The organism is Paractinoplanes ovalisporus, from assembly GCF_016834655.1.
GTDB lineage: Bacteria > Actinomycetota > Actinomycetes > Mycobacteriales > Micromonosporaceae > Actinoplanes > Actinoplanes ovalisporus.
Genome location: NZ_JAENHP010000012.1, coordinates 1 through 115,343, shown reverse-complemented (window position 1 = coordinate 115,343; position 115,343 = coordinate 1). Strand labels below are relative to the sequence as shown.

The following is a 115,343-nucleotide window of genomic DNA, read 5'->3' as shown; positions in this document are numbered from 1 at the left end:
GGGGTCCACCGCCACTGCCGATTTTACCGGTCGGGGCAGATCTTCATGGGCGGCGAACGGCCGACCTGTGGACAAGGCCGCCACTGTGGACAACCCAGATGCTCCGGCGGGCGATCACCAGTGCAGCAGCGGGCCGGTGATCCAATTGACGAAAATGCCGGTGACGATGCCGATTCCCGCGGCCACGACCACCTGAATCCGGTTGGCGTGCACCTGGCGTCCGGCTTGCTTGTCATTGACGCGTTCGATCAGCAGGTCGATTGCCGGATCGGTCTGATGTTCGATCAGTCTTCTCAGCTCGTCCTCCCGGGCCGCGACATCACGGATGTTCTCCAGCCGCTCGAGCTGGGCGTTGATGTCCGCGGCCAGGCGGGTGCTCAACGGCTCGACCTGTCGTCGCCACTTGGCGAGTTGTTCGGCGCGATGGGCGGCCGAACGAGTCCCGGGGGCCATCATGGCAGCAGCAAAGCTGACCACCAGAGTGGCCACGAGGAAAATGGAGATCAGCGCGCGGGCCAACGGCGGAAGGTCGATCGACCGGGTTTCAGCGCCGGGATCCGGCTGCGCCGTGAGCATGCCCACCAACACGGCGACACCGAGCAGGTTCCACATAACAACGGCGATATGCCGGGTGGCACGGTAACCGGGTCGTTCGGGCGGCAACAGGGCGCCGTACTGCGCCTCGGCCGCCCGCTGAGCTCGCTTCGCCGAGCGGAAGGCCCATATCGTCGCGGGGACGGCCAGCACGGCCACGATCACATAGGTGAACCGGATGCGCTCTATTGCCGGATCGTCCGTAGCGTTGAGGCCGGCGCCGCCGCACAGGAAGAAGGTGCCGATGCCGAGATAGCCGGCCTTCCGCAGTCCATTGGCTTCTCCCAGCGGCTCCCGGGCGGCTGGCTTGTCAGGGTCGGGGCGTGCTCGCTTGCCTCTGATACCCATCCACCACTCTCCGGTTGCCGGAAACTCGGATTCCCCTCGATAGTCGCCGATCCGGCCAAGCGACGGACCGGAGGGCGATGGTGAGCCGGCGTCCGCTGCCGGGTGTCTCTATGGCACGAACGGATTCAGGCGCCACCTACGTGGCACGACGGCGACCGGGGCCGGAATGGTCGATCAGCAGCATGAGCCACGGCCTCAGCGGAGGCTGGAACGGGTGGGGGCCGCGTCCAGGACGTGGACGCGGCCCCCAGGGGTGAGAGCGGGCCTCAGCCCTTGACGCTGCCCGCGAGCAGACCGCGTACGAAGTAACGCTGGAGCAGCAGGAACACCGTCACCGGGACGATGATGGAGACGAAGGCGCCTGCCGACAGCAGGTGCCAGGCCGTGCCCCGGGTGCCGCTCAGGTTGGCCAGCTGCAGGGTGATCGGGGCGACCTCGTCACCGCCGCCGGCGAAGACCAGGGCGACCAGCAGGTCGTTCCAGACCCACAGGAACTGGAAGATGCCGAACGCCGCCAACGCGGGGGTCAGCAGCGGCAGCATCACCTTGAAGAAGATCGAGACGTGGCCCGCGCCGTCGACGCGGGCGGCCTCGATCAGGCCGGCCGGGATCTCGCGCATGAAGTTGTGCAGCAGGTAGATCGCCAGCGGCAGGGCGAACGTCGCGTGCGACAGCCACAACGTCCAGAACGTGCCGGTGATGTCGATGCTCACGAAGATCTTGAGGAGCGGGATCAGCGTGACCTGCAGCGGGACGATCTGCAGCGCGAAGATCATCAGGAACAGGACGTTGCGGCCGGGGAACTTGATCCAGGCGAACGCGTACGCTGACAGGGCCGCCAGCGCCATCGGGATCAGCACCGAGGGGATGCAGATGATCAGCGAGTTGACGAAGAACGCGGCCAGGTTGACGCCGCCCTCCTCGCCGAAGACCTTGTTGTAGTTCTCGAACGTGGTCGTCGGGTCGCTGAAGAACGTCCACCAGCCGGTCGTCTTGATCGCCCGCTCGGGCCGGAACGAGGACACCAGCAGGCCGAAGGTCGGCAGTGTCCACAGCACGGCGATCACGATGGCCGCGATCGACGCCCACGGTGAGCTGAGGCGCTTCTTGGCCACACCGGCCGCGGTGACCTTCTCGGCCTTGAGGGGTGGCGTCGTTACCGGAGTCGCGGTGCTCATGATGCCTCCGAACGACGCAGCGAGCGGATGTTGTAGATGACGATCGGGATGACCAGGACGAACAGCAGCACCGCGAGCGCGGCGCCCAGGCCCTGGTTGTCGGCGTTGAACGTCTGCCGGTAGAACTCGTTGGCGACCACGCTGGTGTCGAAGTTGCCGCCGGTCATGGTGCGGACGATGTCGAAGACCTTGAGCGTGCCGATGCCGATGGTGGTCAGCACGACCACGACGGTGGGCTGCACGCTCGGCAGCGTGATCTTGCGGAACATGCTCCACGCGTTGACGCCGTCGAGCCGGGCGGCCTCGATGATGTCGTCCGGGATGGCCTTGATGGCCGCGGACAGGATCGTCATCGCGAAGCCGGCCTGGATCCAGATCATCACGATGATGAGCAGGAACGAGTTGAGCGGCGACTCGATGAGCAACTGGATCGGTTTGCCGCCGAGCCACACGATGACCTGGTTGACCAGGCCGATCTGCTTCACGTTGCCCTGGTCGGGGCGGTACTCGTAGACGAACTTCCAGATCACGCCGGCCGCGACGAACGAGATCGACATCGGCAGGAAGATCAGCGCCTTGGCGAACGACTCGAACCGCGACTTGTCGACCAGGATCGCGTAGACCAGGCCGATCGCGGTGGCCACGAACGGCGTCACGACCACCCAGAAGACCGTGTTCCGCAGCACGGTCAGCTGGTCCTTGTCGGTGAAGATCGTGTGGTAGTTGTCGAAGCCGATGAAGGCGTTGCCCGCGGCGTCGAAGAAGGACTGGTAGATCGTGCGGAGGCCCGGATAGACGAGACCGACCGCGAGCATGAGCACGGCCGGCAGGAGGTAGAGGTACGCGACGACCTTGTCGCCGCGCTTTCCGCCGAAACGTCCGGCGATGAAAAGAATGACGCCCATGACCGCGGCGAACAACAGCAGGGCCGCGAGCATCTGCAGGATTTTTTCGGGGGTGGTGGAGGCGGTGTTGAACACGCGACCCGGACCTCCTCGTGCGCTGGAGTGAAGAGAGGTTTGGGGCCGGTCGGAAAATCCGACCGGCCCCGGGAAGTGCTATTTGATTACTTGGGCCATGCCTTTTCGATGTTGTCCACCGTGGTCTTGGTGTCCTGACCGGTGATCCACGCGGTCGACTGCTTCCAGAACGCGTCCGAGCCCACCGCGGCCGGCATCATGTCGGAGCCGTCGAAGCGGAACGTGGCGTTCGGGTCGAGCAGGATGCCACCGGCCAGCTTGTCGATCGGGTTCGTCAGGTTGGCCTGGTCGAGACCCTTGTTGGCGGTGACCCAGCCCGACGAGAGCTTGGCCTTGGTGTTGGCCCAGACGTCCGAGGAGAGGTACGTCTGGAAGGCCTTGACCTCGGGGCGGTCGGCGAAGGCGACCACGAACTCACCGGCGCCGAGGACCGGCTTGGTGTTGGCGTCCTTGCCGGGCAGGTAGAACGCGAAGACGTCGCCGTCCTCGGCCACCTTGGTGCCCTTCTCGAAGTTGGCCGCGTAGAAGCTGGCCTGGCGGTGCAGCGAGCACTGGCCCTCGAGGATCTTCAGGCCGGCGTCCTGGAACGTCGTGGTCGCGATGCTCTTGACGTCGCCCAGACCGCCGTTGACGTACGCGTCGTTCTTCAGGTAGCCACCGACGGCGTCGAACGCGGCCTGGATCTCGGGCGCGTTGAACGGGATCTCGTGGTTGACCCACTTGTCGTAGACCTCGGGCGAGGCCGTACGCAGGACGAAGTCTTCCACCCAGTCGGTGACCGGCCAGCCGGTGGCGTCACCGGAGGCGATGCCGGCGCACCACGGCTTGCCGCCGTCCGCGACGATCTTGTCGCTGAGCGCCTTGAGCTCGTCGAGCGTCGTCGGCACGGTGTAGCCCTTGTCCTTGAACTCCGAGGGCGAGTACCACACCAGGGACTTCACGCTCGCGCCGAGCGGGGCGCCGTAGAACTTGCCGTCGATCGTGGTGTAGGCCTTCCAGGCCTTGTCCCAGAACTTGTCGACGTTGTCCGAGACCTCCTGCGGGGCGGCCACGGCCTTGCCGGTCGAGACCAGCTGCTTGACCAGACCCGGCTGGGGCACGATCGCGAGGTCCGGCGGGTTGCCGGCGCGGGCCCGCACGAGGACCTGCGTCTCGAAGGACTTGTCACCCTCGTACTTGATGGTGGCGCCGGTGCACTGCTCGAAAGGCTTGTACGACTCGATGTGCGGAGTGTCCTCCGGGGTCACGATGCCCGTGTAGATCGTGACCGTCTTGCCCTTGATGTCGCCGAACTTGGTGTATGGCGCACAGTCGATGGCGGCCGCCGAGGCGTCGGTGCCGCTGCCGCTGTCAGAATCGTCGCCGCCGCACGCCGCGAGGCCGAGAACCAGCCCCGCGCTGAGCGTGCCGGCGAGCGCGGCCCGGAAACGCGGGCTCGTAGGTTGACCGAACATACCGCTCCCTATGTCAAATCGCGCTTCCGACGTCCGGAGACGTCGCCGTCCGAAGCGCTACTTGGATCACAGTCAAGAGGTAACCGGCACATTGCGCAATGATTTCCGCTTGATCGACTCGGTAACGATACGGCGTCGCTGCTCCGGACGCCTTAACCGGTTAAGGTAGAGCCCCTGGTCAGGCCGCGAAAAGCGCCTCACAAGGACCCTAGCCAAAGACAGACCACCCCGCCCGGGATATCGGCGAATATCCGAGGGCGGGGTGGTCTGTTCGGTCGATACCGACCATGAAGCCGGTGCGGGTAGGGGTGCCGGCCGTCAAGCCGGCCCACCATCGAGCCAGGGGGTCAGCCGGCCATCGAGAGGTACTTGAAGCCGAGGCGGGCCATCCTCTCGGGGTCGAGCACGTTGCGGCCGTCGAGCACGATCGGGGTCCGCATGAGGCCGACGAACTTGCCCCAGTCGAGTTCGAGGTATTGCGCCCACTTGGTCACCAGCACCACGGCGTCGCAGTCGTCGAACACGCCGTCGAGGGTCTCGCTCAGGTGCGGGGCCATGTCGGGGTATTCGCGGCGGAACCGCTCGCCGGCGATCGGGTCGTGCAGCTTGACCCGGGCGCCCCGGGCCAGCAGCAGGCCCGCGATGTCGAGCGCCGGCGAGTCGCGCAGGTCGTCGGTGTTGGGCTTGAACGCGACACCGAGGAGGCCGATCTTGCGGCCCTTGAGGATGCGCAGCTCGCTCTGCAGGCGCTCGACCGCGATCTCGCGCTGACGCTGGTTGACGTCGCGGGCGGCCTGGACGATCGGCATCTCGTACTTGTATTCCGAGGCGGTGGCGATCAGCGCCTTGGTGTCCTTGCCGAAGCAGGAGCCGCCCCAGCCCACGCCGGGCTCGAGGAAGCGCGAGCCGATGCGCTGGTCGAGGCCGATGCCCCGGGCCACCTCAGTGATGTCGGCGCCGACCTTGCCGGCCAGCTGGCCGATCTCGTTCACATAGCTGATCTTCAGGGCCAGGAACGCGTTGGCCGCGTATTTGATCAGCTCGGCCGAGGCCAGGTCGGTCGAGACCAGCGGGACGGCCGTGGTGTCGTCGGGCCGGGGCTGGAAGCTCGGCGGGGTGAAGGTCTGGTTGATCAGCGGCCGGTAGAGGTGGTTGAGCACCTCGAGCGCGCGCGGATTGTCGGAGCCGATGACGATGCGGTCGGGGAACAGCGTGTCGTGGATCGCGTTGCCCTCACGCAGGAACTCCGGATTCGACGCGACCGAGAATTCGCACTTCTCCGGCCGGTCGGCGCGCTGCGCGAACGAATCGCGCAGAATCGCGTCGACCCAGTTGCCGCTGCCGATCGGAACGGTCGACTTGTTGACCACAACGGTGAACTCGTGGTCGAGATTCTGGGCCACGCTCTCGGCCGCCGAGCGCAGGTAGCGCAGGTCGGGGCTGCCGTCGGCCGCGGACGGGGTCTGCACCGCCACGAAGACCACGTCGGCGCCCGGGACGCCCTCGGCGTAACTGGTGGTGAACGTCAGGTTGGGCGCGGCCTCGGCCAGCAACTCCTCCATGCCGGGCTCATAGATGGGGCACTTGCCCCCGCGCAGCATGTCGACTTTTTCCTGGTCGAGGTCGATGCAGGTGACCTCGTGGCCCAGGAAGGCCAGGCTCACACCGGTGGTCAGCCCGACGTAACCGGTGCCGACGACACAAACCCTCATCAAACGCTCCTCCACCGCGGGCGACCTGGCGTCACTGGCGCCCCTCCCGTATTCCAGGCCAGATGATACACAGCGCAGAAAAACGTCGTGCAAATCCCTGACGTACGGTTATGGGTTCATTCCTTAGAGTTGCCGAGTTGTTCGCCGGCGATTACCGCAATTTAAATCGTTCAATACCGTACGTGGTTTTCCCAGTCCGGTGAAAATTAACCACGATCCGGTGGTGCGGGGCTGTTCCGGGGTCGCCGGGGACGCGGCTGTGCTGCCGCGGGGCCGTGGCCGGACCGCGATCACGCGCGCCCGCCCGCGCCCAGCAGATTCCCCAAGATATGCACGATTGTCAACTCCTGGTTTCCAGGGCTTGACAGCGGTGTGACGCGCACACGACCCTTCTGGGAGCGCTCCCATGTAGAAGCTCATCAATGGAAGGTCGAGGATGCGAAGGTCCACCGTCGCCGCGGTCGTCACCGCTGCCCTGATCAGCGCAACCGTCATGGTCATGGCCAGGCCGCTGGTGGCCACCGCGGCCGCCGCCGACCCGTACGTCTGGAAGAACGTCCGGATCGACGGCGGCGGCTTCGTGCCCGGCATCGTCTTCAACCCGGGCGAGCGGAACCTCATCTACGCCCGTACGGACATCGGCGGCGCCTACCGCTGGAACGAGAGCGGCCAGAGCTGGACCCCGCTGCTCGACTGGGTCGGCCAGGACAACTGGGGCTACAACGGCGTGCTGAGCATCGCGCCCGACCCGGTCGACACCAAACGGGTCTACGCCGCGGTCGGCATGTACACCAACAGCTGGGACCCGAACAACGGCGCCATTCTGCGGTCGACCGACAAGGGCGACACCTGGCAGGTCACGAAACTGCCGTTCAAGAACGGCGGCAACATGCCGGGCCGGGGCATGGGGGAGCGGCTCGCCGTCGACCCGAACAACAACCGGAACGTCTATTTCGCCGCCGAGGGCGGAAACGGGCTCTGGCGCAGCACCGACTACGGCGTGACCTGGGCCAAGGTCACCAATTTCCCGAACGCCGGCAACTACGTGCAGGACCCGAACGACCCCAACGGCTATCTGAACCAGAACCAGGGCCTGACCTGGGTCACCTTCGGCGCGGCGAACCAGATCTACGTGGGCGTCGCCGACAAGCAGAACCCGGTCTACCGGTCCCTCGACGGCGGCGCGACCTGGGAGCGCATCGCGGGGCAGCCCACCGGATACATCGCGCACAAGGGTGTCGTACAGGGAAATTATCTGTTCATCGCGACCAGCGACACCGGCGGCCCGTACGACGGCGGGGCCGGCCAGGTGCAGCGGTTCGACATGACGACCGGGGCGTGGACGAACATCTCGCCGACGCCGGCGGCCGACGCCTACTACGGCTACTCGGGACTGACCGTCGACCGGCAGAAACCCGGCACGCTGATGGTCGCCACGCAGATCTCCTGGTGGCCCGACGCGATCTTCTTCCGCAGCACCGACAACGGCGCCACCTGGACGCGTATTTGGGACTTCACCAGCTATCCGTCGGTGTCGAAGCGCTACACCATGGACATCTCGGCCAATCCGTGGCTCGACTTCAACACCAACCCGCAGCCGCCCGAGTCGACCCCGAAGCTCGGCTGGATGAACGAGTCGCTCGAGATCGACCCGTTCAACTCGGCCCGGATGATGTACGGCACCGGCGCCACCATCTACGGCACCACCCAGCTGACCAACTGGGACAGCAACACCACGTTCACGATCCGGCCGATGGCCAAGGGCCTGGAGGAGACGGCCGTCCTCGACCTGGCCAGCCCGCCCTCGGGGGCGCCGCTGGTCAGCGCGCTGGGTGACATCGGCGGCTTCCACCACGCCTCGCTCGACGCGGTGCAGCCCAACTTCCACGACACCCCCTCGCTGGGCAGCAACACGTCGCTGGACTTCGCCGAGCTCAACCCGCTCGTCTTCGCGCGGGTCGGCAACGCCGACGCGGCCCCGCACATCGGCATCTCCAGCGACGGCGGCAAGAACTGGTACCAGGGGCAGGAGCCGGGCGGGGTGACCGGCGGCGGCACGATCGCGGTCGGCGCCGACGCGGGCTCCATGGTCTGGTCGCCGGTCGGTGCGGGCGTGCACTACTCGACCACGCGGGGCAGCTCCTGGACCGCGTCGAGCGGCATCCCGGCCGGCGCCGTCGTCGAGTCGGACCGCGTCGACCCCAGGACCTTCTACGCGTATGCGGGAGGGAAGTTCTACACGAGCAAGGACGGCGGCGCCTCCTTCACGGCGTCGGCGGCCACCATGCCGACGACCGGCCGGCTGCACCTGAAGGCCGTTCCCGGCGCGGCGGGCAACGTCTGGTTCGCGGGGGAGAGCGGGTTGCTGCGCTCGACCGACTCCGGCGCGACCTTCACCAAGGTGGCGTCGGTGACCTCGGGCATCAACGTCGCGTTCGGCAAGGCGGCGCCGGGGGCCACCCACCCGGCGGTCTTCCTGGTCGGCACGGTCGACGGCGTCACCGGGGTGTTCCGCTCCGACAACACCGGCGGCTCGTGGGTCCGGATCAACGACGACCAGCACCAGTACGGCAATGCCGGTGACGCCCTGGCCGGCGATCCCCGCATCTACGGCCGTGTCTATCTGGGCACCAACGGGCGCGGAATCCTCTACGCCGACCGGACCGGCGGCACCCCCACCACGCCGCCGACCACCCCGCCGACCACTCCACCCACGACCCCGCCGACGACGCCTCCTACGACACCGCCCACCACCCCGCCGACCACGCCGCCCACGACACCGCCGAACCCCACCGGGGGCTGCACGGCGTCGTACAAGGTCACCGGCTCGTGGGGTGGCGGCTTCCAGGGTGAGGTGACGGTGACCAACACCGGCACGACCCTGACCACCGCCTGGACCGTCGGCTGGACCTTCACCGCCGGCCAGACCATCACCCAGCTGTGGGGCGGCGCCCCCACGCAGACCGGCACCGCGGTCAGCGTGCGCAACGCCTCCTGGAACGGCGCCCTGGCCGCGGGCGCGAGCGCCACCTTCGGCTTCCTCGGAAGCACCAGCGGCAGCACCAACCCCGTCCCCTCCCCGGTCACCTGCGCTCCGGCGTAGCGCGCCTCCCCGCAGAAAGGACATCCCCGTGCAAGTCAGAACCAGGGCCAGACGCGTGCTGGCCGTCTCCGGCGCCGCCGTCCTCGGCGCCGGAGCGGCCCTCGTGGCCGGCGTCCCGGCACATGCCGCCGCCAGTTGCACCGTGGTCTACAAGGTGCAGAGTCAGTGGACCGGCGGGTTCACCGGCGACATCGCCATCACCAACACCGGCGACCCGGTGAGCTCCTGGCGGCTCGAGTACGCCTTCCCCGACGCGTCACAGCGGGTGACCCAGGGCTGGAGCGGCGTCTACACGCAGAGCGGCCAGAACGTCACCGTCGCCAACGCGGCGTGGAACGGCAATCTGGGCACGAACGCGACCGTGAGCACCGGCTTCAACGGCACGTTCGGCTCGGCCAACCCGGTGCCGACGGCGTTCTCGCTCAACGGGACCCGCTGCAACGGCGCCGCCCAGGCGCCGACGGTCGAGATCACCAGCCCGGCCGCCAACACCCGCTTCACCGCGCCGGCCTCGATCCCGATCACGGCCGTGCCGACCGTTCCCAGCGGCGGCTCGGTCTCGAAGGTCGAGTTCTACCACGACGGGCTGCTGCTCAACACCGACACAGCAGCGCCCTGGACGTACACCTGGACCGGGGTGCCGGCCCAGAGCGCGGCCTACCAGCTGCAGGCGATCGCGTACGACGCGGCGGGCAACAAGAGCAACACCGCCGCTGTACCGGTATTCGTCGACGCCGCCACCACCCCGGCCGTGGTCACCGACTCGACCTTCGTGTCGGTGCCGGTCGGCGGCAACGGCACCTTCAAGGTGTCGCTGTCCAAGGCGCCCACGGCCAACGTGACCGTCGCCGTGGCCCGCAGCGCCGGCTCGACAGCGGTCTCGGCCACGCCGGCCTCCCTCACCTTCACCCCGTCGAACTGGAGCACCGGTCAGACGGTGACGGTGGCGGCGACCAGCGCGGCCGCGGTCGGCGCGACGGCCACCTTCGGCGTGACCGCTTCCGGGCACACCGCGGCGTCGGTCAACGCCCAGGTCGTACGGGTGGGAGCACCGGACAGCCGGTTCACCCAGATGTACAACGACATCAAGAACCCGGCCAACGGCTACTTCAGCCCCGACGGCGTGCCCTACCACTCGATCGAGACGCTGATCGACGAGGCGCCCGACCACGGCCACGAGACCACCTCCGAGGCGTTCAGCTACTGGCTGTGGCTCGAGGCCGAGTACGGGCACACGGCGGGTGACTGGGCGCCGTTCAACAGCGCCTGGGCGACGATGGAGAAGTACATCATCCCGTCGCACGCCGACCAGCCGACCAACGCCAACTACAACGCGTCGAAGCCGGCGACCTACGCGGCGGAATACCCGCTGCCGTCGCAGTATCCGTCGCAGCTCGACCAGAGCGTCTCGGTGGGCAGCGACCCGCTGGCCTCGGAGCTCAAGAGCGCGTACGGCACCGACGACATCTACGGCATGCACTGGCTGCTGGACGTCGACAACGTCTACGGCTTCGGCCACTGCGGCGACGGCACCTCGAAGAACGTGTACATCAACACCTTCCAGCGCGGCCCGCAGGAGTCGACGTTCGAAACCGTGCCCCAGCCGAGCTGCGACACGTTCAAGCACGGCGGCCCTAACGGTTACCTCGATCTGTTCACCAAGGACTCCAGCTACGCCCGGCAGTGGAAGTACACCAACGCTCCGGACGCGGACTCGCGCGCGGTGCAGGCGGCGTACTGGGCGTACACCTGGGCCACCGAGCAGGGCAAGCAGTCGCAGCTGACCTCGGCCGTGACCAACGCGGCCAAGATGGGCGACTACCTGCGCTACTCGTTCTACGACAAGTACTTCAAGCAGCCGGGCTGCGCCTCGACCTCGTGCGCGGCGGGCACCGGCAAGAACGCCTCCAACAACCTGATGTCCTGGTACTACGCCTGGGGTGGCGCGACCGACACCAGCGCCGGCTGGGCGTGGCGGATCGGCTCGAGCACCAGCCACTTCGGCTACCAGAACCCGATGGCGGCCTACGTGCTGTCCAACGTGAGCGCCTTCGCGCCGAAGTCGCCCACGGCCAAGGCCGACTGGCAGGCCAGCCTCAACCGGCAGCTCGAGTTCTACCAGTGGCTGCAGTCGTCCGAGGGCGCGATCGCCGGCGGCGCGACGAACAGCTGGAACGGCAGCTACCAGGCCCGCCCGGCCGGCGTGCCGACGTTCTACGGTCTTGCGTACGTGGAAGCCCCGGTCTATGAGGACCCGCCGTCGAACCGCTGGTTCGGCATGCAGACGTGGTCGCTCGAGCGGCTGGCCGAGTACTACTACCTGACCAACGACGCCAAGGCCAAGTCGGTGCTCGACAAGTGGGTTCCGTGGGCGCTGGCGAACAGCGACATCACGGCGACCGACTTCTCGATCCCGTCCGACATGGCGTGGTCGGGCGCCCCCGCCACCTGGAATCCGTCGTCGCCCGCGGCCAACACCAACCTGCACGTCACGGTGACCAGCAAGGGTCAGGACCTCGGCGTGGCGGGCTCGTTCGCCAAGCTGCTGACCTACTACGCGGCCAAGTCGGGCAGCACCACGGCCAAGAACGCGGCCAAGAACCTGCTCGACGCGATCTGGACCAAGAAGGACTCGAAGGGTGTCTCGGTCACCGAGACCCGCGCCGACTACAACCGGATGGACGACACCTACAACGCGTCGACCGGCCAGGGCATCTACATCCCGCCGGGCTGGAGCGGCAAGATGCCGAACGGCGACGCCATCAAGCCGGGGGTGTCCTTCCTGGACATCCGCTCCTTCTACAAGAACGACCCGGACTACCCGAAGGTTGAGGCGTATCTCAACGGTGGACCGGCGCCGACGTTCAACTACCACCGTTTCTGGGCCCAGGTCGACGTGGCCACCGGCTACGCGGACTTCGCCCGGCTGTTCCCCAACGGTTAGGAGGTTCCCTTCCATGCGCAGGAAATTCCTGATGTACGCGATGGCGGCACTGCTCGCCGCGGGTGTGGGCGCCGTTGTCTCACCCGTCGCCGCCCAGGCGCACGGCGCGATGATGGTGCCGGGCAGCCGCACCTGGCTCTGCTACAAGGACGGCCGCAACCCGAACACGGGCGCGATCGAACCGAAGAACGCGGCCTGTGCCGCCGCGGTCGCCCAGAGCGGGACGAACTCGCTCTACAACTGGTTCGCCGTGCTCCGCTCGGACGGCGCGGGCCGGATGGACGGGTTCATCCCCAACGGTGAGCTCTGCTCCGGCGGCACCGGTGGCCCGTACAACTTCACGGGCTTCAACCTGCCCCGCAACGACTGGCCGGTGACCCACCTGACCGCGGGCCGGCAGATCGAGATCCAGTACAACAACTGGGCCAAACACCCCGGCACGTTCCGCCTCTACATCACCAAGGACAGCTGGAGCCCGACCCGGGCCCTGGCCTGGAGCGACCTCGAGTCGACGCCGTTCGACAGCGAGACCAACCCGCCCGACCAGGGCGGTCCGGGATCGGACGACGGCCACTACTACTGGAACGCGACGCTGCCGTCGAACAAGAGCGGGCGCCACCTCATCTACTCGGTGTGGCAGCGCTCGGACAGCAACGAGACCTTCTACGGCTGTTCCGACGTCACGTTCGACGGCGGCAACGGCGAGGTGACCGGCGTCGGCGGCGGGGGCACCACCACACCGCCCACCACGCCTCCGACCACACCGCCCACAACTCCGCCGACGACCCCGCCCACGACTCCGCCCACCACCCCGCCGGCGGGCGGGACCGCGTGCTACGCGATGTTCAACATCGCCAGCGCCTGGAACGGCGGCTTCCAGGCCGAGGTGATGGTGCACGCCGACACCGCGGCCATCAGCAACTGGACCGTCTCGTGGACCTGGCCGGGATCGCAGACCCTGACCCAGGCCTGGAACGGAACCGCGAGCAGCAGTGGTTCCCTCGTGACGGTCAAGAACGTCAGTTACAACGGCACGGTCGGGGCCGGGAAATACGTCACGTTCGGCTTACTGGGTAACGGCACCGCGCCGCCCTCGGTGAACAACCTGGCCTGTTCCACCGCCTGATCCACCCCGGCGGCGGCGTCCCCGGACGCCGTCGCCGGCCTTTTGGCATAGATAACGATCATTTGATTCGACCAGAATCGCTACCATGAGCGACCAAGGCGCGACAGTACGGGAATACGACCTGTTCGCCCCCGAAGCGATGGCGGACCCCGACGCTTTTCTGCACCGGATCCGCGCGGAGAGCCCGATCGCGTGGTTACCGGGGCTCGATGCCTACCTGCTGACCCGCTACGCCGACATCAACGCGGCCCTGCGCAACAAGCGGATGGACACCGCCAACATGCTGCGGGCCCTGCAGAGCCTGCCTCCCGCCGAGCAGGAGGAGCTGGAGCCCGTACGCCGGTCGGTCGAGATGTGGATGGGACACACCGTCCCGGCCGACCACGTCCGCTTCCAGCAACTGCTCAAGCGCTACTTCACGCCGGCCATGGTCGACCGGCTGCGCCCCCGGGTCCGCGAGTTCACCCACGAGCTCCTCGACGCGGTGGCCGGCAAGGGCCGGATGGACGTGGTCAGCGACCTGGCCTACCCGCTGCCCGCCAACGTGATCGCCGAACTGCTCGGCATGCCGGTCAGCGACCGTGAACAACTGCAGGCGTGGTCGCGCGAGATCCTGCCGGTCTTCGGGCTGGGCGACCTCCCGCGGCTGCGGCAGGCCCAGCAGAGCATGCTCGAGATGCACGACTACCTCCGGGTCATCGCGGCCGACCGGCGTCGCGAGCCCCGCGAAGACGTCCTGAGCACGTTCATGGCGGCCGAGGCCGAGGGCATCCTCACCGAGGACGAGGCGGTGGCCAACTGCGTGCTGCTGCTGTTCGCCGGCCACGAGACCACCGCCAACCTCATCGCCAACGGCCTGGTCCTGCTCTTCGACCACCCCGACCAACTGGCCCGCCTCCGCGCCGACCCCACCCTGATGCCCCGCGCCGTCGAGGAGATCCTGCGCTGCGACGGCCCGGCCGGCGTGATCGGCCGGGTCGCCACCGAGCCGGTCGAGCTGGCCGGGCACACCGTCGAGGCCGGGAAACACGTCTATCTGGCGCTGATGGCGGCCAACCGCGACCCGGCCGTCTTCGACGACCCCGACACGTTCGACATCACCCGCGAGGGCAACCGGCACCTGAGCTTCGGCATGGGCACCTACTACTGCTTGGGCGCGGCCCTGGCCCGCATGGAGACCGACGAGTGCCTGCGGATCCTGCTCGACCGCTGCCCCGACCTGCGCCCGGCCTACGAGACGCCGCCCTGGCTGCCGTCCCTGCCGATCGGCCACCGCCTGGCCTCCCTGCCGGTCACGTTCTGACATGCCTGCCCTTGACGTGCTCGCCCCGGACTTCAGCTTCACCGCGCCCGAGGTCTTCGCCGCGCAGGAGGCGGGCTGGCACGCGGACAGCCCACTCGGCCCGCTGGTGCTGCGCTACGCCGAGACGCAGGAACTGTTGCGCGACCGTCGCCTCGACCACGGCGGCGACGGTTACCTGCGCCAGAACGGCATCACGTCGGGACCCATCCACGACTGGTGGGCCCCGATGATCGTCAACCACGACGGCGCCGACCACCGCCGGCTGCGCGGTCTGGTCAGCCGGGCCTTCACGCCACGCACGGTCGACCGGGCGCGGCCGTTCATCCGGGCCACCGCCGAACGGCTGGCCGACGAGATGGAGGAGGCGGGTGAGGTCGACTTCGTCCGCGCCTTCGCCGGCCGGTTGCCGCTGGCCGTCATGGGCGAGCTGCTCGGTGTGCCGGCCGCCGACCACGACGTCTTCAGCGTCTGGTCCAGCGACATCGGCCTCATCTTCGCCCTGGCCACCGGCGGCGACACGGCGGCCCGGGTGGAGCGGGCGGTGGCCGGGCTGGACGGCTACGTCGACACCCTGATCGACGAGAAGGCCGGGCACCCGGCCGACGACCTGGTCTCCACCATGGTGGCCGCCTGGCGCGACGACCGCACGGTGAGCCGGGCCGAACTGCGCAACCTGCTGGTCACCCTCGTCTTCGGCGCGCACGACAACACCCTGCACCAGCTCTCCAACACCATGGTCAGCTTCGCCGAGCACCCCGACCAGTGGACCCGGCTCCGCGACCGTCCCGACCTGACCGACCGCGCCGTCACCGAGTCGATGCGCTGGCGCCCGTCGGCCGCGAGCGTGTTCCGCCGCGCCTTGGAGGATTTCGACTACCACGGCCTGCCCGTCAAAGCCGGAACCTTCGTGACGATGGCCGTGCAGACCGCCCAGCGCGACCCGAGGGCCTACCCCGGCGGAGAGGTCTTCGACATCACCGCCACCCGAGAGGCTCCGTTGCTGCAGTTCGGCGCCGGCCCGCACTACTGCCTGGGCGCCGCCCTGGCCCACGCCCAGCTGAGCGAGGCCCTCCCGGTCCTGACCCGTCGTTTCGCCCCGCCCGTCATCACCGGCAAGGTCACGTGGCGCCCGGCCATCGGCACCCACGGCCCGAACGAGCTGCCGCTGCGCTTCACCCCGGCGTAGGGCTTCGGCGGCGCAGCAGGGACGCCACCTCAAGCTCGAACGGGAACGGCTCGCCGGCGCTGAGTGTCTGGCCCGGGGTCGCCACCACAGAGGATGCAGTTGTGCTCAAACGCGGCGCTGCTACCGGGTGGCCCGGAGGCCGCGGAGGACGAAGTCGAGACGGCGGTGGTAGTCGTCGCGGGTCTGCTGGTCGCAGGCGCGGGCTATGACGCCGCGTTCGAGGATCAGGTATTTCAGGTCCTCGGGGGTGATGTCGGCGCGCACCACGCCGGCGGCCTGGGCGTCGTGCAGCAGCTGGGCTCCGAAGTGGCAGGAGCGCTCGAACAGCGTCGTCAACGGTTCCGAGTCGGGGAGGGTGCGCATCAGGACGTCGTTCGCCGCGGGCTCGTCGTACTGCAGCAGCCACGTGCGCAGCAGGTACTGCTCGAAGCGCAGCAGGGGGCCCTCGAGGGCGTCGACCTCGTCGATGATGGCGTTGATGCGGGCCGCCACCAGGTCGTTGACCACCGCGTCGATCAGGCCGCGGCGGCTGCCGAAACGGTGGTAGATCGTGCCCTTGCTGACGCCGGCGGCCCGGGCCACCTCGTCGAGCGGGGTGGTCAGGCCGCCGGTGCGGAACACGTCGAGGGCAGCTCGGCGGATGCCCTCGACGTTGCGCCGGGCGTCGGCTCTCATGCGGGGGAGGCTGCCCTGTCCTGCCACGTCACGTCCAGTGCCTTGCGGAACATTTCGATCGGCTGGGCGCCGGAGACGCCGCGCTTGTTGTCGAAGACGAAGAACGGCACGCCGCTGATGCCGAGCTGACGGGCCTGCGCGAGGTCGGCCCGGATGTCCTGCTCGTACGCCTTGGTCTCGAGGGCCTTCTCGGCCTCGGCCCGGTCCAGCCCGAGCTCGACGGCGAGGTCGGCCAGCACCGCGTGGTCGGAGAGGTTGAGGCCCTCGGTGAACTCGGCCCGGAACAGGCGGTCGACCATCGGCAGCTCCTGGCCGTGCGCCTTGGCCAGGTGGATCATCCGGTGCGCGTCCAGCGTGTTGATCATGACGGTCTTGGAGAACTGGTAGTCGAGCCCGGCCTCGGCGCCGCGGGCGGCGAGCTGCGCGTGGGACGCCTCGAGCTGGGCCTTCGGCATCTTGAAGTTCTGCGCGAGGTATTCGTCGGCCAGCACGGCCTCGCCGACCGGGAACGACGGGTTCAGCTGGAAGCTGTGATAGCGGACCTGCACCGAGGAGCCGTGCGGGAACTGCTCGACGGCCTGCTTGAACACCGCGTTGCCCAGGTAGCACCACGGGCAGACGACGTCGCTCCAGATGTCGACCACGATCGGCTCGGCGGCCGGGCCGAAGGCACTCGCGCTCATCAGTTGCACCACCCGTCGGCGTCGCACATGCCGGACTCGCCCTCGACGGGCTCCAGCAGGATCAGGGGGGCCGGAACCGGCTCGGCGGGCTCCGGGTCGACCAGGACGAGGTCCTCGGTCTCGGTGTTACTTGACTGCATGGTCAAAAAGCTACCCCAACTTGACCCCACCGCCAAGATAGCTCGGCACTTTCCGGCGGCGCGGCCGAAAGTTTCGGCCGATGAAAAGAGTCAAAAGTGCCGCCGGAAACGCAAGATCCAGCAGCACGGATATTGACGACATAGATGACCGCCTTTACCTTACGAGTGTTCGTCCGAGGAGTTGCCGAAACTTCCGATCCACCGCGGAGGTCTCATGCCCACCCGTCGCGAGCTGCTCGCCATCACGTCCGGCGCCGCCGCCGGCCTCGCCATTCCCACCGCCGCCTACGCCGACGCCGGTCACCAGGCCGACGACGGCGAATGGACCGTCCCCGGGTGGATCGCCACCTGGGCCGCCGCCCCCACGACCATCCCGCCCAACCCGCCGGCCGCCCCCACCGTGCTGGCCAACCAGACCGTCCGCCACGTGGTGCACTGCAGCGCCGGCGGCGACGAGATTCGCATCCGCGTCACCAACGAGTTCGGCAACGGCCCGCTGCGACTCGGCGCCGTACGGGTCGCGCTGCGCTCGGGCACGGGCGCGAGCACCGCCACCGTGCCCGGCAGCGACCGGCGCGTGACCTTCGGCAACCGGGCCGAGGTGACCCTCCCGGCCGGGGCGCCGCTGGTCAGCGATCCCGTACGCCTGCGCGTGCCGGACGGCGGCGACCTCGCGATCAGCCTCTATCTGCCGGCCCGGACCCCGGTGACGACCCTGGCCGCGTTCGCGTTCCAGGACAACGTGATCGCCGACGGCGACGTCACCGCCGCCCGGCAGGTGACACCGGTCGCCACCATCGGGCAGTACCTGTTCCTGTCCGGCGTCTCGGTGCGGGACCGGGGGTTGTCGATCGTCACGCTCGGCGACTCGATCACCAACGGCGCCAACACGCCGAACAACCTCAACCACCGCTGGCCCGACCTGTTCGCGGCCCGCCTGCGGGCGGCCGGTCTGCGCCGGGGTGTTGCCAACGTCGGCATCTCGGGCAACCGGCTGCTGCACGACCCCAACCCGGCCCCCGGCAGCGACGCCGAGTCGTTCGCGGCCTATTTCGGGCACAGCGGGCTGCGCCGGTTCGACCGGGACGTGGTGGCCCAGCCCGGCGCGCGCTACGTGGTCGTGCTGCTCGGCGTGAACGACCTCGGCCATCCGGGAACGGTCGCGCCGCTGTCCGAGGTGGTCAGCGCGGACGACCTGATCGGCGGCCACCGCCAGCTGATCGCCCGTGCGCACGCGGCCGGCATGGTCGCCGTCGGCGGCACGATCCTGCCTTTCAAGGGCGACACGCTCGGCTTCTACACCGAGGCCAACGAGCGCAAACGGGAGGTGCTCAACCGCTGGATCCGGTCCGGCGGCGAGTACGACGGCGTGGTCGACTTCGACCGCGCGATGGGTGACCCGGCCGACCCGCTGCGGCTCAACCCGGCCTACGACAGCGGCGACCACCTGCACCCGAACGACGCCGGCATGGCCGCGATGGCCGCCGCCGTGCCGCTGAGGCTGTTCACGTGAGGGCCGCGCTCGCCGCCGTCACCGCGGCCGCCCTCGTGATCGTCGCCCCCGCGCATGCCGAACAAAAGGGACAAAGAGCAGAGACCTATGTCGCCACGCAGCCCGGGGAGGGACGATTCCCCTTGGTCGCAGCAGGTAAGGCAGCCCCGATCGTGGTCAGCACGGACGACTACGCGGGCGTGATCCGGGTCGTCGACGACCTGCAGAGCGACATCAAGAAGGTCACCGGCGTCGAACCCGCGATCGGCCACGACACGATCCCGGCCGGGCGCGATCCGGTCATCGTCGGCACGATCGGCAGGAGCCCGCTGATCGACGGCATCATCGCCCGCGGCAAGCTCGACGTCACCGCCGTACGCGGGAAATGGGAAACCACGGTCGAGCAGGTGGTGACCGATCCTCTGCCCGGGGTGCGGCGCGCCTTCGTGATCGCCGGAAGCGACCAGCGGGGCAGCATCTACGGCGCCTACGACCTGTCGAGGACCATCGGCGTCTCGCCCTGGCACTTCTGGGACGACGTGCCGGCCGCCCACCACGACGAGCTGTACGTGCGGCCCGGCCGCCACACGCAGGGCACGCCGAAGGTGAAGTACCGCGGCTTCTTCATCAACGACGAGAACCCGGCCACCGGCACCTGGGCCCCCGGCTACTTCGGACCGGGCAAGGCCCCCGGCTATCCGGGCGGGCTCAACGCGGCGTACTTCGCGAAGGTCTTCGAGACCATGCTGCGGCTCAAGGCCAACTATCTGTGGCCGGCCGTGTGGGGGCGCGCGTTCGCCGAGGACGACCCGCTCAACCACGCCACCGCCACCTACTACGGCGTCGTGATGGGCACCTCGCACGAGGCGCCGATGATGCGCGGCATCGAGGAGTGGAACCGGCATCCCACCGGCACGGGGGAGTGGAGCTTCCGCCGCAACCCCGATGCGATCAAGGCGTACTGGCGGGACGGCGCCGAACGGATGCGCGACCAGAACATCGAGGGCGTCATCACGCTCGGCATGCGCGGCAACGGTGACGTGTCGCTGCCCGACGGGGACGGGATCGACCTGATGTCGTCCATCATCGACAGTCAGCGCGAGATCCTGCGTGACACCGGGCTGATCGACCGGCCCCAGGTGCAGACCCTCTACAAGGAGGTGCAGCGCTACTGGGACAACGGCTACCGCCCGCCGGACGACGTCACGGTCGTGTTCTGCGACGACAACTGGGGCAACATGCGCAAGCTGCCGGACGCGTCGCTGCCTGCGCGCAGTGGTGGCTACGGCATGTACTACCACTTCGACTACGTCGGGGACGGCCGCAACTACAAGTGGGCCGACACGATCAACCTCACCAACACCTGGGAACAGCTCAATCTCGCGTACGGGAGAGGGGTTGATCGTCTCTGGGTGGTGAACGTGGGCGATCTGAAGAACGAGGAGCTGCCCACCCAGTTCTTCCTCGACTATGCCTGGAACCCGGACGCGTGGCCGGTGACGCGGCTGGGGGAGTGGACCACGCAGTTCGCCGCGCAGAACTTCTCCGACAGGCTCGCGCCGGCCGTCGCGGAACTGCTCGACACGTACGGCTTCCTGCAGTCCCGCCGCAAGCCGGAGCTGCTCAACCGGCGGATCACGCTGAACGCGGCCGGCGAGGTGGTCTACGACGACCAGGCCACGCCGTTCAGCCTCACCGACTACGGCGAGATGGACCGCGTCACCGAGGAGTGGATCGACCTGGCCCGCCGCGCCACGGCTCTGCGGGCGAGGGTGCCGCAGGCCTGGCAGGACGCGTTCTACCAGCTGGTCTACTACCAGATCAAGGACACGGCGATCATCTACGAGTTGCGGCGCGCGCAGTTCACCAACATCGCGTACGCGGCTCAGGGTCGCGCCGCCACCAACCGGCTCGCCGATCAGGCCGAGCGGCTGTTCGCCGAGGACCAGGCGATGAGCGACTACTACAACACCACCCTGGCCGGTGGGAAGTGGAAGAACTGGCAGCTGCAGCCCAAGATCGGGTACGGGAACGTCGAGCGTTACGGCCCGAACGCGCCCTGGCAGCAGCCGGAGTTGAACAACGTCGCGCTGCCCGACGAGATCTACCCGCACCTCAAGCGGATCACCGTGCCGTCCGCGGCCGCGATGGGCGTCGGCTCGCTGCGGCTGCCCGAGTCGAACCCGTGGTCTCCGCTGGGGCGGCCGGCGCTCGACATCTACAACAAGGGCACGACCCCGTACGGGTACCGGATCACCACGGGCGCATCGTGGGTGCACGTGGCGCCGGCTTCCGGGGTGGTCACCGATCAGGTGCGGCCGGTCGTGACGGTCGACTGGAAACGGGCGCCGCGCGGCGTGACGACCGTGCCGATCACCGTCGAGGGCGCCGGGACGTCGGTTGTCGTGCAGGCACCGGTCAACAACCCGACCCTGCCCGCGAAGGGTTTCCTCGAGGCCGACGGATATGTGGCGATGGAGGCCGACCACTACACGGGCCGGACCGGGAACTGGCGTCTGCTGCCCGGGATCGGCAAGACCGGCAACGGGCTCACGCCGCTCAGCCCGGGGGCGCGTCTCGACTACACGATGACGCTCACCAGCAGCGGGCCGGTCAAGGTGACCGCCTACCTGTCGCCGCGCAACAACACGCTGCCCGGTGACGGCCTGAAGTACGCGGTGTCGATCGACGGGCAGACGCCGCAGGTCGTCAACATCACCACGGCGACCGGGGCCAACGACACGACCATGAACCGGGCGTGGGCGCGCAACACGTCCGACAACATCAACCGGACCACGACCACTCACCTCGTTTCCTCGCCGGGGACGCACACGCTGACGTTCCATGCGGTTGACCCGACGGTCATCGTGCAGCGGCTGGTCGTCGACACCGGTGGGGTCAAGGACAGCTACTTCGGCCCGCCTTCGAGCCGGAGGGTCCTCCGATGAGGCGGCGGACGCTCCTGGGGGCCGGCGCGGCCGTGGTTCCGGCCTCCTTGCCGCTGCGGCCCTCGGATTTGTCGCTGCGGCCCTCGGAGAAGCGGTGGATCCACACCTGGACGGCGATGCCGCAGCTGACCGAACCCTCGAACATGCCGCCGGCGCCCTTCACCGGGCCGTCGTCGGTGCTGGTCGACACCACGCTGCGGCAGACCGTGCACGTGACGGTCGGGGGTTCCCGCGTACGGGTGCGCCTCTCGAACGCCTTCGGTGGGGCGGCCCTGCCGATCACCGCCGCCGCGGTCGCCCTGCCTCTCGACGGGCGGGCGGGGGTGTCGTCGGTGCGGCCCGGCTCGAGTCGCCCGCTCACGTTCGGCGGGCGGCCGGGCACGACGGTCCCGGTCGGAGCGCAGGCCGTGTCCGACCCGGTGGCGTTGCCGGTGGGCCGCGGCGCGAACCTGACCATCACCCTCTATCTGGCCGGCGGTCAGGCCTCGCTCGATCTCACCTCGCACCCCGGGTCGCGCACCACGTCGTACCTCATCGGGGGTGACCACCACACCGCACTGGATCTGCCGGGCGCGGTGGGCGTGGCGCACTGGTATCTGATCAGCGGCGTCGAGGTGGAGGCGGACGTGCCGGCGATGGCGATCGTCGGGGACTCGCTGACCGACGGCCGCGGGTCGACGACCGACGGCAACGACCGGTGGCCCGACCAGGTGACCGGGGCCCGCGTCGCGGTGCTCAACCAGGCGGCCGGCGGCAACCGGGTGCTCAACGACGGTCTCGGGCCCAACGTGCTGGCCCGGCTCGACCGCGACGTCCTCGCCACCAGCGGCGTCGACCGGATGCTGATCTTCGAGGGGGTCAACGACATCGGCACGGCCCCGGCGACCGTGGCCGGCCAGAAGGCCGTACGGGAGGAGTTGATCTACGCGTACGAGCAGATCGTGACGCGGGCGCACGCGGTGGACATCCGGGTCTACGGCGCCACGATCACACCGTTCGGGGGCAATACCGGATACGACGATCCGGACGGTTACCGCGAGGACACACGTACGGCGGTGAACAGTGCGATCCGTCACAATGGGCTCTTCGACGACGTGGTGGACTTCGATGCCGCCGTACGGGATCCGGGGTCTCCCCGCATGTTGTCGCAGGCCTTCGACACCGGGGACCACCTGCACCTCAACCCCGCGGGATATCGAGCGATGGCCGGGGTCGTGCCGCGACGGTGGCTGCGCTGATCCGGTCGAGGTCTCCCAGTTAACACTCGACATGATCGGGTACCTTCCTCGGCGTCCTGTCGGCGTCGAGGAAGGTGGTCCCGGGACCCGTGTCGAGCAAGAACCGATCCTTCGTCACGAAAACCGGGCTGCTGCTCATGTGCGGCTTGCTGACCGCCGTGATCGTCTCCGCCGCCGCCTTCCCCGCCGTCGCCCTGGGCGGGCTGGTGGCCAAGGCCGGCGCCGAGGAGTTCGCGTCGCTGCCCACCACCCTCACCCACCAGGCCGCCCCGCAGGTGACCCGGGTCTTCGCCTCCGACGGCAAGACCCAGATCGCCGTGCTCTACGACGAGTTCCGCAGCGAAGTGCCGAACAGCCAGATCTCGGTCAACATGCAGAACGCGATCGTGGCCGCCGAGGACCACAAGTTCTACGAGCACAACGGCGTCGACGTGAAGGGCATCGCCCGCGCGTTCGTCAACAACAGCCAGGGCGGGTCGCAGCAGGGCGCCTCGACGCTGACCATGCAGTACGTGCGGATGGCCCAGGCCTACGGCGCGAAGACGGCGCAGGAGGCCATCGACGCGACCAAGGACAGCCCCGAACGCAAGATCGCCGAGATGAAGTACGCGCTGCAGGTCGAGAAGGATCTCAACAAGAAGGAGATCCTGACCCGTTACCTCAACCTGGCGCCGTTCGGCAACGGCGCCTACGGCATCTACGCCGGCGCCCAGGTCTACTTCAAGAAGTCGCCCAAGAACCTGACGATCGCCGAGTCGGCCCTGCTGGCCGGCATGGTGAAGGCGCCGACCGCGTTCGACCCGACCACCAAGACCGGTTACCCGCAGGCGCTCGACCGTCGCAACTACATCATCGACAACATGGTCGGGCTGGGCCAGATCACCAAGGCCGAGGGCGACGCGGCCAAGAAGACCAAGCTTGCCCGGGAGACGAACCGGCCCGGAAACGGCTGCACGCAGGTCGCCACCAACAACTGGGGCTTCTTCTGCGACTACTTCTACCGCTGGTGGCTGGGGCAGAAGGAGTTCGGCGCCAACGCTTACGACCGGGAACGGCAGCTCAAGAGCGGCGGCTACACGGTCGTCACCTCGCTCGACCTGAAGGCCCAGGCGGCGGCCCGCCACCAGATCACCCGCAAGATCAAGGACGACAACAAGAACGCGGTCGTGATCGCCGGTATCGAACCCGGCACCGGGCACGTCAAGACGCTGGCCACCAACCGCAAGTTCAAGCTCGACGACGGTTCGAACCCGCTCAGCTCGAACCCGTCCGCGCGCAAGGCCGGGGCCCGCGCGTCCTACCCGAACACCACCAACCCGATCATCACCGGTGGCGGCGACATCGACGGCTACCAGGCCGGCTCGGTGTTCAAGATGTTCACGATGGTGGCGGCGCTGGAGAACGGTTACGAGCTGGACCACCCGATCACGTCCGACTCCACGTACAAGTCGAGCTACCCGGTCGCGTTCAACTCGCCGGCCGCCTGTCCCGGCACGTCGTTCTACTGCCCGTCGAACTCCTCGCCCAACACCAAGGGCACGTTCAACATGTGGACCGGCTTCGGCAAGTCGGTCAACACGTACTTCGTGCCGCTGCAGGAACAGGTCGGCGCCGAGAAGGTCATCGACGTGTCCAAGCGGTTCGGCATGGTCTACCGCTCGTCCAGCGACCGTGACCTGATGGCCACCGAGGAGGCGGCCCACCAGTTCGGCGCGTTCACGCTCGGCGTGACCACGTCGACGCCGCTGGACATCGCCAACGCGTACGCGACGCTGGCCGGCGACGGCATGTACTGCGTGCCGACCCCGATCAAGCAGATCACCGGGGCCGACGGCAAGAAGCTCCAGGTGGGTCAGCCGTCGTGTAAGCGGGCGACCGACGCCGACGTGGCCCGCAAGGCGATCGACGCGGCGCGCTGCCCGGTCGGGGACCGGGCTCAGCTCGGCAACTGCAACGGCAGCACCGAGGCGAACGCGCACCGGACGATCAAGCACCCGATCTTCGGCAAGACCGGAACGACGGACAGCGACCGTACGGCGTCGCTGGTTGTGGGGTCGGCGTCGCTGGTGGTGGCCGGATACATGGTGAACCCGGACTGGGCCAACCACACCGACCGGATGCGGCACGACATCGTCAACCCGGTCACGTACCGCACCCTGGCCGACTATCTCGACGGAACCGAGCCGGTGGAGTTCAAGAAACCCGGCGAGTGAGCAGCGTGATCGTCCCCAGGAGGAGCGCGGCGGCGGTCCAGGCGGCGGTGGTGGCCAGGTGCCCGGGCGACGGGGATGCCCGATAGAGGAAGGTGGCCCAGTCGGGGTCGGGCATCCACCGCACCATGGTCGGCAGCACGAAGAGCACGGTTAGGACGACGCCGGCGGCCGTGACGGCATTGCGGATCAGGGCCGCCGTGCCCAGGCCGAGCAGGGCGATCAGGCCGAGATAGACGGCGTCCCGGGGCCGATTGCCGATCGCTGTCACCGCCGCGCCGGGGATCAGGAGCACGGCCTTGGCCAGCAGGGCCGGCCAGCGGGTGGGGAAGGCCAGCATGGTCGGGTGGATCAGGCCGGTGCTGTATTCACCGGCCAGGATCTGGACGCCCGCTACGGCTATGACGGCCTGGCCCAGTTGGAGGCCGGCGCTGGGCTGCCCGGTCAGGACGTTGACGCTGGTCGTGCCCACGAGGGCCAGGAGTATCGCCAGGGGTAGATCGGGGACTGTGCGAGCTTTGGTCCATTCGGCGCGCAAGGCCGCTGCGGCGTCGGTCACACGTCGGCCCTCCGGAAACGCAGCACGGCCAGCACCAACAGCCCCAAAGCCCAGGCCGCGGCAATGGCGAGACCAGCCAGCGGAGCCAGCGGGAAATACCCCTGAGCCGGCGTATAGGGGAGCAGTACATGCCCGTACGCGGGAAACGTCTGCTGAACCGCGAACCCCGCAGCCGGCGTCACCCGCAACAACCACTCACCCGCCCCCGGCGGCAGCAACGACGTGGTGGCCAGCAGATAGGGGACGACCGTCAGCAGCACCGCCAAGAGGATCGCGGGCAGACCGCGGCGCAGCAGAACCCCCAGCCCGTACGCGAGGACGGCCGTCACCGCCAGCAGCGCCGCCGTCCCGACGGCGAGGCGCAGGTCGGTCAGCGCACCGGTCGGCAGCACGATGTTGCCGTTGGCCCGGAAGACAGTCGTGGACCATGCCCGGGCCGCGACGACCGCTACGAGCACGACCGTGAACGTCACCCCGCCGATCACGGCCGCCTTGGCCGCGAGCACGTGGCCGCGGGCGGGGGAGGCGAGCAGCGTGGTACGGATCAGGCCGCGGCGGAACTCGCTGGTGATGAAGAGGACCGCGACGATCAGTACCGCGAGCAGGGCGGGGACGGTGCCGGCGAGGTAGGGGACCGCCGCCATGCCGGATACGGGGGCCAGGTCGCCGCTGCCGGTCAGTGTCAGGCGTCCGGCGGAGGCCTCCAGGCCGGCCGGGCGATGGTATTTCTCCCAGTCGGCGCCGGGGCCACCCCCGCCGACCTCGTCGTAACGCCACTCGCCGCCGGCCGTCGATGTGATCTGGTCGAAGACCGCGCTGGCCTGGGTGAAACGGGACTGCACGGAGGTGCCACCGAGGCCGTTCTCCGTGACGGTGATGTCGCCGGGGGAGGCGATGAGGAAGCCGATCTCGGCCGGGCCGCTCATCTCCACCGTGCCGACGGTCGTCCACGTCTTTCCGTCCAGGGACGCGTACGCCGTCACGGAAGCGCCGGTGCGGGTCAGGCGCAGCCAGCGGGCGCCGGTCGGGCCGCCGGCGCGGTCGTGCACGTAGTCGTGCTGCATCCGCACGCCGTGGGAGCCGGTCAGCATCACCGCCGCGTACGGGGAACCGGGTCTTGTCCCGTCCTTGATGACGAGCCCGGCCTTGGCCCAGGGCACCAGGCCCTCGACGATCTGGTCGTGCCGGGGCGGGGGATAGGTGATGATGCCGCTGAAGTCCCGCACGTGGGCGGTGAGGCTGCCGTCGCCGGCGAGGGTGCGGTGGGCGAACCCGAAGTGGTCCTCGACCGCCTGCCCGTCCGGCCCGACGGGTGGCGCCGGGCAGGCCTGGTCGCCGCAGGACATGTGACTGCCGGCCGCCACCAGCAGCGCGGACCCGACGAACAGCACGACCGCCGCGGTCAGGCCGAAGAGCCAGCCCCGGACCGTACGGAGTTTGGTCAGCTCGGCGCGGATCATCGGACCAGCTCCAGGTACGCCGATTCGAGCGAGCCGTAGCGGTCCCGCATGTCCCGGGTCGGGGCGTCGGCCACCACCCGCCCGCCGGCCACGACGACCACGTGGCCCGCGAGGTCCTGCAGTTCGCCCATGAGGTGGCTGGCGACCAGCACGGCGCGGCCCTGTTCGGCCCGGCGGCGCAGCAGGTCACGCATCCAGACGAAACCGGCCGGGTCGAGTCCGTTGAACGGCTCGTCCAGGATCAGGATCGGCGGGTCGCCGAGCAGGGCGGCCGCGACGCCGAGCCGTTGGCGCATGCCGAGCGAGTAGCCGCCGCCGCGCCGCCGGGCCGCGCCCGCCAGGCCGACCTCCTCCAGCAGTTCGTCGACGCGACCGGCCGGGATGCGCTGCGACTGCGCGAGCCAGAGAAGGTGGTTGCGGCCGGTGCGGGCCGGGTGGATCGCGGCCGCGTCGAGCAGCGTGCCGACCGTGGTCATCGGCCGGACCAGTTCGTGATAGGACCGATCGCCGACTTTCGCGGTGCCGGCGTCGGCGCGGTCCAGCCCGACCAGGATCCGCATCGTGGTCGACTTCCCGGCCCCGTTGGGCCCGACGAACCCGGTGACCTGCCCCGGCGTGACCCGGAAGGTCATCCGATCCAGCGCGACCGTGGACCCGTACCGTTTGCTCAGTCCGGAGACTTCGATGGTGGCTTCCATGCCCCGGAGTTCTACGGATCCACGCCTAACCCGGCCCGCACGACCGCTGTCACCCTGCTGTTACCTCGCACCGGGCATGCTGGGCCGATGGGCGTCCGTACGCGTTACACGTTGCTCTACGGGACGATGTTCCTGCTCTCCGGCCTCGGCCTGCTCACCATCGTGGCCGCGCTGAGCCTGCGCGACACCCGTCAGTCGGCGCCGGTCGGCGGGATGCCCGTGTCCGAGCAGGTCGCCGCGCTGCAACGGGAGCTGGCCGACTCGGGCGCCGCCGCCACCCGTCAGCTGCTGGTCGCCTCGTTCGTCGCGCTGCTCGTCATGCTGGTGTTCTCGCTGGTCATGGGGCATGCGGCGGCGGGCCGGGTGCTGCGCCCGCTGCGCGCGATCACGGCCGCCACCCGCCGCATCACCGCCGACAACCTCCATTCGCGCCTCGCCGTCCACGGTCCGTCCGACGAGGTGAAGGACCTGGCCGACACGATCGACGACCTTCTCGTACGGCTGGAGGAGTCGTTCGCCGCCCAGCGCCGCTTCGTCGCCGACGCCTCCCACGAGCTGCGCACGCCCCTGGCCACCATGCGGGCCTCGCTCGACGTGGCGCTGGCCAAGCCCGATCCGGTGCCGGCCCCGCTGGCCACCCGGCTGCGCTCCTCTTTGGACGAGATGGACGCCATGCTCGACGGCCTGCTGCTGCTGGCGCGGGCCCAGCACGGCGCGCTCGACAACCGTGAGCCAGTCGATCTGGCCGCCCTGGCCGAGGAGGCGCTGGCGGCCCGCGCCGAGCAAATCAAGATCAAGCCCGTTTCCCCGTACGTCCTTCAGCCCGCCACCCTGCCCACCCTCGGCAACCCGGTGCTGCTCGCCCGCCTGGTCGGCAACATCATCGACAACGCGGTGACCCACAACGTCCCCGGCGGCGGCCTCTGGATCTCCGGAGCGATCTCGAACGCGGTCGTGGTGCTGACCGTGGAGTCGGACGGCCCGATGCTCGACGAGTCCGAGCTGGCCCGCCTGGGCCGCCCCTTCCACCGGATCGCGCCCGTCCGCACCGGCCCCGGAACCGGCCTCGGCCTGGCCATAGTCGCCGCCGTGACCGCCGCCCACGGCGGCGCCCTCGACCTGACCCCGCGCCCCACCGGCGGCCTACGCCTGTCCGTATCCCTGCCGGCGGCCCCGTCATGACCGCCCGCGCCGCTGACACCCTCACACAGCCCGTGCTGTTCAGGCCGCTCACACCGCCCGCGCTGCCCGTGCCGCTCACACCGCCCGCGCTGCCCGTGCCGCTCACACCGCCTGCGCTGCCCGTGCCGCTCACACCGCCTGCGCTGCCCACACCGCCCGCGCTGCCCACACCGCCTGCGCTGCCCGTGCCGCTCACACCGCCCGCGCTGCCCGTGCCGCTCACACCGCCCGCGCTGCCCACACCGCCTGCGCTGCCCGTGCCGCTCACACCGCCTGCGCTGCCCACACCGCTCACACCGCCCGCGCTGCCCACACCGCCTGCGCTGCCCGTGCCGCTCACACCGCCCGCGCTGCCCACACCGCCCGCGCGCCCGCCCGCGCTGCGCCCCCCTGTTCCTCCCGCGTCGCCCTCGCCGTTCGTTCCATCCACGCGGCTCCTGTCGCTCGCTTCACCGGCCGGGTTGGTGCGGCGCGGGGTCGTGTTGGGGGCTCTGCTGTGAGGATTTTTGTTGTCGAGGACGCGCCGGCCCTGCCGTTCGCTCGGTTCGCGTTGGCTCTGCGGTCCGTTTCGTCCGCGCTGCTTTTGCGGTCTGGTTCACCGGTGGCGGTGGCGGTGGCGGTCTCGTCGGGGCGGGGCGGAGTTGTGGTGGGGGTTCGGCCGTGAGGATTCTTGTTGTCGAGGACGCGCCGGCTCTGGCCGAAGTGGTCGCCGAAGGGCTGCGTGATCAGGGCATGGCCGTGGACGTCGCGCTCGATGGGCTCGACGCGGCGGCGAAGCTCGACCACACGGCGTACGAGGTCGTGGTTCTCGATCGTGACCTGCCGGGACTGCACGGCGACACCCTCTGCCAGATGATCACCGCCCGGGCCGAGGGCCGCGCGATGGTTCTCATGCTGACCGCCTCGGGGACGGCCGACGACCGGGTGAGTGGCCTGACCCTGGGGGCCGACGACTATCTGGCCAAGCCGTTCCACTTTCCCGAACTGGTGCTGCGGATCCGGGCCCTGGCCCGGCGGCGTCCCACGGCCCGGCCGCGCGTGCTGACCGCCGGAGCGCTGACGCTCGACCCGACCACGCGGGTCGTGACCCGGGCCGGTGTTCCGCTGAACCTGTCGGTCAAGGAGTTCGCCGTCCTCGAGGCGCTGCTGCGCGCGGCCCCGGGCTACCTGAGCGCCGAGGCCCTTCTCGAACAGGTCTGGGACGAGAACGCCGACCCGTTCACCAACACGGTGACGGTGACCGTGGGCCGCCTGCGCCGCAAGCTCGGTGACCCGCAGGTCATCGTCACCACGCCCGGGGTCGGTTACCGCGTGACGTGACGCCGGGGGTGGCGCATCGGCTCCGGGAAGGTTACTTTCCATTTACATCGATCGATGGACAGTCCCCGGTTCTCTCCTCTTTCCCCAGGAGGTTGATCGAAAATGACAACGATGTCACCACGCCGCCGATGGCTGGCGGCAGCAGCGACCGCCGTGGCCGTGACGGCCCTCGGCGCCGCCCCCGCGTCGGCCGCCCCAGCCGGCAGCGAGGCCACCGCCAGCGACGCCACAGCCGCGCGGGCTGGCAGCGAGGCCACCCAGGCCGGAGGCGCGGCCACCCCGGGCGGCGCTGCTCGGCTGGTTGACGCCGCCACTCTGCTCGCACCCGCCGAACGGCAACGCATGGAGCGGCAACGTCCGCTGGTCGCGGCCGCCTCCGCCGTACGGTGGGAGATCGAGCGGCACCCGTATGCGGGCTATGCCGGCATCAGCCTCGGACAGTCCGACGTCACCGTGTGGTGGAAGGGCGCCCTGCCGGCCACCATGCGACGCGTCGTCGACCAAGCCGCACGGTCCGCGCCCGTGGTGGTGCGCGCCGCCGACTACTCGATGGCCGAGCTGCGGACGGCCGCCGCCAAGGTGCGGGCGGGGTGGCCGGGCGGTGCTGACGCCGTCCAGGCCGTCAAGCTCGCGCCCGACGGCAGCGGACTGATCGTCTCGGTCCCGGCCGGCGGCGCGAGCCTGCGAACGGCCGTGCCGCAGGTGGGTGTCCCGGTCTCCGTGGCGGCGGAGGCCGGGCTCGAACCGGTCAGCCGCGACGACGACTGGGCGCCGTGGAAGGGTGGCGCCACGATCGTGAACTCCGACCAGGGCACCGCCTGCACCTCCGGGTTCGGGGTGCGCAACGGCTCGGCCAGCTACATCCTGACCGCGGCCCACTGCGGCCAGGTCGGGCAGCGGTTCACCGACGCCCGGGGCGAGTACATCGGCACGATCGGCCCCCGCCACCAGGACCACGACGTCGAGCTGGTGCCGACCTCGAGCGTCGACGGCTACGTCTATGTGGGCACGCCCACCGACAGCGTCGCCGCGCCGGTCGAGGGCTGGGGCTGGACGTTCGTCGGCGAGTATCTGTGCCAGTCCGGCGTCACCAGCTCACGCCAGCTCGGGCGGCCGGTGTGCAACCTGAAGGTGCTGTTCTACTACGCCGACCGCGAGGATCTGGTCGAGGCCGAACAGACCGAGGGCCAGGCGGCGGCACGACCGGGTGACAGCGGTGGCCCGATCTATTCGATCGCGGCGAGCGGCAAGGTGGTCGCGAAGGGCACCACGACCCGTACGGCCGGAGCCCGTCTCGGTTTCCAGGACTACGGCACCGCGTGGCGCGACTTCGGCGGGATCGTCCCCGCCACCCGATAGGTTTGCCTGCCTGGCGGGGATGGCCCAGGATCGGGACGTGACGTTCCGTGGCTGGCCCAGTGAGGCCCTCGAGTTCTACGAGGGGCTCGTCGCCGACAACTCCAAGACGTACTGGACCGCGCACCTGCCCTTCTACGAGGAGCAGGTGCGCGGGCCCATGCACGAGCTGCTGGCCGAGCTCGAACCCGAGTTCGGTCCGGGCAAGATCTTCCGGCCCTACCGGGACGTGCGCTTCAGCAAGGACAAGTCGCCGTACAAGACGCACCTCGGGGCCTGGCTCGACGCCGGTGGTTACATCCAGCTCTCCTCGGACGGGCTCGCCGCGGGTTCGGGGATGTACCACATGGACGGCGGCCAGTTGGAGCGCTACCGCCGGGCGGTGGCCGACGACAAGACCGGCGAGGAGCTGACCGCGATCATCGCTTCGGTCGGGAACGGGCCGATCGCCGTACGGGGAAACGGGTCTCTGAAAACGGCGCCGCGGGGCTATGCCAAGGACCACCCGCGCGTGGACCTGCTGCGTCACAAGGGACTGATCGCGTGGCGGGAGTGGGAACCGGCCGCGTGGCTCGGAACCGCCCGAGCCCGCACACGGATCGTCGAGTTCCTGCGCGCGAGCCGTCCCCTCAAGGACTGGCTCGACGTCCACGTGGGACGATCCTGATCATGGCGCTGCAACCGGACGAGTTCTATCAGCATGCCCTGACGGCCACCGACGACGAGCAGCGGCTGCCCCTGGCCCGGATGACCATGTGGGAGATCAGCCCCTTCGAGTCGGAGACGCTGGTGGTGTCGCGGTTGCGCCCGCCCGTGCTGCCCGAACCGCCGCGCCACGGTGAGGATCCGGCCGACTGCGGTTCCTGCACCCGGCGCGACGAGGGGATCTGGCTCGACGACCACTGGCGGCTGAGCCGCATGGAGAAGGCGGGCGTGCCGCTGCTCCTCATGCTGCATCCCCGCGAGCACCACGACCTGGCCGACCTGCCCGACGAGCGGGCGGCCGAACTCGGCGTCCTGACCCGGCATCTGGCCCGGCACATCGAGGCCCTTCCCGGCATCACCCGGGCCCACGTCTCCCGGTTCGGCGACGGCGGCGCCCATCTGCACATCTGGTTCTTCGCCCGGCCGCAGGGCCAGAGCCAGCTGTACGGGTCGTGGCTGCCGGTCTGGGACGACCTGCTCCCGGAATACCCGGAGGACGTGGCCGCCGCCGACGCCGGGATCGTGGCCGGCGAGCTGGTCCGGTCATACGGGGGCCGGCGCGGGTAGGTGCACCTCGGGGCGGCCCTCGATGTGCAGTTCCGGCAGGAGGCGGCGCAGACCGCGCGGCATCCACCAGTTGAAGCGGCCCAGGATGTGCATGGCGGCCGGCACCAGCACGAGGCGGATCACGGTGGAGTCGAGCAGGATGGCCGCGGCCATGCCGATCCCGATGACCTTGAGGATGATCTCGGGGCTGGCCACGAACGCGGCGAACACCGCGATCATGATGGCGGCCGCGGCACTGATCACCCGGGCTGTGCCGGCCAGCCCGTCGGTGACCGCGCGGTGGTTGTCGCCGGTCCGCGTCCACACCTCGCGCATGCGGCTGACCAGGAACACCTCGTAGTCCATGGACAGCCCGAACAGCACGGCGAACATCAGCACCGGGATGAACGGTGGCAGCGGGGTCGCGGTGTCGATGCCGATCAGCTGCCCGGCCCAGCCGCCTTGGAGGACCAGACCCACGACCCCGTACGCGGCGGCGACCGACAACAGGTTGAGCAACGCCGCCTTGACCGCGACCGCGATGCTGCGGAAGCCGATCAGGAGCAGCAGCATCGACAGCGTCACCACTCCCGCGATCAGGTACGGGATACGACCGGCCAGATCGTCGGTGCTGTCCAGCGACGTGGCCGTGACCCCGCCGACGTGCGCGGTCAGACCACCCGCGGCCGGGATCACGTCGTCACGCAACGCGGTCACCAGGTCGGCCGTCTTCTCGTCCTGCGGACCGCCCACCGGCACCACGGTCAGCACCGCCGTGTCGCCGGCCGCGTTGAGCTGGGGCGGCGAGACCGAGGCGACACCATCCGTTGCGGCGACGGCGGCCCGGAGCCGATCGAGCGCCTCGGCGTCGCCGGCCGCGGGGAGTTCCGCCGCCAGCAGCAGGGGCCCGTTCGCGCCGGGCCCGAACCCGTCGGCGGCCAGGTCGTAGGCCTGCCGGGAGACCGTACCGGCCGGGTTGTTGCCGGGGTCCGGAAAGCCGAACCGGACGTCCAGAAACGGCGCGGCCACGGCCATCAGCACGGCGACCCCGCCGCCGAGGGCGAGGAAGCGGTGCCGTTCGACGAACCGGCTCCACCGCAGCCAGAACGATCCGGTACCGGGTTCGCGGCGCCGGCCGAGCGGCAGCCGGAGCCGGTCGACGTGCCGGCCCAGATAGCCGAGCAGCGCCGGGAACAGGGTGACGCTCGCCATCAGCGTGACCAGCACGGCGGTGATCGTGACGAGGGCGGCCCCGCGCATGTAGGGCACCCCCATCGCGAACAGGCCGAGCATGCTGACCACGACGGTGCTCCCGGCGACGACCACCGAGCGCCCGGCGGTGTCCAGGGTGGCCACGGTCGCCGCCTCGGGTTCCAGGCCGGCCGTCCGCCACTCGCGGAACCGGGTGACCATCAGCAGCACGTAGTCCAGCCCGATGCCGATGGCCATCATCGTGGCCAGCGACGTCGACCACTCGGGAGCGTCCGCGAGCAGGATGACCAGCCCGGTCAGGGCGGTGCTGACGGCGAGCCCGGCCACCGCGACCAGGATCGGCAGCCCGGCCGCGACCACCGAGCCGAACGTGAGCAGCAGGATCACCGCGGCCGCGGCGAGGCCGAGCCCCTCCGAGCCGATCGCGCCCTGCTCGGCGGCGGCGATCGACTGGCCGCCCAGCGCGACCTGAAGGCCACCGGTGGAGTGTTCCTCGGCCAGGTCGATCATCTGGCGGCTGTCGGTCACCGGCATCTCGGCCGGGTTGGCGACATCCAGGCGGGCGTACGCGATGAGGGTGCGCCCGTCCGGGGAGATCGCTCCGGGCCGTCCGTACGGGTCGTCGACGCCCGCCACGTGCGGAACCGCGCGTAGTTCGCCCAGCAGGGCTCCGACATCGGACCGGACGCTGTCGACACCCGAGCCGGCGTGCACCACGACCGTCACCGACGCGGTCGACTGGTCGGGGAAACGCTTCTCGAGCAGGCTCTGCGCGGCCTGGGAGTCGGAACCGGCGACCGAGTAGTCGGCGGTGAAGTCGCCGGCGAAGGCCAGCGCGAAACCGGACGTGGTGAGCAGGGCGGCCAGCCACAGCAGCACGACCGTGCCGCGGCGGCGGAAGGCGAGCCGGCCCAGCCGGCCCAAAGGTCCTACGGAAGGCATGGTTGTTCTCCTCGGAAAAGGCGTGCGGAATCGCCCGGCCGTTTCCCGGAGGAGGTCAGGTGCGCTTGCCGGCTCGCAGGATCAGCGGCAGCGACTCCACCGGCGGCGGGGGCGCGGGCAGGTCCGGCCTGCCGGTGGCGCGCAGACCGTCGAGCATCAAAGTCAGGTAGCGGCGCCACAGGTCGGGCGCGATCGTGCGGCTCATCTCGAAGGCGGGGCCGAGCATCGCGAAGATGGCCGGGATGTCCTGCGCGGCGGCGTCGGGGCGGAGCACCCCGGCCGCGTGCGCCCGGTCGAACAGCTCGCTGACCGCGGTGATGATGCCGGGCCAGATGCGAGCCTGCGCCTCGTCGTCGCCCAGGCCGGTCAGGGCCTCGTAGAGACCCCGGTCGCGGGCCTGGCGTTCCGCGTTGCGCTGGAAGAAGTCGACCAGCCCGAGCCACGGGTCGTCGATCTCGAGAGCGGCGCGGGCGTCGATGGCGATCTGCTCGGTCGCCCCGGTCAGAACCTCGGCCGCGAGGGCCTGCTTGTTGGGAAAATGCCGGTACGCCGTGCCGGTGCCCAGCCCCGCGTGGCGCGCGACGTCGTCGAGCGTCGCCTCGAAGCCGCGGGCGGCGAACACCTCGCGGGCCGCTTCGACCAGGCGGGCGCGGTTGCGGACCGAATCCCTGCGTATCCCTGTCATCCCGCGGTCATGATAAGGCTCCTCGCGCAGTCGACGACGGTAGCGGTGGCCGGGCGTGGCTTCCCGCCAGCACGCGGGCGGCCTTCTCGACGCGGTGCCGGCTGCGGCGCCCCAGCGAGACGGTGATCGCCTGCAGGGAGGTGTCGATCGACCACCATTCTGGCTCCTCAAAGATGCGGAGATTGCTTCTCCGTTTCGTCGAGCCTAGCACTAAACGGAGATCGTGTCTCCGTCTTGTCGGCTCATCCCGCGGCCACGGGGCGGCGGCAGTGGTAGACCAGGGCCGGCGGCAGGTTGGCCCACACCGTGCGGCCGATCACGACCTCGTCGAAGAGCGAGCGCAACGACCCCAGCAGGCGGCGGGCCGGAGGCGCCCAGCGGGCATGCACGTACGCGAAGGTCGTGAAGGCCCCGCCCGGCGCCAGCGAGCCGGCCACGGCCGAAAGCACGTCGCCCTGGCGGCTGGGGGAGAACGCGGCCCAGGGGAGACCGCTGACCACCACGTCGGCCGGCTCCCCGAGCAGGCTCGGCAGATCGGCGGCGTCGCCCTGCACGACCTCGACGCCGGGGTGCGCGAGCTGCAGACGGGCCGCGAACCGCGGATTGATCTCGACCGCGAGGTGCCGCCCACGCCCGGCGAGCCGCCGCTGGACGGCCACGGTGAACGAGCCCGTGCCCGGCCCGAGCTCGGCGACCACGGGCGCGCCGGTGCGGGGGATGGGCGCCGTCATCACCTCGGAGAGCGAACGGCCGCTGGGCGCCACCGCGCCGACGACCAGGGGACTACGGGCGAACTCCACGAGAAACGACATGATCGCGACGGTAGGGCCGCGACCGGCTGGATGATCTCGTGCGGGCAGGCGCTCCGGCGGCCAGAAGGAGGAGGCGGGGTGGCCGGTGGCAGGGGCGGGCGGATGCTCCGCCGGACGTATCGTGACCTTCGTGAGAGTCCGCTTCGAGGTCGGCATCGTCGTGGTCGCGGCCCTGGTGGGCGCGGTCACGATCATCCTCGGCGTGCCCGGCGAGCGATCGGTCGAGCAGTGGGTGCTGGTCGAGGCGTCCGCGGTCGCGCTGATGCTGATCGGGCGGGCGCCGCTGCTGCTGCTCGCCGTCGAGCTCGTGCTCACCGTCGTGTCCGACTTCGTCATCCCGTACGGGAGTCATGTCGCCCCGCTCGCGGCCGGCCTCGCCCTCGGCGCTGTCGCCTACCGCTACTCCGGCCCGGTGATCACCGGCGCGTTCGTCGCCACCTTCGCGGCCGTGCTGTTCACCGTCATCCGCAACGACCACGAGCTGCTGGCGGGAGCCAACGGCGTGGTCCGGCTGCTGTCGCTGGCGGCGGCGGTGGGTGCGCCGGTCGCGTTCGGCTGCTACCTGGCCGGGCTGCGCCGGTCGAAGGCCGAGGCCGAGGAGCGCGCCCGGGCCGAGCGCGAGTCGAGCCGCCTGGCCGAACGCGCCCGCATCAGCAACGACGTGCACGACCTGGTCGCCCACCACGTGTCCGCGATCGCGATGCGGGCCGGATCCGCCCGCTACGCGGCCCGGCTGGGTGCCGCGCCCGAGGGCGAGCGGCTGGAGGAGGCGGCGGTCGCCCTCGACGCCATCCACACCAGTGCCGGTCAGGCGCTCGTCGACCTGCGGGGCATGCTGCACGTGCTGCGCGACCCGGCCGGCGCCGACCTGCTGCTCGACCCGGAACAGATGATCGCCGACGCCGTGGAGCGCAGCCGGGCGGCCGGTCTCGAAGTGCGGTCACAGGTCGACGCGGGGACGGCCACGGCGCCGCTGGCGGTGCGGGTGACGGCGGCCCGGGTCGTGCAGGAGGCGCTGACCAACGCGCTGAAGCACGCCGGCCCCGGGTCGGACGTCACCGTGCGTCTCGAACGAGGGGAGACCGCTTTGGGGGTCATCATCAGTAACACCCTGTCCGATATTTCGGACATTGGGCTACCCGCTTCCGGGCATGGCCTGGCCGGCATGCGGGAGCGGGTCGAGATCCTCGGTGGCACGCTGACGGCCGGCCCCGATCGAGGTGGCTGGACCGTCGACGCCACCCTCCCGCTGGCCGCATCTGGCGCCGGTCTTCCGCCGGCCGCGTCATGATCCGGGTGGCAGTTCTCGCCGGCCGTGTCGTGAACCCGATGGCAGTTGTCGGCGGCCGTAGCGTGACCCGGGTGGCTGACGCCGGTTGTGCGGCGGTGGCGTCGTGATCCGGGTGCTGGTCGTCGACGATCAGGAGCTTGTCCGGGCCGGGGTCACGCTGCTGCTGCGGACGGCGGGGGAGGACGTGGTGGGCGAGGCGGCCGACGGGCACGAGGCCGTCCGCCTGGCCGAGCGCCTGCGGCCCGACGTGATCCTGATGGACCTGCGCATGCCCCGCGTCGACGGCATCGAGGCGACCCGCCGCATCCTGGCCACCCTGCCCGGCACCCACGTCGTCATGCTCACCACGTTCGGTGAGGACGCCGAGGTGTACGGCGCGTTGCGGGCCGGAGCCGTGGGCTACCTGCTCAAGGACGGTGCGCCGGAAGCCATGATCGACGCCGTACGCCGGGCCGCGCGCGGTGAACCCCTGCTGGCCCCGGCCGTGCTCTCCCGGGTGGTCGCGCGCGCCCTCGACGCCCACCGCGAGGACGCCCAGCCCGGCGAACTGGCCGCCCTCACTCCCCGTGAGCGCGAGGTGCTGGCCCTGGTCGGCGCCGGCCAGTCCAACGCCGAGATCGGCGAGACGCTGCACCTGGGCGTGACCACGGTCAAGTCGCACGTCGCCGCGGTCACCGAGAAGCTGGGGCTGCGCAACCGCGTCCAGGCCGCGGTCATGGCCCATCGGCTCGGCCTCATCGATGACGACTTCCGGCCCGTACGCGCACCGGGCGCCGACAGCTAGGCCACAGCCACCGGACAGCGGGGCTACTTAGCGTCACCGTGCTGTCGAAAAAGGAGGGCTTCGTGGCCGAGCCGCGCGCCCGGGACCGGTACTTCGATCTGCTCCGTGTCGTGGCGATCATCCGGGTCTCGGTGTTCCACATGTTCCCGTACGCGCTGCTCGAGCTCGCGTTCCCGTCCATGGGCGTGATGTTCGCGCTCGCCGGTTCGCTGATGGCCGGTTCGCTCGCCCGGTCGGCCACACCCCGGGTCCTGTACGGGCGTGTCCGTCGCCTGCTGCCGGCGTACTGGGTTCTGGCCGCGATCGTCGTGCCCGTCATGCTTCTTGAAGGGTGGGACGACCGGCCCGCACTGTGGCGCATGCTGGCGTGGATCGTCCCGTTCACCGACCCGCCGTACAACGCCCTGGGCGAACAGGCGGGCGAGGTGTTGTGGTACCTGGTGACGTACTTCTGGCTGGTTCTGCTCTCGCCCCTGATGCTGTGGCTCTATCGCCGGGCCCGACCCGCCGCGATCCTGCTGCCCTTGGCGCTGCTGGTGTTCCACCATTCCGACCTGCTGATGTACGCGCCGTGCTGGATCCTCGGCTTCGCCCACCGCGACGGTTCGCTGCGCCGCGTGCCGGCCTGGCTGGTCACGCTGCTCGCGGTGGGCTGCGTCGGCGGCGGTCTCGCCTACGCCCACGTCACCTCCACCACGTTGCCGGACACCTTCATCCCGTACGCGGTCTATCAGCTCGGTTTTGTCCTGGTGTTGCTGCGCGGGCGCCCGAGTGTGCCCGCCTCCCGCTGGGTCAGCCTGGTCAACGCCCGGGCCGTCACGATCTACTTGTGGAACAACGTGGCGATCGCGCTGTGCTTCCCGGTCGGCGACGTGTTCGAGGCCTGGCGTCTGGGTCAGGCCGGCTATGCCCTGATCGCGCTGGCCCTGCTCGCCAACGCGGTGCTGCTCTTCGGCTGGGTCGAGGACGTCGCCGCGAGACGCCGCCCCCGTTTCCTGCCGTGGCCGTCATTCCAGTCCGATCGCCTGGCCCACGCCCTGCGGTGACGGACGGTGCCCGTCTATCTGGCCCACGCCCTGCGGTGACAGGCGGTGCCCGTCGCGCCAGTCCGGTCGCCTGCAGTGACGGACCGTGGCCGTCACTCCAGCCCGATCGTCTCGCCCACGCCCGGCGGTGTCGGATAGGGCCGTTCCACCGGAAGCAGTGCCCGCGCCGCCTCTTCGTCCCCCGCCAGCAGATGCCGGTGCGCGTCCGTGGCCAGCCCGGTCACCTCGGTGATGCCGACGATCCACTCGTCCACGTACTTGTCGGCCGCCGCCCCCGAGAGCCCGAGCTGCAACGACCGGTAGGGCAGCGGCTGCAGCCGTACCGACCGCTCCGGATCCCACTGCACCCGCACCGGCGTGGCCTTGGCCGCAGCCGCCCACGTCCGGCGGTCGCCGTGCAGGTCGGGCACATAGTGGCTGAGGCAGGCCCGAGCCAGCGCCCACTCGAATCCGTCCCGCCGGATCGACACGGCGAGGACCCGTTCCTGGCCCGGCTTGGTGGCCCAGCCGCAGCGGTACATCATCCACAGAAACGACGGTTTGACCCAGGTCATGCGGCCGCGCTTGAACGGCGGCACAAACCGCCCGGCCGCCACTGCAGGCCCCGCGATAGCCGGCGAGTAGGCCTGATAGACCGTGACGGTCTCCCGGTCGTACACGGCCCGGATCTGCCGGTAGGGAACGTCTGACATCGCACCATGATCGCGCGGCTCCGGACGCCCGTTCCAGCGCTTTTTCCGGCTGCGAGGGCCCGATCGGGAAAACCTGCGAATTGACCGAATCCGCAGGCGCCCAGGCGTATCGTCGGCGCTTGCGGAAACCGGGGCGAATTTGTCCCTTTTGGACCCTCCGGCTACACCGTGATCAATTTCGCAGGCGAACAACGGAGGATAGTGGTGGCAGACAATGAGACGCGTCCTATCAGCAGGATGACGCTCTCACCGGCTGACGGAGCGGCTGTTCGCACGCTCTCTCATCGAGTGGTGGCCCGAGTTCTCCGACGGTCGGCCGGAGGCCAGGCTCCGTCAGATCGCCTTGTTGTCGCAGGAGTTGCCGGTCGCGCTCCGGCGCACGCTGGTCGACTTCCGCCTGTCCGGTGACGGTGGTCTATTGCTGGCTGGGCTGCCGATCGTTGATGCCGATCTCGGTGCCAGCCCACCGGTCATGTCAGCGCCGCCCCGGAATGGCGAGCTCGCTCGGGCGGATGCGATGTTGCTGCTCATCGCCTCATTTCTTGGATACCCGGTCTCGCAGGCCGGCGTAGACGATGGGCATCTGGTCCGTCACGTGAGTCCGTTGCCAGGCCACGAAAACACCCAGCTCGGATCCAGCTCGGCGGGTGAACTGATGTGGCACAACGAGGACGCGTATCACCCGCTCCGTCCCGACTGGATTTGTCTTCTCTGCCTTCGTAACCCGGACGGGACGGCGACCAGCTTCGCGCGCATCGACGACATCCCGATCGACGATTCCACGCGTTCCCTGCTGGCGCGGCCGTTGTTCCGGATCGAACCCGATTCGTCCAACACGGCCAGCTCGACCGCCGCGGAACCCCCGGCCGTCGCCGTCCTGACCGGAGACCCATCCCGCCCGTTCGTCCGGCTGGATCCCGCGTTCATGTTTCGGGCATCCGGAGGCGGCGACGAGGCCGCCGCTGCGCTGGAAGAGGTGATCAAAGCGGTCGACCAGCGGTTGCAGGATGTGTCGGTGGCCCCGGGCGAAATCCTGATCATCGACAATCTGCGGGCCGTCCACGGTCGGCGCCCGTTCAGCGCGCGCTATGACGGCCACGATCGGTGGCTGCGCATCGTGAATGTGGCGGCCGACCTACGACGGTCCGAGGGGTTCCGAACCGGCGATCACGGCCGGGCCGTCGTCGCCGAGATCGAGCTGGACACTCGGTAGTGGATTCGCCCACAGCTCCTCGAATCGTTCGATGCGGTGCCGGGTGAACTCCTGGTTGAGCACCAGCCGTGTGGTGAGTCGTGCCGGAGCGCCGGGCGCTTCCTGTCGTGTGACCGGCGTAGTGACGTAGCAGATCTGCTCGTCGAAGATGACGAAGTCGGAGAACCCGCCGTCCTGTGCCGCTTCGCTGTCGCTGCTCACCCGCACGGATATACCGGCATTGCGCTGCATCGCCAGGATGCGGCGTAGCTCCGGATTGGTCATGAGCGTCGGCGACTCGATGATGAAGATGCGCCGGATGGTCACGCCCCGGCGCGCGGCGGCCCGCTGGAGGTCGAGGTACCGGGCGCCGAGGTCACTGAACCAGAATCCCGCCTCGAAGCTGACCTTGTCGGCGTTGACTGTTGCCCAGCTGACGGCGAGCAGGGAACCGGTCGTTCCGCGGGTGAGGGCGAGCAGATATTCCCGGTCCTCGCCGTCGTAGAAGAGCTCATGCCCGTCCGAGAGCGCCTGCAAAGTCTCGGCCAGGCGCCTCATCTCGCTCTCGGCCAGGAACTGCACGAGCGGGGGCGCCGCCGGCGTGATGTGCCCCGAGCGGCGGATCACCTGTTTGAGCAGCTCGCGCCGCCCGGCCGACTGGTCGATCTCGGTCATCAGCTCGGTCGCCTCGTCGACGCTCTCGAAACCGTGCTGGATGAAGCCGCGCAGGTTCCGGATCTCCTCGCCCCGCAGCCGGTCGGTCTCGTGGGAGCGGCGTTCCAGGTCGGCCAGATATTGCACCAGCAGCGTGACGCCGCCGATCAGGATCGTCACGATCAGCTGTTCGGCCACGCTGACGTCCAGGGCCTTCTCGAACAGCCCGGTCACGCTGAAACTCAGCAACCCGGCCAGCAGGGTCCAGCCGATCTTGCCCAGGAGATTTGTGCCGCGGCTCATCCGGTCCCACCCCCGACCCGATGGTAGCCAATCCGGCACTCAGGGTCATCGATCGATCACCCGGGGTGAGGTCAGTGCACGTCGTGGCCGTACCGGCGGGCCAGCGACTCCAGGTCGGGCTCTCCGTAGCGGGCCACCAGCTCGGCGAACCGCTCCGCCTTCCGCGGCCCGAAACGGCCGACCGAGCGCGTGTACGACTCGATGGTCACGAAGCGGGGCGGCGTCGACTTGCTGTGGAACTTGTCCGCGTACATGACCAGGGTCTCCGACGGCGTCTCGTCGAGGTAGTCCTCGGGCGGCAGCGGCAGGGACTGCGCCAGCACGTCGTCGCGGGTCAAGCCCACGCCCGTGTGGTGGGAGCAGAAACGGGCCAGAACCTCGGGCAGATCCACCGAGCGCAGCAGCTCGTGACCCAGCACGCCGTGGCGGATGTAGGCCTCGCCCGGCTGCAGGCGATAGACGCCGATGTCGTGCAGCAGGGCCCCCGCCCGTACGAGATCGGGGTCGGCCTCGGGCGCCGGGAACTGGGCCGTCAGGTCGCGCACGATCGTGCAGTGGGTCCACACCAGATCGAACGCCTCGGGGCTGGGCGCGAACCGCTCGTGCAGGGCACGGATCTCGTCGTCGGTCGGCAGATCCATGACGTCAGCGGGCGGCCGGGTGGAAACCGAACGGCAGCTCCAGGCGGTGCGCGCGCAGCAGCGGCTCGTCGCCCAGCAGGTCGGGTGTCGGGCCGTCGGCGACGATCCGGCCCGCATCCATGATGACCGAGCGTGGGCACAGCTGGAGGGCGTACGGGAGATCGTGGGTCACCATGAGCACGGTGACCGGCAGCGGCTCGAGGATCTCGGCCAGCTCGCGGCGGCTGGCCGGGTCGAGGTTGGAGGACGGCTCGTCGAGCACGAGGATCTCGGGCCGCATCGCGAGCACGGTGGCCACCGCGACGCGCCGGCGCTGGCCGAACGACAGGTGGTGCGGCACCTGGTCGCGGTGCTCGCTCATGCCGACCGCGGCCAGGGCCTCGTCGACGCGGGTGGTGAGCTCGTCACCCCGTACGCCCAGATTCTGGGGTCCGAACGCCACGTCCTCGGCCACCGTCGGCATGAAGAGCTGGTCGTCCGGGTCCTGGAAGACGATGCCGACGCGACGGCGGATCTCGGCCAGGGCGGCCCGGTCGGACGGGTTCACGCGGGCGCCCGCCACCTCGATCGTGCCCGGCCCGCCGTGCAGGATGCCGTTGAGGTGCAGCACCAGCGTCGTCTTGCCGGCGCCGTTGGGTCCGAGCAGCGCGACCCTCTCGCCCGCGGCCAGGGTGAGGTTGATGCCGTGCAGCACCGGCGTGCCGTCCGGATAGGCGAAGTGCAGCCCCTCGACGCGTAGGCCGTCGCTCATGTCGTCCTCATCCCCATAGTGCGGCCAGCGCGATGCCGGCCGTGGCGACCGGAAGCGCCGACGCCGCCAGCCACTGCCCGGCCGGCGCCCGGCCCGACTCCGGCTGGGGGAGCCGTCCCGCATACCCCCGCGACACCATAGCCAGATAGACGCGCTCGCCCCGCTCGTACGCCCGCAGGAACAACGCCCCCACGCTCACCGCGAACGCTTTGACCTGCCACAGGAACCGCGGGTCGTACCCCCGGGACAGCCGCGCGATCCGCATCCGGCGGGCGTCGTCGGCCAGCACGTCCAGGTAGCGCAGCATGAACGTCGCGATCTGGGTGAACACGGTCGGGCAGCGCAGCCGGTCCAGCCCCAGGATCAGGTCACGCATCGTGGTCGAAGCCGCCAGGAGCAGCGACGCCAGCACACCCAGGGTGCCCTTGGCGAAGATGTTCCACGCGCCGTGCAGGCCGTCCACCGACAGCGACAGCCCGAACCAGTCGATGCGCTCACCCCGCCCGGCGAACGGCAACGCGATCGCCAGCAGCACGAACGGCAGCTCGATGGTGGCGCGCTTGGCCAGCCACAGAGCCGGGACGCGGGCCACCACGGCCACCACGGCCAGCAACAGGGCGTAACCGCCGAACGCCCAGAACTTCTCGCGGGGAGTCACCACCACGATGATCGTGAACAGCAGAACGGCGGCGATCTTCACCTCCGGGGCCAGCCGGTGCACCGGGCTCGCTGTCGCCAGATGCAGCGGGTGGGCGTGCCCGGCGCCCATCAGGCTTCCGATTTGTCGCGCCGCCGGGCCATCCAGAACAGCCCCGCCCCGACGCCGAACGTGATCAGGACACCCGCTGTGCCGGCCAGGAAGGTGGAGAGGAAGCTGTTCCCGACCCCGCGGATCCCGTAGTCGGCGAGGGGCGAATCACTCATCTGGTGCTCGCCCTCCTCCTGCGCGATGCAGTGCCCGCCGGTGATCTCACCCTCGGCGTTGAACGTGCATCCCTCGCGGGCCGTGGCGTCCAGCCCGTCCGGGCTCGACGACGCGAAGTTGCTCACCACACCCGCCAGCAGCAGGGCCACGAGCAGCCCGCCGGCCAGGAACCAGCCCAGTTTGCGGCTCATGCCGTGACCTCCTGCTCAACTACGGCCGGCTTACGGAAGTGCCGGAGGGCGTACACCAGATCGGGCCGGACCCGCGCCACCGTGGCGACCGTGGTCGCCGCGATCAGCCCCTCACCGATGCCGATCAGCACGTGCACACCGGCCATCGTGCCCGACACCCACGGCAGCGACAGATCGGTGGTGCCACCCAGCGCGTACTCGAGCACAAACCCCTGCGACGCCACGACCACGCTGACGACCGAGGCGATGAAGGCCGTCACGGCCAGCCCCTTGGCGTTGCGCGGCAGAACCCGCAGCAGACCCGCCACCAGCAGATATCCCGCCGCCGTCCCCAGCAGCGCCATGTTCGTGATGTTGAGACCGATCGCCGTGAGGCCACCGTCCGCGAACAGCAGGCACTGCACGATCAGCACGGTCGACACGCAGATCGCGCCCACCCACGGCCCGACCAGGATCACCGCGAGCGTGCCGCCCAGCAGGTGCCCCGACACGCCCGGCAGCACCTGGAAGTTCAGCATCTGGACCGCGAAGATGAAGGCCGCCACCAGCCCCGCCATCGGCGCCAGCCGTTCGTCCAGGTCGTTGCGGGCCTTGCGCACACAGACGGCCAGAGCCGCCACCGCGAGCACCGCGAACACCGCCGACACAGGCCCATCCACGATCCCGTTGGCGATGTGCATCGCCGTCGTCTCCATGACGCCTCCCGGCCGAACCTCTGAGGGTGATCCCACTGTTGCAAAGTCTTGGCAATTGATGCCCACTTTGCAACTGGTAGTTCGACGCATCACTCCCTACGGATGGCCGAAACCCAGAAAGTTCACATCCCACCCCAGAGCGCGCGCACCTCAGCGCGGGCCGGGTAGTCGTCGTCGATGTCGTGGCGGGGTGAGTTCCGTGCGGACGGGCGAATCAAAAAGTTCAACTTCGATGTCGTAGCGGGGTGGTGGGTGCAGACCGTCGCTCACGCCGAGGGCCCGGGCGGGCTTCGCTGGCCGCTGCGCGTCCAGAACGCGAAACCCACCCGGGCGACCTGAGTAAATAGTTGCGCCCAACCCCGAACCCGACGCGCAGCCGCCCACCCGGCCATCGACTCACGCGGGGTCCGCTCGTCGGCGCATGCGCGTTTGCGCCCTGCTCGTTCGCTCATTGCGCTGTGCTCGTTTGCACTCTGTTCGTTCGCTCATTGGGCTGTGCTCGTTTGCGCCGTGTTCGTTCGCTCATTGGGCTGTGCTCGTTTGCGCCCTGTTCGTTCGCTCAATGCGCGGTGCTTGTTTGCGCAGTGAGCGTTCGTGGCGTTCGTTTGCTCGCTGCGCGGTTTGGTTCGTGCGGTGTTCGTTTGTGCGGTGGTGGCTCGCTCGGGTGGATCCGATGGGCGAGCATGTCATGGTGGCGGGTGCCAGACTGCTCGGCGTTGGTCTGTTCGGGTTGCCGGGGTCTGTCTCTACGCCGGCTGGATCAGGGCGGCCAGGATCATCTGCTGTGCGGTGCTGACCGTGGCAGTGAAGGCGGCCGGGTCGCGGCCGATGCGTTCGGCGCCCGCGCGCATGACTCCGGAGAGCAGTTCGACCGTTAGCTGCACGTCGCCGGTGTCTGTGAACTCGCCGCGGGCGATGCCGTCGTGGACCACGTTCTCGACCTCGGTCACGATCGTGTTGAACGGGTTGTCCGGGCCTTTGGGGACCTCGGCCACGAGCGGCGCGGAACCCGGGCGGAACATCGGCTGCAGGGCCTGGTCCGTCGAAGCCTCCAGGAACGCCGCGATGATCTCTCGCATGCGATCCGCGGCGGGTTCCTCCGTGCGGGCCGCGATCTCGGCAACACGCGCGAGCGCGGGGCGGCTGGCCCGTTCGGTCAGCGCCCGGACCAGAGCGCTTTTGTCGCGGGCGTAGTTGTAGAGCGTGTTCCGGGCCATCCCGGCCCGCGCCGCGATGTGGCCCATGTTGATCGAGTCATAGTCACGCTCGAGCAGTAGTTCCCGCATCGCCCCGGCCAGGTCGTCCCACACCATCTCGTGGTGTTCCTCGATGCTGGCTCCCCGAATCCGCGGCACCCGCCAATCCTCCCTCACAACGTCGTCCCCCCGAGCCCCGCCGGGCCGCGCGCCCGTTCGTTGCGTGACGCGAGGCCGCGTCGCCGCTCGTCGCGCCACTATCTGATAGGCGTGCGCGACGAGGCCGCGTCGCTGCTCGTCGCGCCACTATTTGACAGGCATGCGCGACGGTTGGTCGAGTCAGGCGCTTGGTGACGCATTCGATGCGCCGGACGTGGTTTGTGCGGTGGTTCGTTGCGTCCGGACCGTTCCGAACGGTGATTCGTCGCGTCAGCGACCGTGCTGTCAGCTTCCGGCCGTGGCGACGGCTGCGAGGTGCGGGTTCTCCTGGTGGGTCGCGGTCAGTTTGACCTCGGTGAGGCGCCAGCCGTCGGCCGTGCGGACGGCCACGTTGTCGTAGAAGCCGGCCACCAGCCAGCGGTCGGGGCCGTCGCCGGCCACGTCGGCCGGGAGCCAGTGCTCCGCCCGTACGTGGGCGTGGATCTCTGCCGTGTCGCCCTTGATCGTGATGACGTGGCCCGTGATGGCGTGGTGCGTGGCCAGGAACGGATCGAACGACGACCGCAGGATCTCGATGTAGGCGTCGAGCGGCACGGTCATCGGGGGAATGGCGGCGACCGACTCGAAGTCGAGCGTCAGCGGGTCGGTGAAGACCCGGGCGGGCAGCGAGGTGAACTCCTTCAGGTCGGCGATGTTCGCGTACCGGCTGAGCAGTTCGATGAGCTCGGCACGATCAACCAGCTCTTGCATGGCAGGCCTCTTCCCATTTAAGCGACTATGTGTCGCAAAGATTACGACGAACTGTCGCGTAAAACAAGCGCGCCTGGTGTGGGCGACCCCGCCGCGGGCCGGTGCGCCCGCCCGATCAACGCGTTCCGCCCGCCGTTGTACGTTGCGAGGGCGCGGGCCTACGCGCTGTTCCATGGTTGGGGCGGCCGCCGCAGAGACGCATGATGAGCTGCTCCACCGGGAGCGCGGCGGCAGTGGAGACGGGCCTGTTGTCCCGGGACGGCCGGGTCGTGGGCGGTGGGGCCGGCGTCGAAATCGGTACGTGCTCACGCCGGTGGGGGTCGGAAGGCAGCACGTGCTCACGCCGGTCGGGGTCGGAAGGCGGTACGTGCTCACGCCGGTCGGGGTCGGAAGGCGGCACGTGCCCACGCCGGTCGGGGTCGGAAGGCAGCACGCACCCACGCCGGTGGGGGGCGAAGGCAGCATGCACCCGCGATGGCCGGGGTGAGGCGGCACACGCCGCGATGGCTGGGGCCGTAGGCGGCGCGCGGCCGGGGCGGGCGGAGCGGAACGGCTGACCCGTTCAGAAAAGGGAGAGCTGCCCCGGCGTCGGCTCGCGGCGGGCGGTCAGGCTGCCCCGGAACACCCACGGCCGGAACTCGGGTGTCGGGTCGGCGTCGGGAGCCGTCGGGGGATCGCCGCCGGTCAGGGCCCACAAGGACGGGCCCAGGTTGATGCCTCGGGCCCGCAACGCCTGCCGCATCACGAAACGGCTCAACGGCAGGCGGGCCGTGGCCAGGTCGGGGATCGGCAGGTCGTGGCGCATGCTCATCAGGCGGCGGTTGCGGTCGACGATCTCACGGGCGTCGGGGGCGGTGAAGCAGGTGGCGGCGTGGGCGCCGACGGTCTCGCGCACCAGCGCGACGCCGGCCTCCCAGGCGGCCTCGACCGTGCCGAACGCGGCGAGCAGCTTGGCCGCGGTGGTCGCGCCGAAACGGCGTACGCCATGAAGGTTGTCGGACGGGTCGCCCCGGAGCGCGGCGAAATCGCGGTATTGCCAGGGGTGGACGCCGTAGAGCGAGGGCAGGGCGGCCTGGTCGATCAGCACGGCCTCGTCGAAGCCGCCGTTGCGCACCCGCAGCACCGAGGTCGCCTCGTCGATCAGGGCGAACGCGTCACGGTCGCTGGTCATCAGCACGGACTGCCAGCCATTGGCCCGGGCGGTGGCGGCGGCGCTGGCGAGAACGTCGTCGGCCTCGTATGCCCGCGGCACCACCGTGCAGACCCCGGCGTCGCGCAGCAGGCCCGGGGCGGCCAGCAGTTGGGCGGTCAGGTCTTCGGCCTTGTCGGGGCGGTGTGCCTTGTAGGCCGGATAGTCCGTGCGGCGCGCCGACTCTTCCGGACAGTCGAAGCCGACCACCACCGCGTCGGGCCGCAGGTGAGCGGCCGCCCTCGCCATATACCCGAAAAAGCCGCGCAACGCCCAGATCGGATTGCCGTCGTCGTCGACCCAGCCGTCACCCGCGCCGGCGTGGTAGGCGCGGTGCAACAGGCTGTTGCCGTCGAGAACGAGCAGGAGTGGCACGCGAGAGAGACTACGCCGGAGGGGCGACGCTTTCCCGCACCACGAGGGCGGGCGCGATCGTCCGGCGTACGGAATCGGTCGTCCCCGATTCGATCTGAGCGAGCAGAAGTTCCAGCGCGGCGGTGGCGACCGCGTCGAAATCGGGCCGGATCGTCGTGAGCGGAGGGTTGTAGAAACCCGCTTCCGGTACGTCGTCGAAGCCCACGATGCTGACGTCCCCCGGAACCCGGCGGCCGTGCTCGTTGAGCGCCCGCAGCAGCCCCAGCGCGATGTGGTCGTTGGCCGCGAACACCGCCGTGGCCTCGGGCAACCGCGCCAGCAGTTGCCCGTTGCGATAGCCCGAGGCGGCGCTCCAGTCCCCGGTGAGCAGCGGCGGGATCTCGCGGCCGGCCTCGCGCAGGGCGGCCTCCCAGCCCTCGACCCGGCCGGCGGCGTCGAACCAGTCGGCCGGCCCCGAGATGTGCCAGACCGACTCGTGCCCCTGCTCGAGCAGGTGCTGGGTGGCGGCCCGGGCCCCCGCGACCTGGTCGACCGTCACCAGCGTGGACGACCGTTCCGGGTCGCCGTCGATGGTGACCAGCGGTACGTCGTCGGGCAGCTTGGCCAGGGCGGGCCCGGCACTGGCGACGGGCGCGATCACGACGAGCCCGGCGACGCGCTGGTCGAGGTGACGTTCCACGGCGTCGGCGATCGACCGCTCGTCCAGGCTGCGCACGCTGCCCACGTTGACCGCGAAACCGGTGGCCTGCGCCGCCTCCTCGAACGCGGTGAGCATCGACGCCGGCCCGTAGAGGGAAGAGTTCTGCGCGACCACGCCGATCACCTTGGACGTGCCGGTGACCAGCGCCCGGGCCGCCCGGTCGGGCCGGTAACCGAGCTCAGCGATCGCGGCCTGCACCTTGAGGCGGGTCTGCTCGCTGACGTTCGGATGCTCGTTGAGCACACGCGACACCGTCTGATGCGAGACCCCCGCCAGCCGGGCCACATCCATCATGCCCGGCGGCCGACCACGTTTGACGCTCATCCGCGGCAGGATAACGCCTCGATGCAGCCCGCACGCCCCCGAGACGGACCGGCCGGCGGGGTCCGCCCGCCGGCCGGCCTTTCCGGAGAGTCCGCTACGAGAGCGGGCAGGTGTTGCGGTAGTCCGAGATGGAGACGCTGGACGGGCCCGGGCAGATGAACTGGTCGTAGCGGGTGTCGTTGTCCACGAAGCGCTTCAGCCAGGCCACCGCCATGCGCCCGGTGTAGGTGTCGACGGACTGCGGGAAGAAGTGCGACGCGTTGTTCAGCTCCAGGTACGCCTTCTCCGACGCGGCCGGGATGCTGGTGTAGAACGGGATCGAGTGCGACGCCACCGGCGCGATGGTGTCGCTCTCGCCGCCGAGGATCATGGTGGGCACCCGCAGCGTCGACCAGCTCTTGGTCGTGTTCCACGGCGCCAGCGGCACGGCGGCCTGCAGCGACGGACGGGTCCGGGCCGCCTCCAGGCTGCCGCCGCCGCCCATCGAGTGACCCGCGACGGCGAGCCGGGTCGCGTCGATGCGCGTACGCACCGAGCTCTGCCGGGTCAGATAGTCCAGCGCCGCCAGCAGTTGGTCGCCGCGCGAGCCGGGCTGGTCGTACAGGGTGTTGGTCTCGATGCCGATCACCACGAAGCCGTGCGACGCGATGCGCGGGCCCAGCCACGACAGGCTCGACCAGCGGGCGGTGAAGCCGGGCGAGATCGCGACCGCCCCGAACGTGCCCGCGCTGGTCGTGGTCGGGTAGTAGATGGTGCCGCCGCCGAAGCCGCTGACCAGCGACGACACGTTCTCGGTGGCGACGCTGAAGGGTCCGCGGCTCGCGTCCAGCGCGGAGGTGGTCGGGGCCGGACCCCGTTCGTACGGGTTGTCGGCGGCCCGGGCCGGCGCGGCGCCGAGCCCGACGGCGAGTGCGGCGGCCGCGGCCATCGCGAGGACGAACCGGCGTGGTTTGCGAAGTTGCTGCACCTGACACGCTCCCGAGGATGGGGGATTGATGGCGGTCAGTGTTCGGTCGGTTCCTCGGTGTGCGCATCGGCGAAACCACCGGCCTGTTAACACACGCGAAATTTCATCAGCCGAAAAGTCCGCATCCGTGCCTTCCCGGCCGTGGCCTGCGGCGACAGACTCGGCCCATGGTTAGTGCACTTCGGGTGCAAAATTCTTTCCCGTACGGGCGGCAACCCGAGCTGGCGGCGATCCGTTCGCTGCTCGACACCGCCGAGACCGGCTTCGGTAGCGCCCTGGTGTTCGCCGGCGCCCCGGGCGAGGGCCGCACAACCCTGCTGCACGCCGCCGCCCGCCTCGCCGTCGGCCGCCCAGCCGTTGATCGCCCCCACGCCGACCGAGCCACCGGCGAGGCGGTCGGGCGTCTCCAAGCCCATCGAGTCACCGGTGAGGCGGTCGGGCGTCATTTCGCCGACGCTGTCGTCGATGAGGCGGCTCGTCGCTCCGCCGCCGCTCCGGGATGGACGGTTCTCGAAACGGCCGGCCACGCCGACGAGACCGAGCTGCGGCTGGCCGGTCTGCAACGCCTGATCGAGCCGCTGACCCCGTACGCCGCCGATCTCCCCGCCCACCAGCGCGAGCCCCTGACCATGGTCGTCGCCGGCGCCGAACCTGGCTGCGGCCCGCTGACCCTCGGCGTGGCCGTGCTGGCCCTGCTCCGGAGCGCCGCCCGCCGCGGACCGGTGCTCGGCCTGATCGACGACGCCGACCGGCTCGACCCCGCGTCGTGGCAGCAGATCAAGCTGGTCGCCCACCGTCTCGCCGGCTTGCCGGTCGTGCTGCTGGTCACCGCCCGCCGAGCCGTCCCCGACCTGCCGTCGCGGTTGCTCGCACCCCTGGACGACTCCGCGGGTCACGAGCTTCTGGCCGACCGCGCGCCCGGCCTCGCCGCCGAGGTCGCAGCCACCCTGGTCGACCTGGCCGAGGGTCACCCCGGGGCCCTCACCGACCTCGCCGCCGCCCTCACCCCCGAACAGCGCCGCGGTTTCGCCCCGCCCCCGGCGGCCCTGCCCCCGTCCAGCGCGCTACGCCTGCACGCCCGCGCCCTCCTTGAGGAATTCCCCGAGCCCACCCGGCAGCTGTTGCTGCTCGCGGCCGCCGAGCCGAGCGTCACCCCGGCCGAACTGCTCGCGGCCACGAGTTGCGGCCCTCTCCGCACTCTCGCCGATCTGGAACCGGCTGAGCGGGCCGGGATAGTCGAGGTGTCCGGGACCGGCGTGCGGTTCACGCCGGCGGTGCTGCGGTCGGTGATCTATGGCGAGGCCCCGATCGGGCACCGGCACGCCGCTCACCGGGCCCTGGCGGCGACTCTGACCCGGCGTCTTCCGGCGCTGCTGCACCGGGCGGCCCGGGAATCCGGTCCCGACGACGAGCTGGCCCACGAACTGCTCGAAGCCGCGACCTGCGCGCCCGCGGCCGAGGCGTACGTGGCGCGGCGGCGGGCGGCCGAGCTGAGTTCCGACCCGTCCGGCGAGGCGGCGGCGCTGCTGGAGGCGGCCCGTTCGGCCCTGGCGGCGGGCCGTCCCCGGGACGCGACGCCCCTGCTGCGACGGGCCGGTGGTGCGACGGGCAACGCGGTGGTGCGGTCCCGGGCGCGGGCCCTGATCGCGGGGTTGCACGCACGCGGCGCGCCCGCGGAATCACGGGACACCCTGCTCGACGTGGCCGGCGCGCTGATGACCTCGGATCCGGCCGGCGCCCTCGACGCGTTGGTGGTGGCGGGTGAGGCTTGCGGCCGTACGGGAAATGCGGGTCGATTCCCCGCACTGGCGAGACAGGCCGCCGCCCGGTCCCGCGACGACAGCCCGGCCGACGCGATGGCAAAGCACCAGGTGCTCGGGCTGGCCGACCTGATGACCGGCGCCGACGAGAGCGGATTCGGGCATCTGCGCGAGGTGTTGCGACTGGCCGGGCGGACCTCCGAGGCCCAACCGCTGATCCGGGCCGCGAACGCCGCCATCCTGCTCGGCGACGACCACCGCGCCGCCCGGCTCGCCACCCGGGCCGTGACGAGCGCGCGGGAGTCCGGGAACGCTCCGCTGGTGCCCGAGGCGTTGGAGGTCGCCGCGTACGCGGAACTGGCCGCCGGTCGCCACGACGCGGCGCTGGAGAATGCGCTCGACGGGGTTGCGGTCGCCCGGAGCGCCGGCCGCCCCGACCTGGCCGACGCTCACGAGGCGTTGCTCGGGTTGCTGGCGGCGTTCCGGGGCGACGCGCCGACCAGCCGTTCGTTGACGGCTTCCCGGGGCGATGTGGGGACCGGCCGTTCGTTGGCGGCTTTTCGTGACGACGCGGGGACAGGACTTCAGGGCGACGCGGGGAGCAGCCGTTCGCTAGCGTCTTTTTGGGGCGACGCCGGGAGCAGCCGTTCGCTGGCGTCTTATTGGGGCGGCGCCGGGACGAGCTGTTCGTTGGGGGCCTTGCGGGGCGACGCCGGGAGCGGCTGGAAGTCGTCGCCCGCCGGCGAACTGGGGGAGTGGTCGGAGGCGCTGCTCGACCTGGTGGCCGGCGAACCCGCGAAGGCCGCCGACCGCCTGATCCGCATAGCCCGTACGGGCTCGATGACGCTGCGGGTAGCGATCACCCCGCACCTGGTCGAGGCGACCGGCGCGGGCGGGGACGTGTTCGACCGCTGGGCCGCCCGCACCGCCCAGCCCGGCTGGCTGGCCCTACGCAGCCGCTGCCGGGCGCTGACCACCCCCGAGGGCGCCGACGACTACTTCCGCGAGGCCCTGGCGTGGCACGACCGTGACGCCCAGAACGATTTCGCCCGCGCCCACACCGAACTGCTGTACGGCCGCCACCTACGCCGCCGTCGCCGCCCGGCCGAGGCCCGCGATCACCTGCGCCGAGCCGTGGAGACGTTCCACCGCTTCGACGCCGCCCCTTGGGCCGACCAGGCCGCCCGCGAGCTGCGGGCGGCCGGCGAGCGGATCGTCCCGTCCGGCCGGGCGTCGTCCACCGCCCCGCTCACCGCCCCACTCACCGCTCAGCAGGAACGGATCGCCGGCCTGGTCGCCGAGGGCGCCACCAACCGCGAGGTGGCCCGCCAGCTGCACCTGAGCCCCCGAACGATCGACCACCACCTGCGCAACGTCTTCGCCCGCCTAGGCGTCCGCTCCCGAACCGAGCTGGCCCGCCTGCTGGCCGCGGGTTAGGCCTTGATCACCTTCACCGGCGTGATCAGAACGCGTTCGCGGTCGTCGACGACTCGCAGGTCGCCGGTCAGGCGCACCCGGCCTGTGCAGGGCAGATCCGCCGCCGACGTCCCCACCAGCACGTCGATCTCGCCCGGCTCCACGATCCGCGAGAAGTCCCGCCCCGTGAACGCCGTCCGGTCCGCGTGCACCGTGAACGTCACGTCCTTGGCCTCGCCCGCCTCCAGCCCCACCCGCACGAACCCGGTCAGCTGCTTCACCGGCCGGGTCACCTGCGCCACCAGGTCCTTCAGGTAGAGCTGCACCACCTCGTCCCCCGCCCGCGACCCGGTGTTGCGCACCCGCGCCGTCACCGTGAACTCCCCGTCCGTCGGCACCTCGCTCGCCGAGATCCGCAGGTCGTCCACCTCGAAGGTCGTGTACGAGCGGCCGTGACCGAAAGCGAACAGCGGCGTCGGGTCCAGGTTGCTGACCCCGGTGTTCTCCGCGCCCAGCGACGGCAGCAGGTAGGTGCTCGGCTGGCCGCCGGGGTGCCGCGGGATCTGCACCGGCAGTTTCCCGCCGGGGTTGACGCGTCCGGTCAGCACCCCGGCGATCGCGGCGCCGCCCTCTTCGCCCGGCATGAACGCCTGCACCAGGCCGGCGGCGCGGGAGGCGAAACTTCCCAGCGCGTACGGGCGTCCGGACACCACCACCACGACGACCGGCTTGCCCGTCGCGAGCAGCGCCTCGATCAGGTCGGCCTGCACACCGGGCAGCGTCAGGTCTTCGGCGTCGCAGCCCTCGCCTGAGGTGCCGTGCCCGAACAGGCCGGCCAGGTCGCCGACCATCGCCACGGTCACGTCGGCCGACGCGGCGGCGGCCACGGCGGCCTCGAAGCCCGACTTGTCGTCGCCGATCACCGCGCAGCCCTGTTCGTACACCACGTCGGTGTCGGAAAGGGCAGACTTCAGCGCGTCGACCGTGGTCGGCACGTCGATGCCCAGACCAGCCTTGGGATAACGCGGCAGGACGTGGTTGGGGAAGGCGTAACAGCCCATGAACGTACGGGGGTCGGCCGCGGCCGGGCCGACCACCGCGACCTTGGTCAGCGCGCCGGCGAGCGGCAGGGCCGGGCCGGCGTCGAGCAGCACGATCGACCGCTCGGCCATCTCGCGGGCCAGGGCACGGTTCTCGGCGGAGTCGAGGTTCGTGCCGGCGGCCGCCTCGACCGACTTCTCCGGTGTCCAGTCCGCGTCGAGCAGGCCCAGTGCGACCTTCTGGGTGAGCAGGCGGCGCGCGGCCCGGTCGATCAGCTCCTCGGGCACCTGGCCGATCAGGTCGGTGCCGAAGCCCAGCGTGTCGGGCAGTTCGACGTCGATGCCGGCGGTCAGCGACTGGCGCCCGGCGTCGACCATGTCCTCGGCGACGTGGTGGGTGGTGGCCAGGAACGGCACGGCCCAGTAGTCGGAGACGACCGTGCCGGTGAAGCCCCAGCGGTCGCGCAGCAGTTCGGTGAACAGCCACGGGTCGGCCACCGCGGGCAGGCCGTCGATGTCGGAGTACGAGTTCATGACCGAACCGGCGTCGGCCTCACGGATCGCGGTCTCGAACGTCGGCAGGATGATGTCGAGCAGTTCGCGCCGGCCCATCGGCACCGGGCCGTGGTTGCGGGCGCCGCGGGAGGCCGAGTATCCGGCGAAGTGCTTGAGGGTGGCGATCACGCCGGCGCTCTGCAGGCCGCGCACGTATCCGGCGCCGAGCAGGCCCACCAGGTACGGGTCCTCGCCGATGGTCTCCTCGACCCGGCCCCAACGGTAGTCGCGCACCACGTCGAGCACGGGGGAGAGGCCCTGGTGCACGCCGACCGCGGCCATGTCCCGGCCGATCGCGGCGGCCATCCGCTCGACGAGTTCCGGGTCGAAGGTGGCGCCCCAGGCGATGGCGGCCGGATAGACGGTGGCGCCGAAGGTGGTGAACCCGGTCAGGCACTCCTCGTGGACGATCGCCGGAATGCTCAGGCGCGAGTTGGCGAGGACGATGTGCTGCTGACGTACGACCTCAGCGGCGCCTTCGAGGGCAGTAAGGGGGTAACTGCCGTAAACCCGGGTCAGGTGGCCGAGTCCATGCCGACTGGCCTCTTCCAGGGGTATCGTGCCGGAAGCTGCGAAAACATCCTGCATGGGAGCGACATTGAGCGTCTCCTCAGGTTCGGTCTGCTCCTCGTCCTGCATGTCGTTGCCGACCCAGCGACTGCCGAGCTGGCCGATCTTCTCCTCGAGGGTCATCACGGCGAGCAGCGCCTCGACGCGCTCAGCGACTCCTAGCGCCGGGTCCTGCCATGGCTTGGTTGCCGGTTCGTTGGTCACGGCGCAACTCCTCAGTGGTTCCTCAGGTGGTTCCGAAACTTTCAGTGTTTGCACAGGGCAAGTTTTCGGTGCGAGATGATCTTATGCAGGCCTTCCCGCGCCGGTCCGAATCGCGTCCACTCTCGCCATGGGAGCGCGACCACAGCAAGACCCTTGACATGATCAAGCTGAAACCCTACGTTAACGAAACCTCGTGTTAATTTGCGGTTGTCGAGCGAAAGTTGCAGCCTCTGTGACGCGGACGACCTCTCACCACGGCGAAATCTCTCGCCGCCAGGGCGGCGGCATTCGAGTTCGGAGATCAGCGTGACCAATAACCCGATTTCCCGGCGGAACTTCCTCGGCCTGGCCGCGGGGGCCGCGGGTGCCGCGGCCCTGGCGGCCTGTGGCAGCTCCGGTCCCAGCAACAGCGGCGGCGGCAGCACCGGTGGCGGGGGCGGCGCGGCCAGCTACTGGTCGCTGAGCGGTCCGCCCGGCGAGCCGTACCGTCAGGCCGCGATCGACCGGTTCAACAAGGCCAACCCGGACAGCAAGATCACGCCGACGTTCTTCCAGAACGACGCGTACAAGCAGAAGATCAAGACCGCGCTCGGCGCGAACCAGGGCCCGACGATGATCTGGGGCTGGGGCGGTGGCGGCCTCAAGGAGTACGTGAACTCGAACCAGGTCGAGGACCTGACCGACTGGCTCGCGCAGAACGCCGCGGTCAAGGACAAGATCCTCTCGTCCTCGTTCGGCGCCGGCACGGTCAACAACAAGGTCTACGCGCTGCCGGTCGAGACCGTGCAGCCGATCGTGCTCTTCTACAACAAGGAAGCCTTCTCCAAGATCGGCGCCGAGCCCCCGAAGTCGTGGGGCGAGATCATGTCGCTGGTGCCGAAGTTCAACGCCCAGAAGATCGCCCCGTTCTCGCTGGCCGGCCAGTCCCGCTGGACGAACATGATGTGGCTCGAGTTCCTGCTCGACCGCACCGCGGGCTCCGAGGTCTTCGACCGCGTGTTCGCCGGCGAGAAGGACGCGTGGAGCGACCCGGCCGTGCTCGACATGCTGCAGAAGGTGCAGGACCTGGTGAAGGCCAACGGCTTCATCAAGGGCTTCTCCTCGATCGCCGCCGACTCCAACGCCGACCAGGCCCTGCTCTACACGGGCAAGGCCGCGATGATGGTGCACGGCTCCTGGTCCTACGGCATCCAGAAGGAGCAGGGCGGCAACTTCGTCAAGGACGGCAAGCTCGGCTGGATGAACTTCCCGCCGGTCGAGGGCGGCAAGGGCGACCCGACCAACACGGTCGGCAACCCGGGTCAGTACCTCTCGATCTCCTCCAAGGCCACGGCCGAGGCCAAGGAGACCGCCAAGAAGTTCTTCTCGACCACGCTGGTCGACGACGAGGAGAAGGCGGGCTGGGTCAAGTCCGGCGGCGTGCCGGTGCTCAAGGGCGCCGAAAGCCTCTTCACCGGTGACGACGCGCAGTTCCTCAAGGACATGGCCGGCATCGCGAACGGCGCCAAGACCTTCGCGCAGTCGTGGGACCAGGCGCTGAGCCCGACCGCGGCCGAGACCCTGCTCGACAACATCGCCAAGTTGTTCCAGCTGCAGGTCAGCCCGCAGCAGTGGGTCGACGCCATGAACGGAGTCATCGGCAAGTGACAACGATCGCTCCGCCCGTCGTACGGACGAAGGAGCCCTCCAGGTCCAGCGGCGGGCGGAGCGGTTCCGTCCTCTGGATGGCCCTGCCGGCGTTCGTCTGGTTCGTGATCTTCGGCATCGTCCCGCTGCTGGGCGTGCTCGCGCTCAGCTTCACCACCTGGAACGGCATCGGCGAGATCCAGCCGTCTGGTCTGGACAGCTGGAAGGCCACCCTGACCGACCCGGGGCTGCCGCACGCGCTCTGGGTCACCTTCCTGATCATGGCGTTGTCGTGGGCCGTGCAGACCCCGATGTCGATCCTGATCGGCGTCTTTCTGGCCACCAGCAAGCGCTACCGCGAATTCCTCGCCGTGCTCTTCTTCATCCCCCTGCTGCTCAGTTCGGCCGCCATCGCCATCACCTACAAGGCGTTGCTCGACCCGAACTTCGGTCTCGGCACCGGCCTCGGGATCGAACTGCTCAACCAGGACTGGCTGGGCAACTCGACGCTCGCCATGGCCACCCTGATCTTCATCGTGTCCTGGCAGTTCATCCCGTTCCACTCGCTGATCTACCAGGGCGCGGTCCGGCAGATCCCGACCAGCATGTACGAGGCCTCGCAGATCGACGGCGCGGGCCGCGTACGGCAGTTCTTCTCGATCACCCTGCCGCAGCTCAAATACACGATCATCACGTCGTCCACGCTGATGGTCGTCGGGTCGCTGACCTTCTTCGACCTGATCTATGTGCTCACCGCCGGCGGTCCCGGCGACGCCACCCGCGCGCTCGCACTGCTCATGTACCAGCAGGGTTTCCAGGCCAACCTCATGGGTCCGGCCAGCGCCATCGCCGTGATCCTGGTCCTGGTCGGCCTCGGGCTGTCCCTGCTGCTGCGGCGGCTCGGCGGCCGGGGCGACGAGAGCCAGCTGGAAGGAGCCTGAGTTGGCGACCGTCACCAGTCACCGCCCGTCGCCGACCGTGTCCGGCACCCCCGGTGGCACCCGCAAGCGCAACAAGGCCATGTCCTACAACTGGCTCGGCGGCGGCCTGAGCTGGGTCTGGCTGTTCGTCGTGATGCTGCCGATCTACTGGATCGTCATCACCAGCTTCAAGACGCAGGCGAACTACTTCATCACCAACCCCCTGGCGCCGCCGAGCGAGCTGACCTTCGAGAACTACAAGACGGTCATCGAGTCCGACATCGTCCGCTACTTCATCAACAGCGTCATCGTCACCGTCGGCGCGGTGATCCCCGCCGTGGCGGTCAGCTTCATGGCGGCGTACGCGATCGTCCGGGGTTCCAACAGCCGCATCCTGCGCGGCATGAACTGGGTGTTCCTGATGGGCCTGGCGATCCCGCTGCAAGCGGTGATCATCCCGGTCTACCTGATCATCATCCGGCTCCAGATGTACGACACCCTGGCCGCGATCATCCTGCCCTCGATCGCGTTCGCCATCCCGCTGAGCGTGCTCGTGCTGTCGAACTTCATCCGTGACGTCCCGAAGGAACTCTTCGAGTCGATGCGCATGGACGGCGCCAGCGAGTGGGGCACGATGTGGCGGCTGGCGTTCCCGCTCACCCGGCCCGCCCTGGTGACCGTGACGATCTACAACGGCCTCGGCATCTGGAACGGCTTCCTGCTGCCCCTGGTGCTCACCCAGAGCCCCGACCAGCGCACGGTCCCGCTCGCCCTGGCCACGTTCTCCGGTCAGTTCGGCGTGAACGTGCCGGCCATCGCCGCGTCGGTCACCCTGACCACGCTGCCGATCGTCCTGCTCTACGCGATCGGGCGTCGCCAGCTACTCAGTGGTCTTACCGCCGGTTTCAGCAAATAGCCGGGTGCTCTCGCGGACGACCAGCTCGGTCGCCAGCTCGACCCGGGGAGTCTCGATGGGCTCGCCGCGTGACAGTCGAAGGACGGTCCGCGCGGCGAGCCCGCCCATGTCGGCCAGCGGCTGCCGCACGGTGGTCAGCGGCGGCGACGACCAGCGGGCCTCGGGCAGGTCGTCGAAGCCGACCACGCTCAGGTCGTCGGGCACCCGGAAGCCGCGCAGCCGGGCCGCCTCGTACACGCCGAGGGCCATCTGGTCGCTCGACGCGAAGATCGCGGTCGGCGGGTCGTCGCGGTCGAGCAGCCGCTGAGCGGCCGCGAAACCGCCCTCGTGCCGGAAGTCGCCGGGCTCGATCAGCTTGCGGTCGACCCGCAGGCCGGCCGACTCGAGCGCCGCGCGGTAGCCGTCGAGGCGGGCCCGGCTGCAGAGCAGGTTGCGTGGACCCTCGATCAACCCGATGCGGGTGTGACCGAGAGAGATCAGGTGTTCGGTGGCGCTGCGGCCGCCCGACCAGTTCGTCGCGCCGATCGTCGGCACGTCGGCCGCGGCACCACCGGCCGGGTCGATGATCACCATCGGGACGTTGAGGCGGTGCAGCTCGGTGTAGACCGGGCCGGCCCCGTCCGAGATCACCAGGACCACGCCGTCGGACTGGCGGGACCGCAGGTTCTGCAGCCACTGCCGGGTCGAGGCGGTGCGCCGGTGCACGGCCGAGATGACGGTGCCGACGCCGGCCGCGTGGGTGACCTCCTCGACGCCGCGGATCAGCTCGACCGCCCACGGGCTGTCGAGGTCGTGGAAAACGAGGTCGATGAGACCGGCGCGCAGCGGCTGGCGAGAGTTACGAGGACGGTAGTCGTGCTCCCGTAAAAGGTGCTCGATGCGGTCGCGCGTTTCCGGTGACACATCCGTACGCCCATTGAGCACTCGCGACACCGTGGGCACGGAAACCCCGGCCGCCTCGGCAATGGTCGCGATCGTGACTCGCCTAGCGCTCGCGGCCATTCGACTCTCCTCGCTCGCCCAACCACATCCCGAAACTTTCGTTCGGGAGTTCCGGAAGTATTGCACATTCCGCGGCGGATAAGGGCACGTGCACACGTCTGATCTCGGCGCGGTCCGGGTAAGGCCCCTCTCATGCCACTCATCGCCGGTCGTTACCGCCTCGGCGAGACCCTCGGCACGGGCGGGATGGGCAAGGTCTGGCTGGCCCGCGACGAGGTGCTCGATCGCGACGTCGCCATCAAAGAGGTGCTGCTGCCGGACGGCGTCGGGCACCCTGAACGCCGTACGCTCCGGGAGGCGCGCGCCGCGGCCCGGCTCGGTCACCCCAACGTCGTGCAGGTCTTCGACGTCTTCGAGGTCGACGGCCGCGCGTGGATCGTCATGGAGTACGTGCCGTCCCGCTCGCTGCAGGACGAGCTGCGCACCGAGGGCCCGATCGACCCGCGCCGCGCCGCCCGCATCGGCCTTGACCTGATCGCCGCGCTGCGCGCCGCCCACGCCGCCGGGGTCGACCACCGCGACGTGAAGCCCGCGAACGTCCTGCTGGCCGACGACGGCCGGGTGCTGCTGACCGATTTCGGCATAGCCACCATCGAGGGCGACGCCCAGATCAGCACGTCCGACATGCTGCTCGGCTCGCCCGAATACATGTCACCCGAACGAGCCAAGTACGGCACCGCAGGCCTGGCCTCCGACCTGTGGTCCCTGGGCGCGACCCTCTACGCGGCGGTCGAGGGGCAGTCGCCGTTCCACCGGGCGAGCGCCCTGGGCACGCTGACCGCCCTGGCCGCCGACGAGCCCGACCCGCCGCGCCAGGCCGGCCCCTTGGAGCCGGTGCTGGCCGGCCTGCTCCGCAAGGATCCGGAGGCCCGCCTGGACGCGGCCGAGACGGAACACCTGCTCCGCACGGCTTCGGCCGGCGCCTACGGCCACGCCCTGGTGCCCGCTCCGGCCGGCGCCACCACGACCGACGACCTCAGCCTGCCTGAGACCACGAGCGAAAAGCCTTCCCCCGTACGGGAACCGGCCGTGATCCCGGCGCAACGCGCCGCGCCCGTGTCGCCGCCCCCGCCGCCGAGCCCCGTGGCGCCCGACTCGCCGGCCCCCGGTGTCGCACCCGCGTCCGCGCACGGTCCGGATCGGCGCTGGATCGTCGCGCTGTCCATCGTCGTGGTCGTCCTGGTGGTGGCGGCCGTCGTCTGGGCCGTGACCCGCCCGGACGGCGAACCCACCAGCTCGAGCGCGCCGCCGGCCACCTCCGCCGTGGTCACACCGTCATCCGCGCCCGCCACCACGGCCTCGTCCCCGTCGTCCCCTTCGGCCTCCCCGTCGTCGCCACCGTCATCGCCGCCGACCTCGGCCGCGACCGGTTCCGATCTCCCGACGCTGCCGGACGGCTGGCGTGACTACCGTGACGCCACCGGTTTCGCCCTCTACGTGCCGGAGGGCTGGACCCGCTCGAAGGAGGGCCGGATGGTCTACTTCCGCAGGGGCTCCCAGGTGCTGGGTATCGACCAGACCAAGAAGCCCGCCCCCGACCCGGTCGCCGACTGGCGGGGCAAGGCCGACTACCGCGTGGACCGCGGCGACTTCCCCTCGTACGACGAGATCCGCATCGACGCCGTCGACTACTTCGAGAAGGCCGCCGACTGGGAGTTCACCTTCACCCGGGGCGGGACCCGCCAGCACGTCAACAACCGCGGCGTGGTCACGTCGGAGAACCAGGCGTACGGCATCTACTGGCAGACCCGCGACGCCGACTGGTCCAGCCACGAGGACGACCTGCAGCTCATCTTCGACAGCTTCCGCCCCGCCGATTGACGTTTCCGCTGGAACGTGGACGACGGGTCCTGGCTGGCCGACGCCATGACCGCCGCCCTGACCTCCCCGCTGACGATCCCAGCCACGAGCCGCGGCATCAGGACGGTGGCCAGAAACCGGTGCGGGACGGTCAGAACTCGACTAGTTCGGTGGTGCGGATGGTGATGGGGAAGGGCTCATGGGCGAGCAGTTCCTCGCCGGGCTTCGCGACGGCCTCCTCCACGTATCTGCTGTTCCGGCGGCGAAGGAGACGCAGGGTCACGCCCTGGTAGTCCGGCATCTCAGGTTCGACCAGCAGATACCAATCGATCTTCGCGGCGGCGTAGAGGTCGCTCTTGGCGAAGCGGTCCATCCGTCCCGTGCTCGGCGAGACGATCTCAGCGACGAGGGTGACATCCGCCGGCTCGACGACCGTGCCGAGCCGGACGCTCCAGTCGACCACGACGAGGTCGGGAACGAGGATGCGATTGGTCTGCAGGCGGAGGTTGACGGCCTCGAAGGTCTTCAGGTTGGCGGATCGCGCCGCGGGACGTAGCGCTGTGTGCAAGAGGTAAGAGATGCCCTGATGAGGCACGTTCGGTCCCGGGCTCACCCAGAGTCCCCCGTCGATCAGCTCGATGCGGTTCGCATGCCGGTCGAGCGCGAGGAACTCCGCTTCGGTCCACGGTTCCGGGCGGTCCAGGTTCACCTCGGTCATGGGCAGAGTGTCGCATGCGCTCATGCCGCGAATCGTCGCATGCCTAGTTGTCACACGTCAATGTTCATCCGACAAGACGAGGGGCGCGGGCGGCGTCGGGCAGGTGGGAGCGCGTCAACGGGGGATGGAGAGGGCGGGCGCGCGGGCGGCGTCGGCCAGGTGGGCCGCCACCGCCTCGTGGTCGGCGGTGATCAGGCCGGCCGTGACGCGCAGGTGGGGTGGGCCGGGAGTGACCTGGAACGACGTGCCGGCGGCGGCCGCGATGCCGTGGCTGGCCAGGGAGATCAGCGCCGCCTGCTCGTCCGCGACCGGGAGCCACAGGTTGATGCCGTCGCCGGGTGGCAGGGCCACGCCGTGGGTGGCCAGGGCGGCGACGGTCAGGTGGCGGCGCCGGGCGTACTCCTCCCGGGCCGTGGCCACCGCCGCCTTCGAGGTGGGGTCGGTCAACAGGGTCAGGAGCAGGTGCTGCAGCAGGCGGCTGGTCCAGCCCTGGCCCAGCAACCGCCGTTCGAGCACCGGGTCGAGCACCGCGGCCGGGGCCGACACCGCGGCCAGGCGCAGGTCGGGACCGTGCGACTTGGAGAAGCTGCGGACGTGGACGGTCTGGCTCGGCAGGTGCCGGCCCAGCGACAACGGCGTCACCGAGGACACGTCTCCGGCCGAGTCGTCCTCCACGGCGTACAGGGAAGGGGTCTGGGAGATCACCTCGGCGAGCTCGGCCGCCCGCGTCGACGACCACGAAGCGCCGGTGGGGTTGAGGGCCCGGGGCTGGAGGAAGACCACGGCGGGGCGCTGGGTGAGGGCGGCGGCGAGGGCGGACGGCAGCATGCCGCGGGCGTCGGTGCCGGCGCCGATCACCTGGACGCCCAGGGATTCGAGGAGGTCGAGCAACGGCGGGAAGCACGGGTTCTCGACCACGGCCCGGTCGCCGAGGCGCAGCAGGGACGAGGCCACGTGGTCGATCGCGTCCATGGCGCCGTCGAAGATCGCCAGGCGTTCGGGGGAGTACGGCCACCGGCCGCGCAGCAGGGAACCCAGCGCGGGCAGCACGGGCTCGTCGAGATAGCTGGTCGGCGCGGGGGAGAGGCCGGCCAGGGCGGGCAGAGAAGGCAGAAGACGCGGGTCCGGTACGCCGGTGGACAGATCGAGCGCGAAGCCGGTGCGCCCGCGCAGGGCCGCCCGGTAGCGGCCCGGACCGTCGGCCCGCGAGGTGGCGACGACCGTGCCGCGACGGCCGTCGGTCTGGATGGTGCCCGCGCGGCGCAGCAGCTGCCAGGCGGCGTTGACCGTGGTCGGCGACATCCGCAGTTCGGCGGCGACGACGCGTACGGGAGGAAGCTTGCGGCCCGGAAGCAGGACGCCGTCGCCCACCGCGCGCCCGACGGCCTCGGCCAGCCCGCGCGCCGAGGGCTCACGCAGTCGATCACGCACCTCGGAGAACAAGTATCTATTCCGATCTATGGCGGCGGACGGGGCGGCGGGCGAGGTGGCGGGCGGGGCGGCAGGACGGATTTTGTGACAGTACGTTTCATGCATTGTTCGGTCCAGAGGTGTTACGTAATCTCCGAGCATGAATCGCATTGCGCACTGGATCGGAGGCGCCGAGCGCCCCGGCACGTCGGGCCGGGTCGGCCCCGTCTTCAACCCCGCCACCGGCGAGCAGACCGCCGAGGTCGATCTCGCCTCCGTCGCCGAGGTCGCCGAGGCCGTCGCCGTCGCCAAGCAGGCCGCGCAGGAGTGGCGTTCGGCCTCGCTGGCGAAGCGTTCCGCGGTGCTGTTCAAGTTCCGCGAGCTGCTCGCCGCGAGCACCCAGGAACTGGCCGCGATCATCACCAGCGAGCACGGCAAGGTGCTCTCCGACGCGGCCGGCGAGGTCGCCCGCGGCCTGGAGAACGCCGAGTTCGCGACCGGCATCCCGCACCTGATGAAGGGCTCGTTCTCGGAGCAGGCGGCGACCGGTGTCGACGTCTATTCGATCAAGCAGCCGCTCGGTGTGGTCGCCGGCATCACCCCGTTCAACTTCCCGGCCATGGTGCCGCTGTGGATGTGCACCACGGCGATCGCGGCCGGCAACGCGTTCGTGCTCAAGCCCAGCGAGAAGGACCCCTCCTCGGCGCTGTTCCTGGCCCGGCTGTGGAAGCAGGCCGGGCTGCCCGAGGGCGTCTTCACCGTGGTCAACGGGGACGTCGAGGCGGTCAACGCGATCCTCACCCACCCGGACATCGCCGCGGTCAGCTTCGTCGGCTCGACCCCGGTGGCCAAGCACATCTATGAGACCGGCACCGCGCACGGCAAGCGGGTTCAGGCCCTCGGTGGCGCCAAGAACCACATGGTGGTGCTGCCCGACGCCGAGCTCGACGCCGCCGCCGACGCCGCGGTCAACGCCGCGTACGGATCGGCCGGCGAGCGCTGCATGGCCGTCTCGGTCGTGGTGGCCGTCGGTGACATCGCCGACCCACTGGTCGACGCGATCGCGGCCCGCCTGCCCAAGCTGAAGGTCGGCGACGGCACCGACCCCGAGTCGCAGATGGGCCCGCTGATCACCGCCCAGCACCGCGAGAAGGTGGCCGGCTACATCGCGAAGGGCGCCGAGGCGGGCGCGACCGTGGTGGCCGACGGCCGCGAGGCGGAGGTTCCGGGCAACGGCTACTTCCTCGGTGTCACGCTGCTCGACAACGTCAAGCCGGAGATGGACGTCTACACCGACGAGATCTTCGGGCCGGTGCTGGCCGTGGTGCGCGCCGAGACGTACGCGGAAGCCGTTGCTCTGATCAATGACAACGAGTACGGCAACGGGACCGCCATCTTCACCCGGGACGGCGGCGCCGCCCGGCAGTTCCAGTTCGACGTGAACGCGGGCATGGTCGGCGTCAACGTGCCGATCCCGGTGCCGGTCGCCTACTACTCGTTCGGCGGCTGGAAGGCCTCGCTGTTCGGCGACACCCACATGTACGGGCCGGACGGCATCCACTTCTTCACCCGCTCGAAGGTCGTCACGTCGCGCTGGCCGGATCCCGGCACCTCCGCGATCGACCTCGGCTTCCCCACGAACCGATAGGGCCTTCCATGACTGACGAAATGGTGCGGGCGGACGACCGCGCCCACGTCTTCCACTCCTGGTCGGCCCAGGGCCTGATCAACCCGATGCCGGTCAAAGGCGCACTGGGTTCCTACTTCTGGGACTACGACGACAAGCGGTATCTGGACTTCTCGTCGCAGCTGGTCAACGTCAACATCGGCCACCAGCACCCTCGGCTCGTCCAAGCGATCCAGGAGCAGGCAGCCAAGCTGTGCACGATCCAGCCCGCGTTCGCCAACGACAAGCGCGGCGAGGCGGCCCGCCTGATCAGCGAGCTCGCCCCCGGGCCGCTCAACAAGGTGTTCTTCACCAACGGCGGCGCCGAGGCCAACGAGAACGCGATCCGGCTCGCCCGCGGCCACACCGGCCGGCAGAAGATCCTGTCGACCTACCGCAGCTACCACGGCGGCACGACCACCGCGATCGCCGCGACCGGTGACCCGCGACGGTGGGCCAACGAGAACACCGCCGTCGGCCTGGTGCATTTCTGGGGCCCGTACGCGTACCGCTCGCCCTTCTATTCCGAGACGCCCGAGCAGGAGACCGAGCGGGCCCTGAAGCATCTGCGCGACACGGTCGTCTTCGAGGGCGCCGGCACGATCGCGGCCGTTCTGCTGGAGACGGTCGTCGGCACCAACGGCATCCTCGTGCCTCCGCCCGGCTATCTGCAGGGCGTCCGCCAGATCTGCGACGAGTTCGGGATCGTGTTCATCGCCGACGAGGTGATGGCCGGATTCGGGCGCTGCGGTGAATGGTTCGCCGTCGACCGCTGGGGCGTCACTCCGGATCTGATCACCTTCGCCAAGGGGGTCAACTCCGGTTATCTGCCGCTCGGCGGCGTCATCATCTCGGACGAGATCGCCGCGACGTTCCGGGAGCGCCCGTTCCCCGGTGGTCTGACGTATTCCGGCCATCCGCTGGCTTGCGCGTCGGCCGTCGCCTCCATTGAGATCTTCAAGGAGGAGGGAATCGTGGAGCACGCCCGGGCGATCGGGGATGACGTGATCGCGCCGGGGCTGGCCGAGCTGGCCGAGAAGCACCCGAGCGTGGGCGAGGTCCGTGGCCTGGGCGTCTTCTGGGCGATCGAACTCGTGCGGGACCGCGCCACCCGCGAGCCGCTCGTGCCGTTCAACGCCTCCGGCAGCGCCGCCGGGCCGATGAACGAACTGGCCGCGGCCTGCAAGGAGCGGGGGCTGTGGCCGTTCACCCACTTCAACCGGGTGCACGTCGCGCCGCCCTGCACGGTCACCGAGGACGAGGTTCGGGAGGGTCTGTCGATCCTCGACGATGCCCTGGCGGTGGCTGACAGGTATTACGCGGGATAACACAGGATTGCGTGGCGTCGGCGGTCGATGAGCGCCGATTCCGTTTCAGGTTTGGAAAATAGTTTCGGATTCCCTTGTCTTCAGTCCTTCGCGTGTGTCAGTGTCTCGCAGTCGTTTGTGTGGGAGCTGTCACAAGCCCTCTCCTGGAGGTCCTATTCCGTGAGCGCCGCGCTGCCCGTTCTGCGTAACTTTGTCGGTGGCGAATACACCCAAACCGCAGATGGCGTCACCTCCGAGGTGATCGATCCGAGCACCGGGGAGGCGTACGCGCTCGCGCCGGTCTCCTCCGAGGCGGACGTGGAGGCGGCGATGGCCGCGGCGGGGGCCGGCTTCGAGGCGTGGCGCGACGCCACCCCGTCGGAGCGGCAGCGCGCGATGTTGCGGATCGCCGACGCGGTCGAGGCCCGGGCCGACGAGATCATCGCGGCCGAGTGCCGGAACACCGGCAAGCCGGTCGAGGCGACCCGGGCCGAGGAGATGGGACCGCTGCTGGACGAGCTCCGCTTCTTCGCGGGCGCGGCGCGGATCCTGGAAGGCAAGTCGGCGGGGGAGTATCTGCGCGACCACACGTCGTACGTCCGGCGTGAGCCGATCGGCGTGTGCGCGCAGATCACCCCGTGGAACTATCCGATGGTCATGGCGGTGTGGAAGTTCGCCCCGGCCATCGCGGCCGGCAACTCGGTGGTGCTCAAGCCCTCGGACACCACCCCGGTCACCACCCTGCTGCTGGCCGAGATCGCCGCCGAGTTCCTGCCGCCGGGCGTGCTCAACGTGGTCTGCGGCGACCGCGACACCGGCCGGGCCGTGGTCGCGCACCCGGCGCCGCAGCTGGTCTCGATCACCGGCTCGACCCGGGCCGGGATGGAGGTCGCGGTCTCGGCCGCCGCCGACCTCAAGCGGGCCCACCTCGAACTGGGCGGCAAGGCGCCGGTCATCGTGTTCGACGACGCCGACATCGCCGCCACCGCTTCTTCCATTGCCCAGGCGGGTTACTTCAACGCCGGTCAGGACTGCACCGCCGCGACCCGGGTGCTCGTGCACGGCCGCGTCGCCGCCGACTTCACCGACGCCTTGGCCGAGGCCGCGCGCAGCACCAAGGTCGGGGCGCCCAGCGACACCGACGCGTTCTTCGGCCCGGTCAACAACGCCGGCCAGCTCGCCCGGGTGCAGGGCTTCCTCGACCGCGCACCCGACCACGCGAGCATCGTGGCCGGCGGCAAGCGGATCGGCGAGCGTGGCTACTTCCTCGAGCCGACCGTCGTGGCCGGCCTGCGGCAGCGCGACGAGATGGTCCAGGACGAGGTCTTCGGCCCGGTCATCACGGTGCAGGAGTTCGACGACGAGGACGCCGCGGTCCGCTGGGCCAACGACGTCCGGTTCGGGCTCAGCGCGAGCGTCTGGACCCAGAACCACGGGCGCGCGATGCGGGTGTCGCGCCGGCTGGACTTCGGCGCCGTCTGGATCAACACGCACCTCCCGTTCGTCTCGGAGATGCCGCACGGGGGCTTCGGCCACTCCGGCTACGGCAAAGACCTTTCGATGTACGGGTTCGAGGAGTACACCCGGATCAAGCACGTGATGAGCTACCTCGGCTGACCCCGTCCCCTGACAGAGCCCACCGCGAAGAGGAACGCCATGAGCACCCCCCAGCACAGCGCCGTACGCTCCCGGTCGGCGTCCGGTGACACCCCGGCCATCGAGTTCGTCGGCGTGAACAAGAACTACCTGTCGCACGGCGAGACGGTGCCCGCCGTCAAGCGCACCGACCTGGCGATCGGCCAGGGTGAGTTCTTCTCGCTGCTGGGCCCGTCGGGGTGCGGCAAGACCACCACGATGCGCATGATCGCGGGCTTCGAGGAGCCCACCGCCGGTCAGGTGCTGCTCGACGGCAAGGACGTCACCGGCGTGGCCGCGAACAAGCGCGACGTCAACATGGTGTTCCAGTCGTACGCACTCTTCCCGCACCTCAACACGTACCAGAACGTCGCCTTCGGCCTGGAGCGCAAGAAGGTCGCCAAGAACGAGATCGGCCGCCGGGTCGGCGAGATCCTCGAGATCGTGTCGCTGACCGGCATGGAGAAGCGCGCGCCGCGCGAGATGTCGGGTGGCCAGCAGCAGCGGGTCGCGCTGGCCCGGGCCCTGGTCAACCGGCCGCGGGCGCTGCTGCTGGACGAGCCGCTGGGCGCCCTCGACCTCAAGCTGCGCCAGCAGATGCAGATCGAGCTCAAGCGCATCCAGCGCGAGGTCGGCATCACCTTCGTCTACGTCACCCACGACCAGGGTGAGGCGCTGACCATGTCGGACCGGATCGCGGTCATGAACGCCGGCGTGATCGAGCAGCTGGGCTCGCCCCGCGAGATCTACGAGCGGCCCGCGACCCGCTTCGTGGCCGGCTTCATCGGCACGTCGAACCTGGTCGACGGTCACGTCGAGCGGGTCGAGGGCGGGCTGGCCCTGATCAGCTACACCACACAGGACCGGGTCGTCGTCCCGGTCGGGCCGTCGGTGCGTACGGGCGACAAGCTCGAGGTGTCGATCCGCCCGGAGAAGATCGACCTCCACCGGGGGGTGCCGCCGGTCACGGCCACCGGAGGCAGCGTGCTGTCCGGGACAGTGACGGAGGTCGTTTATCACGGAACCTCAACGAATTACACCGTTTCCACCGCGGCCGGCGCGGATTTCACAGTCTTCGATCAAAATGCTTCGAACGCCGACGATCTTGCGGATCGCGGCGATCGTGTCTACCTCACCTGGGCCCCCCAGCACTCATACATGATCGGAGTCTGAATGTCCGCGTCGAACTTCTCCGACCCCTCCCTCCTCCGTGGTCTGACCCAGCGTCGCTTCGGTCGTCGGGACGCGCTTCGGCTCTCCGGACTCGCCGCCCTGGGCGGCGCCCTCGCCGCCTGCGGCGTGCAGGGACAGGGCACGCAGGCGCCCGCCAGCGCCGAGCCCGACGCCGTGGCCAAGTTCTGGAACGGCAAGACCAAGAACAACACGTTGCGGTTCGCCAACTGGCCGCTCTACATGGACCCCAAGCAGCCCGAGCTCAAGGCGTTCACCACCAAGACCGGCATCAAGGTCAAGTACGACGAGGTCATCCAGGAGATGGGCCCCTGGTTCGCCAAGGTGCAGCCGCAGCTCTCGGCGGGCCAGGACATCGGCTACGACCTGATGGTCATCACCAACAGCTTCCAGTTCACGCAGTTCCGCGACTCGGGCTTCCTGGCGCCGCTCGACCACTCGAAGCTGCCGAACTACGCCAAGAACGCCGGGGCCGCGTACAAGAAGGAAGCCTTCGACCCGGGCAACGCCTACTCGATCCCGTGGGCCTCGGGCATGACCGGCATCGCGTACGACGAAAGCCGGACCGGCCCGATCAAGGGCCTGGCCGACCTGTGGGACCCGAAGTTCAAGGGCAAGGTCGGCATGTTCTCCGACGTCCAGGAACTCGGCAACTTCGGTCTGCTCGCGGTGGGGGCCGACCCGGCCAAGTCCACCGAGGAGGACTGGGAGAAGGCGGCCGACCACCTCAAGAAGCAGAAGTCCGACGGCATCGTCCGCAACTACTACGACCAGAGCTACATCGAGGCTCTGGGCAGCGGCGAGGTCTGGCTCACCCAGGCGTGGTCGGGCGACATCTTCCAGAAGAACATCTCCGACGGGACGAACTTCAAGTTCATCATCCCCGAGGAGGGCGGCACGATCTGGACCGACAACATGACGATCCCGGTCACCGCCACCAACCCGGTCGACGCGATCACGCTGATGGACTACTTCTACGAGGTCGAGAACGCCGCGACCATCGCCGAGTACATCAACTACGTCTGCCCGGTCCCGGCCGCGCAGCCGGTCATCCGCCAGCACGCGGGCAAGCTGACCGGTGAGGACAAGGACGCCCTGCTCGACGTCGCGGACTCCAAGCTGGTGTTCCCGACCGCCGCGGAGTACGCGAAGCTGCACTACTACGTCGCGTTCGAGGCCACGTCCGAGCAGCAGAAGTTCCAGAAGACCTTCGAACCTATCGTGCTGGGATGACATGAACCGCGTAAAGAACAAGATCGCGCCCTACCTGCTGGTTCTGCCCGGCGCGGTCTGGCTGCTGATCTTCTTCGCGGTGCCGATGGTCGCGATGTTGTCGCTCTCCCTCCAGGAGGGCGACATCGTCCACGGCTACCGCTTCACCGGCCACTGGCAGACGTACACGGAGGCCATCTCCAACTACGACACCCAGATCATCCGGTCGCTCATCTACGGCGCCATCGCGACGCTCGTACTGATCGTGCTGGCGTTCCCGGTGGCATACTGGATCGCCTTCTACGGCGGCCGGCGCAAGCCGACCTACCTCTTCCTGGTCCTGCTGCCGTTCTTCGTCTCGTTCGTGCTCCGGACGATCTCGTGGCGGCAGATCCTGACCGACGAGGGGCCGTTGCTGAGCCCGCTGCGCGACATGGGCCTGATCGGGCAGTCGTTCCACATCCTCGGCACACCGACCGCGGTGATCCTCGGGCTGGTCTACAACTTCCTGCCGTTCATGGTGCTGCCGATCTACGTGGCACTGGAGCGCATCGACCCGCGCGTGGTCGAGGCGGCGCGGGACCTGTACGCCAACCCGGCCACCACGTTCCGCAAAGTGATCTTCCCGCTGGCCCTGCCCGGTGTCTTCGCCGGCGTGCTGATGACGTTCGTGCCGGCCAGCTCCGACTACGTCAACTCCGAGGTGCTGGGCAGCTCGGACACCACCATGATCGGTCAGGTCATCCAGGCCCAGTTCCTGGAGAACTCCGACTACCCGACGGCGTCGGCGCTCTCCTTCGTGCTGATGCTCGTGCTGCTGATCGGCGTGTTCACGTACGCCCGCATCCTCGGCACCGAGGACGTCATGAAGGTGGCCGCGCGATGACGACAACCATGCAACGGCCCTCGCCGGAGACGGTCGAGCAGGCCGCGAAGATCAAGCCCAGGCGGCGCATCACCGGGCCCGGCCTGCTCCACACGTGGACCTGGCTGATCATCGCCTGGCTCGTCCTGCCGATCGTCGTGATGATCGCGTTCGGGTTCAACGACACCCCGGGCCGCTACAACCAGACCTGGGTCGGGTTCACGTTCAAGTGGTACGGCCGCCTGTTCGAATACCCCGACCTGACCAACGCCCTGATCACGTCGATCGTCATCGCGATCGTGGCCAGCCTGCTCTCGGGCGCGCTGGGCACGGGCATCGGCTACGCCCTGGGCCGCTACCGTTTCCGCGGTTCCGGCTCGCTCAACCTGATCATGTTCGCGACGATGTCCTCGCCCGAACTGATCATGGGGGCGTCGCTGCTCAGCCTGTTCGTGTCGGCCGGCGCCGGCCTGGGCCCGGTGACGATCACGATCGCGCACGTGATGTTCTCGATCTCGTTCGTGGCCGTCGTCGTGCGGGCCCGGGTGATGACCCTGGACCGCTCGATCGAGGAGGCCGCGGCCGACCTGGGCGCCGGCCCGTGGACCACGTTCTGGAAGGTCACCTTCCCGATCATCCTGCCCGCGATCTTCAGCGGCGTGCTGCTGGCGTTCGCGCTGTCCATCGACGACTTCATCGTCACCGCCTTCACGGCGGGCACCACCAAGACGTTCCCGCTGTGGATCTGGGGCGCCACCCGCGTCGGCATCCCGCCGCAGGTCAACGTCATGGGCACGCTCATCTTCGCGGTCGGCGTGTTCTTCGCGCTGGTCGCCAACATCCGGTCGTCGAGCAAGAGTAAGCGGGACTGATAACTCGTGCCTTCTTCGTTGAAGGACGCGCTCACCGAGCCGTACTGGCTCGCCCAGGCGGGGGCTCCGGCCCCCGCCGCCCCGCTCGACGGGCTCGACACCACCGATCTGGCGGTGGTCGGGGCCGGATACAGCGGTCTGTGGACGGCCCTGATGGCCAAGGAACGCGACCCCGGCCGCGACGTGGTGGTGATCGAGGCCGGGACCGCGGGCTGGGCGGCATCGGGTCGCAACGGCGGGTTCTGCGCCGCGTCGCTGACCCACGGCTACGCCAACGGCGCCGGCCGCTTCCCGGGCGAGATCGACCGGCTCGAGGCGATGGGCCGGGCGAACCTCGACGAGATCGCGGCCACCGTCGCGCGCTACGGCATCGACTGCGATTTTTCCCGTACGGGGGAACTGAGCGTTGCCACCTCGCCCTGGCAACTGGCCGCGATGCGCGCGGAACTGCGCCCCGGTGAGGAACTGCTGGATCGCGAGCAGGTGCGGGCCGAGGTCGACTCACCCACGTACGTCGGTGGGGTCTGGGACCGTGACGGCTGCGCCATGATCGACCCGGCGCGTCTGGTCTGGGGTCTGCGTTCGGCGTGCCTGTCGCTGGGCGTGCGCTTCTACGAGCAGTCCCCGGTGGAACGTCTCGAACCGCACGGCGCCGGCATGCGCCTGCACACCTGGCGGGGACGCCTCGACGCGGCTCAGGTGGCGCTGGCCACCGGCGCCCACGGCCGGTTGCTGCGCCGGTTGAGCCACTTCGTGGTGCCGGTCTACGACTACGTGCTGATGACCGAGCCGCTGTCGGACGCCCAGCTGGCGTCGCTCGGCTGGCGTAACCGGCAGGGCATCGGCGACTCGGCCAACCAGTTCCACTACTACCGCTTGACCGCCGACAACCGCATCCTGTGGGGCGGCTATGACGCGGTCTACTACAACGGCGGCCGCATCGACCCCGCCCAGGACCAGCGCGAGGCCACGTTCGAGCTGCTGGCGGACCACTTCTTCCAGACCTTCCCGCAGCTGGAGGGCCTGCGCTTCACCCACAAGTGGGGCGGCGTGATCGACACCTGCAGCCGTTTCAGCAGCTTCTTCGGCACCGCGCACGGAGGCCGGGTGGCGTACGCGGTCGGCTACACCGGCCTGGGCGTGGGCGCGACCCGTTTCGGCGCCAACGTGATGCTCGACCTGCTCGGCGGCGTCCCGACCGAACGCACGTCGCTGAAGATGGTGCGCAGCAAGCCGGTGCCGTTCCCGCCGGAGCCGGTGCGCTCGGGCGTGATCCAGTTGACGCGCTGGTCGATTGCCCAGGCCGACCGCAACGCGGGGCGCCGCAACCTGTGGCTGCGCACGCTCGACAAGGTGGGCCTGGGCTTCGACTCCTGACAGACTCGGGCGTTATCCACACTCCCGCGTTGTCCACAGGGGTGCCCGCGAAGATCGGCCCTTTCTGCCAGGCTGGGACTTAGGGTGGGGGTCCCCCTGGCAGGGCGGGCAATGCGGTAGGTCAGCTCTACATGCGTTATCCACAACTCCGTGAGCCAGCATCCCCAAGATCCGAACTTTCCGGCACACTTCGGCGGTCGTGAGGTCCAGGGAAGGGGTGGGTCGTGAGAGCCGGCGAAGTAGTTGGCGACGGCGTCCGAGGTCGGACTAAGCTGTTAGCTAACCGCGGAGGTGATGTCATGTCGAGCGAGCCGCAGCATTTCAACATGCATGAGGCAAAGACCCACCTCTCACGCATCATCGAGCGCGTAGAGAGCGGTGAAGAGATCATCATCGACCGCGCCGGCGTGCCGGTGGCCAAGGTGGTGCCGCTGGTACGGCGAGTCAACCGAACCGGAATCGGGTCGCTGGCCGGTCAGGTCGATCTCTCGGGCGACTGGGACTCCCCTCAGACCAATGCTCAGATCGCCGCCGACTTCGAGCCCGAGTGATGATGGGCATTCTGCTGGATACTCACATCGCACTGTGGGCCGCTACCGGTAACGCGACGCTGGACAGCGCCTTTCTCGACCGACTGCGCCATGATCCAGACGTGTTTCTTTCTCCGATCAGCCTGTGGGAGATCACCATCAAGCAGTCGACCGGCAAACTGAGCGGACCGGTTGATCTCGCCGAGCGTATCCGCGACATCGGTTTCCAGCCGTTGCCGGTTACTCACGGACATGCGATCGCGGCGGGACGGCTTCCGCCGCACCATCGCGATCCGTTCGACCGGATGCTCATCGCTCAGGCTTCGACCGAGAGGCTGACCCTGGTCTCCCGCGACGCAGCGATGCGTCTCTACGACGTCGACCTGCTGGCGATGTGATCAGAGGGGGACGCCAGTGAGGACCATGACGCGGGGCTCGGTGTAGTCGTCCATAGCGCTGGCCACGCCCTCGCGGCCGGAACCACTGGCCTTCACGCCGCCGTAAGGCATCTGGTCGGCCCGGAAACTGGGGACGTCGCCGATGATCACGCCGCCCACCCGCAACCGGCGGGACGCCTCGAAGGCCAGGTCGAGCCGCCGGGTGAAGATGCCCGCCTGCAAGCCGAAGGCTGAGTCGTTGATGGCGGCCAGCCCGGCCTCGTCCGAGTCGACCGGGGTCAGCACCAGCACCGGGCCGAAGACCTCGTCGGCGTTCACGCGGGCCGATGACGGCACGTCGGTGAGCACCGTGGGGGCGACCGTCGTGCCTTCGCGGGTGCCGCCGGTCAAGACGCGGGCGCCGGCCGCCACGGCCTCGTCGATCCACTGCACGATGCGCTCGGCGGCGCGGGTGTCGATCACCGGGCCGACGTCGGTCGCCTCGTCGCGGGGGTCGCCGGTGCGAAGGGCGGCCACCGCTTCGAGCAGCAGGGGAGTGAACTCGTCGAGGCGGGAACGGTGCACCAGCACGCGCTGGACCGCGATGCAGCTCTGCCCGGCCTGGTAGTTGCCGAACGTGGCGACGCGCTGGGCGGCGGTGGCCAGGTCGGGCCAGTCCTCGCAGACCAGGGCAGCCGCGTTGCCGCCGAGCTCCAGCGTGACGTGCTTGCGGGGCACCGCGTCCTGGATCAGCGCGCCGACCGGGCCGCTGCCGGTGAACGACACCACCGGCAGGCGCGGGTCGGCGACCAGGGTGGCCATGCGCTCGTTGGGGACGGGCAGGACCGAGAACATCCCGTACGGGAGGTCGAGGTCCGCCATGATCTCGCCCAGCAGCAGCGCCGTCAGGGGAGTGGCGGGCGCCGGCTTGACGATGATCGGGGCACCGACGGCGAGCGCGGGCGCGACCTTGTGGGCGACCAGGTTGAGCGGGAAGTTGAAAGGCGCGATTCCCAGTACGGGCCCCCGCGGCACCCGCCGTACGAGGGCGATCCGACCGGCCGCGGCGGGGTCGGTGTCCAGCCGCTGCAACTCGCCGGATAAACGGCGGGCCTCCTCGGCCGCCCAGCGGAACGTCGACACGGCCCGCGCGACCTCGGCCCGGGCCCACTTGACCGGTTTGCCGTTCTCGGCGGTGATCAGGGCGGCGAACTCGCCGGCGCGACGGCCGATCTGGCGGCTGATCTCGTCGAGGGCGCCGGCCCGCTCGGCGGCGGTCAGGGCCGCGGCGGCGCCGGTGGCCGAGACCGCGGCGGCGACCGCCTCCTCGACCTGCTCCTCGGTGGCGTGGGAGGTCTCTCCGACCACCTGCGTGTCGTACGGGTGACGGACGGTGAGCAGGTCGGCGCTGGTGGCCGGCTTCCCGGCGACGAAGAAGGGGATCACGGCCCGGAGCGTACCCGCAGATGTAACGCGGAAATAGTTGTCGGGCCTCTTGCATGCGACGGAATCAGTGAAATGATCGGGGCCTGAAGCCTGAAGGAGTTGAGTCATGCCCACGTCGGCCGAGTTGCACAAGCGCCGGGCCGCGGTCGTCGCCCGCGGGGTCAGCAGCATGATCCCGTCCTACGTGAGCAGCGCCGCGGGCGGCACGATGACCGATGTGGACGGGCGCGAGTGGATCGACTTCGCCGCCGGCATCGCCGTCACGAACGTCGGCAACGCCGCCCCCAGGGTCGTCGAGGCGGTCCGGGCTCAGGTCGAGCGCTTCACCCACACCTGCTTCATGATCGCCCCGTACGAGCAGTACGTGGCGGTCTGTGAGGAGCTGGCCGCGCTCACTCCGGGTGACTTCGAGAAGCGCTCGGCGCTGTTCAACTCGGGCGCCGAGGCCGTCGAGAACGCGGTCAAGATCGCGCGGCACGCCACCGGGCGGCAGGCGGTCGTCGTGTTCGACCACGCCTACCACGGCCGCACCAACCTGACGATGGCCCTGACCGCCAAGGTGATGCCCTACAAGCAGGGCTTCGGCCCGTTCGCGGGCGAGATCTACCGGGTCCCGATGTCCTATCCGCTGCGCGACGGCCGCGGCGGGGCGGAGGCGGCGGCGTACGCCATCGGGCAGATCGAGAAGACGGTGGGCGCGAGCAACGTGGCCGCCGTGCTGATCGAACCCATCCAGGGCGAGGGCGGTTTCGTCGTTCCCGCCGAGGGGTTCCTGCCGGCCATCGCGGCCTGGAGCAAGGCGGCCGGAGCGGTCTACATCGCGGACGAGATCCAGACGGGCTTCTGCCGTACGGGGGAATGGTTCGCGTCGTCGCACGAAGGTGTCGAACCCGACCTGATCACGACGGCCAAGGGCATCGCCGGTGGGCTGCCGCTGGCCGCGGTGACCGGCCGCGCCGAGATCATGGACGCCGTGCACCCGGGTGGGCTCGGGGGCACGTACGGGGGAAATCCGATCGCCTGCGCCGCCGCGCTCGCCTCGATCGAGACGATGCGGGAGCTCGACCTGGCCGCGGCCGCCCGCCGCATCGAGTCGATCGCCCGGCCCCGGCTGGAGGCCCTGGCCGCCAAGCACCCCTCGATCGCCGAGGTGCGCGGCCGCGGCGCGATGCTGGCCCTCGAGGTCGTGATACCCGGCGAGGACGGCCCGGCCGGCCCGGCGCCGGATGCCGCAACCACCGCCGCGGTCGCGAAGGCCGCGCACGAGCTGGGTCTGCTCCTGCTCACCTGCGGCACCTACGGCAACGTGATCCGGCTGCTGCCGCCGCTGATCATCTCCGACGAGGAGCTCGATCGCGGACTCACCTTGCTCGAACAAGCCTTCTCCGCCGTTTAAGAAATCAGGAGCCCCCCGTTGAGCGACCTTCAGTCACCCGACTACGAAAAGCTGTCCGGCGCCGCCCGCGACCACCTGTGGATGCACTTCACCCGGCTGTCGTCCTACCAGAAGGCCGAAGTCCCGATGATCGTGCGCGGCGACGGCTGCTACGTCTGGGACTCCAAGGGCCGGCGCTACCTCGACGGCCTGTCCGCGCTGTTCGTCGTGCAGACCGGCCACGGCCGCCAGGAGCTGGCCGAGGCCGCCGCCAAGCAGGCCGGTGAGCTCGCGTACTTCCCGATCTGGTCGTACGCCCACCCCAAGGCCGTCGAGCTGGCGGCCCGCCTGGCCGACCTCACCCCGGGCGACCTGAACCGGGTCTTCTTCACCACCGGCGGCTCCGAGGCCGTCGAGTCGGCCTGGAAACTGGCCCGCTCCTACTTCAAGCGCACCGGCAAACCGACCAAGACCAAGGTGCTGTCGCGCAACATCGCCTACCACGGCACCTCGATGGGCGCACTGTCGATCACCGGTATCCCGGCCCTGAAGCAGGACTTCGAACCGCTGGTGCCGTCGACGTTCCGGGTGCCCAACACCAACTACTACCGCCGCCCCGACGAGAACATGTCGCTCGAGGAGTTCGGCGTGTGGGCGGCCGACCGCATCGCCGAGGCCATCGAGTTCGAGGGCCCCGACACGGTTGCCGCGGTCTTCCTCGAGCCGGTGCAGAACGCGGGCGGCTGCTTCCCGCCCCCGCCCGGATACTTCCAGCGGGTCCGCGAGATCTGCGACCGGTACGACGTCCTCATGGTCTCGGACGACGTGATCAGCGGCTTCGGCCGGCTGGGCGAATACTTCGGTGGTCAGCGGTACGGCTACACGCCCGACATCATCACCGTCGCCAAGGGCCTGACCAGCGGTTACGTTCCGCTCGGGGCGATGATCGCGTCGGAGCGGCTGGCCGAGCCGTTCCTCGAGGGCACCAACTGGTTCGCCCACGGCATCACGTACGGCGGTCACCCCGTCGGCTCCGCGGTCGCGCTGGCCAACCTGGACATCATGGAGCGCGAGAACCTGAACGGGCACGTGCGCGACAACAGCGACCTGTTCCGGTCCTACCTCGACCGCCTGTCCGACCTGCCGATCGTCGGCGACGTGCGCGGCGACGGCTACTTCTTCGGCCTGGAACTGGTGAAGGACAAGGCCACCAAGGAGACGTTCAACGAGGAGGAGTCGGAGCGGCTGCTGCGCGGTTTCCTCTCGTCGGCGCTGTTCGAGGCCGGGCTCTACTGCCGCGCCGACGACCGCGGTGACCCGGTCATCCAGCTCGCGCCGCCGCTGATCGCGGGCGAGGCCCAGTTCGCCGAGATCGAGCAGATCCTGCGTTCGGTGCTGACCGAGGCCTCCAACCGGCTCTGACTTCGGGTTTTCAGGCTTCAGCGGTACGGCGTAGCGCGCCGTGCCGCTGTTGCCACATCCCGGCCAGGACGGTCGCGACCAGCAGCACGGTGACGGCGATGACGGCCAGGATCGGCTCCAGCGACTCGACGAAGCCGAGCCCGGCCACGAACGGGATGACTGCGCTGGGCCACGGCCAGGCCGCGTGCCAGTCGCCGGACGTGCCCCACATGACCACGGCCAGCCCGGCCAGGAACAGCGCCACCCCGCCGTGCAACGCCCAGCGTCCGGAATCGTCGAGCGCGCCCGCCGGGTGCACGATGAACTGCTCGATGCCCACGGCGGCGATGGCCAGGCCGACGATCAGCGGCAGATGCCCGTAGATGTACGCGTCGGCGACGCCGTTCTCCTGGTCCTCGCCGTCCTCGACCAGCTCCCGTTTGCCGGCCGCCCCGCCGAGGTCGAAGTAGATCCACCACAGCCCCGCGACCGCCGCGAAGGCGACCAGGGCCGAGATCACCGACGAGGCCACCCAGTGCTGCTCGTGCACGCCGACCGCGACCGACCGCACCGACTCGCCCAGCACCAGGATCACGAACAGCGCGAACCGTTCCGGCAGATGGTCGAGGTGCAGCGGCACGTTGTCGCCGAGCCGCGTGGCGACGAGCGGCGCGACCGCCTCGACCAGGATTCCGGCGCCCCACAGCAGGTAGCGCGGCATGCCGTCGAGCGGTAGCGACGCCGCCCAGAGCAGGGTGGCGGCCCCGGCCCCGGCGATGTAGACGGCGATCGTGTGCCGGGCGTCGGGCACGTGCCGCCACGCCCGCGCGTAGAGCAGAAGCAGGATGACGCGTGTGGCGAGGTAGCAGAGCGCGAACTGGGTGCTCTCACTGCCGGTGGCGGCCTGGGCCGAGGCGGCCATCCCGATCACGGCGCCGGCCGCCGCCAGCTTGGCGAGCCGATAGACGACGTCGTTGGTGTCGAACCGGTTGGCGTACAGGGTGGTGGTGACCCACGACCACCACGTGACGATGAGCAGGGCCGCGAAGACGCCGGCCCCGCCCGGGCTGAGATTGCCCGTGAACGACTGCGCCAGCTGATCGATGACCAGCACATACGCGAGGTCGAAGAAGAGCTCCAGCCGCGAGGCGCCACGTTCGGGTTCCGTACGGAGTCGCGGTGGCCTGATCAGAGGAGCGGGCCGGTCGTCGGTCGTCACCGGACGTCAGTTCCCGCCTTGCCGCACTTTTACGCCCCACACCGCCGCCCGCCGTGGGCGAGCGCCCGGGCCGTACGATCCGGCGAATGTTCCCCTCTGAGGTGGTTGCAACCAACCGGTTGGTTCTACGGCCGTTCGCGATTGCCGACGCGGCCGCCGTCGTGGACGGCTGCTCGGACGGGGAGACACAGCGCTGGCTTCCGATGCCGCGCCCGTTCACGCCCGCGGTGGCTGAGGGCTGGTGTTCGGGTGGCGCCGAGCAGCTGCGCCTGGACGGGGACGGCGTGCAACTCGCGATCGCCGACGCCGCCGACGACCGGCTGGTCGGGGGTGTCTGTCTGAAGAAGACCTCGTGGGTACGGGGTTACACCGAGATCGGCTACTGGATGCGCCCCGGGTTGCGGGGGCGGGGGTTCGCCGCCGAGGCCACGGCCGGGCTCGCCCGGTGGGGGCTCGGGCATGAGCGCATCCACCGGGTCGAGCTGACCGCGGCCACCGGCAACATCGCCTCGCAGCGGGTCGCCCTCAAGGCCGGGTTCACGTTCGAGGGCGTGGCCCGCAGCGCCGGCTACACCCACACCGGGCGGGTTGATCTGCGGGTGTACTCGCTGGTCCGCGGGGATGTTTGAATCAGCGCCGCTGCTTCGACATCCACTGCCAGATGTGCTGGCCGTTCTGGGCCGGGTCGTTGCGGGCCACGTAGATCCACGACCAGTGCCCCGCGTACTGGTACCCGTTCCAGATCACGTGGTCGTACAGGGTCAGCCGGGACCCGGGGATCAGGTCGTGGGCGTGAATCGTGTTGGGCGCGGGCGGCACGGTCGTGTCGTCGCGCGAGGTGACCAGCCAGGTCGGGGTGGAGATCGCGGCCAGGTCGGCGTCGGTGATCAGGCGCGGGCCGTTCGGCTGCAGCGACTGCACCACCCCGCAGATCGGGACCGACGCCGCGAACAGATCGGGGTAGGCGACCGTCATCTCCATCGACATGTACCCGCCGTTGCTGCATCCGACGACGTAGATGCGCTCCTTGTCGACGGGGTGACGCCGTACGAGGTCTTGGATGATCTGGAGGATCTGCGGCGCGAACCGGGGGCCGTCCTCCATCCAGAACGACTGGCTCTGCGGGGCCACCACGTAAGCACCGTCGAAGATGCGCTGCGCCTCAGCGGTGGCGAAACCGAGCGCGCCCCGGTTGGCCCGCAGCGTGGTCTCGTTGTCGTAGTAGTTGTCGGGCAGCGACGCGCCCTCGCCACCGCCGTGCAGCCACACGACGAGCGGGCGCTCGCCGCGGCCCCGGCGGTGCGGTTCGTAGAGCCGGTACTTCATGCCGGACCGCGACACGCCGTACGAGAAAGCGTCGACCTCGGGATTGGCGAGCCGTCCTTGCCGGAACTCCTGGATCTTCACCGTACGGCCGTCGCGCAGCACCAGCGGCGAGTTCTGCGTGATCGTGTAGACGAGGTCGAGCTGGACGTTGCGCCCCTTGCTCGCGATGTAGCCGAGCGTGCCGCCGCCGACCTTGCCTTCCGCGTACTCGAGCTTCAGCACGATGTCGCCGTGCCGGTCGAGGGTGGCCGAGGTGACCGCGCGGTCGAGGTCGTACTCGCTGTAGATCTGGTCGCCGGGCGCGAGGGGGATCGGGCTGGTGGCCTTGGCGTGCACGGAGAAGCTGCCGGTGGTCAGGCTCGACGGGTTGATCCGGCCGAGCCGGGACGTCTGGAGGGTGACCGAGGTGACCTGTTCGCCGCCGTCGAGCACGTCGGCGTTGAGCTCGAACGAGACGCGGGTTCCCGGGTGTCCGCCACCGCCGGCCTGGGCGGCTGCTCCGGGGAGGGCGAGTCCGGCGGCGGCGCCGGCGCTCACGGTGAGAACGGTGCGACGGCTGATCGGCGTGGCCATGGGGACTCCTTTGTTTCGGCTTCCTTTCGACCTCATTACAACGATGCTGGTCTATCACAGAATGCATCGACCACGGAAGCGGATGTGTCGACGGCGGGCCTCAGAATGATCGTGTGGACGATGCTCTGTGGACGGCCTACCGGCGCGGCGAGAAGATCAAGACCGAGTTACCCGTACGGGGTGAGGAACTGCGCCGCCTCCTGCTCAGCGCACCCGCGCCCGACGAGGGTCATCAGGCGGCCCTGCGTCTGCACGGCTCGACTGTCGAGGGCCCGCTCGACCTCACCGACGCCACGGTCGACGTCCCGGTCACCTTCGACGACTGCACGTTCACCGACACCCCGGTCCTCGACGGCCTGACCGTCCCGGCCCTGCGGCTCACCGGCTGCCACCTGCCCGGCCTGCACGCCGAACGCCTGCAGGTGGCCCGCAACCTGACCCTCACCGGCACCACCCTGACCGGCGCGGCCCGGCTGCGCGACGCCGTCATCGGCACCGGCCTCGACCTGGACCGCGTCCGCGTCCTCCGTGACGTCGACGTCCCGCTGAGCCCCGGCGACGAGATGCCGCCCGAGCACGTGGCCGTCGACGCCCGCGGCGCCCGGATCGGCGGCGACCTCACCGCGGCCGGGCTGACCTGGAGGGGCGCGCTGCTGCTGGGCCTGACCCGGGTCGAGGGCATGCTCTCGATGCCCGGCGCCACCTGCGGCAACGGCCTCCTGCACGCGCCCAGCCTGGCCGCCCGCGGCTTCTACGCGACCGACGGCTTCCGCCTGACCGGCGTGCTCAACCTGCCCGCGGCCACCATCGACGGCCCCCTCGAACTGCCGGGCGCCGAGGTCACCGAGCTGAGCGCCTGGGGCATCACCGTCACCGGCTCGGTCGTGCTGGCCCAGGCCCGGGTCGCCGAGGCGGTCACCCTGCAGGGAGCCGAGCTCGGCGCCGGCCTGCACGCCACCGGGCTCGCGGCCGGCCGTCTCCAGGCGTCCCGGGCCGAGATCCGCGGCGACCTGGTGCTGGCCGACGCCCGCTTCGACGGCATGGTCATGATGCGGGGCACCCGGGTCGGCGGCACGGTCGTGCTGCGCGACGCCGAGCTCGGCGAGCATGGGGGAGTGTCGCTCAAGGCGGACGGCCTGGTCGCGTTCGAACTGCTGCTGGAGTGCGCCACCCCGCCCGGCACCGTCGACCTGCGTCACGCCGTCGTCGAGCTGCTGGCCGACACCACCGCGGCTTGGCCGCAGCGACCCCTGCTGACCGGCTTCACCTACCGCCAGCTGCGGCGCGACATCGCGGTCGGCGAGCGGCTCGAAGTGTTGCGCCGGGCCACGCCGACGGTCGAGCCGCAGCCGTACGAGCAACTGGCCGCCGCCTACCGGGCCGCCGGCCGCGACCGGGACGCCCGCCGGGTGCTGCACGAGAAGCTGCGCCGCGAGTCGCACGGTGGCGGGCTTCCGGGCCGGCTCTGGGGCCTCCTGCAAGACCTTTCCCTCGGGTACGGGTACCGCCCCGGCCGAGCCGCCGCCATCTTCGCGGTCCTGCTGTTGCTCGGCACCGTCTGGTTCGCGGCGACGGCCGACTGCGCCGGGGCAGCCGGCCTGTGCGCCATCAAGGCGGACGAGCACCCGGCCTGGGACCCGTTCCTCTACACCCTCGACCTGCTGGTGCCGCTGGTCGACCTGGGCCACGAGAAGGCGTGGGACCCGGTCGGACCCGACAAGGTGGTGTCGGTGGCCCTGATCGTAAGCGGCTGGATCTTCGCCTCGGTCGTGGTCGCCGCCGCGGGCCGCGCCCTCAGCCGTTCATGACCACGCGGGCCGCCCGCCAGGTTGTCCCACTTCACGCCGGGCCGGTCGTTCACCGCGAACCGCGACAGCCCTGGACTGCGTCGTTCGATGGGCGTAGCTCGTCCACAGCCGGGGAGCAGCGGACTTGACAGCGGGAGTGCCCGTCCACAGGCGGGAGCGGCCGGACTTGACAATCCGGTAGCGTCGGCCCCATCTCCCCTGGGCGGGCGGGGGAGGCGGTGGCCGTACGGCAGGGTAGGTTTTTGATCTGTGACGCAACGGCAGCGACTGCACGTCGGGTGTGCGCAGTGGACGCACAAGGCGTGGGACGCCGGGCCGGAGAAGCTCCGGTCGTACGCGGAATCGTGCAACGCGGTTGAGGGCAACACGACCTTCTACGCGACGCCGGCCCGTGAGACCGTGGCCGGCTGGGCCGACCAGACGCCGCCCGACTTCCGCTTCGTCCTGAAGTTTCCGCGCCTGGTGACGCACGAGTCGCGGCTGGCCGGTGGCGACGAGGCCAAGCGCCTCTTCCTCGACGCGATCGAGCCGCTCGGCCCCCGCATCCACGCGCTGTGGATCCAGCTCCCCGGCTCGTTCGGCCCGTCCGACCTGCCGGCCCTCGAACGCTTCCTGCGTCAGGCGCCGGGCGATTTCCGGTACGCCGTCGAGGTCCGCCACCGCGCCTTCGCCGACGAGCCGGCGCCGCTGGAGGACCTGCTGGCCGCCCATGACGCCGAGTGGGTCCCGTTCGACACGAGCGTCATGTTCGCGAGCCCGCCGACCAGCGACGCCGAGCGCGATGCGTGGACCAGGAAACCCCGTCTTCCCGTACGCCCCCACGCCCTCACCAACCACCCGATCATCCGTTATCTGGGCCGCGACGACCCCGCCCGTACGGTGGAAGGCTGGCAACGCTGGCTCCCGGTGGTGGCCCGCTGGTTGCGCGAGGGCCGGTCCCCGACGGTCTTCGTCCACACACCCGACAACGCCGACGCGCCCGCGCTGGCCCGCCGCTTCCACGCCGAGGTGGCCGCGCTGGTCCCCAGCCTCGAACCGCTGCCCGAACCACAGCCCACGACCCTGTTCTGAGGCCGCTGATCAGATCCGGCCACGATGATCGGGCGGCGGACAGGGCCGGTCGACCAGGCTTGATCGCGAAGGGAGGCCGTCGTGATCACGGGACTCAACCGCCTGGTCGACCTCGTCGAACAGCACCTCGGCGAGGAGCTCGACGTGGCCGCGTTCGCCCGGTCGCTCGGCACCACCGAGTACCACCTGCGGCGCATGTTCTCGTCACTGGCCGGGATGCCGTTGTCGGAGTACCTGCGCCGGCGCCGCATGACGATGGCCGCGGCCGACGTCGTACGGGGTCATCCGGACCTGCTCGGCATCGCCGTGCGCTACGGCTACGGCTCGTCCGAGGCGTTCGGCCGGGCGTTCCGGGCCGTGCACGGCGCCGCCCCCGGTGACGTCCGCCGTGACGGTGGCCCCCTTCGCACACAACCGCAGCTCAGGTTCCGCCTGACCGTCGAAGGGAGCAACCCCATGGACACCCGCATCGCCGAGCGCCCCGCGTTCCGGCTGGCCGGCCACGCCGTACGCGTCCCGCTCATCCACCGCGGCGTCAACCCGCACATCCAGCAGCACGTGGCCTCGTTGCCGCCGGCCGAGCACGACCGCCTCAAGGCCCTCTCCGACACCGATCCCGCGGGCCTGCTCGCGGTGACCGACGACGCCGCCCCCGACGCGGCCGAGGGCACCGAACTGACGTACCTGCACGGGGTCGCCGTCACCGCAGACACGTCGGTCGCGGAAGACCTGGACACGATCGAGGTGCCGGCCGGTCAGTGGGCGGTGTTCCGCAGCAGCGGCGCCTACCCGCAGACCCTGCAGGACACGTGGGCCGCAACCGCCTCCGAGTGGTTCCCGTCGAACCCGTGGCGCCTGCGCCCCGGCCCGTCGATCGTCGCCATCATCGACCGCGCCGCCGACTTCACCACGGCGACGTCCGACCTGTGGCTCCCGGTCGAGCCTGCCTGATCGCAAAAACGGCGGTCGGGCCAACCTGATCGTGAAAGCGGCGGCCGGGCCCGCCTCAGCCGGTCTTGGCGGTCTTCGACGACGTCAGGACCCGGCTGAGGTCGCCCGAGCTGACCGACAGCCCCCAGCCCACGGTGGTCGACACGAGTTTCGCCTTCATGACCGTCGTCTTCGTGCCGTCGGGGCACGGCTGGCCCACGGTCGGGCCCACCGACGTCCCCGAGATGCCGAAGCGGGGGCCGGTCAGCCAGAAACCGACGAGCTTCCCCGCGTACGCCTTCCCGCCGCGCTCCTTGTCGTTCAGCGCGGCGTCGAACAGTTCGTACCGGCCGAACTCGCGGTGATGGGCCACCGGGAAGGTCCGGGCCGCGCAGGTGACCGAGTAGGTGTCGTCGGTCCAGAAGTCGTGGTTGAAGACCAGCCCGGCCGCCTTGGTCTTGAGCGTGGCGTCGGTCCAGCCGAACGCCTTGATCAGGTCGCTCGACCCGACGAACCCCTTATTGGTCTCGGGGTTGTAGGTCACCGCGGCTCTCGCCGGACCGCCGACCGCGATTCCCGCGGCACAAACCGCTCCAGCGACAACGACCCGCACCAGCGCCCGCATGTTTCCGACCCCCTTGTGACGTTTTCTCCTGACTCCTAACGATCATTCCCGCCGGACGACCCTGCCCGCCGCGAAACAACCAGGTCCGTCGGGGCTCAGCCGGCGGCGACCGGCAGAGTGACCGCGAAGACGCTGCCCCCGGCCGGGACGGGCGTGGCCGAGACTGAACCGCCGTGGGCGTCCACAATGGCCTTGGTGATGGCCAGCCCCAGCCCCGTACCCTTGGTGCCGTTGCGGACCGCGTTGCTCGCGCGGAAGAAGCGGTCGAACAGCCGGTCGTACTCGTCGGCGGGAATGCCGATGCCGGTGTCGGAGACCGCGATGACGGCGTCGCCCTCCTCGTCCGCGGTCAGGTGGGCCGTCACCGAGACCGTGCCGCCGGTGGGCGTGTACTTCACGGCGTTGGTCACCAGGTTGTCCAGCACCTGACGCAGCCGTACGGGATCGGCGTGCACCGGCAGGTGGCGCGGCACCTCGAGCGTCAGCGTCAGCCCCTTGGCGTCCGCGGCCGACTGCTGGGCCTGGACCGCCTCGCGCACCAGGCGGGCAGCCGAGATCGGCTGGGGGTCGATGTGCATCTGGCCGGCCTCGAGGCGGGCCAGGTCGAGCAGGTCGTCGACCAGGTGCTGCATGTGCGCCGAACGCCGGTCGATCACCTCGGCCAGGCGCCGCTGCTCGGCGCTGAGCTGCGGATCGTCGAGCAGGGTCTCGCTGTAGCTGCGGATCGCCCCGAGCGGGTTGCGCAGCTCGTGGCTGACCATGCCGACCATCTCCTCGCGGCTGGCCGCCAGCCGGGCCTGGGTCGCGGCCAGGTTGAGCGCCAGCTCCTCGGCGCGGCGCCGTTCCATGTGCCGGCCCAGGTGCGCGCAGACGCCGTCGAGCAGGTCGAGCACCTCGGGGTCGGGCTCGACCGGTACCGCCGTGAAGAACAGCAGCACACCGAGGATCTTCTCGTCCGAGCGCACGGGCACACCGATCGCGCTGTGCAGGCCGGCCGCCCGGATCTGAGTCGCCCGGAGCACCGTACGGGGGTCATCGAGCACTTCCGGGATCCACACCTCGGCGCCGGTGGCCCAGACGTGACCGGCGATCCCCACGCCGCGCCGCACGAGCGGGGGCCGCGGCGTGAGACCGTGCCCGGGCGCGGCCCAGCTGCCGACCCGGATGATCGTGTCGGACAGGTCGTCGGCCTGCCAGAACTCGCCGAGCGCCCAGCCCATCCCGGCTCCGACCGCCGCCACCGTACGGTCGGCCGCCTCCCCGGCACTGTGCGCGTCGGCCAGCCCGCGGGCCACGGCCAGCCGCAACTCGCGGAACGTCTCGGTACGCCGCTGCTCGGTGATGTCGTGCATCGCCACCACCGCGCCCAGCCGGCGGCCGTCCGGCGTCTCCAGCGGGCGCGCGTTGACCTGGAAGCGTCGCTCCGGACCGCCGTCGCGGCGGATCACCATCTCGGCGTGGTCGACGCGCTTTCCCCCGTACGCCTGGGCCAGCGGGATCTCCTCGGCGGCCAGCGGCGTACGGCCGTCGGGCCCGAACATGTCGTACGCGCGTGACCAGTCCTCGGGCGGCAGGTCCTCGCTGACCCCGCGGCCGTGGATGTCGCGCAGCGCCTGGTTGAACAGCGTGAGCCGGCCGTCCTCGTCGCAGGCGCCGACCCCGGTGTCGAGGCTGTCGAGCAGCGCCTGCAGGAACGCCCGCTCGTGCTCGAGCTGGCGGCGCTCGGACTGCCGGTCGCTGATGTCGTGCAGGAACGCGTGGAAGCCGCCCTCGACCTGCAGCAGGCTCATCTCGACCGGGAACTCGCGGCCGTGGCGGTGCCGGGCGACCAGCTCGACCCGCCGCCCCACCATCGTCGAGGGACCGCCGCTGTGCAGCCGGGCCAGCCCCGCCGCGTGGGCGGCGACGAACCGCTCGGGGATGACCAGGTCGGCCACCGGGCGGCCCACGGCCTCGGCCGCCGAAAAGCCGAACAGCTGCTCGGCCGAGGTGTTCCAGCCGGTCACCACCCCATAGACGTCGATCGCGACGTGGGCGTCGGGCGCGTTGTCGAGCATCCCGCGCAGCCGCGTCGCCGTGGCGGCCAGCTCCCGCCCGTGGCCGCGCAGGGCGATCTCGGTCTCGGCGGCCGCCGCCAGGTCCTCGACCAGCAGCAGGTCGCGTGGTTCCCAGTCGCGGGGGCGGTCGTCGAGCACACCGAACGCGCCGAGCGGGTAGCCGTCGGGACTGCGGATCGGAAAGCCCGCGTACGCGATGACGCCGTCACCGACCGCTGGATGGCCCGTGACCCGGTCGTCGGTGCGGGCGTCGCTGATCATCAGGGCGGCGTCGGTGTCCACGACCAGCGTGCAGAACGTGTGGCCGGGGACGCTGCCGGTGTGTCCCACGACGACGCGCCGGTCCGACCCGACCAGCGACACCACGGCCGTCGAGGCGCGCAGCTGGTGGGCGGCGGCCCGGGCGAGGCGGTCGAGCGACGGGTAGGCGGCGCCGTCGAGCATGCCGGTCTCGCGCAGGCGGCTCAGGCGGGCGGCGTCGGTCAGCCGGCCGTCCGCACCGGTCGCGCCCGCTGTCGGCCCCACTCCTTCCGCTTCGGCCATCTGCCGACCGGGCTGAGCCGGAATGCGGAACTCGTCATCCACACCTCTTGTCAGCGACGGAATCAGTGGAAGGATGGCACCCGAACAGTGGAGATCCTGCGTCTGGAGACCATGTGACCGCCAAGACCGTGCTGCACAACTTCATCGGCGGCGAGTCGGCCGCGCCCGCCGAGGGACGATACGAGGACCTGATCGACCCGGCGACCGGCGAGGTGTTCGCGTCCGCCCCGGTGTCCGGCCGGCCCGACGTCGACCGGGCCATGCAGGCCGCGTCGACCGCGTTCGAGTCGTGGCGCAACACCACCCCCAGCGAGCGGCAGCAGGCGCTGCTCAAGTTCGCCGACGCCGTCGAGGCCAAGGCCGGCGAGCTGGTCAAGGCCGAGTCGCAGAACACCGGCAAGCCGCTCGGCCTGACCGCCAGCGAGGAACTGCCCCCGGCGGTCGACCAGATCCGGTTCTTCGCGGGCGCCGCGCGGCTGCTCGAGGGCCGCTCCGCCGGTCAATACCTGGCCGGCTTCGAAAGCTACGTGAGGCGCGAGCCGGTCGGGGTGTGCGCGCAGGTCACGCCGTGGAACTACCCGCTGATGATGGCCGTCTGGAAGCTGGCGCCGGCGATCGCGGCCGGCAACACGGTCGTGCTCAAGCCGTCCGACACCACCCCGGTCACCACGGTCATGCTGGCCGAGATCGCCGCCGAGTTCCTGCCGCCGGGTGTGCTCAACGTCGTCGTCGGCGACCGTGACACCGGCCGCGAGCTGGTCACCCACAAGACCCCGCAGATGGTGTCGATCACCGGTTCGGTCCGGGCCGGCATGGAGGTCGCCTCGGCCGCGTCGGCCGACCTCAAGCGCACCCACCTCGAGCTGGGCGGCAAGGCCCCCGTCGTGATCTTCGACGACGCCGACATCGCGGCCGCGGCCGAGGCCATCGCGGTCGGTGGCTATTTCAACGCCGGCCAGGACTGCACCGCCGCCACCCGGGTGCTCGCCTCCCCGCGGGTCTACTCCGACTTCGTGGCCGCGCTGGCCGAGCAGGCCAAGAACACCAAGACCGGCGCCGCCGACGACGAAGACGTGCTGTTCGGCCCCCTGAACAACAGCCGCCAGTTCGACCGCGTCTCCGGCTTCGTCGACCGCTTGCCCGACCACGCCGCACTGAACGCAGGTGGGGCGCGGGTCGGCGACCGCGGCTACTTCTACGCGCCCACCGTAGTCTCGGGTCTCCGGCAGACCGACGAGGCCGTCCAGGACGAGATCTTCGGCCCGGTCATCACGGTCCAGCAGTTCACCGACGAGGACGAGGCGGTCGCCTGGGCCAACGGCGTCGAATACGGCCTGGCCTCCTCGGTCTGGACAAAGGACCACGCCCGAGCGATGCGCATGACACAGCGCCTCGACTTCGGCTGCGTATGGGTCAACTGCCACATCCCGCTGGTGGCCGAGATGCCCCACGGCGGCTTCAAGCACTCCGGCCACGGCAAGGACCTTTCCGTGTACGGCCTGGAGGACTACACCCGCATCAAGCACGTCATGCACAGCCTCGGCTGACCCAATCTCGTGGGGGTGGTTGGCGGACCACCCCCACGCTCAGTTCCACCGTTCCCAGAGCCCAATCGCCGCAACCGGAAATCCTTACGAGCGCTGCGTCGGCTCGACCTGGTGCTCGATCTGCCGCGAGTGTTCGGGCGCCATGACGGAAGCCTTGGATCATTCGCCAGGGGGCAGACGGGCGGGATCGACTCCGTCCACGCCGGTCCAGAACCGCACGGGGTACGCCCATTCCTTTTTGTAAAACTGGCTGGGCATTCGCATGTTTGCGTCGTCGTACGATACGAACTCTGTCGCATAGCTCGGGTGTCCGCCCGCGGGCAGGGCGCCGGCGTAACCAAGAGCTTCGAGCAGAACTGTCCGCTCCAGCTTGTTCGACTTGAGTTTGCCGATCAGGGCTGCGTTCAGCTCCGTCAACTGTGCGGACCCGGGCAGCGACCGGATCGCATCAACGATATCTTCCAGCACTGCCCGGCCCCGGCGGACATCGTGGTCATCGTCCGCCCCGTCGAACAGCTCCACCGCCGCGCCGGCCCACGGAACAGTTATCGGCCGGAACCAGAAGGCATCGCCGGCGAGGCTCTCGGATGTGACAGCGTCTTCGCTCTCGCGCATACCGCAAACCCCGCAACTCGTGGGGTGGAAATGCTGCGACGGCGCGAAGCCATGCTGGGGCAGGTGCCGCAGGAACGTCAGCCGCGGCCAAACACTCCGCCGCCTCTGGTCCCTCGTGACCAGGCTCGCAAGCCACGCCCGCTCGATCGCGCGCCGGTCAGCGGCAGCGGCCACCGCGACCGTTGTCCGGACAAGGTCATCATGATCCACGGTCGCCAATTTAGGCCAATCGGCTCAACGCGCGCAGGGCCCATAGTGGCGTGTCAGCGCGTGATGAGCAGATCGGGCCCGCCTCCGGGCACGCGACGAGGCGAGACCTTTCGATGCCGGATGCGCCATCCGTGAGTTGTCCGCACGAGCTGATCCGCGTAGACGAAGCTGGCAACCGCGCCATCCACATTCACGGTCAGGCCCTTCGACCACGCCCGCGCACCGTCGCCGTCCTCGCGAACCACAACGTTGGTGGCATGCATTCCCAGAATGTCGCCGGGCCCTTTACGGTGCGCGACGGAGATGTACATGGCGAGCCGGGACTCGTGCTGATCGTCCAGATGCACCGGCGCCAGACCGAGATCACTCGTATCGACGACGAGATCCGAGGTGAAAACCAGGTCGAATCGATCGTATGCGCCGGCGTCACAGAGGTGACCGTGCAGGGCGATCACCTCCTGAATCTGCAAACGGTCGTCAGCGGTCAAGCGCACAGGAGCTCCTCACGTCGGCGACATGCGGCAGCCGACGTTAGCACCGCCCCGCACCCCCTGACCGCGACGAACGTCAGCGTTCCTGCAGCTCCCAGGGCGAGCCGTACTCGGTGAGCTTGTCGAGGAACGGGACCGGGTCGAAGGCCTCGGGGCCCAGCACGCCCGCGCCCGACCAGGTGCCGGCGGCCAGCAACTCCAGGGCCACGATGGGATTCACGGCGGTCTGCCAGACCACGGCCTGGGCGCCGTACTCGCGCATCGACCACTCGTTGTCGACCAGGTGGTAGAGGTAGACCTCGCGCGGGTTGCCGTCCTTGCCCGTGCCCGTCACCCACGTGCCGGCGCAGGTCTTGCCTGTCATGCGGTCGCCCAGGGTTGCCGGGTCGGGCAGCACGGCCGCGACGACGTCACGGGGTGAGACGTCGACACCCTTCACGCGTACGGGATCGGTCTTGTCCAGGCCCAGCTTGCGCAGCGTCTTGAGCACCTCGATGAACTCGCCGCCCAGCCCGTACTTGAAGGTGACCTTGCGGGCCTCGACCCAGCGCGGGATGAGCAGCACCTCCTCGTGCTCGACGTGCACGCACTCGACCGGGCCGATGCCGCCGGGGAAGTCGAAGATCTCGGGCTCGGCGAACGGTTCCGTCGTGTACCAGCCGCGCCCGCGTTCCCAGATGACCGGCGGGTTCAGGCACTCCTCGATGGTCGTCCACACCGAGAACGACGGCGCGAACTCGTACCCTTCGACGACCAGATTCGACCCGTCCCGTACGCCGATCTCGTCGATGTCGGAGAACAGGTGCTCGGCGGCGTAGCGGGCGAAGATGTCGGACAGTCCCGGCTCGACGCCGATGCCCACGAGGGCCAGTCGTCCGGCCGTCTCCCACTGCCCGGCCACCGCGAACTGCTCGTCACCCAGTTTCACACCGGTTTCCTCGTACGGGGAAACGGGGTTGGGTCTGGACAGTGACATGGCCATGTCGAGGTAATGCGCGCCGGCGGCGGCGGCCCCCTCGAAGACCGGCATGACGAAGCGCGGGTCGACGGCGTTGAACACATGGGTGATGCCGTGCTCGCGGCAGAGCGCGGCGATGGACCCGGCGGACGACGCGTCGACCTGGGCCGCGGCGAAACGCGCATCCGTGGTCGCGGCGGCGGCCTTCTCGGCCCGGGCGAGGTCGTAGTCGGCCACGACGAACAGGTCGAAGAAGTCCCGGCGGGCGGCGATCAGGGCGGCGGCGGACCCGACACCGCCCGCTCCGACGGCAAGGATTCGCATGGGGTGCGCCTTTCCGGACAATTCGTACGCCCGATCAACTGAAACCGTTCCCCGAGAGCCTTGACGCCACGGAAATGCTTGTCAAGAGCGATCAACTCTGCGATAAACGCAGTGGCCGTTACTGATCGAGGAGGCGGGCCGGTGCGGATTCCATCGACGGCCGCAAACCGGACGAGTGATTCGATTGCCGTGCACCTGCCTGCCGGGAAGAATCGCGGCGTGACGGCGGACGTGGCACTCGACGACATCAACAAGCAGATCATCGAGCACCTGCAGCGCGACGGGCGGATGTCCTACGCGACGCTGGCGAAGACGATCGGCCTCTCCGAGGCGGCCGTGCGCCAGCGTGTGCAGCGGCTGCTCGACGGCGGGCTCATGCAGATCGTGGCGGTGACCGACCCGCTCACGCTGGGCTTCGCGCGCCAGGCGATGGTCGGTCTCAAGGTGAACGGCGACCTGCGCGCCATCGCCGACGAGATCGCCACCATCCCCGAGGTCGACTACGTGGTGATCTGCGCCGGCGGCTTCGACCTGCTCGTCGAGCTGGTCTGCACCGACGACGAGCACCTGCTCGACCTGCTCAACGAGAAGGTCCGCTCGATCAAGGGCGTCATCGCGTGCGAGACGTTCATGTATCTCAAGCTGGCCAAACAGACGTACGCGTGGGGAACCCGATGATTCCGTCCTTCTGGCTGAGCACCCTCGACCCGGTGACGCCGCGGCCGCCCCTGCCGGGCGACCGGTCGTACGACGTCGCGATCGCCGGGGGTGGCTACACCGGATTGTGGACGGCCTACTACCTCTCCCGGCTCGCGCCGCACCTGTCGATCGCGGTGCTGGAGGCGTCGTACTGCGGGTTCGGCGCGTCGGGGCGCAACGGCGGGTGGGCCTCGGGGCTGTTCCCGGTCAGCGAGGCCAAGCTGGCGCGGCGCTTCGGGGCTTCCCAGGCCCGCGCGATGCATGCCGCCTTGGCCGACGCGGTCGACGAGGTCGGGCGGACGGGCATCGACTGCGACTACGCCAAGGGCGGCACCATCTCGCTGGCCCGCTCCCCGGCCCAGCTGCGACGGGCCCGGCGCGCTTCCGGCTTCATCCCCCGGGAGGAGGCAGCCGCGATCTGCAATGCGACCGATGTGCTCGGTGGCGTCTACAGCCCCGACTGTGCCGCCCTGCATCCGGCGCGGCTGGTTCGCGGGCTTCTCGACGCGGTCCTGTCGCGCGGTGTCGACGTCTTCGAGGGCACGCGCGTTCTGTCGCTCTCCCGCGGGTCCGTCGTGACCGACCACGGCACGGTCACGGCCGGAACCGTCGTACGGGCGCTGGAGGGCTACACGTCGCAGCTGGCCGGGCACCGCCGCGCGCTCGCCCCGGTCTACTCGCTGATGATCGCGACCGAGCCGCTGCCCGCCTCGGACTGGGACCGCATCGGCCTGGCCCGCCGTGAGACGTTCACCGACGAACGCCACATGATCATTTATGGCCAGCGTACGGCCGACGACCGTCTCGCCTTCGGCGGCCGCGGCGCGCCGTACCACTTCGGGTCGAAGGTCGAACCCTCGTACGACCAGGTGCCCGAGGTCTTCGACAGCCTGCGCGAGACCCTGGCCGACATGTTCCGCATCCGGCCCGAGATCGCCTACCGCTGGGGCGGCCCGCTGGGCATCCCGCGCGACTGGATGCCCAGCGTCGGCCTGCGCGACGGCGTCGCCTGGGCCGGCGGCTACGTGGGTGACGGCGTCGCGGCGGCCAACCTGGCCGGGCGCACCCTGGCCGACCTGATCGCCGGGGAACAGACGTCACGCACGTCCCTGCCGTGGGTGAACCACCGTTCCCGCCGCTGGGAGCCCGAACCGATCCGCTGGCTCGGCATCAACGCCGCCCTGCGGGCCACCACCCTGCGGGACGCCATCGAGAAGCACCCTGCCCCCGCGCGCTGATCCGGGGATACGGGTCTTCCGGCTCGAGATGCACCCTGCCCTCAGCGCGCTGATCCGGGATACGGTTTCCGGGTAGTCGCTTCCGTTCTCCGTCGAGGAGTGCGTAATGCGGACAGAGTCGGTGACGCGATTCGACTTCGCCACCTGTGACGTCGGCGTGGCCCACGAGATGCTGGGCCAGATCTACGAGGGTTACCGGTTCCGGGGCCGCCCGGCGGAGCGACCCTTCAGTTTCCGTACGGAATCGGTGCACGCCGGCCCGATCGCGGTCGCTCGCGCGCAGTACACGATGGACGTCACCGTCCGGTTCCGCCCGTCCGACAGCCTGATCTTCGTGGCCCTGGACGCCGGCCGCCTGGAGACGCACGACGGACCCGACTCGCAGCTGAGCCTGCCCGGTGACGTGCTGGTGCACCGGACCGGCCGCCCCCAGACGAACCTCTGCAGCAACATCGACCTCTACGGCCTGACCCTCGACCCGCGCCTGGTCGCCGACGTGGCGGCCACCCGCACCGGCGTCTCCCGGGCCGACTTCCGGTTCGACGCGATGACCCCCGCGTCGGCCGAGCTGGGCCGTTTCTGGCGCGACACCATGGCGTACGTGCATGGTCTGCTCACCACCGCCGGCGCGCTGACGGAGAGCCCGCTGGCGATCAGCGCCGCCGCCGACCTGGCCGCCTCGGTGGCCCTGGTCGCCTTCCCCAACTCGGCGATGGCGGCCCCGCACCGCCCCGCCACCGGCCCGCTCCCGCCCGCCTCGGTACGCCGCGCCACGGCCTTCCTGGAGGCCCACCTGGCCGAGCCGATCACCGCGGTCAGCATCGCCGAGGCGGCCCGCGTCAGCCCGCGGGCGTTGCAGGCGGCGTTCCGCCGTCACCTGGACACCACACCGATGGCCTACCTGCGCCGGGCCCGCCTCGACCGGGCCCACCAGGACCTGCTGGCCGCCGACCCCACCGAGGGCGACACGGTGGCCGCCATCGCCCACCGGTGGGGTTATCTCAGCCTGAGCCAGTTCGCGGCCGACTACCGTACGGCGTACGGCCGCTCGCCGCGGGAAACCCTGCGCCTATGATTCCGCTTCGGGCTCGGGCAGGGTCTGGGTCAGGTTGACCATGTTGCCGTCGGGGTCGTAGACATGGGCCACGCGCTGGCCCCACGGCATGTCGTTGGGCGGCCCCTGAACCCGCCCGCCGTTAGCCTCGACCCGGGACAACAGAGCGTCAACGTCATCGACGGCGACGCTGAGCGCGAACCGCGACGACGGCCCGGCCGCCCCGGCCTCGTTGACCAGCCCGAGATCGGAGTCGCCAACCTTGAACCCGACGTAGAACGCGGCCCCCTGAGCCGGATAGCGCGTCGTCTCGACCGCCCCGAGCAGCCCCACATAGAAGGCGCGCACCTTGTCGAAGTTGGGCGTGCTGATGATCGCTTGAACCGTGGACATCAAACCTCCCGCGTTTCCCTCTAGGACCAGGCGGTCGGCCCGGACTCATCGGTGCTCGCGCGGGGTGACCGGCTCGGCTCGCGCCCAGGCGCCTGCCCTCAACCTATGCCGATCCGTTCGACCTCGGGCTCGATCAGGGCGACGACCCGTTCCTGCTCGCGCGGGCGCGGAAGCCCCTCCGGGGGTCAGCGGAACTGCGGGATCAGCTCCTCGGCCAGCCGCAGCATGTGGGTGTGGTCGTAGGCCACGCGCGGGATGTAGAAGAGGACGTAGTCGGCGCCGGCCTCGGCCACCCGCTCGACTCGGGCGATCGTGTCGGCGGTCGACTCGGTCAGGTCGAGCTCGATCGTGGTCGACTTGGTGATCGACGCATAGTCGCGGCCCAGCCGGTCGCAGTGGTCGCGCAGCACCGACAGCTTGTGCCGCACGACCTCGGGGTCGCCGCCGCCCACGTTGCAGCCGTCGGCGTACTGCGCGACCAGCTTCAGCGTCACCTTCTCGCCGCCACCGCCCAGCCAGAACTGCGGCTTGCGGCGCGGCTGGTTGATCGGCTCGTCGATCGAGTAGTGCTTGCCGGCGAACGTGGGCCGGTCCTCGGTCCACATCTTGTGGATGATCTCGACGGCCTCGCGGAACTCGCCCATCCGCTGCGGCACGTCCTTCCACTCGTAGCCGTACGCCTTCCACTCGTGCTCGTACCAGCCCGCGCCCAGCCCGGCGATCAGGCGGCCGTTCGACGCGACGTCCACCGTCGACGCGATCTTCGCGTACAGGGAAGGTTGCCGGTATCCGTTGCAGCCGACCATCTGGCCGATGCGCACGCGGCTGGTGTCGCGGGCCAGCGTCGAGGTGGCCGTCCAGCACTCGAAGACGGTGTTCATCGTCGGTTCGGGGACGGTGTGGAAGTGGTCGTAGAGCCAGACCGCGTCCCACGGCCCGGCGTCGGCGACCCGCGCCACCTGGGTCATCGCTTCGTACTGCTCGACCGGGTCGGCGATCTCGACCAGGTCCATCTTCCAGCCCTGCGGCACGAACACCCCGAAACGTACGCTCATGGGCTCAACCTAATCGACGCTTGGCAAACCGCGCTCGCGGTACCAGAGTGTCGGTGGATCACGCATCACGGGGGAAGCAGGATCGGATGTACTACATAGCTCTGGGCGCCGTCCGCCGGCGTTCCGGGCCGGCGCTGCTCATGGCCCTGCTGGCGGCGCTGCTGGCCACCGGGGCGAGCTGTGCCGCGTGGTACGGCCTGACCGTCTCGTCGCGGTCGGCGGGCGCCGAGGTGCTGCGGGCCCCGGTCGAGGAGCGTGTCATTCTCGCCCGGCAGCCGGGGGATACCACCGACGATCCGCGCGGGGCCCTCGACCGGTTCGCCTCGACCGTACGGGAAATGCTGCCGGTGCCCTCGGGAACGCCGGTGCTGGGCGTGGTGGCCGAGGCGACGTACAACTATCCGGGCCGCAGCGGCGCCTCCACCGGGCTGCCGATCGCCTACCGCGACGGGTTCTGCGAGCACGCGAAGGTCACCGGCTCCTGCCCGGCCACCGCGAACGACGCCGCGATCAGCGCCGACACCGCCCGCCGCCTCAAGCTGAAAGCCGGTGACACGTTCCGGCTGCGCTCGGCCACCTCGTCGATCCCCATGACGTTCCGGGTGAGCGGCGTCTACGTGCACGTCGAGCCGGGCAACGCCTATTGGAGCGACAAGCTGTTCCGGGCCCAGGGCTCGCTCGACCCGCTGTTCACCTCGCTCGACACCTTCCGCGATCCGCTGCTGACCCGCCAGACGTACGCGTGGGACCTCGACGTGCCGTTGCCGCTGCTGCGCGGTGACGGCGCGTACGACCTGAACGGCCTGGTCAATGCGGCGGCCCCGCGGTTCGCGGCGGCCCAGCTGGAACTCGCCACCCCGACCGGCAAACTGGTCGACCGCGTCCGCGAGGAACGCATCGCCGTGGCCCGGGGCGTCGCGATCGGGCTGGGGCAGCTGGCCGTGCTCGCCTGGTTCGCGTTCGCGCTGGCCGGCCGCTTCACCGGCCGTGACCGCCGCGCCGACGCCGGCCTGCTCAAGCTGCGCGGCAGCACCGCCCGGGGGATCCTGCGCCTGGCCCTCAGCCAGCACCTGCTCCCGTTGCTCGGCGGCGGCGCGGCCGGCTGGGTGGCGGGTTTCCTGCTGGCCTGGCCCCTCGCGGGTGGGCTGCCGGTGACCGTCGAGCTGTGGGTGGCCCTGCTGCTCTCGCTCGGCCTGGTGATCGTCGTCCTCGGGATAGCGCTGCTCGTGCTGCTCGCGGTCGACGCGCTGCAACAACGGGCCCCGGTCGCGGCCCTGCTGCGGCGGGTGCCGTCGGCCCGCGCCGACTGGCGGTCCGGCGTGGTCGACCTCGCGCTGGTCGCGCTGGCGGCGGGCGCGGTCTATCAGGCCCGCCAAGGGGGAAGCGGGCTCGGCGTGGTCGCGCCCGCCCTGGTCGCCCTGGCTGTGGCCCTGCTGCTGGCCCGGCTGCTGCGCCGCGCCGCCGACCGGGCCGGCGCGGTGGCGCTGCGGGCCGGTCGCATCCGGCTCGGGCTGACCGCCGTCCGGGTCTCCCGCCAGCCCGGCACCGATCGGGTGTTCGCCCTGGTCGCGGTCACGGTCGCGATGATGGCGCTGGCGCTCGGCACCTTCTCCGCGGGCCGCACCGAGCGGGCTGGGCGCGCCGACGTCGAGCTGGGTGCACCCCGGGTCCTCACGGTCACCGCGGCCACCCGCACCGAGCTCCTGTACGCCGTGCGCCGCGCCGATCCCGAGGGCCGCTATGCGATGGCCGCCGTGGTCGACGCCGGAGGCAGCCCGCCCGTGCTCGCCGTGGACAGCCGCCGGCTCGCGACCGTGGCCACCTGGCGCCCCGAGTACGGCCCGATCGACGCCCTCACCCGATTTCCCGCCCCGGCCGCGCTGCCGCTGGTGACCGGCGACCGGCTGACCGTGGCCGTGACCAGCCGCCGCACCACGACCACGCTGCTCGGCGCGACCCTGCAGCACGAGGGCACCGGTGAGCCCGTACGCGTCGAGTTCAAGGGCCTGCGGCCGGGGGCGGGGGAGGCCTCGGCCGCGGTGCCGCGCTGCGCCGTCGCCCCCGGCTGCCGGCTGGTCGCCTGGGAACTGTTCACCCCCGAGGGCTCGGACGACGGCTCGGTCACCATCCGCTCGCTGACCCAGCAGAACCCGTCGGGCGCCGTGCTCGGCCCGGCCCAGCTGGCCGACGTGACCCACTGGCGCAGCGATTTCAGCAGCCCGGCCGTGCACATCGCCACGTCCGGCGGCGGGCTCACCCTGACCACCGTCCCGGCCGAGTCGATCAAGGTGTCGGTGGTCGACTCGCCGCTGCCGCAGCCGGTCGTGCTGGCCGGGCCCACCCCCAGCACCTGGGTGTTCGACGACGCGGCGGTGGGCCGCTTCGGCGACCCGGCCACCCCGGTGCGGGTGGCCGCGGCCGCGACCGTGCTGCCGGTGCTCGGCCACGAGGGTGTGCTCACCGACCTCGACGCCGCCCGGCGGGTGGCCGGCGAAAGCGACCAGGGCGGCACTCTGCAGGTGTGGCTGACGGCGGACGCGCCCGCCTCGGTGGTCGAGGCGATCGGCCTGCCCGTCCTTTCCGACCGCACCGCCGCCGCCCGGGCCGAAGACCTGGCCGCCGACGCCTCGGTCGTCACCGCGCCGTTCGGGCTGTTCGCCGTGGCCGTGGGCGCGCTGATCGCGGCCGGGCTGCTCGGGCTGTCCGCCGCCGTCGACCGCGAGGCCCAGCTCGACCACCTGCGGGCGCTGCGGTGGCAGGGCCTGTCCCGCCGGTCGGCGCTGGCCACCGCCTATGCCGGGGCGGGTTCGGTGGCGCTGGCCGGTCTGCTCGGCGGGCTGGCGGCGGCGCTGGTGGCCCGCCCGGTCGCGGCCGTCACCGCCCCGCCGTTCCCGGACGGCTGGCGCGTGATCCCGCCGCCGGGCGCGCTCGGGCCGGTCGCCCTCGCCGTGGCGGCCGGCGTGGGCCTGGTGGTGCTGGGCGCGACGGCCTGGCTGTCCGTGCGGCGGCTGCGCGGGGAGCTTTCATGATCGCCCTTCTTCGCCCTTCGGCCGGCCGGCGGAGGGAGCTGTCGTGATCGCTCTCGTTTTCTCCATGGTCTGGGCGCGGCGTGGTCAGGCCCTCGTGGTGGCGCTGCTCGCCATGTTCGGCGTGGCCGCGGCCGTCGCGGCGCCGGCCTATCTGCGCGCCGCCGACCGGGCGACCGCCTCGGGCCAGGTCGAGACGGCGGCGGCGGAAGATCTGGCGATTGCCGTACGCGCGTACCAGTCCGACCCTCGTACGGTGAAACCGGGCGCCGATCTCGTGGGACCCGACCTCGAGCGCAACGGCTCGGTGCTGCTGGGGATGCCGGGCTTCGACTACGTCTACTCGGTGGAATACCCGACCATCGGCGTCGAGCCCTCCATCTCGTACGCGACCCGGTTCGTCTATCGCCAGGACGCCTGCGAGCACCTGGTGATGACGGCCGGCCGCTGCCTGATCGGTGAGGCCGACATCATCCTGCCCGAGGCGACCGGCCGGCGACTGGAACTGGCGCCCGGCGACTCGATCCAGTTGCGGGCCGCCGTCCGCGTCGTGCCGCGAGGGGAGCCGCCCTTCTACGCGCCGGTCGGCGTGCACAAGCAGTTCCTCGTCGCCGGCTTCTACCGGGTGCCCGACCCGCGGAACGTCTATTGGGGAACTCACGCCTACTTCGCTCCCTCGTCGGGCCTGCCGCCGGGCGCCAACGAGCCCGCGTTCGTCGGGAGCGCCACGCTGCACGCCATGGACCGGGGCGCGGTCGAGGCCGGGCTCGACGCCTATCCCCGGGCGGGGGCCCTCGACGTCGACAACCTTCCCGCCGTACGGGATGGGCTCGTCGCGATGCAGGCCGGTGCGACCTCGCTCGGCGGTGGGGTCGAGATGCGCAGCGAACTACCCGCCCTGCTCGACCGCATCGACTCGGGGCGCGACGCCGGTCACCGGATCGTGCCGGTGCTCGCGGTCGCCCTGGTGCTGCTGGCCTGCCTGACCATCTTCCTGGCGGTCGGCTACGGCACCGAGGGGCGGCGGCCCGAACTCGCCGTGGTGGCGCTGCGCGGCGCCCGCTGGGGTCAGCGCTGGTGGCTGGCGACCGGCGAGAACCTGGTCGCGATCCTGATCGGCGCCGTCCTCGGCTGTCTGGCCGGCCAGCTGCTGGTCAACGCGTTCAGCGCCTACCGTTTCCCGGGCGTCGGCGCCGACCCCGGCCTCGACTCGCTGCGCTGGGCGCCGGTCGCCGCGGGCGCGGCCGTGCTGACCGCGCTGCTCGCCGAGCGACGCCAGATCGCCACGCCGGTGGCCGAACTGCTGCGCCGCGCGCCGTCCGTGCCCACCAGCGCGCGGGCCATCGCGGTCGAGGCCGTCGTGGTGATCCTGGCCGGGGTCGCGGTCGTGCAGCTCACCGACGACCTGCGCGGGGTCGGCACGGCCGCCGCCGCGCTGGTGCTGGTGGCCGGCTCGCTGGTCGCGGCCCGGCTGCTGATACCCCTGGCCACCCTGCTCGGCCGGCGGGCCCTGCGGCGCAGCCGGATCGGGGTGGCGCTGGCCGGGTTCCAGCTCTCCCGGCGGCCCGGCGCGGTGCGGCTGTTCGCGCTGCTCACGGCCGCGGTCGCGGTGATCGGGTACGCGGCCTCGGCGGTGGATGTGGCGGCGCGCGGCCGGGTCGACGAATCGGTGCTCGGCACCGGCGCCCAGCGCGTGATCGAGCTCGGCCCCACCGGCCGCCCGAACCTGCTGGCCGCGGTGCGGGCGGTCGACCCGGAAGGTAAGTTCGCGATGGCCGCGATGCGGCTGCCCAAAGACCCGGCCGCGCCCACCGTGGTCGCGGTCGACACGACCCGCCTGGCCACCGTGGCGGCGTGGCCCTCCGGCGCCCCCGCCGTCGAGTCGATCACCCGCGCGCTGCACCCCGCCGCGGCGCCACCGGTCGACGTGGACGGCGCGAAGGTGGCGTTCGACATCACGGCCGACGGGTTCCGGCCCGGCAAGGCGGTCGCGGTGTCGGTGGTGCTGTCCCCGCGCGACGGCGGCAACGACGAGATCGTCGAACTGGGCGTGCTGCGCGACGGCCGGCAGACGTACGGGCAGACCGTCCCCGCCTGCGCGAAGGGCTGCACCCTGAACTCGGTGCGCATCGTCGGCGGCACCGGAACCCTGGACGTGTCCGGCCACATCACGGTCCACAAGCTGACCGGCGGCGCCCCCGGCAACGGCGTGCCCGGCGACGTCCTGACCGACCCGTCCCGCTGGCGGGCCTCCGAGGGCGGCGAGATCGGCCGGTCCGCCGACGGCCTGCGGATCGACGTGACCTCCCTGAACGGTCTGCCCTCGGGGATGTTCGTGCAGCCGGCGGCCGCCCCCGACCCGCTCCCGGTCGCCACCGCCGGAATCGGCGCCCTGCCCACCATCGAGGGCCTGGACTCGCGCCCGGTCCGGGTCAGCGTGGCGGCAGCGTTGCCGGCCGTCCCCGGAGCGGGCGCACCCGCGGTGCTGACCGACCTCACGTACGCCGACGCCCTGGCCACCGACGGCGCCGCCAGCAGCAACGCGCTGGTCTGGCTGAACTCGTCGGCTCCCGCTGACATCGTCGACCAGTTGGCCGCCCACGGCGTCACGGTCACCGCGGACGTCCGCGCGTCCCAGGTCCGGGCCCGCCTCGACACCCAGGGCCCGGCGATCGCCCTGTGGTTCTACGTCATAGTGGCCGTCCTGGCCGCAGCCCTGGCGGCCGGCGCGCTGATCCTGGCCGCATCGGTCGACCGCGACCGCCGGGTCGAAGACCTGTCCGCTCTGCGAGGCCAGGGCTTGAGCCGCGCGGCGTTGCGGCAGGCCACCCTGTGGACCTATCCCGTGCTGATCGCGGTCGCGGTGGTGGCGGGTCTGGGGGTTGCCCTGCTGGGATGGTGGTTGACGGGGTGGGCGCTGCCTCTGGCCGGGCTTACCCCGCCGGCCATCCCGTTGGCCGGTTGGCCCCGGCCCGTGACCATCGGGGCGACCGCCCTCGCCACGCTGCTGATGCTCGCGGGCGTGGCCGTCCTGGCCGGCCGCCGCACCCTCCGCCGCATCCGCTAGCGCATTCCCGCGCGGGTTCATGGATCACATTCGCCAACTGTTCAGCCGTCCGGGTGGCATTGCATACTGAGTTTTCGCGACCAGCCAGGCCTGCGGAGATTCCGATGATTGATCGTGCCCGGTTCGAATCGGCGGACGAGCTTGTTCTCTGCCACGCTCTGGAGAAGTTACGCACCCGCGAAGGGCTCCGCCCGGCGCGATTGCAGGCCGAGGCACGAGTCGTGGCCGAACCATTGCTGAGCCTGTCCGCGGTGCGCCGCCATTCGGCCATTTTCGACCTTGACCTGGCGCACGCTGCCGTCGCCGTGGTGGGCGAATGCGTTCAGGACGGGCTCAACGGCACCGACCGGATCGTGGCCGACGCGGTTCTTGGCCTGGGCCTTTTCCGAGATCGCTATTTGCGGCGCGGGATGGGCGCCCGCGACGTCGACGGCGTGTATTCCGATCTCCTCAGCCGTCGCCGGCGGTCCCTGCTGGCGAACTGGTCGGGCCTGCACGAGGCGCTCGACGCCGAGCCGATCGAGAGGCCGAGCGACCGGGCGTTGCGGGGCAGCCTGGAGGGTCTGCTGCTGCGAGAGCTCTCCCGGCAGCTCGTCCTGCGCGAGACCCACTCGGTCGGGGCCAGCAACGCCCCGGCCCGGCTGCGGCCCGGCGAGCTGACCGGGGCGACACTCAACGGGCACCGCCAAGGCCGGGTCGTGGTCATCGGCGCGGCCGTGATGGATGCGACCTTCAAGACCAAATCGATCCCGGCCCGGGAAACCTCCAACGAGGCGTACGCCTTCCAGCTGTCGCCCGGCGGGAAGGGGCTGAACCAGGCCGTCGCGGCCGCCCGGCTCGGCCTCGACGTGTCCCTGCTGGCCGCGGTGGCGGACGACCGTTTCGGCGACGAGATCGTCGACTACCTGCGCCGCGAGAACGTCGACACCTCGATGATCAAGCAGGTGCCCGACGCCCAGACCGCCTTCACCGGGATCATCGAGTTCGAGCTGGGCGACAGCATCGCGGTGAACTGGCGCAACGAGCGTGAGCTGCGCATCGACGCCCGCGACATCGACCGCTGCCTGCCGCAGATCGCCGAGGCCGACGCGGTCCTGATCACCTTCGAGATCCCGCGCGACAGCCTGGAACGAGCGACGGCCCGGCTGCGGGAGCCCGGCTACCGCCATGTCACGGTCATCGTCACTCCGGGACAGCCCTATTCGAACGCCGGCGTCTCGGGGCAGGCGCTGGCCGAGGTCGACTATCTGGTCGCGCATCCCTGGGAACTCGGCCGTTACGGCCCGTCGAGCGACGGACCGCTCGATGTGGACGTCGTGGCCCGGCAACTGCTCGCGTACGGGGTGGAAACGCTTTGTGTGCCCCTCGCGGGCGGTTGCACCATCTATTCCGCGACCGAGCTGGGAACGTTCGCGGTGCCGACTTTTCCGTCGGCCTACAAGGAGACCTCGGCCTCGAGGGACGCGTTCTGTGCCGCGCTCGCCGCCAAACTCATCGACAACCTCAAGGAGTTCTCCGAGGGCGTCGCGTTGTGGGCGACGGCCGCCATGGCCGCGGCCGCCGCCGACTATCCGTTGCCCAATCCCATGCCGGACCGGCGGCGCGTCGACCAGCTGCTGACCCGCTCCCGTTTCCAGGTCGCCCCGCGTTCGGTTCCGCCGGAAAGCGTCCCGCTCGTCAGCGACGTATCCTCGGCCGTTCGCTCTCCGGAATGAACTCCGTCTCGCCGCGCAGCCGCCAGCAGAAGATGAGCGACTCCCGCAATCTGATCCGGCTCACCTCGAACGTCTGATCGGGATGTGCCTTCTGCAGATCCGCGATCGTCGCGCTGCCGAACCGCCGCCGCAGCTGCCGCGGGCTGACATAGAACCGATTGTGGTAGAGGTAGGGCCGGGGTTGCACGGTGAACCAGTGCTGCCAGTTCGCCGCCCGGTAGCTGCCACCGCTGAAGCCCAGGTTGCGGTCGACGGCCGTCGTGAGCAGATCGACGCCGAACGAGTTCTGCCTCATCCAGGAACGCACGCGCGCCAGCAGGTGGGAGATGGCGCCGTACGGGGCGTCGTCGCAGGAGAAGACGCGCGAGACGTCCCAGACCCGCTCCCGGGGAATCCCGAAATTCGCCTCTATCCGGGCCGCCACGCGGCGCCACTGGAGGGGTGAGACGCTGCAGATGCTCACCGGCAGCCCGCGCGGGTCCAGCAGCGCGAAGTACTGTGATCCCTCGCGGGCGCTCTGCAGGTAGTGCCGGTGCGTGATGATCGGTGCGGCCTGAGCGGCGGGCACCGGCGCGAAGCTGAGCCTGTGCAGGCGGCGTAGCCCTTCGGACACGCGCCCGGTCGTCTTCTCGACGTCGTCGGCCAACTGCCCGGCCACCCAGTTCACCTCGGCGCGGACCGACCGGGCCGGCATTCTTCCGTCGGACTCGGCGATGCGGGGCAACTGCAGCAGCACCCGGACGTGCAGCGCCCGCGTATTCACGACCCGGCTGGTGGCCGCCTCGTCGATCATCTGGGACATCCGCTTGTCGCCCGACGTCACGCAGTCCGGCAGGCTGATGTCGGCCTCGTCGTCGACGGTCATCCCATTTCCTCGAACCGGCCGGCTGCCAGTTGGCAGCCAATTGCCATGGAACACTTCATTCAAGCTCGACAACTGGCGGAACTATGGCGAGCATTTTCCGGGCAACCGTCGCGATGGTGTCGCAGATGGATGCCAAAAGCCTTTGTTGACGCCCTATTGCCATCGCGTTAAATCAAATCTAGAAGGACTGGCTCCGAGGCCAAAAGCCTCTCGGGCCCACGTCCCGGCCGAACTTTAGACCGGGTTTCGCGGCTAGGCAACCCCCAGAAGGAGGATCAATGTCTCCCGGCGATGTTCTCGTTATTGTCATCATGAGTATAGGTGCCATGGTGCTCGTGGCGGCCTGGCGGAAAGTATTGCTCTTCTTGCTCTCCGTTGTCATTGCGGTCTTCTTCTACGGGCTTTTCAGCCTTTCTCACCTGGTCCCCAGCTAGCGGGTGACTCGGTCGCCCCGCAAACGGGTGACCTCGGCGCCGGATCCGCACCAATGGTCCGGCGCCCCACGACGAGGCGTGCATCAACCGATGGCGGAGCGGATGGCCGTGGCCATCAGCTCGGCTGCGGCGGCTCGCAGGTGTTCGAGGCTTACCTCGGCGTCCAGCTCGCCCGTGGCCAGGGCCACCACCGCGTCGCCGTCGTAGCTGGAATGGGCGGGGTGCAAGGCTCGGGCGAAACCCGTGTGTCCGCTCTGGGCCAGCAAGTAGCAGGCCCTCTTGTCCAGTTTGGCGTCGGTCAGCAGCACGGCGATCGTGGTGTTGGTGCGGGGGAACGGTGGCGGTGCCGGTGTCGCCGGGCCCTGGTCGGGGGCGATCAGCGGGCGGCCGTCGGGGCCGATGACGTCGCCCCAGCCGTTGACCGCGGCCAGCGCCACGATCGAGGCCTCGCCGAGGCGGCCCTGGGCCAGGCCGATGCCGCCGGGGTCGAGGCGGTTGCGCCACTTGCCGGTGGTGGCGCCCGTGCCGGCGCCGACGCGGCCGGTCTGGAACGGGGCGCCGGACAGGGCGGCCTCGGCTGCCGACCGGCCGCCGGTGGTGAAGTCGGGGCGGTCGGTCGCGGCCACCGACGCGTCGAACAGGGACATGCCTACGACGATCGGGACCGGGCCGGCGGCGGTGGGGAAGCCCAGGCCGCGTTCGCGGAGCAGCTGCATGACGCCGTCGCCGGCGGCCAGGCCGAACGCGGAACCGCCGGACAGGACCACGGCGTCCACGCGGTCGACCAGGCGTACGGGGTCGAGCAGTTCGAACTCGCGTGTGGCCGGTGCGCCTCCTCTCACCTCGCCCGAAGCCACCGTTCCGGGCGGCGGGAGGATCACGGTCACGCCGGTGCCGTCGCCGGTCCAGTGGCCGGCGTGTGCCGAGAGAAGCTGCATACCCCAATGATCCACCCGGGCCTGGAGAAACCGGGCCCAGTTAAGCCGGGTCCACCCAGGCCCAAAGAGGCCACGTCCACTCGGGCCCGGAGAAGCCGCTTCCACTCGGGCCGGGAGAAGCCGCTTCCAACCGGTCCCGGAGAAGCTGCCGGGAGCGGAATTTGTCGATGCCGGTGGATGAGGGAAGCAGGGTTGACACGCCGGAAACGGCCAAGCAATCTCGGTTTATCGATTTAGCGCCCCGGAACTGGGGGATCGGTGTGAGTGAAACCGTTGCCGTCATGTCGGCCGCCGGGGTCACCGTGGTGGTCGACGGCCGCGGGCCGGGGCTGCCGGTCGTCGCCTACTGGGGCCCCGAGCTGCCCGGCCTCGACGACGAGCAGGTCAGCGCGCTGCTCCGGGCGGCCGTGGGGGTCACCGGCAGCAACGCCCAGGACGAGCCTCCACCGGTGGCGATCATCCCGGAGCACAAAGGCGGCTGGACGGGGCGTCCGGGGCTGCGCGGCTCGGCCGGCGGCGCGGGGTGGTCACCCTCCTTCCAGATCACGAGCTTCCGCCCGTACGGGAATGGGGGTCCCGGGCTTCTCGAGGTCGAAGCGGCCGACGACGCCGGGCGGCTCGCGCTGCTGATCGAGATCGAGCTGCTGCCCAGCGGCCTCCTGCGGGCGCGCGCCACGCTCACCAACCAGCGCGAGGAGACGTACGGGCTGGAAGATCTCGTCTTGTCCTTCCCGCTGCCGGCCGAGGCCACCGAACTGCTCGACTTCGCCGGGCGGCACAACCTCGAACGGGTGCCGCAGCGGGCGCCGCTCCACGTGGGGCTGCACACGCGGGAGAATCGGCGCGGGCGCACGGGGGCCGACAGCGCCTATGTGCTGCACGCCGGCGAGCCGGGATTCGGGTTCGCGCGCGGGCGTGTGTGGGCGGTGCACACGGCGTGGAGCGGCAACCACACGCATTACGCCGAGCGGGTCTGGTCGGGGGAGCAGCGCCTCGGCGGCGGGGAGTTGCTGCTGGCGGGGGAGGTGCGGCTCGCGCGCGGGGAGGCGTACCGGACGCCCTGGGTTTATGGCTCGCACGGCGACGGGCTGGACGAGGTGGCCCGGCGCTTCCATCGGCATCTGCGTTCGCGCGGGAGGCCGGTGGACAGCGAGCGCCCGGTGTCGCTCAACGTGTGGGAGGCCGTCTATTTCGACCACCGCCTCGACAAACTGCTCGAACTCGCCGAGCTGGCCGCGGCGGCCGGCGCCGAACGCTACGTGCTGGACGACGGCTGGTTCGGCTCGCGCCGCGACGACACCTCGGGACTGGGTGACTGGGTGGTGTCGCCCGACGTCTGGCCGGACGGGCTGCACCCGCTGATCAACGGGGTGAAGCGGCTGGGCCTGCAGTTCGGGCTGTGGTTCGAGCCCGAGATGGTCAACCCCGACTCCGACCTGGCCCGCGAACACCCCGAATGGATCATGTCAGCGCGGGACGAGTGGCCGGTCGAGTCGCGCCGGCAGCAGGTGCTCAACCTCGGGCTGCCGGGCGCGTACGAGCACGTCAAGACGCAGATTCTGGCGATCCTCGACGAATACGCGATCGACTACATCAAGTGGGACCACAACCGTGACCTGATCGAGGCGGGCACCCAGCCCACCGGCGAGCCGGGCGTGCACGACCAGACGCTGGCGTTCTATCGGCTGCTCGACGAGCTCCGGGCCGCGCATCCCGCCCTCGAGATCGAGTCGTGCTCGTCCGGCGGCGGCCGGGTCGACCTCGAGGTGCTGGCCCGCAGTGACCGGGTCTGGGTCAGCGACAACATCGACCCGCACGACCGGCAGCACATGCTGCGCTGGAGCGCCCAGCTGGTGCCGCCGGAGTTCCTCGGCTCGCACATCGCCTCGGACCGCAACCACGTCACCGGCCGGCGGCACGACCTGGCGTTCCGGGCCGGCACGGCGGTCTTCGGCCACCTCGGCATCGAGTGGGACCTCACCGCCGCCGGCGACGAGCAGCTGGGGGAGCTCGGTGAGTGGATCGCCTTCTTCAAGGAGCACCGGGGGCTGCTGCTCGGGGGCGATCTCGTACGGATGGACGGGTACGGCGACGACGTGCTGGTGCACGGCGTGGTGTCACCCGACCGGTCGGCCGCGCTGATCGCGATGGTGACGATGGCCAGCCCGTACCCGGATCCACCGGCCCGGCTGCGGTTCCGCGGTCTGGACCCGCGACGGCCGTACCGCCTGCGGCCGTTGCACCCGGCGTCGCACCCGCCCCCGTGGTGGGACGGCGACGTCGTTCTCAGCGGCGCCGCGATCGAGCACGCGGGCGTCGCCGCACCCCGGGTTCGTCCCGACCAAGTCGTGCTCTACAGCGCCGACGCCCTGAGGGGACCCGATGGAGGCAATCAAGCGTAAGGACGACACCCGACTGGCCCTCATGTTCATCGCACCCGCGTTGGTCGGCTTCCTGATCTTCATGGTCTGGCCGACGCTGCGCGGCATCTACCTCAGCTTCACCAAGTTCAACCTGCTCACACCACCCGAGTTCAACGGCCTCGACAATTACGTACGGATGGTCCAGGACCCGGTGTTCTGGAACGCGCTCAAGGTCACCATCTACTACGTCGTCATCAACATCGTCGTGCAGACGGTGCTGGCGCTCGGCATCGCGGTGATGATGCAACGGCTCACCCGGCGCACCTGGCTGCGCGGGATCGTGCTCACGCCGTACCTCGTGTCGAATGTGGTCGCCGCCCTGATCTTCCTGTGGATCCTGGACTATCAGCTCGGCATCGGGAACCGGGTGATCGAGCTGATCGGCCTCGACCGGGTCGCTTTCCTGGCCGACGGCGCCTGGGTCATCCCGACGGTCGCGCTGATCAACGTCTGGCGGCACGTCGGCTACACGGCCCTGCTGATCTTCGCGGGGCTCCAGACCATTCCCGAGACCCTGTACGAGGCGGGGCGCACCGACGGGGCGTCCGAGCTGACCATGTTCCGGCGCATCACCTTGCCGCTGCTCCGCCCGATCCTGGCGCTCGTCCTGATCATCACCGTGGTCGGGTCGTTCCAGGTGTTCGACACCGTCGCCGTCACCACCCGCGGCGGTCCGGTCGACTCCTCGCGGGTCCTGCAGTACTACATCTACGACATGGCGTTCGGCCGCTTCCAGTTCGGCTACGCCTCGGCCATGTCGGTCGCGCTCCTGGTGGTCCTCATCGTGATCACGTTTTTGCAGTACCGCCTGACCCGCGCCGAGCAGTCCGACCTGGCCTAGGAGGGTCCGATGGCTACCACCACCACACAGCCGGTGGCCGTTCCGGCCGTCGTCGTCGCCGAGAAACCCCCCAAGCCGGGCTTCAACTTCGGGCGCGCGCTGGCCTGGTTCTTCATGATCCTGGTGATCCTGGCGTCGATCTTCCCCTTCTACTGGATGCTGCGCACCGCCCTGAGCAGCAACAACGCCCTGTACGCGGGCTCCGACAGCCTGCTTCCGGTCGACGCTTCGTGGGGCGGGTTCGAACGCGTCTTCGGCCTGCAGACCGGTCAGGAGGCGATCGACGCGGGCGGCGCCGGCCAGCCGATCAACTTCTGGCACTACCTGGCCAACTCGGTGATCGTCTCCACCCTGGTCACCGCCGGACAGGTCTTCTTCAGCGCGATGGCCGCGTACGCGTTCGCCCGTCTGCAGTGGCGGCACCGCGAGAAGGTCTTCGCGTTCTTCCTGGCCGGCCTGATGATCCCGGCCATCTTCACGCTGCTGCCCAACTTCGTGCTGATCAAGCAGCTGGGCCTGATCGACACGCTGCTCGGCATCTCGCTGCCGACGATGCTGATGACCCCGTTCGCGGTCTTCTTCCTGCGGCAGTTCTTCCTCGGCATCTCCCGCGAGGTCGAGGAGGCGGCCCTGGTCGAGGGCGCGTCCAAGGTACGGGTGTTCTTCCAGCTGATCATGCCCATGTCGGCCGCGCCGCTGGCGACGCTCGGCATCCTCACCTACATCACGTCGTGGAACGACTACTTCTGGCCGTTGATGGTCAGCTACACCGACCGTTCCCGCGTGCTGACGGTGGCGCTCGGCGTCTTCAAGTCGCAGACGCCGCAGACCGGTCCGGACTGGTCGGGCCTGATGGCGGCCACGCTCGTGGCGGCCCTGCCGATGCTCGTCCTGTTCCTCTTCTTCGCGAAACGGATCGTCAACTCCATCGGCTTTAGTGGGATCAAATGAAATCGCGTCTCGGAGCCTTCCTTTCCGCGCTGCTCGTCGCCGGATGCGGCTGGAGCGGGGCCGACGCCGCCACCGAGTCGGGCGGCGGCACCATCGAGTACTGGCTGTGGGACTCGGCCCAGCAGCCCGGTTACCAGAAATGCGCCGACGCCTTCGCGCAGCAGAACCCCGGGCTGTCGGTGCACATCTCCCAGTACGGCTGGGACGTCTACTGGTCGAAGCTCACCGCCGGGTTCATCGCCGACACCGCGCCCGACGTGTTCACCGACCACCTGGCCAAGTTCGCGCAGTTCGTCGACCTCGGCGTGCTGCGGCCGCTCGACCAGCTCGGGCCGACCGGCGACATCAACGACGGGGACTACCAGGAGGGGCTGGCCGAACTGTGGAAGGGCCAGGACGGCAAGCGGTACGGGTCGCCGAAGGACTGGGACACGATCGCCATGTTCTACAACCCGGCCGCCCTGCGGAGCGCCGGTGTTGATCCGGCCACGTTGAAGGACCTGACCTGGAACCCGACCGACGGCGGCACCTTCGAGAAGACCGTGGCCCACCTGACCGTCGACGTCAACGGCGTCCGCGGCGACGAGCCCGGTTTCGACAAGAACAACATTTCCCAGTACGGGATCGGGTCCGACGGTTCGGGCGGGGGCGGCTGGGGCCAGACCCAATGGTCGAACTTCGCCGGCAGCGCCGGATGGCAGGTCACCGACAAGAACCCGTGGGGCACCCGGTTCAACCTCGACCAGCCGGCCTTCCAGGACACCCTGTCCTGGTACTTCGGCCTGGAACGCAAGGGTTACATGCCGAGCTTCGCCGAGATCGGCGGCAACAACCCGGTCGGCCCCGACAAGCAGATCCAGTCCGGCCTGGCGGCGATGGCCTTCGACGGCTCCTGGAAGATCTCGACCTTCACCGGCCTGACCGACACGTCGGGCCAGAAGCTCGCGATCGGCATCGCCCCGACCCCGATCGGCCCCACCGGCAAACGGGCGTCGATGTTCAACGGCCTGGCCGACTCGGTCACGAAGCTCTCGAAACAACCCGAGAACGCGGCCAAGTGGGTGAAGTTCATGAGCGGCGAGGAGTGCCAGAACATCATCGGCGAGTCCGGCGTGGTGTTCCCGGCCCGACCCGCCGGCACCGACAAGGCGATCGCGTTCAACCGCGACGAACGCAAGCTCGACGTCACCCCGTTCACCGACCAGGTCAAGGACAAGACCACGTTCCTGTTCCCGGTGACGTCGAACGCGGCCGACATCACGGCGCTGCTGCAGCCCCGGATGGACGCCGTCTACATCGGTGACGCACCCGTGTCGTCGCTGACCACCGTGAACGACCAGCTGAACAACCTCTTCAAGGTCGCCCAGTAGAAGACCGGGAGCGATGCCCCTGCCGTCGGGCATCGCTCCCGGCGACCGGGATGCCTACCGCCACCAGTGCTTGCCGTTGGTGGCGTTGTAGTAGACGGCCTTGTACGCGGCGTCGGCGATCGTTCCGCAGCCCCGCGGGTTGCCATGCTTCGCGCAGATCGTCAGCATGT

At 70.1% G+C, this 115,343-nt stretch carries 93 protein-coding genes; 51 read left to right on the top strand and 42 right to left on the bottom strand.

The annotated features are described in order from the left end of the window. Positions 1–114: 114 nt before the first annotated feature. From JIG36_RS30355 to JIG36_RS30335, 5 genes are all read right to left on the bottom strand, one after another. On the bottom strand, positions 115–942 hold the full coding sequence (locus tag JIG36_RS30355) for a hypothetical protein (protein ID WP_203379809.1): 828 nt from the start codon (positions 940–942) through the stop codon (positions 115–117). 266 nt (positions 943–1,208) lie between these two features. Then, the gene (locus JIG36_RS30350) at positions 1,209–2,120 is read right to left on the bottom strand and encodes a carbohydrate ABC transporter permease (RefSeq protein ID WP_203379808.1); all 912 of its coding nucleotides are present in this window, start codon (positions 2,118–2,120) and stop codon (positions 1,209–1,211) included. Then, complete coding sequence (locus JIG36_RS30345; protein WP_203379983.1) at positions 2,117–3,058, bottom strand: carbohydrate ABC transporter permease; 942 nt, start codon at positions 3,056–3,058, stop codon at positions 2,117–2,119. The genes JIG36_RS30350 and JIG36_RS30345 overlap by 4 nt, the downstream gene beginning before the upstream one ends. 128 nt (positions 3,059–3,186) lie before the next feature. After that, positions 3,187–4,554 (bottom strand): ABC transporter substrate-binding protein, encoded by a 1,368-nt coding sequence (locus JIG36_RS30340; protein ID WP_203379807.1) that lies wholly within the window; start codon positions 4,552–4,554, stop codon positions 3,187–3,189. 347 nt (positions 4,555–4,901) lie between these two features. Further along, positions 4,902–6,266, bottom strand: coding sequence for a UDP-glucose dehydrogenase family protein (locus JIG36_RS30335; protein ID WP_203379806.1), 1,365 nt, complete (start codon positions 6,264–6,266; stop codon positions 4,902–4,904). Positions 6,267–6,702: 436 nt separating this feature from the next. Between JIG36_RS30335 and JIG36_RS30330 the strand changes: the two genes are divergently transcribed. The 5 genes from JIG36_RS30330 to JIG36_RS30310 all read left to right on the top strand — a co-directional run bounded on the left by JIG36_RS30330 (position 6,703) and on the right by JIG36_RS30310 (position 15,928). Beyond that, positions 6,703–9,369: a cellulose binding domain-containing protein gene (locus tag JIG36_RS30330; RefSeq protein WP_203379805.1), complete on the top strand. Its 2,667-nt coding sequence runs from the start codon at positions 6,703–6,705 to the stop codon at positions 9,367–9,369. 28 nt (positions 9,370–9,397) lie between these two features. Further along, entirely contained in the window at positions 9,398–12,313 is a 2,916-nt protein-coding gene (locus tag JIG36_RS30325) for a glycoside hydrolase family 48 protein (protein WP_203379804.1), read from the top strand. Between the two features lie 13 nt (positions 12,314–12,326). After that, complete coding sequence (locus JIG36_RS30320) at positions 12,327–13,439, top strand: lytic polysaccharide monooxygenase auxiliary activity family 9 protein (RefSeq protein WP_203379803.1); 1,113 nt, start codon at positions 12,327–12,329, stop codon at positions 13,437–13,439. Positions 13,440–13,524: 85 nt separating this feature from the next. Next, entirely contained in the window at positions 13,525–14,742 is a 1,218-nt protein-coding gene (locus tag JIG36_RS30315) for a cytochrome P450 (RefSeq protein WP_203379802.1), read from the top strand. Between the two features lies 1 nt (position 14,743). Continuing rightward, complete coding sequence (locus tag JIG36_RS30310) at positions 14,744–15,928, top strand: cytochrome P450 (protein ID WP_203379801.1); 1,185 nt, start codon at positions 14,744–14,746, stop codon at positions 15,926–15,928. A gap of 120 nt (positions 15,929–16,048) precedes the next feature. Here JIG36_RS30310 and JIG36_RS30305 read toward each other — a convergent pair whose 3' ends face one another. Genes JIG36_RS30305 through JIG36_RS30295 form a run of 3 tightly spaced genes read right to left on the bottom strand, consistent with a single transcriptional unit; the run spans position 16,049 to position 17,426 of the window. Beyond that, on the bottom strand, positions 16,049–16,603 hold the full coding sequence (locus JIG36_RS30305; protein ID WP_203379800.1) for a TetR/AcrR family transcriptional regulator: 555 nt from the start codon (positions 16,601–16,603) through the stop codon (positions 16,049–16,051). Then, the gene (locus JIG36_RS30300) at positions 16,600–17,286 is read right to left on the bottom strand and encodes a DsbA family oxidoreductase (protein ID WP_203379799.1); all 687 of its coding nucleotides are present in this window, start codon (positions 17,284–17,286) and stop codon (positions 16,600–16,602) included. Before JIG36_RS30300 ends, JIG36_RS30305 begins: the two co-directional genes overlap by 4 nt. Beyond that, a complete protein-coding gene (locus JIG36_RS30295; protein ID WP_203379798.1) occupies positions 17,286–17,426 on the bottom strand; it encodes a hypothetical protein in 141 nt (46 codons plus the stop codon). The genes JIG36_RS30300 and JIG36_RS30295 overlap by 1 nt, the downstream gene beginning before the upstream one ends. 214 nt (positions 17,427–17,640) lie before the next feature. On the opposite strand from JIG36_RS30295, the gene JIG36_RS53485 reads away from it, so the two are divergent. The 4 genes from JIG36_RS53485 (at position 17,641) to JIG36_RS30275 (ending at position 25,317) form a co-directional block, all read left to right on the top strand. Then, entirely contained in the window at positions 17,641–18,939 is a 1,299-nt protein-coding gene (locus tag JIG36_RS53485) for an SGNH/GDSL hydrolase family protein (protein WP_203379797.1), read from the top strand. After that, positions 18,936–21,866, top strand: a complete 2,931-nt coding sequence (locus tag JIG36_RS30285) for a glycosyl hydrolase 115 family protein (protein WP_203379796.1) — start codon at positions 18,936–18,938, stop codon at positions 21,864–21,866. Before JIG36_RS53485 ends, JIG36_RS30285 begins: the two co-directional genes overlap by 4 nt. Beyond that, complete coding sequence (locus JIG36_RS30280; RefSeq protein WP_203379795.1) at positions 21,863–23,104, top strand: SGNH/GDSL hydrolase family protein; 1,242 nt, start codon at positions 21,863–21,865, stop codon at positions 23,102–23,104. Before JIG36_RS30285 ends, JIG36_RS30280 begins: the two co-directional genes overlap by 4 nt. Before the next feature lie 89 nt (positions 23,105–23,193). After that, on the top strand, positions 23,194–25,317 hold the full coding sequence (locus tag JIG36_RS30275; RefSeq protein ID WP_307872967.1) for a transglycosylase domain-containing protein: 2,124 nt from the start codon (positions 23,194–23,196) through the stop codon (positions 25,315–25,317). Here JIG36_RS30275 and JIG36_RS30270 read toward each other — a convergent pair. The 3 genes from JIG36_RS30270 to JIG36_RS30260 all read right to left on the bottom strand — a co-directional run bounded on the left by JIG36_RS30270 (position 25,298) and on the right by JIG36_RS30260 (position 28,031). Next, positions 25,298–25,786, bottom strand: a complete 489-nt coding sequence (locus JIG36_RS30270; protein WP_236048484.1) for a hypothetical protein — start codon at positions 25,784–25,786, stop codon at positions 25,298–25,300. The genes JIG36_RS30275 and JIG36_RS30270 overlap by 20 nt on opposite strands. A gap of 83 nt (positions 25,787–25,869) precedes the next feature. Then, entirely contained in the window at positions 25,870–27,333 is a 1,464-nt protein-coding gene (locus JIG36_RS30265) for a DUF1349 domain-containing protein (protein ID WP_203379793.1), read from the bottom strand. Further along, positions 27,330–28,031, bottom strand: a complete 702-nt coding sequence (locus JIG36_RS30260; RefSeq protein ID WP_203379792.1) for an ATP-binding cassette domain-containing protein — start codon at positions 28,029–28,031, stop codon at positions 27,330–27,332. Before JIG36_RS30260 ends, JIG36_RS30265 begins: the two co-directional genes overlap by 4 nt. Positions 28,032–28,118: 87 nt before the next feature. Here JIG36_RS30260 and JIG36_RS30255 point away from each other — a divergent pair, with 87 nt between their 5' ends. The 6 genes from JIG36_RS30255 (at position 28,119) to JIG36_RS30230 (ending at position 33,161) form a co-directional block, all read left to right on the top strand. Next, entirely contained in the window at positions 28,119–29,213 is a 1,095-nt protein-coding gene (locus JIG36_RS30255) for a sensor histidine kinase (protein ID WP_203379791.1), read from the top strand. Between the two features lie 32 nt (positions 29,214–29,245). Further along, positions 29,246–29,713, top strand: coding sequence for a hypothetical protein (locus JIG36_RS30250; RefSeq protein ID WP_203379790.1), 468 nt, complete (start codon positions 29,246–29,248; stop codon positions 29,711–29,713). Positions 29,714–29,873: 160 nt separating this feature from the next. Further along, positions 29,874–30,533 (top strand): response regulator transcription factor, encoded by a 660-nt coding sequence (locus JIG36_RS30245; RefSeq protein ID WP_203379789.1) that lies wholly within the window; start codon positions 29,874–29,876, stop codon positions 30,531–30,533. 111 nt (positions 30,534–30,644) lie between these two features. Beyond that, positions 30,645–31,892, top strand: coding sequence for a chymotrypsin family serine protease (locus tag JIG36_RS30240; protein WP_203379788.1), 1,248 nt, complete (start codon positions 30,645–30,647; stop codon positions 31,890–31,892). 37 nt (positions 31,893–31,929) lie between these two features. Next, positions 31,930–32,556 carry a DUF2461 domain-containing protein gene (locus JIG36_RS30235; RefSeq protein WP_307872966.1) on the top strand — a complete coding sequence of 209 codons (627 nt, stop codon included), beginning with the start codon at positions 31,930–31,932 and terminating at the stop codon, positions 32,554–32,556. Between the two features lie 2 nt (positions 32,557–32,558). Continuing rightward, positions 32,559–33,161 carry an HIT family protein gene (locus JIG36_RS30230; RefSeq protein WP_203379786.1) on the top strand — a complete coding sequence of 201 codons (603 nt, stop codon included), beginning with the start codon at positions 32,559–32,561 and terminating at the stop codon, positions 33,159–33,161. Here the strand turns inward: JIG36_RS30230 and JIG36_RS30225 are convergent. The 3 genes from JIG36_RS30225 to JIG36_RS30215 form a co-directional block, all read right to left on the bottom strand. Next, positions 33,138–35,294, bottom strand: coding sequence for an MMPL family transporter (locus JIG36_RS30225; RefSeq protein ID WP_203379785.1), 2,157 nt, complete (start codon positions 35,292–35,294; stop codon positions 33,138–33,140). The two genes, JIG36_RS30230 and JIG36_RS30225, sit on opposite strands and share 24 nt — an antisense overlap. A 55-nt stretch (positions 35,295–35,349) precedes the next feature. After that, entirely contained in the window at positions 35,350–35,979 is a 630-nt protein-coding gene (locus tag JIG36_RS30220; RefSeq protein ID WP_203379784.1) for a TetR/AcrR family transcriptional regulator, read from the bottom strand. Between the two features lie 242 nt (positions 35,980–36,221). After that, positions 36,222–36,791: a class I SAM-dependent methyltransferase gene (locus JIG36_RS30215; protein ID WP_203379783.1), complete on the bottom strand. Its 570-nt coding sequence runs from the start codon at positions 36,789–36,791 to the stop codon at positions 36,222–36,224. 130 nt (positions 36,792–36,921) lie between these two features. On the opposite strand from JIG36_RS30215, the gene JIG36_RS30210 reads away from it, so the two are divergent. From JIG36_RS30210 to JIG36_RS30200, 3 genes are all read left to right on the top strand, one after another. Then, positions 36,922–38,082, top strand: coding sequence for a sensor histidine kinase (locus tag JIG36_RS30210; RefSeq protein WP_203379782.1), 1,161 nt, complete (start codon positions 36,922–36,924; stop codon positions 38,080–38,082). Positions 38,083–38,185: 103 nt separating this feature from the next. Continuing rightward, complete coding sequence (locus tag JIG36_RS30205; RefSeq protein ID WP_203379781.1) at positions 38,186–38,866, top strand: response regulator; 681 nt, start codon at positions 38,186–38,188, stop codon at positions 38,864–38,866. A gap of 62 nt (positions 38,867–38,928) precedes the next feature. Further along, positions 38,929–39,912 (top strand): acyltransferase family protein, encoded by a 984-nt coding sequence (locus tag JIG36_RS30200; protein ID WP_203379780.1) that lies wholly within the window; start codon positions 38,929–38,931, stop codon positions 39,910–39,912. Between the two features lie 92 nt (positions 39,913–40,004). Here JIG36_RS30200 and JIG36_RS30195 read toward each other — a convergent pair whose 3' ends face one another. Next, the gene (locus tag JIG36_RS30195) at positions 40,005–40,604 is read right to left on the bottom strand and encodes a DUF4291 domain-containing protein (RefSeq protein ID WP_203379779.1); all 600 of its coding nucleotides are present in this window, start codon (positions 40,602–40,604) and stop codon (positions 40,005–40,007) included. Between the two features lie 346 nt (positions 40,605–40,950). Between JIG36_RS30195 and JIG36_RS30190 the strand changes: the two genes are divergently transcribed. Continuing rightward, positions 40,951–41,817: a TauD/TfdA family dioxygenase gene (locus tag JIG36_RS30190; RefSeq protein ID WP_203379778.1), complete on the top strand. Its 867-nt coding sequence runs from the start codon at positions 40,951–40,953 to the stop codon at positions 41,815–41,817. Here the strand turns inward: JIG36_RS30190 and JIG36_RS30185 are convergent. The 11 genes from JIG36_RS30185 to JIG36_RS30135 form a co-directional block, all read right to left on the bottom strand. Beyond that, on the bottom strand, positions 41,740–42,753 hold the full coding sequence (locus JIG36_RS30185; RefSeq protein ID WP_203379777.1) for a DUF6879 family protein: 1,014 nt from the start codon (positions 42,751–42,753) through the stop codon (positions 41,740–41,742). The genes JIG36_RS30190 and JIG36_RS30185 overlap by 78 nt on opposite strands. Before the next feature lie 71 nt (positions 42,754–42,824). After that, entirely contained in the window at positions 42,825–43,394 is a 570-nt protein-coding gene (locus JIG36_RS30180) for an HD domain-containing protein (RefSeq protein WP_203379776.1), read from the bottom strand. Between the two features lie 4 nt (positions 43,395–43,398). After that, the gene (locus tag JIG36_RS30175) at positions 43,399–44,145 is read right to left on the bottom strand and encodes an energy-coupling factor ABC transporter ATP-binding protein (RefSeq protein WP_203379775.1); all 747 of its coding nucleotides are present in this window, start codon (positions 44,143–44,145) and stop codon (positions 43,399–43,401) included. 7 nt (positions 44,146–44,152) lie between these two features. Beyond that, entirely contained in the window at positions 44,153–44,914 is a 762-nt protein-coding gene (cbiQ, locus tag JIG36_RS30170) for a cobalt ECF transporter T component CbiQ (RefSeq protein WP_203379774.1), read from the bottom strand. Continuing rightward, a complete protein-coding gene (locus tag JIG36_RS30165) occupies positions 44,914–45,261 on the bottom strand; it encodes a PDGLE domain-containing protein (RefSeq protein ID WP_203379773.1) in 348 nt (115 codons plus the stop codon). Before JIG36_RS30165 ends, cbiQ begins: the two co-directional genes overlap by 1 nt. Further along, entirely contained in the window at positions 45,258–45,956 is a 699-nt protein-coding gene (locus JIG36_RS30160) for an energy-coupling factor ABC transporter permease (protein WP_203379772.1), read from the bottom strand. The genes JIG36_RS30165 and JIG36_RS30160 overlap by 4 nt, the downstream gene beginning before the upstream one ends. A 746-nt stretch (positions 45,957–46,702) precedes the next feature. Further along, complete coding sequence (locus tag JIG36_RS30155) at positions 46,703–47,311, bottom strand: TetR/AcrR family transcriptional regulator (RefSeq protein WP_203379771.1); 609 nt, start codon at positions 47,309–47,311, stop codon at positions 46,703–46,705. 285 nt (positions 47,312–47,596) lie between these two features. After that, the gene (locus tag JIG36_RS30150) at positions 47,597–48,061 is read right to left on the bottom strand and encodes a nuclear transport factor 2 family protein (RefSeq protein WP_203379770.1); all 465 of its coding nucleotides are present in this window, start codon (positions 48,059–48,061) and stop codon (positions 47,597–47,599) included. A 562-nt stretch (positions 48,062–48,623) separates the two neighbouring features. Beyond that, positions 48,624–49,625: a 5'-3' exonuclease gene (locus tag JIG36_RS30145; RefSeq protein ID WP_203379769.1), complete on the bottom strand. Its 1,002-nt coding sequence runs from the start codon at positions 49,623–49,625 to the stop codon at positions 48,624–48,626. Between the two features lie 10 nt (positions 49,626–49,635). After that, positions 49,636–50,619, bottom strand: coding sequence for a LacI family DNA-binding transcriptional regulator (locus JIG36_RS30140; RefSeq protein WP_203379981.1), 984 nt, complete (start codon positions 50,617–50,619; stop codon positions 49,636–49,638). Between the two features lie 124 nt (positions 50,620–50,743). Continuing rightward, positions 50,744–51,577 carry an alpha/beta hydrolase family protein gene (locus JIG36_RS30135; RefSeq protein WP_203379980.1) on the bottom strand — a complete coding sequence of 278 codons (834 nt, stop codon included), beginning with the start codon at positions 51,575–51,577 and terminating at the stop codon, positions 50,744–50,746. A 206-nt stretch (positions 51,578–51,783) separates the two neighbouring features. Here JIG36_RS30135 and JIG36_RS30130 point away from each other — a divergent pair, with 206 nt between their 5' ends. After that, positions 51,784–54,813, top strand: coding sequence for a helix-turn-helix transcriptional regulator (locus JIG36_RS30130; protein WP_203379768.1), 3,030 nt, complete (start codon positions 51,784–51,786; stop codon positions 54,811–54,813). On the opposite strand, the gene JIG36_RS30125 is transcribed toward JIG36_RS30130, so the two are convergent. Further along, positions 54,810–57,161 carry a glycoside hydrolase family 3 N-terminal domain-containing protein gene (locus tag JIG36_RS30125; RefSeq protein WP_203379767.1) on the bottom strand — a complete coding sequence of 784 codons (2,352 nt, stop codon included), beginning with the start codon at positions 57,159–57,161 and terminating at the stop codon, positions 54,810–54,812. The genes JIG36_RS30130 and JIG36_RS30125 overlap by 4 nt on opposite strands. Before the next feature lie 306 nt (positions 57,162–57,467). Here JIG36_RS30125 and JIG36_RS30120 point away from each other — a divergent pair, with 306 nt between their 5' ends. From JIG36_RS30120 to JIG36_RS30110, 3 genes are read left to right on the top strand one after another with little or no spacing between them, the layout of a single operon-like run. Next, positions 57,468–58,808 (top strand): extracellular solute-binding protein, encoded by a 1,341-nt coding sequence (locus tag JIG36_RS30120; protein ID WP_203379766.1) that lies wholly within the window; start codon positions 57,468–57,470, stop codon positions 58,806–58,808. Further along, positions 58,805–59,728 (top strand): carbohydrate ABC transporter permease, encoded by a 924-nt coding sequence (locus JIG36_RS30115; protein ID WP_307872965.1) that lies wholly within the window; start codon positions 58,805–58,807, stop codon positions 59,726–59,728. The genes JIG36_RS30120 and JIG36_RS30115 overlap by 4 nt, the downstream gene beginning before the upstream one ends. A gap of 1 nt (position 59,729) precedes the next feature. Then, positions 59,730–60,623 (top strand): carbohydrate ABC transporter permease, encoded by an 894-nt coding sequence (locus tag JIG36_RS30110; RefSeq protein WP_236048483.1) that lies wholly within the window; start codon positions 59,730–59,732, stop codon positions 60,621–60,623. Here the strand turns inward: JIG36_RS30110 and JIG36_RS30105 are convergent. Then, entirely contained in the window at positions 60,588–61,625 is a 1,038-nt protein-coding gene (locus JIG36_RS30105) for a LacI family DNA-binding transcriptional regulator (RefSeq protein WP_203379764.1), read from the bottom strand. The genes JIG36_RS30110 and JIG36_RS30105 overlap by 36 nt on opposite strands. Positions 61,626–61,757: 132 nt before the next feature. On the opposite strand from JIG36_RS30105, the gene JIG36_RS30100 reads away from it, so the two are divergent. Further along, positions 61,758–63,446 carry a serine/threonine-protein kinase gene (locus tag JIG36_RS30100; RefSeq protein ID WP_203379763.1) on the top strand — a complete coding sequence of 563 codons (1,689 nt, stop codon included), beginning with the start codon at positions 61,758–61,760 and terminating at the stop codon, positions 63,444–63,446. A 130-nt stretch (positions 63,447–63,576) separates the two neighbouring features. On the opposite strand, the gene JIG36_RS30095 is transcribed toward JIG36_RS30100, so the two are convergent. Both JIG36_RS30095 and JIG36_RS30090 read right to left on the bottom strand, forming a co-directional pair. After that, positions 63,577–64,143: a Uma2 family endonuclease gene (locus JIG36_RS30095; protein WP_236048482.1), complete on the bottom strand. Its 567-nt coding sequence runs from the start codon at positions 64,141–64,143 to the stop codon at positions 63,577–63,579. Positions 64,144–64,257: 114 nt separating this feature from the next. After that, positions 64,258–65,574 (bottom strand): GntR family transcriptional regulator, encoded by a 1,317-nt coding sequence (locus tag JIG36_RS30090; RefSeq protein ID WP_307872964.1) that lies wholly within the window; start codon positions 65,572–65,574, stop codon positions 64,258–64,260. A gap of 139 nt (positions 65,575–65,713) precedes the next feature. Here JIG36_RS30090 and JIG36_RS30085 point away from each other — a divergent pair, with 139 nt between their 5' ends. The 10 genes from JIG36_RS30085 (at position 65,714) to JIG36_RS30040 (ending at position 76,606) form a co-directional block, all read left to right on the top strand. Beyond that, the gene (locus JIG36_RS30085) at positions 65,714–67,201 is read left to right on the top strand and encodes a CoA-acylating methylmalonate-semialdehyde dehydrogenase (protein WP_203379760.1); all 1,488 of its coding nucleotides are present in this window, start codon (positions 65,714–65,716) and stop codon (positions 67,199–67,201) included. Positions 67,202–67,209: 8 nt separating this feature from the next. After that, entirely contained in the window at positions 67,210–68,547 is a 1,338-nt protein-coding gene (locus JIG36_RS30080; protein WP_203379759.1) for an aspartate aminotransferase family protein, read from the top strand. 159 nt (positions 68,548–68,706) lie between these two features. Beyond that, positions 68,707–70,143 carry a gamma-aminobutyraldehyde dehydrogenase gene (locus JIG36_RS30075; RefSeq protein WP_307872963.1) on the top strand — a complete coding sequence of 479 codons (1,437 nt, stop codon included), beginning with the start codon at positions 68,707–68,709 and terminating at the stop codon, positions 70,141–70,143. A 39-nt stretch (positions 70,144–70,182) separates the two neighbouring features. Then, positions 70,183–71,334, top strand: coding sequence for an ABC transporter ATP-binding protein (locus JIG36_RS30070; RefSeq protein WP_203379757.1), 1,152 nt, complete (start codon positions 70,183–70,185; stop codon positions 71,332–71,334). Further along, a complete protein-coding gene (locus JIG36_RS30065) occupies positions 71,335–72,585 on the top strand; it encodes a polyamine ABC transporter substrate-binding protein (RefSeq protein ID WP_203379756.1) in 1,251 nt (416 codons plus the stop codon). Between the two features lies 1 nt (position 72,586). Continuing rightward, the gene (locus JIG36_RS30060; RefSeq protein WP_203379755.1) at positions 72,587–73,450 is read left to right on the top strand and encodes an ABC transporter permease; all 864 of its coding nucleotides are present in this window, start codon (positions 72,587–72,589) and stop codon (positions 73,448–73,450) included. Beyond that, positions 73,447–74,301, top strand: a complete 855-nt coding sequence (locus JIG36_RS30055; RefSeq protein WP_203379754.1) for an ABC transporter permease — start codon at positions 73,447–73,449, stop codon at positions 74,299–74,301. Before JIG36_RS30060 ends, JIG36_RS30055 begins: the two co-directional genes overlap by 4 nt. 6 nt (positions 74,302–74,307) lie before the next feature. Beyond that, positions 74,308–75,678 (top strand): NAD(P)/FAD-dependent oxidoreductase, encoded by a 1,371-nt coding sequence (locus JIG36_RS30050; RefSeq protein WP_203379753.1) that lies wholly within the window; start codon positions 74,308–74,310, stop codon positions 75,676–75,678. Positions 75,679–75,977: 299 nt separating this feature from the next. Continuing rightward, complete coding sequence (locus tag JIG36_RS30045) at positions 75,978–76,229, top strand: type II toxin-antitoxin system Phd/YefM family antitoxin (RefSeq protein WP_203379752.1); 252 nt, start codon at positions 75,978–75,980, stop codon at positions 76,227–76,229. 2 nt (positions 76,230–76,231) lie between these two features. Beyond that, the gene (locus JIG36_RS30040) at positions 76,232–76,606 is read left to right on the top strand and encodes a type II toxin-antitoxin system VapC family toxin (RefSeq protein WP_203379978.1); all 375 of its coding nucleotides are present in this window, start codon (positions 76,232–76,234) and stop codon (positions 76,604–76,606) included. On the opposite strand, the gene JIG36_RS30035 is transcribed toward JIG36_RS30040, so the two are convergent. Continuing rightward, positions 76,607–78,031 carry an aldehyde dehydrogenase family protein gene (locus JIG36_RS30035; protein WP_307872962.1) on the bottom strand — a complete coding sequence of 475 codons (1,425 nt, stop codon included), beginning with the start codon at positions 78,029–78,031 and terminating at the stop codon, positions 76,607–76,609. Between the two features lie 106 nt (positions 78,032–78,137). On the opposite strand from JIG36_RS30035, the gene gabT reads away from it, so the two are divergent. Both gabT and JIG36_RS30025 read left to right on the top strand, forming a co-directional pair. Further along, positions 78,138–79,427: a 4-aminobutyrate--2-oxoglutarate transaminase gene (gene gabT / locus JIG36_RS30030; protein ID WP_203379750.1), complete on the top strand. Its 1,290-nt coding sequence runs from the start codon at positions 78,138–78,140 to the stop codon at positions 79,425–79,427. 18 nt (positions 79,428–79,445) lie between these two features. Next, positions 79,446–80,828, top strand: a complete 1,383-nt coding sequence (locus JIG36_RS30025) for an aspartate aminotransferase family protein (protein WP_203379749.1) — start codon at positions 79,446–79,448, stop codon at positions 80,826–80,828. Positions 80,829–80,838: 10 nt separating this feature from the next. On the opposite strand, the gene JIG36_RS30020 is transcribed toward JIG36_RS30025, so the two are convergent. Beyond that, the gene (locus JIG36_RS30020) at positions 80,839–82,026 is read right to left on the bottom strand and encodes a low temperature requirement protein A (RefSeq protein ID WP_203379748.1); all 1,188 of its coding nucleotides are present in this window, start codon (positions 82,024–82,026) and stop codon (positions 80,839–80,841) included. An 86-nt stretch (positions 82,027–82,112) separates the two neighbouring features. Here JIG36_RS30020 and JIG36_RS30015 point away from each other — a divergent pair, with 86 nt between their 5' ends. Beyond that, complete coding sequence (locus JIG36_RS30015; RefSeq protein ID WP_203379747.1) at positions 82,113–82,655, top strand: GNAT family N-acetyltransferase; 543 nt, start codon at positions 82,113–82,115, stop codon at positions 82,653–82,655. Position 82,656: 1 nt separating this feature from the next. On the opposite strand, the gene JIG36_RS30010 is transcribed toward JIG36_RS30015, so the two are convergent. Continuing rightward, a complete protein-coding gene (locus JIG36_RS30010) occupies positions 82,657–83,925 on the bottom strand; it encodes a carboxylesterase family protein (RefSeq protein WP_203379746.1) in 1,269 nt (422 codons plus the stop codon). A gap of 113 nt (positions 83,926–84,038) precedes the next feature. On the opposite strand from JIG36_RS30010, the gene JIG36_RS30005 reads away from it, so the two are divergent. The 3 genes from JIG36_RS30005 (at position 84,039) to JIG36_RS29995 (ending at position 87,755) form a co-directional block, all read left to right on the top strand. After that, positions 84,039–85,733 carry a hypothetical protein gene (locus tag JIG36_RS30005; RefSeq protein WP_203379745.1) on the top strand — a complete coding sequence of 565 codons (1,695 nt, stop codon included), beginning with the start codon at positions 84,039–84,041 and terminating at the stop codon, positions 85,731–85,733. A 249-nt stretch (positions 85,734–85,982) separates the two neighbouring features. Continuing rightward, a complete protein-coding gene (locus JIG36_RS30000) occupies positions 85,983–86,804 on the top strand; it encodes a DUF72 domain-containing protein (RefSeq protein WP_203379744.1) in 822 nt (273 codons plus the stop codon). Between the two features lie 81 nt (positions 86,805–86,885). Then, complete coding sequence (locus JIG36_RS29995; protein ID WP_203379743.1) at positions 86,886–87,755, top strand: AraC family transcriptional regulator; 870 nt, start codon at positions 86,886–86,888, stop codon at positions 87,753–87,755. Positions 87,756–87,810: 55 nt separating this feature from the next. Here the strand turns inward: JIG36_RS29995 and JIG36_RS29990 are convergent, their stop codons facing one another. Together JIG36_RS29990 and JIG36_RS29985 are read right to left on the bottom strand one after the other, a co-directional pair. Beyond that, positions 87,811–88,278, bottom strand: a complete 468-nt coding sequence (locus tag JIG36_RS29990) for a hypothetical protein (protein WP_203379742.1) — start codon at positions 88,276–88,278, stop codon at positions 87,811–87,813. Between the two features lie 176 nt (positions 88,279–88,454). Beyond that, positions 88,455–91,001 (bottom strand): ATP-binding protein, encoded by a 2,547-nt coding sequence (locus JIG36_RS29985; protein WP_203379741.1) that lies wholly within the window; start codon positions 90,999–91,001, stop codon positions 88,455–88,457. Between the two features lie 71 nt (positions 91,002–91,072). Between JIG36_RS29985 and JIG36_RS29980 the strand changes: the two genes are divergently transcribed. Continuing rightward, positions 91,073–92,506: a gamma-aminobutyraldehyde dehydrogenase gene (locus tag JIG36_RS29980; protein WP_203379740.1), complete on the top strand. Its 1,434-nt coding sequence runs from the start codon at positions 91,073–91,075 to the stop codon at positions 92,504–92,506. A gap of 159 nt (positions 92,507–92,665) precedes the next feature. Here the strand turns inward: JIG36_RS29980 and JIG36_RS29975 are convergent, their stop codons facing one another. From JIG36_RS29975 to JIG36_RS29965, 3 genes are all read right to left on the bottom strand, one after another. Beyond that, positions 92,666–93,331, bottom strand: coding sequence for a hypothetical protein (locus JIG36_RS29975; RefSeq protein ID WP_203379739.1), 666 nt, complete (start codon positions 93,329–93,331; stop codon positions 92,666–92,668). A gap of 53 nt (positions 93,332–93,384) precedes the next feature. Next, positions 93,385–93,819: a nuclear transport factor 2 family protein gene (locus tag JIG36_RS29970; RefSeq protein WP_203379738.1), complete on the bottom strand. Its 435-nt coding sequence runs from the start codon at positions 93,817–93,819 to the stop codon at positions 93,385–93,387. A gap of 79 nt (positions 93,820–93,898) precedes the next feature. Further along, positions 93,899–95,104 carry a saccharopine dehydrogenase family protein gene (locus JIG36_RS29965; protein WP_203379737.1) on the bottom strand — a complete coding sequence of 402 codons (1,206 nt, stop codon included), beginning with the start codon at positions 95,102–95,104 and terminating at the stop codon, positions 93,899–93,901. A gap of 219 nt (positions 95,105–95,323) precedes the next feature. Here JIG36_RS29965 and JIG36_RS29960 point away from each other — a divergent pair, with 219 nt between their 5' ends. The 3 genes from JIG36_RS29960 to JIG36_RS29950 all read left to right on the top strand — a co-directional run bounded on the left by JIG36_RS29960 (position 95,324) and on the right by JIG36_RS29950 (position 98,116). Then, on the top strand, positions 95,324–95,782 hold the full coding sequence (locus JIG36_RS29960; protein ID WP_203379736.1) for an Lrp/AsnC family transcriptional regulator: 459 nt from the start codon (positions 95,324–95,326) through the stop codon (positions 95,780–95,782). Then, positions 95,779–97,041: an NAD(P)/FAD-dependent oxidoreductase gene (locus JIG36_RS29955; protein ID WP_203379735.1), complete on the top strand. Its 1,263-nt coding sequence runs from the start codon at positions 95,779–95,781 to the stop codon at positions 97,039–97,041. Before JIG36_RS29960 ends, JIG36_RS29955 begins: the two co-directional genes overlap by 4 nt. Positions 97,042–97,162: 121 nt before the next feature. Further along, positions 97,163–98,116, top strand: a complete 954-nt coding sequence (locus JIG36_RS29950) for an AraC family transcriptional regulator (RefSeq protein WP_307872961.1) — start codon at positions 97,163–97,165, stop codon at positions 98,114–98,116. On the opposite strand, the gene JIG36_RS29945 is transcribed toward JIG36_RS29950, so the two are convergent. Both JIG36_RS29945 and JIG36_RS29940 read right to left on the bottom strand, forming a co-directional pair. After that, positions 98,111–98,488 (bottom strand): VOC family protein, encoded by a 378-nt coding sequence (locus JIG36_RS29945; RefSeq protein WP_203379733.1) that lies wholly within the window; start codon positions 98,486–98,488, stop codon positions 98,111–98,113. The genes JIG36_RS29950 and JIG36_RS29945 overlap by 6 nt on opposite strands. Before the next feature lie 185 nt (positions 98,489–98,673). Further along, positions 98,674–99,543, bottom strand: coding sequence for an LLM class F420-dependent oxidoreductase (locus tag JIG36_RS29940; RefSeq protein ID WP_203379732.1), 870 nt, complete (start codon positions 99,541–99,543; stop codon positions 98,674–98,676). A gap of 86 nt (positions 99,544–99,629) precedes the next feature. On the opposite strand from JIG36_RS29940, the gene JIG36_RS29935 reads away from it, so the two are divergent. The 3 genes from JIG36_RS29935 (at position 99,630) to JIG36_RS29925 (ending at position 107,351) form a co-directional block, all read left to right on the top strand. Beyond that, on the top strand, positions 99,630–102,572 hold the full coding sequence (locus JIG36_RS29935) for an FtsX-like permease family protein (RefSeq protein WP_203379731.1): 2,943 nt from the start codon (positions 99,630–99,632) through the stop codon (positions 102,570–102,572). Between the two features lie 43 nt (positions 102,573–102,615). Beyond that, positions 102,616–105,636, top strand: a complete 3,021-nt coding sequence (locus tag JIG36_RS29930; protein ID WP_203379730.1) for an FtsX-like permease family protein — start codon at positions 102,616–102,618, stop codon at positions 105,634–105,636. 104 nt (positions 105,637–105,740) lie between these two features. Beyond that, complete coding sequence (locus tag JIG36_RS29925) at positions 105,741–107,351, top strand: PfkB family carbohydrate kinase (RefSeq protein WP_203379729.1); 1,611 nt, start codon at positions 105,741–105,743, stop codon at positions 107,349–107,351. On the opposite strand, the gene JIG36_RS29920 is transcribed toward JIG36_RS29925, so the two are convergent. Together JIG36_RS29920 and JIG36_RS29915 are read right to left on the bottom strand one after the other, a co-directional pair. Beyond that, a complete protein-coding gene (locus JIG36_RS29920) occupies positions 107,314–108,216 on the bottom strand; it encodes a Mom family adenine methylcarbamoylation protein (protein ID WP_203379728.1) in 903 nt (300 codons plus the stop codon). The genes JIG36_RS29925 and JIG36_RS29920 overlap by 38 nt on opposite strands. A gap of 517 nt (positions 108,217–108,733) precedes the next feature. Beyond that, entirely contained in the window at positions 108,734–109,588 is an 855-nt protein-coding gene (locus JIG36_RS29915) for a P1 family peptidase (RefSeq protein WP_203379727.1), read from the bottom strand. A gap of 260 nt (positions 109,589–109,848) precedes the next feature. Here JIG36_RS29915 and JIG36_RS29910 point away from each other — a divergent pair, with 260 nt between their 5' ends. Genes JIG36_RS29910 through JIG36_RS29895 form a run of 4 tightly spaced genes read left to right on the top strand, consistent with a single transcriptional unit; the run spans position 109,849 to position 115,173 of the window. Further along, on the top strand, positions 109,849–111,990 hold the full coding sequence (locus JIG36_RS29910; protein ID WP_307872960.1) for an alpha-galactosidase: 2,142 nt from the start codon (positions 109,849–109,851) through the stop codon (positions 111,988–111,990). After that, a complete protein-coding gene (locus JIG36_RS29905) occupies positions 111,971–112,852 on the top strand; it encodes a carbohydrate ABC transporter permease (protein WP_203379726.1) in 882 nt (293 codons plus the stop codon). Before JIG36_RS29910 ends, JIG36_RS29905 begins: the two co-directional genes overlap by 20 nt. Before the next feature lie 9 nt (positions 112,853–112,861). Next, a complete protein-coding gene (locus JIG36_RS29900; RefSeq protein WP_236048480.1) occupies positions 112,862–113,803 on the top strand; it encodes a carbohydrate ABC transporter permease in 942 nt (313 codons plus the stop codon). Beyond that, positions 113,800–115,173 carry an ABC transporter substrate-binding protein gene (locus JIG36_RS29895; RefSeq protein WP_203379725.1) on the top strand — a complete coding sequence of 458 codons (1,374 nt, stop codon included), beginning with the start codon at positions 113,800–113,802 and terminating at the stop codon, positions 115,171–115,173. The genes JIG36_RS29900 and JIG36_RS29895 overlap by 4 nt, the downstream gene beginning before the upstream one ends. The last annotated feature ends 170 nt before the right edge of the window (positions 115,174–115,343 follow it).

Bases quoted from the DNA above. Each gene is read 5' to 3' on its own strand.
- JIG36_RS30355 (WP_203379809.1), bottom strand. From the start codon at position 942: ATGGGTATCAGAGGCAAGCGAGCACGCCCCGACCCTGACAAGCCAGCC.
- JIG36_RS30350 (WP_203379808.1), bottom strand. From the start codon at position 2,120: ATGAGCACCGCGACTCCGGTAACGACGCCACCCCTCAAGGCCGAGAAG.
- JIG36_RS30345 (WP_203379983.1), bottom strand. From the start codon at position 3,058: ATGCTCGCGGCCCTGCTGTTGTTCGCCGCGGTCATGGGCGTCATTCTT.
- JIG36_RS30340 (WP_203379807.1), bottom strand. From the start codon at position 4,554: ATGTTCGGTCAACCTACGAGCCCGCGTTTCCGGGCCGCGCTCGCCGGC.
- JIG36_RS30335 (WP_203379806.1), bottom strand. From the start codon at position 6,266: ATGAGGGTTTGTGTCGTCGGCACCGGTTACGTCGGGCTGACCACCGGT.
- JIG36_RS30330 (WP_203379805.1), top strand. From the start codon at position 6,703: ATGCGAAGGTCCACCGTCGCCGCGGTCGTCACCGCTGCCCTGATCAGC.
- JIG36_RS30320 (WP_203379803.1), top strand. From the start codon at position 12,327: ATGCGCAGGAAATTCCTGATGTACGCGATGGCGGCACTGCTCGCCGCG.
- JIG36_RS30315 (WP_203379802.1), top strand. From the start codon at position 13,525: ATGAGCGACCAAGGCGCGACAGTACGGGAATACGACCTGTTCGCCCCC.
- JIG36_RS30310 (WP_203379801.1), top strand. From the start codon at position 14,744: ATGCCTGCCCTTGACGTGCTCGCCCCGGACTTCAGCTTCACCGCGCCC.
- JIG36_RS30305 (WP_203379800.1), bottom strand. From the start codon at position 16,603: ATGAGAGCCGACGCCCGGCGCAACGTCGAGGGCATCCGCCGAGCTGCC.
- JIG36_RS30300 (WP_203379799.1), bottom strand. From the start codon at position 17,286: ATGAGCGCGAGTGCCTTCGGCCCGGCCGCCGAGCCGATCGTGGTCGAC.
- JIG36_RS30295 (WP_203379798.1), bottom strand. From the start codon at position 17,426: ATGCAGTCAAGTAACACCGAGACCGAGGACCTCGTCCTGGTCGACCCG.
- JIG36_RS53485 (WP_203379797.1), top strand. From the start codon at position 17,641: ATGCCCACCCGTCGCGAGCTGCTCGCCATCACGTCCGGCGCCGCCGCC.
- JIG36_RS30280 (WP_203379795.1), top strand. From the start codon at position 21,863: ATGAGGCGGCGGACGCTCCTGGGGGCCGGCGCGGCCGTGGTTCCGGCC.
- JIG36_RS30265 (WP_203379793.1), bottom strand. From the start codon at position 27,333: ATGATCCGCGCCGAGCTGACCAAACTCCGTACGGTCCGGGGCTGGCTC.
- JIG36_RS30260 (WP_203379792.1), bottom strand. From the start codon at position 28,031: ATGGAAGCCACCATCGAAGTCTCCGGACTGAGCAAACGGTACGGGTCC.
- JIG36_RS30255 (WP_203379791.1), top strand. From the start codon at position 28,119: ATGGGCGTCCGTACGCGTTACACGTTGCTCTACGGGACGATGTTCCTG.
- JIG36_RS30240 (WP_203379788.1), top strand. From the start codon at position 30,645: ATGTCACCACGCCGCCGATGGCTGGCGGCAGCAGCGACCGCCGTGGCC.
- JIG36_RS30230 (WP_203379786.1), top strand. From the start codon at position 32,559: ATGGCGCTGCAACCGGACGAGTTCTATCAGCATGCCCTGACGGCCACC.
- JIG36_RS30225 (WP_203379785.1), bottom strand. From the start codon at position 35,294: ATGCCTTCCGTAGGACCTTTGGGCCGGCTGGGCCGGCTCGCCTTCCGC.
- JIG36_RS30220 (WP_203379784.1), bottom strand. From the start codon at position 35,979: ATGACAGGGATACGCAGGGATTCGGTCCGCAACCGCGCCCGCCTGGTC.
- JIG36_RS30215 (WP_203379783.1), bottom strand. From the start codon at position 36,791: ATGTCGTTTCTCGTGGAGTTCGCCCGTAGTCCCCTGGTCGTCGGCGCG.
- JIG36_RS30195 (WP_203379779.1), bottom strand. From the start codon at position 40,604: ATGTCAGACGTTCCCTACCGGCAGATCCGGGCCGTGTACGACCGGGAG.
- JIG36_RS30185 (WP_203379777.1), bottom strand. From the start codon at position 42,753: ATGAGCCGCGGCACAAATCTCCTGGGCAAGATCGGCTGGACCCTGCTG.
- JIG36_RS30180 (WP_203379776.1), bottom strand. From the start codon at position 43,394: ATGGATCTGCCGACCGACGACGAGATCCGTGCCCTGCACGAGCGGTTC.
- JIG36_RS30175 (WP_203379775.1), bottom strand. From the start codon at position 44,145: ATGAGCGACGGCCTACGCGTCGAGGGGCTGCACTTCGCCTATCCGGAC.
- cbiQ (WP_203379774.1), bottom strand. From the start codon at position 44,914: ATGGGCGCCGGGCACGCCCACCCGCTGCATCTGGCGACAGCGAGCCCG.
- JIG36_RS30165 (WP_203379773.1), bottom strand. From the start codon at position 45,261: ATGAGCCGCAAACTGGGCTGGTTCCTGGCCGGCGGGCTGCTCGTGGCC.
- JIG36_RS30160 (WP_203379772.1), bottom strand. From the start codon at position 45,956: ATGGAGACGACGGCGATGCACATCGCCAACGGGATCGTGGATGGGCCT.
- JIG36_RS30150 (WP_203379770.1), bottom strand. From the start codon at position 48,061: ATGCAAGAGCTGGTTGATCGTGCCGAGCTCATCGAACTGCTCAGCCGG.
- JIG36_RS30140 (WP_203379981.1), bottom strand. From the start codon at position 50,619: ATGATGGATGTGGCCCGGCTGGCGGGGGTCTCGCATCAGACGGTGTCG.
- JIG36_RS30135 (WP_203379980.1), bottom strand. From the start codon at position 51,577: ATGGCCGCGGCCGCCGCACTCGCCGTCGGGCTCGGCGCCGCGCCGGCC.
- JIG36_RS30130 (WP_203379768.1), top strand. From the start codon at position 51,784: ATGGTTAGTGCACTTCGGGTGCAAAATTCTTTCCCGTACGGGCGGCAA.
- JIG36_RS30105 (WP_203379764.1), bottom strand. From the start codon at position 61,625: ATGGCCGCGAGCGCTAGGCGAGTCACGATCGCGACCATTGCCGAGGCG.
- JIG36_RS30100 (WP_203379763.1), top strand. From the start codon at position 61,758: ATGCCACTCATCGCCGGTCGTTACCGCCTCGGCGAGACCCTCGGCACG.
- JIG36_RS30095 (WP_236048482.1), bottom strand. From the start codon at position 64,143: ATGACCGAGGTGAACCTGGACCGCCCGGAACCGTGGACCGAAGCGGAG.
- JIG36_RS30085 (WP_203379760.1), top strand. From the start codon at position 65,714: ATGAATCGCATTGCGCACTGGATCGGAGGCGCCGAGCGCCCCGGCACG.
- JIG36_RS30080 (WP_203379759.1), top strand. From the start codon at position 67,210: ATGACTGACGAAATGGTGCGGGCGGACGACCGCGCCCACGTCTTCCAC.
- JIG36_RS30070 (WP_203379757.1), top strand. From the start codon at position 70,183: ATGAGCACCCCCCAGCACAGCGCCGTACGCTCCCGGTCGGCGTCCGGT.
- JIG36_RS30065 (WP_203379756.1), top strand. From the start codon at position 71,335: ATGTCCGCGTCGAACTTCTCCGACCCCTCCCTCCTCCGTGGTCTGACC.
- JIG36_RS30060 (WP_203379755.1), top strand. From the start codon at position 72,587: ATGAACCGCGTAAAGAACAAGATCGCGCCCTACCTGCTGGTTCTGCCC.
- JIG36_RS30055 (WP_203379754.1), top strand. From the start codon at position 73,447: ATGACGACAACCATGCAACGGCCCTCGCCGGAGACGGTCGAGCAGGCC.
- JIG36_RS30045 (WP_203379752.1), top strand. From the start codon at position 75,978: ATGTCGAGCGAGCCGCAGCATTTCAACATGCATGAGGCAAAGACCCAC.
- JIG36_RS30040 (WP_203379978.1), top strand. From the start codon at position 76,232: ATGGGCATTCTGCTGGATACTCACATCGCACTGTGGGCCGCTACCGGT.
- gabT (WP_203379750.1), top strand. From the start codon at position 78,138: ATGCCCACGTCGGCCGAGTTGCACAAGCGCCGGGCCGCGGTCGTCGCC.
- JIG36_RS30015 (WP_203379747.1), top strand. From the start codon at position 82,113: ATGTTCCCCTCTGAGGTGGTTGCAACCAACCGGTTGGTTCTACGGCCG.
- JIG36_RS30010 (WP_203379746.1), bottom strand. From the start codon at position 83,925: ATGGCCACGCCGATCAGCCGTCGCACCGTTCTCACCGTGAGCGCCGGC.
- JIG36_RS29965 (WP_203379737.1), bottom strand. From the start codon at position 95,104: ATGCGAATCCTTGCCGTCGGAGCGGGCGGTGTCGGGTCCGCCGCCGCC.
- JIG36_RS29955 (WP_203379735.1), top strand. From the start codon at position 95,779: ATGATTCCGTCCTTCTGGCTGAGCACCCTCGACCCGGTGACGCCGCGG.
- JIG36_RS29945 (WP_203379733.1), bottom strand. From the start codon at position 98,488: ATGTCCACGGTTCAAGCGATCATCAGCACGCCCAACTTCGACAAGGTG.
- JIG36_RS29940 (WP_203379732.1), bottom strand. From the start codon at position 99,543: ATGAGCGTACGTTTCGGGGTGTTCGTGCCGCAGGGCTGGAAGATGGAC.
- JIG36_RS29935 (WP_203379731.1), top strand. From the start codon at position 99,630: ATGTACTACATAGCTCTGGGCGCCGTCCGCCGGCGTTCCGGGCCGGCG.
- JIG36_RS29925 (WP_203379729.1), top strand. From the start codon at position 105,741: ATGATTGATCGTGCCCGGTTCGAATCGGCGGACGAGCTTGTTCTCTGC.
- JIG36_RS29920 (WP_203379728.1), bottom strand. From the start codon at position 108,216: ATGACCGTCGACGACGAGGCCGACATCAGCCTGCCGGACTGCGTGACG.
- JIG36_RS29915 (WP_203379727.1), bottom strand. From the start codon at position 109,588: ATGCAGCTTCTCTCGGCACACGCCGGCCACTGGACCGGCGACGGCACC.
- JIG36_RS29905 (WP_203379726.1), top strand. From the start codon at position 111,971: ATGGAGGCAATCAAGCGTAAGGACGACACCCGACTGGCCCTCATGTTC.
- JIG36_RS29900 (WP_236048480.1), top strand. From the start codon at position 112,862: ATGGCTACCACCACCACACAGCCGGTGGCCGTTCCGGCCGTCGTCGTC.
- JIG36_RS29895 (WP_203379725.1), top strand. From the start codon at position 113,800: ATGAAATCGCGTCTCGGAGCCTTCCTTTCCGCGCTGCTCGTCGCCGGA.